Below are 86,990 nucleotides of genomic sequence, written 5' to 3' on the forward strand. Positions count from 1 at the left end.
CTTTTGCCGCCGGGACATTGGCTGGCGTGCGATCGGGAAATAGTTTTCCGCCGCTACGCTGCCTCTTTCGCCGCATCTTTCATCGTCGTGGCCAGCAGCACATAGGCCTCTGTCCACGCAGATTTGACCTCTGGCGTAAAGGCATCGCCCAGGCCCTGCCCGAGAGTCCAGAGCAGCGCTTCGCCGACCGTGTCGTAGTCTTGTGCCTTAACGCCATAGTCAATATGTCGCACACCAAGGTTGCGTACGGCAGGCACGATTTCGTCGAGCTTGTCCAGCCCGTTCACCGCCGTTGCAAGCATTGCCATCAGCTTTTTCCCTTGCCCCACCATTTCACCCTTGAAAAGGGCCTTCAGTTTGGGGTTCAGTTCGAAGAGACGGGCATAGAACATGGCCGCTGCATCTTCGGCGATCGGCACAACTTTCTGAAACGTGCTTTGCACGAGTTTGATTTCTTCCGGGGACATTTCCTCTTAACTCCTTTTGTGCTGCGATGCGCGCCATTGTCGTTAAGGGTCGTTAAGGAAGCGTAAGGAAGGGGCGGATAATTTGCCAAAAAGCAGCAAAAAATCAGACGATAATATGAGGGGGCTAGCGCTTTGGGGGGCGTCTTGATGCGCTAACGCATCCCGGTTTTGCGCGCTAACGCACGACATCCTTGCCCGCTTCTTTCATCAGGTTTGCGATTTCCCCATAGAGCTGGTTCCAGGCATTGCGTGCCTCAGGCGTAAAATCCGGCCCAAGTTCCAGCGCCAGCATCTCCAGAAGGGCTTCGCCGAAAGCCGTGTAATCGGTTGGCTTCACATGGAAGCGAACGTGCTGGATGCCTAAATTTTCGATGGCGGGCGCGATGGCGTGAAGGCTGTCGGCGGTTTTCGCAATCATCCGCAACATCGCCATCAGCTTCTGTCCCTGCTCCCGGATATCGCCGAGGAAAAGCTGCCGCAATTCCGGGTTACGCGTGAAAAGCCGTTCGTAAAAAACAGCCGTGGCGCGGTCTGCTTTTTTTTGCAGAATCGCGAGGGTTGTCTGAACACATCTTGTTTCCTCAGGCGTCATTGAATGTTCCGTCATCAGCACGTTTTTCCACAGCCGTTATAGCGTGTCTTTGCGGCGTTCGGCGAAAAAGGCCACCAGCGTGGCCTTGCAGGCGGCTTCATCGATGCCGCCGGTGACTTCCGGGCGATGGTGGCAGGTAGGCTGGGAAAAAATACGCGGCCCGTGATCGACGCCGCCGCCCTTGGGGTCATAGGCACCGAAAACCAGTCGGCGCACACGCGCAAAGGAAATTGCAGTTGCACACATGGGACAGGGTTCCAGGGTGACGTAAAGGTCGCAGGAAGGAAGCCTGGGGCTGCCAAGTCTGCGCGCGCCTTCGCGAAGGCAGAGCATTTCGGCATGGGCGGTTGGGTCGCAAAGTTCCTCCGTCCGGTTGCCGAAGGCGGCCAGCACGGTGTCTGTCCGGCTATCGACAAGGACGGCACCGACCGGGATTTCACCTCGTTGTCCTGCGGCGTCGGCCTGTTTTTGCGCCTCTGCGAGGGCCGGAAATTTTCGTGTCCCCATCGGGCGAGAGTGAACAGCCGCCATGGGCCCGTCAAGTGGGCGGGCGGGTAGGAGTTGCCCCACGCCCCATGGGCGTCTTACATTCCCTTCCCATGAGATCGCCGATCATTGGAATAACCCTCGACTGGGAAGCGCCGGGAAGCTATTCGAAGCTTCCATGGTACGCGCTTCGTGAAAACTACGTCAGCGTGCTTGTGGACCGGGGTGCCATTCCCTTCCTGCTACCGCACGAACCGGAATTGGTGGACCGCTATCTGGAGCGGATCGACGGGCTGGTTGTAACTGGCGGAAATTTTGACGTCGATCCGGCTTATTTCGGGGCAGAGACACGTCACCAGACGGTGATGACAAAGGACCGGCGAACGGCATTTGAACTGGCCATGACCCAAAAAGCTCACACGCAGGACTTGCCGCTGTTGGGCATCTGTGGGGGGCAGCAGCTTTTGAATGTCGCCCTTGGCGGGACGCTGATCCAGCATATTCCAGATGCGGTGAAAAACGCCCTTGCGCACGAGCAGCCAAATCCCAGGGACGAACCGGGCCATGATGTGGCGATCACGCAAGGCACGTTGTTGCATCGCATTGTGGGCACGCGGCGCCTTGCCGTGAACAGCGCCCATCACCAGGCAGTGGATATGATTTCTGGAAATGTGGTTGTCAATGCGACGGCGTGCGATGGCGTCATCGAAGGGATCGAAGATCCGACCCGGCGCTTTTGCCTTGGGATCCAGTGGCACCCGGAATATTTGATTAGCGAGGGGGATGGAAAAATTCTTTCCGCCTTCCTTGCCGCCGCTGCAGAAAAATGACCAAAGCAAAAACAGCAAAAACAGCCGCCGTGGTTCCCGGCGAGCGGCTTGCAAAACGCATCGCGCGCGCCGGCCTTTGTTCGCGGCGCGAGGCAGAGCGCTGGATCGAGGCGGGCCGCGTCGCCATTGACGGGAAAACCGTCGCCAGCCCGGCCATCAATGTCCGCGACCAAACCCCCATCACAGTGGATGGCAAGCCGCTTCCCAAGGCGACGCATGCCAGACTTTGGCTGTACCACAAGCCACGGGGTCTGATGACGACCCATCAGGACCCAGAGGGCCGGCCAACCGTTTTCGCGCATCTGCCGCCGGAACTGCCCCGGGTGATTTCGGTTGGCAGGCTGGATCTGAATTCCGAAGGCTTGTTGCTGCTGACAAACGATGGCGATCTTGCCCGTCAGCTTGAACGCCCAGCCAACGGTTTGCAGCGGTGTTACCGGGTGCGGGCTTTTGGCCGGATTGAACCGGCGGCCCTCAACCGGCTGGCAAAGGGGATCACGGTAAACGGCGTGCGCTATGGAAAGATCACGGCAAAGATCGAAAAACGGCAAGGGGCGAATGTCTGGCTTGGTTTCGACATTTCCGAAGGAAAGAACCGGGAAGTTCGAAAGGTGCTGGAGCATCTTGGCCTGCGGGTGAACCGATTGATCCGTGTCGCCTATGGGCCGTTTCAGCTTGGCCAATTGCCCCAGGGGCGGGTGAGCGAAGTGCCAAAGCGGATCCTGGAAAAATGGATGATGGGAAAGGAACCACGCAAAAAATGACGCTTCGCATCATTGCCGGAAAGCATCGACGGCGGCGGTTGACGGGGCCGAAGGATCAGCACATCCGGCCAACCTTGGAGCGCGTCCGCGAGGCGGCCTTTAATGTGCTTGCCCACGGTGTGCCGGGTTCAGAGGGTCCGCCCCTGCCGGAGGGCGCGCGCGTCCTCGATGTGTTTGCCGGAAGCGGTGCCATGGGGTTCGAAGCCCTTTCCCGGGGGGCGGCCTTCGTCACCTTTCTGGAGGGGGACGCTCAGGCGCTTGCCCTGCTGCGTGAGAACGCTGCCGTCCTTGGTGAGACGGCGCATGTTGCGATTTTACGTTCTGATGCGACCAAGCCCGCGCTCGCCCGTCCGGGTCGCGCGCGGGACGCAGTGGGTGTGGCTTTTCTGGACCCACCCTATGGCATGGGCCTTGGCGCACCGGCGTTGATCGCTCTGCGCGACGCGGGATGGTTTCTGGAAGGCGCCGTTGTGCTTATCGAAATGGCGGCCAAGGAAGCGTTTGCACCGCCGCCGGGGTTTCGGCTGTTTGATGAACGCCGTTACGGAACGACGCGACTTGTTTTTTTACGTTATGAAACAGCGGGACATGAAACGGCGGCGTAATTTTACGCGCCGTATTGATCCGTCTCGTCGAAATCGGATTTTTCCTGGGTGATTTCCGGGATGGTTTCCGGTTCGTCTTCCCGAAGGTAGGCTCGCAAACAGGGCAGCCACCAGGCCAGGGTTGCGGCAGCGATCAGCAAAAGTGTCGTTGCGCGTAGCTCGAAAAGAAAAAGATCAATGACGAGCAGGACGATTGCGCCGAGGGAGATCAGCTCGACCTTTGTTCGCGAGGCAAGAAAATCGCGAAAGGCTTCGAGAAAATGTTTGTCCGGTGGTGACGTTTCCATGGGGTTTTTTAGCGCCTTCCGAACAGGCGTTCAATGTCCTGTAATTTTAGCTCAACATAGGTCGGGCGGCCATGGTTGCATTGGCCGGCATGGGGCGTTTTCTCCATCTGGCGAAGAAGGGCGTTCATTTCGTCCGCTGTCAGCCGCCGTCCGGCCCGGACACTGCCGTGACAGGCCATGGTTGCGGCAACGTGGTTCAGACGTTCGCGTAAATTCAGGCTGTCGTCAAATTCCTCAAGATCGTCCGCCAGGTCCTGGAGCAGGCCTTGTGGGTCGGCCTTGCCCAGAACCGCCGGGATTTCGCGAATGACGATGGCGCCGGGCCCGAAAGATTCGACGATCAGCCCAAGTTCGGCCAATTCTTCGGTGCGTTGAAGAACGCGCGCGGCTTTTGCCTCGGTCATTTCGACGACTTCGGGAATCAGCAGAATTTGCCGCGCAATTCCTTTGGCTTTCAGCCCTTCCAGCATGCGCTCCAGCACAATGCGTTCATGGGCGGCATGTTGATCGACGATGACGATGCCGTCTTGCGTCTGGGCGACAATATAGGTTTCGTGAAGCTGGCCGCGGGCGGCCCCCAGGGGATAGGCGGTCGCGGCGTCCGCGTCCGCATCTTGGGGAGAAAAACCGGCTTCCACCACTCGCGCACCCGGGGCGTCCATGCCTGAAAACTGGGCACGGTAGGCCGGTGCGGGCGCGTTCAGCGTCCCGGGGGTCCCCATCCCGGGTTCCGGGCGCAACGCACCAAGGGCGGCGTCGGCAACGGTTGAAGCGGCTCGGTGGCCGGCCTCGCGAAGCGCGTGGCGCAGCGCGCCGACGACAAGCCCGCGCACGACCCCCGCATCCCGAAAGCGGACTTCGGCCTTCGCTGGATGGACGTTGATGTCGACAAGTTCGGGGGCTATTTCAAGAAAAAGGGCAAGCAGGGGGTGCCGGTCATGGGCCAGCACGTCCCGATAGGCTCCGCGCACGGCACCAAGGAAGAGAGGGTCGCGTACCGGTCGGCCATTGACGAAGAAATATTGCATGCGCGAATTTGCCCGGTTCAGGGTCGGCAACCCGATCTGGCCGGTCAGCGCCAGCCCTTCGCGGGCGGCTGCAATGGGAAGCGCATTTTCCCCAAAGGCGCGCCCAAGAATTTTGGCGAGCCTGACGGCGCGCGCGTCAAACAATTCGCCGGAACAGGCATCGAAGCGAAAGATATCGCGCGTGCCTTCGGAAAACCGGAAGGAAATTTCAGGATGGGCCATTGCCAGCCTGCGGACGGCATCGACGGCGTGATGCAATTCCGTCTGCGGCGTTTTCAGAAATTTCAGGCGTGCCGGTGTTGCGAAAAAAAGATCGTGCAGCTCGACGCGCGTTCCCGGCGTGCCGGCCGCCGGCATGACGGCGCCTTTCTTGCCGCCTTCGATGGCGAGGCATGAAGCGGAAGACGCGTCGCGTGTCCGGGTGGTGATCGTCAGGCGTCCGACGGCACCGATGGATGGTAGCGCTTCGCCCCGAAAGCCAAGGGTGACGATGTTCTGAAGGTCATCGTCGTCCAGCTTCGAGGTGGCATGGCGCGCGACGGCAAGGGAAAGCTCGTCCGCCGTCATGCCAATGCCGTCATCGGTTATGGCGATACGGTCGCGTCCACCATTCGTCATCACGACATCGATGCGTGTGGCACCGGCGTCGATTGCGTTTTCGACAAGTTCCTTGACGACGGAAGCGGGCCGTTCGATCACTTCGCCGGCGGCAATCCGGTTGACGGTCGTTTCCGGAAGTTGGCGGAGCGTCATGACGCGGTGTTTTCCATGGCGGAAATTTTCTTTAGCGTGTCGCGCATCAGCCGCTTGCTTTCTTCGACGGCGGGTTGGGTGAAGGCGTCCACGCCAAGCAGATTGGCGGTGAGAATGGTTTCCAGCATGAAATGCATGAGCAGCGCGCCAAGGGTGGTTTCATTGACGGCGGAAAAATGAAAGAGGCGCACCGGGCGGCCATGCCTGGCCAGGGTTTTGGCGGTGGCTTCGCCGGAAGCGGCCAGCAGGTCGCCCATCCTCCGCCCCGCCAGCCAGTCAAGGGACGGATCGTCCGCAAGGTCTTTGGGGATCAGCGGCCCCTTGCCGCGGCTTTTTGCAAGCAGCAGCGTGAAGAATTTGTCGCGCGGTCCATCGAGATAGAGTTGCAGCTGGCTGTGCTGGTCAACGGTGCCGCGCGCGTGGACTGGTGTTGTGCCGTGCCCGTCCTTGCCCAGGCTTTCTGCCCATAATTGCCGGTACCAGAGCCCGAAAGGGGCCAGACGGTCGCAATAAGGCATGAAGACGGCCTGATGGGCCGCCCGGGTTTCGGCCAGGGCGACGTGCAGGGCGGCGCCGATTGCCGGTTCGGCCCTGGCAGGGTCCGTGGTGCCAAGGGTCGCGTCCAGAACCTGGCGTGCGCCTTCGCGCACGGCAAGGGGATCGACGCCGGCGATCATGGCCGGCAGCAGCCCGACAAGGGACAGCACGGAAAAGCGACCGCCGATCCCGGGGTCGTGATCAAGGCAGGGGATCGACCAGCGTTCGCCCTGACGGCGCAGCGCATTGCTGCCCGGTTCCGTGACGATGGTGAAATGTTTGGCCAGGCTTGCGTCGCTTCGCTGCGTGCGCATCCAATCAAGGGCGGCGAAGAACTGGGCGAGGGTTTCCGCCGTGCCGCCGGATTTCGAGATGACAAGGAATGCCGTTTCTTCGGCAGGCAGACTGCAAAAGAGACCCGTGAAGCTTTGCGGGTCGATGTTGTCCATAAAATAGAGACGGGGCGCATCTTGGGGGGGGGCAAATTCGCTGGTGCAAAGCGCCGCCAGGGTCTGGCCGCCGAGGCTGGACCCACCCGTGCCGAGAATGACAATATGTTTAAAATCTTGCCGGTGGCGGCTGGCGATGGCGGCAAGTTTGGCCAGATCGTCCTTGGCCTCAGGCAGGGTAAGCAGTGCCAGGCTTCCCCTGGCGCGATGGGTGCGCAGGCCGTCTATTCCGGCGGTCGTTTTTGCAAGGGTGCTTGCGAATGCGTCTTGGCAAAGCCCGCCTTCGCCGATCGTCGCGTCGAAGCAGGTTTCAATGGCTTGCTGATAGGGCATTTCCGGAGGGTCCATTGCGTGGCGTCTCGTCCAGATCAGCCTACCAGAAGGCCGGGATGCGGAAAAGGCGGCGTGCGCCGGCTATTCGGTGGCCGGGGCGGGGGATGTGAGCCCTTCCGGTTTTCCGACGATGACGACGTTAAGGACGTCGGGTTTCAACAGCCGTCTGGCGACGCGGGCAACGTCCTCGACCGTCACCGCCGCGATGTAGGCGTTGCGGCGTGTGAGATAGTCGATGCCAAGGCGGTTTTTCTGAATGGCGATGAGAACCCCGGCAACCCGGCTGGTGCTGTCGAGGGAAAGGGGGAAGGCGCCGGTAAGATAGGTCTTGGCGTCCGCGAGTTCCGTTTTCGAAACACGCGTCTCAGCCATGCGTTTCCACTCGGCGCGGACGAGTTCCAGGGCAAGGGCCGCCCGGTCGTTGCGGGTCGCGAGACGGCCCATCAACAGCCCAACGCGGTCGAGGGGTTGGAGGGTGCTGTAAACGTAATAGGCAAGACCGCGCTTTTCGCGAATTTCCTTCATTAGTCGGCTGCCCATGCCACCGCCAAGCAGGTGGGTCATGACATAGGCGGCGTAGTAATCCGGGTCCGTCCGCTTGACGCCGATTTGCCCGAAGGTGATGACGCTTTGCGGGATCGGTTTTTCGATCACTGTTACGTCGCCCTTGCCCTTGACGACGGCATCACCAAGGGGTGTTTTGTTCTTGGGGCGAGCTGGAAGGGCACCGAAGGTTTGGTCGAGAAGGGGGCCAAGTTCCGCAGGCGAAATGTCTCCGGCAACGCCGACAATCAGATTTTCACGTGCGAGATGGCGGCGCGCAAAGTCGCGCAGGGCCGGGGCATCGATTGCGTGAAGGCTTTTCTCCGTCCCGCGTCGTTGTTTCCCATAGGCGTGATTCGGAAAAGCGGTGCGAAGCCAAATGCGCTGGGCGATGGCATCGGGATCGTTTTCCAGATGGGCCAGGCTTGTCAGAACCTGGTTGCGGATGCGTTCAATCGCCGGCTTGTCAAAACGCGGTGCCACCAGCGCCAGACGCAAGAGATCAAACGCTATTTCGCGATTTTCCCGGAGCGTCTTCAGGCTTCCGGAAAAATCGTCGCGACCGGCATCGAAGCGCAACGAAATGGCATTTTCTTCGAGTGTCTGGCGAAAGTGTTGCGAATCAAGTGGCCCCGCGCCTTCGTCAAGAAGCCCGGACACAAGATGGGCAAGCCCTTCCTTGCCCTTCGGGTCCACGGCGCTGCCGCTTCCCCGAAAGAGAATTTTTACAGAGATGACGGGAACGGATTTGTCGCGTGCAAGCCAGGCTTCGATGCCACCGGCGCTGACAACGCGTTCGATGGAAAGTGCCGAAACGCTGCCCGGGGCAAGCAAGGCAAAGGCAACGCCAAGCATGCTGAGGCTGCGTTGCAGGCGGCCTCGGGTGCGCAAAATTTTGGGAATCCTTTTTTGAAAAATCATGGGCGATTCCCGCTTTCCATTGCGGGCGCTTCGACTGGAAGCAGCAGGCCGGTTGCGGAGCGGTCAATGCGCAAGACGTTTTTGGCGGCTTTTAGAACCTGGGCTGCCGTGACCTTCTCGATGCGCTCCGGCCAGCGTTCGACATCGGCAATCTGAAGCCCGACGGAAAGCGTCGCGCCCAGCATCTGGGCACCGGTATCGAGGCTGTCGCGGGCATAAATGGCGCTTGCACGCAGGCGGCGGATCGCACGCGCGACCTCTTTCTCTTCGACGCCATGGCGTAGCAGCTTTTCAATTTCTGTGTTCACCGCCGTTTCGATGGCTTCGATGGTCACACCGGGCACCGGCGAGCTGTAGATTGAGAAACTGGCCGGGCCACGGGTCACCGGGTCGTAATAGGCACCGGCTGCGGCGGCGAGTTTCTGCTCGACGACAAGTTGCCGGTAAAGCCGGCTGGTGCCGCCGCCGCCAAGAATTTCAGCCAGCACCTCAAGCGCCTGGGCTTCATCCGCCGCTGCGCTCGACTGGTTCGGTGCGAGATAGCGGCGGAGGAAGGAAGGCTGGCGCACTTCGGTTGAGTGCATCACGACCCGGCGCGCTTCCTTGGTGCCGGTTGTTTGTGCCGTTCCACGGGGGCCGATTTCACGCCGGGGGATGGGCCCATAAATTTTTTCTGCAAGCGGCCGCAGTTTTGCCGCCGTGACGTCGCCGGCAACCACAAGAATGGCGTTGTTCGGCGCGTAGTAGCGTTGATAAAAGGCCAGCGCGTCTGCCGTCGTCAGGCTTGCAAGCTCATCGGCCCAGCCGATAACCGGTTTCCCGTAGGGGTGCTTGCCGTAAAGCGCCTCGGCGACTTTCAGGCTTAGCTTTGCTGCCGGGTTGTTCTCGAATCGCGAGCGGCGTTCCTCCAGCACAACGTCGCGTTCCGGCAGGACAATCGGATCTGTAAGGACTAAATTCTGCATCCGGTCCGCCTCCATCTTCATGACGCGTTCCAGGTGATCGCTGGCGATCGTTTGATGGTAGGCGGTAAAATCTTGAGAGGTGAAGGCGTTGTCGGTTCCCCCAAGGCGGGCCACAATTTTCGAAAACTCGCCTGGGGCCATCGTCTTCGTGCCCTTGAACAGCAGATGTTCGAGGAAGTGCGCCAGCCCGGATTTCCCCGGGGCTTCGTCCATTGCGCCGATTTTGTACCAAACCATGTGGGTGATGGCGGGGATTCGCGGATTGGGGATCACGACGACGCGAAGGCCGTTTTTTAAGGTAAAGCTTTCTGGGTTGAAAATGGCTGCTGAGGCCGGCGAAGACGTAAAAAGGAAAAAAGAAAACAGACTGAGAAAGGCAACGCGGGCCGCGATCTTTCGATGGGAAAAGCAGCCAAGTCTATTCGTAGCCAAAAGCACCGCCGCTGTCGTCATCGGTTTCCGTTCCGGGTGCAGACGGCACGGGCTGGCCGTAGATTCGCCGGTATTCTTCAACCGGATCAAGCAACGCCTCCTCCTTTTGTTCTTCCTCGCCCATGAACAACAAGGTCTCAGTGAGGGAGCGTTCAACCTGCGCCGGTGCGCCGCTTTCTGTGTTCAGGAGGCGGCGGATCTCCGGGTCCGCGCGCAGGCCGCCTGCTTGTTTTAAAAGGACGAGCTCTCCGCTTGAGCGGGTGGCGGCATTGGCGTCGTCCATCCCATATGGCCGGTCGTCCTTGATCCCAAAGACGGTCTTGCGACTGCTTTCTGCCGGGTCAACTTTGTTCGGGCGGGCAGCGCCGGGCTTTGGCGGTCGTAGGCCATAGTTCGGCGGCATGCTCAACGGGGGCTGGTTTACCACCTGGAATTCATCCGGGGGATTGCTTTTTGTGCCGTAAATGAGGTCGTTTACGATCTGGCAGCCGGAAATCGCCGGTACGAGACCAAGCAGGAGGAAGGACAGGCAGGTGCGGTAACGGGCCACGAATTTCCTCACTTCTTCCAGGAGGCTTTCAGGATGCCTCTTTATTTAGGCAATTCTCGCCGTTCCAGCAAGGTATCGATCACGATCATCGTGACACCGGCGCTGATGGCCGCATCGGCCAGGTTGAAAGCTGGCCAATGGGCGCCAAGCACGTGAAAATCCAGAAAATCGAAAACGGCACCATAGCGTAGCCGGTCCACCGCGTTGCCAAGGGCACCGCCGACGATAAGGCCGACGCCCCAGCCGGTCCAGGGCCGGTGCGTACGCCCAAGCCAGATCATCAGCAGGAAGGCGGCGCTGAAGGAAAAAAAGGCGAGCAGCATGGGCGCCGGTGCGCCCTCGCCACCCAGGATTCCAAAGCTGATTCCCTGGTTCCAGACGCGGACAAGGTTGAAGAAGGGGGCGAGGGGAAGAAAGCCATCCGGCCCCGTCAGCACCTGGTTCAAAATCCACCATTTGCTCGCCTGATCGAGAACCAGAACAAGGGTGGCAATCCATAGGCCGGTCCGGATCATGACGACGGCGTTTCTTCTACCGGGTCGCGGTTCCTGACACTTTCGGCGCAGCGGTGGCACAAATCGTCATAGCCGGCATCGGTTCCGACTTCTTCGAGGACTTTCCAGCAGCGCTCGCATTTTGTTCCGGGGGCGGTCTTTGGCACGACGGCAATGCCGGGCACTTCGGCAAGGCAAAAGGCATCTTTTGGCGGCGTGCCTTCCGTCAATTCGGCGCTGGAGGTGATGAAGCAATCTGCCGCGTCGATGCCTTGCATCGCGGCCAGGTGGTCGGCGTCCACATAGACAAGGGGGGCCGCCGCCAGGGAGGAGCGGATTCGTTTCTCGGCGCGCTCGATTTCAAGCGCGCCGGTGACGACGCGGCGGACATTGCGGATTTTTTCCCATTTTTCGGCCAGCGCATCGTCGCGCCACGATTCTGCGATTTCCGGGAAGAGGTGAAGGTGCACGCTTTCTTCTTCGCCGGGAAAGCGTGTGCGCCACGCTTCTTCTGCCGTGAAGCAGAGAATGGGCGCCAGCCAGAGGGTCAGGCAATGGAACAAATCGTTCATCACCGTCCGGGCGGCGCGTCGGCGCATGCTTTCGCGGTCGTCGCAATAGATCGCATCCTTGCGGATGTCGAAATAGAAGGCGGAAAGTTCAACCGAGCAGAAATTGTGAAGGGCAATGGTAATGCCGGTGAAATCGTAATCGGCGGAACGCTTCCGGATTTCCTGGTCAAGTTCCCAAAGGCGATGGTGAACCCAGCGTTCAAGCTCCGGCATGTCGGCGATTTCAAGCCGCTCGGTTTTGTCGAAACCCTTCAGGCTGCCGAGAAGATAGCGCAGCGTGTTGCGAAAACGCCGATACATATCGGCCTGATGCTTCAGAATTTCCTGACCGATTCGAAGGTCGCCGGTGTAATCCGACGTGCCGACCCAAAGCCTTAGAATATCGGCCCCGTATTTTTCGATGACTTCCTGGGGCGAGACGACGTTGCCTAGGGATTTCGACATTTTATGGCCGTCCTCGCCGAGAACGAAACCATGGGTCAGTACGGCTTTAAACGGTGCCCGCCCGCGCGTGCCACAGGATTCAAGCAGCGAAGACTGAAACCAGCCGCGATGCTGGTCAGACCCTTCGAGGTAAAGGTCGGCCGGCGCGGAAAGGTTTTCGCGGGCTTCCAGAACAAAGGCATGGGTTGCGCCGCTTTCAAACCACACGTCGAGAATTTCGTAGATGGGTTCGAAATCATCGGGCGAATAGGCGTCACCCAGGAAACGTTCCGGGGGGCTGGTAAACCACGTATCGGCCCCGTCTTTGGCAATGGCTTCGACGACGCGGTTCATCACGCCTTCGTCGCGCAATGGCTCGCCGGTTTTTTTGTTGACGAAGACGGCGATTGGAATGCCCCAGGCGCGTTGACGCGACACGCACCAGTCGGGGCGATCCGAAACCATGGCGAACATCCGGTTGCGGGCCTGTTTCGGAATCCATCGGGTGGTGTCAACGGCTTCCAGCGCTTTTTTGCGCAGGCCGTTCGTTTCCATGCTGATGAACCATTGCGGCGTCGTTCGGAAGATCAGCGGCGCCTTCGATCGCCACGAATGGGGATAGGAATGCGTGATCTTTCCGGCCCAGAGCAGCGCGCCCGTCTTTTCCATGGCGCTGAGGATTTCCGGGTCGGCCTTGAAAATATGTTTTCCAGCGAACAGCGGCACGTGCTCGTAGAAGCGCCCGTCACCGGCCACCGTGTCGGGCACTTCAAGCCCGTGGGACTGGCCGACTTCGAAATCCTCGGCCCCATGGCCGGGGGCGATGTGAACAAACCCGCTGCCCTGGTCCACCGTCACATGTTCACCGGCCACCAGCGGCACCTCGAAATCATAGCCCTGGTCGAAAAGGGGATGCCGCAGGGAAATTCCGGAAAGATCGTCGCCCTTGAAGTGGGCCAGAACCTTGTGGCTGGCGATGCCGGAATCCTTCAGGCTGGCGTCAAGCAGCGCATCGGCAAAAAGCAGTTTTTCGCCTATTTTTGCGAGGCTTTTGGCTTCCAGTCCGGTGGCTTCCAGTCCGGTGACTTCGATCAGGGAATAATCGGTGGTTTTGCCATAGGCCACGGCGCGGTTGCCGGGCAGCGTCCAGGGCGTCGTCGTCCAGATGACGACGCTGGCATCAGTTAGTGCGGCGTCTGAGGCCGATGCAATCGGAAAGCGCACATAAATCTGCGAAGATTTGTGATCGTGATATTCCACCTCCGCTTCCGCCAGCGCCGTCTTTTCGACGACGGACCAGAGGACCGGCTTCTTGCCCTTATAAAGGCCGCCGTTCAGAAGGAATTTGCCGAGTTCCTCGACGATCTTCGCCTCCGCCTCGAAGGTGATCGTCATGTAGGGGTTTTCCCAATCGCCAAGCACGCCCAGGCGCTGAAACTCCTGCCGCTGGATGTCGATCCATTGGCGGGCAAATTCGCGGCATTCCTCGCGGAAGTCGATCAGCGGCACGGCGTCCTTGTCCTTGCCGGCGGCCCGGTATTTTTCCTCAATTTTCCATTCGATCGGAAGGCCGTGGCAATCCCAGCCGGGGACGTAGCGGGCATCTTTTCCCTGCATCTGGGCAAAGCGGTTGACGACATCCTTCAGGATTTTGTTGAGAGCGTGGCCGATATGCAAATGGCCGTTTGCGTAGGGGGGGCCATCGTGAAGCACGAAGGGCTCACGGCCTGCGGCCTGTTCGCGAAGCCGCTGGTAAAGACCGATGCGGTCCCAGTGCTTCAGAAGGCCGGGCTCAAGTTTGGGCAGGCCCGCCTTCATGGGAAAGGTGGTCTGGGGAAGAAAGACGGTTTCTTTGTAACGGCTGGCCATGGGTAGGGTTCCTACGCGGGATCGGTCGTCTTCGCAAGAACCTCGAAGGCCTGGGCCCGGTCTTTCGCCATCTGAAGCTTCAGGGTTTCCGCGTCTGCAAAGGTTGCGTCTTCTCGCAGGTAAGCGATCAACTGCACCCGAAGCTGCTTGCCGTACAGCGTGCCGGGGGCGTTGAAAAAATTAACCTCAAGGCGCAGCGACTGGCCATCGAAGGTGGGGCGCGTTCCAAGATAGGCGACGCCGTCTTGCCAAACAGTGTCCTTGCCGGCGTCGCACCCGGCGCGAACGGCGTAGATACCAGCCTTGGGGCGCAAATGGTCGCCAAGCGCCAGATTGGCGGTTGGAAAGCCAAGGTCGCGGCCTAACCCGGCGCCGTGCTCGACGCGCCCGGTGATTTCCCAGTAACGGCCAAGCAGTTTTGCGGCTTCGCCGGGCCGGCCATGGCGAAGGTGGTCGCGAATTTTCGTCGAGGAGAAGGGGTCCCCCTGCGCCATGACCGGGGCCACGGCCGTGTACCCAAAGCCGAACCGCGTTGCTAGGGCCTGGAGCATCGCCGCATCCCCTTTGCGTCCCTGACCGAAGCGAAAATCGGAACCCGTCACGGCATGGGCAATCTGCAGGTTTTCGGCAAGTTCGTGTTCGGCAAAACTTTCCGCCGAGCGGGCCGCAAACGCGGCGTCGAAATGCCGGACGATCAGGAAATCAATGCCGAGACGTTCAAGTGCGTGCGCCTTGTCGCGAAGGGACGTTAGCTGGAAGGGTGGCGCCTCAGGCGCGAAAAAGCTTCGCGGATGCGGATCGAAGGTAAGAACGGCGGTGGCGGTGGCAAGGGCTTGCGCCTGGCTCCGCGCTGCGTCGAGAACGGCGCGGTGTCCACGATGGATGCCGTCGAAATTGCCAATGGCAACGACCGCCCCCTTTGCTTCGGGTGGAACGTCGTAGGTATGGCGGAGAATACGCATTGGCGGTGGCGGCCTCTAGGAGGCGGTGGCGGCCTGGTTTTTTGGCGTGACCATGACGATGGCCTCGCCATCGACGACGATCTTTTCGTTAACCAGGCACTCCGTTTTCAGATGAACGCGTTTCTTTTCCAGGATGATTTCCGTGACCGTTACCCTGGCCCATACGGTGTCCCCTGCCTTGACCGGCGCCTTGAAGCGCAAATTCTGGCTTAGATAGATACAGCCGGGACCGGGCAGCTTCGTGCCGATCACCGTCGAGATGAAGCTGGCCGTGAGAAAGCCATGGGCGATGGTTCCTTTAAACACCGTCTGGCTTGCAAATTCGTTGTTGAGGTGGACCGGGTTCGTGTCGCCGGAAATGCCAGCGAACAGGACGATATCCGTATCCGTAATCGTCTTGGCATAAATGTCGGACATGCCGACAGCAAGGTCTTCAAGGTAATAACCGTGCAGGTCTTTCATGAATTGGGTTCCAAATTTGGTTGCGGCTGCCGCCGACGCGTATGATTGCGGCGCAATATACCGGAAGCCCCCCCTTTGCAGCAAGCTGCACCCTTGCCCCGCCTGACAATCGCGAGATTAACCCGGAATTAATGGAAAGTGGCGTATTTTCGGGGCTGGAGAAAGGCGTCGTCTTTATGAGCGAAATCAGCAAGCATCACATACCGCGAAGGCCCCCGAGAATTCCGAAGATTCAGGAGCGCGTCGAAATCACCATGAGCGATGGCGCGGTGTTGACGGGCCACGTTTTCATCGAGGCGACGATGCGGATCCAGGATCTGCTGAACGATGCGCCCCGTTTCTTTCCCCTGATGGATGATAACGCCGAGGTGCATCTGATCAGCAAAGCCGCCATTGCGCGCGTGCGTCCTTACGACGGCTGAGACTGACTGTCAGGATTGTTTCGGCTTTCCAGACGGTTTTCGGCAACCTCCTTCCGAAAAGGCAGCAGCAATAAATTGCCAAGGCCAAGCCTGGCAAAGTTGCGATAGGCGTTAAGGCCGATTTCCACCCCCAGATGCCCCCTTGCCGGTGCCTGCTGATAGGTGCCGCAGAGGCGATCCCAAATGGAAAGCGCGAAGCCGAAATTCCGGTTTGTTTCGGCGCTGTCCGTCGAATGATGGATGCGGTGCATCTCCGGGGTAACGACCAGAAAACGCAAGCCGTGTTCCAGCTTCGCCGGCAGGCGGACATTGCCGTGATTGAAAAGCGCCGTCCCGTTCAGGATCGCTTCGAAGAGAAGAACGGCCAGCGGATCGGCACCGATGGCCGCGACGAGTCCTACCTTGAAGACCAGGGACACAAGAATTTCGACGGGATGAAAACGGATGGCGGTCGTCGTGTCGAAATCCATGTCGGAATGGTGAACCTGATGCAGTCGCCAGAAGACGGGCAGGGCGTGGGAAAGAACGTGCTGAAGATAAATTGCGAAGTCGAGGAAGACGATCGCTGCCGCAATCTCGATCCAGCGCGGCCAGTCGAGAACGTTCAGCAACCCCCACCCGGCGGCCTCCGCATGGATGGCCATGGCGTAAGCTGCCGCCCCCAGGGTGAGGCGTACGGCAAGGGCATCGACGAGAAGCATACCTAAATTCGCCGTCCAGCGTTTGGTCTTCGACTGGGTTAAGACGCGGCGCGGCGCGGCCACTTCCCACAGCGCCATGACGGCGAAAATCGCAAAGAAAGCGCCAAGGCGAATCCAGGCTTCCATTGGCCATGCGTCCATGGGAACGGGTCTCCTTTAAGCGTTGCACAGCCTAATGTGAGGGCACATGTGGGGCAAAGGCAAGTGGGCAAAGGCAAGGCGGCTTTTGGCATCTCAGGCAGGCGGGATGTTTGATCCATCAACGGATTGTGAAGGCCGCCCTTCGTCCTTCGGGGGTAAGTTTGCAGGATAGAGGGAGAATGAGGATGGTTCGTCGGTTTTCGTTTTTTTTGGCCGCGTTGCTGCTGGGGCTCACGCTTTCCACCGCCAGGGCCGGATTTGTTGATGACCTTTTTGCACCCAAGGTGGAGCCATGGGCGCAGTGGGAAGCCTTTGACCCAGATTCGAAGATCCGGGTCAGCCATCTCGCCTGGGCCCGTTTTCTTGCAAAATATGTTGAATTGACCCCGGACGGGATCAACCGTGTCGCGTATCACAAGGTCACCGAAGCAGACCGGGAAAAGCTTGAAAGCTATCTTGCAGCCCTTGGAAAAACGGCCGTGCCGGCGCTTCGCCGTGATGAACAGCTCGCCTATTGGATCAATCTCTATAACGCGCTTACCGTGAAGGTCATCCTCGATCACTATCCGGTGGCCAGCATTCGCGACATCGACATTTCGCCGGGCCTGTTTGCCGACGGCCCGTGGGACGCAAAACTGGCCAGCGTTGGGGGGCTGGAACTTTCCCTGAACGATATCGAGCACCGCATTCTGCGCCCCATCTGGAAAGACCCGCGCGTTCACTACGCAATCAATTGTGCGTCGATTGGCTGTCCGAATCTTCAGACCTTTGTTTTCGAAGGCGACAAGATCGACGAAATGCTGGATGAGACGGCGTTTGAATATATCAACCATCCGCGCGGCGCGCGGGTTGAAGAAGGCGCGTTGATTGCTTCCAGTATTTTCGTTTGGTTTAAAGACGATTTTGGCGGCGACGCGGGCGTATTGCGCCATTTGCAAAGCTATGCCGACCCGGCATTGAAGGCTGCCCTCGCCGGGATCGTGGCCATCGACGACGACGACTATGACTGGTCGCTGAACGACGTCGCTGCTTACGAAGCGGCCATCGGGGGCCTCACACCCCAAGGGGGCTATACGGCGCCCGAGGCCGTTGCGCTTGCGCAATGGGAGGTGCACGCGCCCAAGTCGACGGAAACAATCGACCATGCCGCCTGGGGGGCTTTCCTTGCCAAATATGTTGCCCCGGGGGAGGACGCGATCAACCACGTCGATTATGGCGCGGTGACGGAGCCGGATAAAAAAGCGCTTAAAGCCTATATCAAAGGGCTGGCAGCGACCCCGATCGAACACTACAGCCGTGCCGAGCAATTCGCCTATTGGGTTAATCTTTATAACGCGGCCATTGTCGAACTTGTTCTCGATCATTACTGGCTGGGCAGCATTCTCGACATCGATGGCGACCTCGCCGCCGATAACGGACCATGGGACGCAAAGCTTGTCACCGTTGCGGGGGTGAAGCTGTCGTTTAATGACATCGAAAGCGGCATCCTGCGGCCCATCTGGAAAGACCCGCGGGTTCACTACGCATTAAGTTCGGCGGCTTATGGATGTGCGGATCTCCAACGCGTTCCATTTACGGCGGCGAACAAGGAAGCCCTGCTGGAGAAAGCTGCGGCTGCGTATGTAAATCATCCGAGGGCTGCGCGCGTCCGCCAGGGTCAGTTGATCGTTTCCGCCATTTACTCCTGGTATCTGGAGGACTTTGGCGGCGATGATGAAAGCGTACTGCGCCACATCCGGAAATATGCATCGCCGGAATTTGGCCGGGAACTCGCCGGGATCGAACGCGTCGCCAAAATTGATTACGACTGGTCTTTGAACGATGCCGGGCGGGCGCCATGGTCGGAAACAAAAAGCCTCGGGAGCTATACGAAATAACGGTTCCCCACACGCAAACAATCGTCCGGGCGGCCTGGATCGCGCTCGGGCTTGCGTTGGTGGGCGCACAGATTTTTCTGCTGGACCTTTCGGAGGATTTTGAAGGCGCGTACCGAATCCCCGTGCCGGCGACGTTGCGCCTTGTCGCTCTCGGCATCACGGCAGGGGTTCTTTTTCTTACCCTGCCATTGCTTATCCGGCGGACGGTAAAAGCGCCGGCGCTTTTCTTCTGGATGCTTGGCGCCGGCCTTGCCATGCGCCTCGTTCTTCTTCCCTCGACGCCCATCCTGGAAGACGATTACCACCGCTATTTTCTTGATGGTGCCGTCGTTGCGCTTGGGCACAACCCTTATCAATATGCGCCGTCCGATTTGTCCAAAGGGGCGGCACCGGAAATTACGGCGCAACTCGGGCCGCGCGCCAGCGACGTTCTGGAACGCATCAACCACCCGGAAATACGAAGTATCTATCCAGGCCTGGCGCAAGTCTTCTTTGCCGGCTCCCACGGGCTTATGCCCTTCTCTCTGGAGACTTGGCGGGGGGTGCTGTTGCTTGCCGACATGGTTTCCATGGCGTTGCTGCTGGTCTTGCTGAAAAGCCTTGGGCGGGGGCCGTTTTGGGCCGCGCTTTTCTGGTGGAATCCGCTGCTTGTCAAAGAATTGATCAACGCTGCCCACATGGATGGCTTGTTGCTTCCCTTTCTGATCGGCGCGCTTCTTCTTCTGCTACGCCGACGGCATTGGCTTGCGAATTTTGCCCTGGCCTGTGCTGCGGGGGTAAAACTTTGGCCCATTGTGTTGTGGCCGTTCTTTCTGCGTCCCTATTTCGAAAAACAGGGGGATGAAAAGCAGGGCTTCAAAACCCATGGCGCGTTTTTCCTTGCCGTCCTGTTCTTTGCGGTCCCCTTCGGTCTTTTTCTTTTGCCCCAGCTTCTGGCGGGCCTTGATGAAGGGGCCGGCCTTGTCGCCTATGGGCGGCAATGGGAGATGAACGACGCTCTTTTTCCTCTCGTGCTGGGTTTTGCAAAAGGGATGCTGGCGCCCTTTTCGTTTTCAGGTCTGGCACCGGATGTGGCGCGCGGGCTGGTTCTTTTCGCCGTTCTTGGGGCCAGTTTCTGGCTGGCGCGCGGGCGTGGCGACGCGACAATTTGTTGCGGCATGCTTCTTGTGACCGCCCTGCTTTTCCTTTTAAGTCCGGCGGTTTTTCCATGGTATTACGCTTGGCTTCTCCCTTTTCTTGTGCTTTGCCCCCGGCTTTCGCTGCTTGTGCTGACGGCGACGCTGCCGCTCTATTCGTTACGCTTTGTGTTTGCCGATGCCGGCTTTGCCGATCTTTTCGATTCCTGGATCGTCTGGGTTGAGGTGGGGCCCGTCCTGGCGTTGTTTGCATGGGAGATGCGTGGCCGATGGCAAAAGAAGCGGGGCTTTCATGCGGCATGAGATGCGCATCGGCGTTGTCATCCCGGCGCGGGACGAAGCGCTAGCCATCGGCAGGGTCATCGCGGCGATCCCTTCCTGGCTGGACGAAATTGTCGTTGTGGACAATGGATCGAGAGATGGCACGGCGCAAATTGCGCGCGCCACGCGTGCGCGCGTCGTTGCCGAGCCCAGACGTGGCTATGGCCGCGCTTGCCAGCGGGGCTTGCGCGCGCTTGGGTGCGTGGACGCTCCCATGGATGTCATTGTCTTTCTCGACGGGGATTTCAGCGATTACCCGGAAGCGATGGCCGATCTGGTGGACCCGATTTTAGAGGGCCGTGCGGAACTCGTCCTTGGTTCGCGTGTTTTGGGCGCAGCGATGAAAGGCGCGCTTACCCCGGTTCAACGATGGGGAAACTGGCTTGCAACATCGCTGATCCGGTTTTTTTACGGGGCTGATTTTACGGATATCGGCCCCTTTCGGGCAATTCGGCGCGACGCACTGGCGCGCCTTGCCATGGCGGACCCCGATTATGGCTGGACGGTGGAAATGCAGATAAAGGCGGCGAAAATGCGGCTGGCCTGGATGGAGGTCCCGGTCCGCTATCGCCCCCGGATCGGGGTTTCGAAAATTTCGGGCACGTTTTGGGGAAGTTTCCTGGCAGGAAAGAAAATTCTTTTCCTTATCCTGCGCGAGCATTTTTGGCCGTCGCCGTTGCGCGCGCACCCTTTGGAGGATGGATGATGTCTGCGACCATCGCGGTCGCGCGCGTTGAATCATGCGCGAAAAAGATTGGTGCCCCCAGGGAGACTCGAACTCCCACGTCCTTACGGACAACAGATTTTGAGTCTGCCGCGTCTACCGGTTCCGCCACAGGGGCTATGGCAGCCTATCCTAGTCTTCCAGTGGGCGCGGTCAATGGCGAGACGCGGCCAAGGCTTGAGGGCTTGCACGCGCCCGGCCTTCGGCGTTTGATTGGGGCCAAGCGAAGCCAGAGGCTGCTTGGATCAGGAGGTGCGAGACATGTTTGATGCGCTTTATGCCCGCACGATGCGGCTTGCCGCCGGGCGTCGCGCGCCGGTCGTGCTGGCGGCGGTTTCTTTTGCGGAAAGCTCGTTTTTTCCGGTGCCGCCGGACCTGCTGCTGGTTCCCATGTGCCTGGCGTCGCGCCGTCGCGCCTTTTTCTTTGCGGGGATCTGCACGGTTCTGTCTGTCGTCGGCGCGCTTCTCGGCTATGGCATAGGCTTCTTTTTTTACGAGACAATCGGCCGTCCGGTTCTGGAACTTTATGGCTTCATGGAAGCCTTCACGGAATTTCAGGGCCATTACCGCGAATGGGGCATCTGGATTGTCGCCGGGGCCGCTTTCACGCCTTTTCCCTATAAGGTGATTACGATTGCAAGCGGCGTTGTCGGCATGAGCCTTCTTCCCTTTGTGCTTGCGTCTTTTGTGGCGCGCGGCCTTCGCTTCTACATTGTCGCGGGGCTGGTCTGGTATTTTGGTCCGCGGGTCCAGGGCTTTGTCGAAAAAAACCTGGCGCCGCTTTCCATTCTCGCCTTTCTGGTGGCGATTGGGTTGTTTGTTCTTCTGGGGTACGGGATATGACCCTTACGCCAAGGCCAGTGTTTCTTGGGTTTTTGGGTGCCAGCCTGGCTGTGCTGGCGACGGCCTATGGCTTTGAATTTCTGGGCGGGCTAAAGCCCTGCATCCTTTGTCTGTATCAGCGTGTGCCCTACGGCCTGGCAGCGGGCATTGCCCTTGGTGCCTTTTTTTTCTCGCCCCATCGCCGTGCGGCGGTCGGGGTGTTGTTTCTCCTTGCCATTCTCTTTTTCGCCAATGGCCTGCTTGCCTTTTATCATGTGGGCGTTGAGCGTGGCTGGGTTGCGGCCTCCTGTGGTGGTATCGATGCCAGCGAAAGTCTGGACGCGCTGCGGCAATCCCTTTTAAACACGCAACCGGCGCCGTGTGATGAAATTGCCTGGTCCTTTCTGGGCCTGTCGATGGCAGGGGTTAATGCTATTGTGTCCATTGGTTTGGCAATCTGCGCCATGACGGTGGCCTGGATTTTTGAAAAAAGGTCAGGGGCGTGACGTCCAGCGGAAAAGAAAAGCCTAGCAATCAAAAAAAATTCATGCGGTTGCCGGGTGACCCTTCGCCGGAAGAGGAAATTGCGCGCATGATCCGCGTCGATCACGCCGGCGAATATGGGGCAGTTCGGATCTACGAGGGCCAGATGGCCGTGCTTGGCCGCTCGGGTCAGAAAGACGTCTTGCAGCACATGCTGGATCAGGAACGCGCGCATCTGGAAGTCTTTGAAAAATGGATTGTCGATCGCCGTGTGCGACCGACGTTGCTTGCGCCCTGTTGGCACGTCGCCGGTTATGCCCTGGGGGCGGCGACGGCGCTTTTGGGGGAACGGGCGGCGATGGCGTGTACGGCTGCCGTCGAAGAAGTGATTGGCGAGCATTATCAGGGACAGATCGACCGGCTTGGCGAGGACGAGAAGGAATTGAAGGAAACCATTGTCGCATTTCGGGCTGACGAGCTGGCCCATAAGGACACCGCCATTGCCCATGGTGCGCAAGATGCACCGGCCTATGGTGTGTTAAGCGGTGCCATCAAGAGCGCTTCGCGTCTGGCAATCTGGCTTTCGACACGGGTCTGAGTGCAAGCGTGTATCTCGGCGGTTGCAGCGCGGCGTTTGCGTTTTGGCGCTTATGCCTCGTCGGCGGCGTCGAAGGCAGCCACAAGAAAATGTCCGCCAAGGGCCAGTCCGGCCGGATCAATGCCATGGCCAAGCCCTTTTGAAATATGAGATTTTACGCGAACGCCGACGCCGGTGAGGGCGTTTTCCGTCATCGTCTGCGCCTGTACAGGGATCAGGGGATCCTCTGAGCCATGGATCAGAAGAACCGGGGGCCTCGCCAGAATTTCGTCAGCCAGATGCTCGGGCCCGACCAGCATGCCGGAATAGCCGATGATGCCAGCGGGTGCCTGCACCCGGCGAAGCCCGACATGAAGGGCCAGCATCGTGCCCTGGGAAAAGCCGATGAGAACGAGGTCGCGCTCGGTAAGGCCGCGTTTTTCAAGCTCGGAATCGAGGAACGCATCCAACGTTGGCGCCACCGTTAAGGCACCTTCATGCATGCGCTCTAAATCAAGGTCGCCGACCGGAAACCACTGGCGACCGCCTGGCAGTTCGTCGCAGGCCTCGGGCGCATTGGGCGAAATAAATTCCGCATCCGGGATCATCTCTGTCCAATGGGACGCCAGTCCGATCAGGTCGTGCATATCGGCACCATAGCCGTGCAGCAACACGACAAGCCGTTTTGCCGGTTCCCCATTGGCGGGAAGGTGGGTGGCGGTTTCAAGATCGGTGGCGGGTATGTTTGACATGATGACGTTATGTAGGCTCCTCGATGAAAATGGAAGGGGGCATGTCTTATGCCGGGCGCATTTCCTTGTCTGCCCATAGGGCGAGGGTCAGGAGAAGAAGCGCCCCCGCCTGATGGGCAACACCAAGTGGCACCGGCACAACAAGAAGAAGCGTGGCGATGCCAAGGCCGACTTGCAGAATGACCATGGCGAAAAGAAGCGTTAGCGCCGTGCAGGCGCGTTTTGAAAGCGTTTCGCGCCAGGAAAAAAGCCAGGCGGCACCAATGCTGACCAGGCTGAATATGCCAAGGAGCCGGTGGTTGAACTGGACGCTTGGGATATTCTCGAAGAAATTGCGCCAGGCAGGTTCCAGCGCCCAATAATCTTCCGGAACGAGGCCCGCCCCCATCCGTGGAAAGGTATTGTAGGTAAGGCCGGCATCGGTTCCGGCAACGAAGGCGCCGGCAATCACCGTCAGGGCAACGACTCCCAGAATGCCACGCAGGACGGTTTGGAAAAGAGCGCGCGGCACGGTGTCTCTCGGCAGATGAAGAAAGCTGAGGCCGATGCGGAAGAGAAACGCATAGATGCAAAGCGCCAGGGTTAGATGGGCGGCGAGGCGATAAGGGCTAACGTCCGGGCGATCGACCAGGCCGCTTTGCACCATGTACCAGCCAAGCCAGCCTTGCAGCGCGCCAAGGGAAAAAACCCCAAGCAGCCGGGGGATGTGCCTGGCGTTGATTCTTCCCCGAAACCAGAAATAGAGAAATGGGAAAAAGAAGGCAGCGCCAATCAGCCGGCCCCATAGGCGGTGCACATATTCCAGCCAGAAGATCGCCTGGAATTCGCCAAGGGTCATGCCGAAATTGCGCGTCTGATATTCAGGAAAATTTTGATAGGTCGCGAAGGTTTCCTGCCATTCGGTTTCTGACAGCGGCGGCAGAATGCCGATCAGCGGTTTCCATTCCACCATGGAAAGCCCGGCCTGGTTCAGCCGGGTGGCGCCGCCCAGTATGACCATGATGAAGACAAGCCCCGCACACAGGAAAAGCCAGATCGCGAGCGGTCGTTCGCGCACGGCGCTCTGGATCGGAACATTGCTTGCCATTCTTTTTCCAATTCTAAAAAAATAAATTTTTTAAGGAAGCAATGCGATTGCAACTACTTTGGGTTTATCTATTTTATATGGGTGTGTGCAAGTAAAGCTGTATGGTCTCGCATGGTTCATGGTCGCTGGAGAAGCAAGGTATGCCATTAAAACGCCTCCTGGTTATTGATGACGAACAGGAAATCTGCAACCTCATTCGCGAGGTTGCCGAGGGCGAGGGTTTCGAGGTTTCAACGACGGTCGATCCCGAGGTGTTTAAGACGGCGGTCGCGAGCTTCAAGCCAACGGTCCTTGTTCTGGACCTTGTGATGCCGGAAACCGGATGCAAGATTCCAATCCTGGTGATGAGTGGCTATAGCGGCAAATTGCTGGAAAGCGCCCGTTCTCTGGGCGATGCCTTCGGCCTTCCCTGCGTGCAAAGTCTTAAGAAGCCAATTCGCATCAAGCTCCTGCGCCAGGCTCTCAGCGACATTTCCTGAAACAAAAACGCCGAGCCCTGAAACGGGCGCGGGCCTTCCGCTAAATCGAAGGGGGCTCAAACGCCTGCCGGAACGCTCTTGGGCTTGGTCCTTTCTTATAGAAGGCAGGCCGTTCCACATAAAATATAAGTAATTTTCATGGAAACTACATTGATATATGTTATCTTTTCTTTAAATAACCACATACATATGTGGATAGAATTAATTTAACGTTTTTATTTTGTTAAATAGGCCTTGCCGCAGCATCGGCTAGGATGGCGCCGAAATGACAGAGATTTTGCAGACAGAAGCCCAGGCCGCCGCGCGTGCTGCGACCCTTATGGAGACTTACGGGGATTTTGACGGGCTGGCGCTTCTCCGCGCCATGCTCGCGCGCGAATTTCCCGGCCGGATTGCCCTTGCGTCCTCTTTTGGGGCGGAGGCGGCGGTGCTGCTGGATATGGTCGCAAGCGTTGATCCGGAAACGCCGGTCTTTTTTTTAGATACGGGAAAGCTTTTCGATGAAACCCTTCGCTACCGGGATGCACTGGTTGCGCAGCTGGGGTTGCGCGACGTTCGGGTGATCCGGCCCGACGTGGCGGAACTTGCGGCGGAAGATTCCGATGGCGAATTATGGTCACGCGATGGGGACGCCTGTTGCGACCTTCGCAAGGTGCGACCGCTTGACCGGGCCCTTTCCGGTTTTGATGCGTGGATCACCGGTCGCAAGCGGTTTCATGGCGACGTGCGTTCCGCTTTGCCGACGGTTGAGGCTTCGGATGGAAAAATTAAAATCAATCCGCTGGCGCGCTGGACCCCGGATGAAATCGCTAGCGCGTTCAAGGTTCGGAATCTGCCGCCCCATCCCCTGGTCGCAGATGGTTATCTTTCCATCGGTTGCACACACTGCACGCGGCGGGCAAACCCGGGCGATGCGGCGCGTGCCGGCCGCTGGGCGGAAAACGGCAAGACGGAATGCGGCATTCACAAGGCAAGCTGGGCCAGGAACGAATGAATCACCTCGACGCACTGGAAAGCCAAAGCGTTTATATCTTTCGGGAAGCTTTCAACAAGATCGACAAGCTGGCGATGCTGTGGTCGGTCGGAAAGGACAGCAACGTGCTGTTGTGGCTGGCGCGCAAGGCATTCCTTGGCCATGTGCCTTTCCCGGTCGTGCATATCGACACCTCCTATAAAATACCTGAGATGATCGAATTTCGGGACCGCATGGCAAAGGAATGGGGCTTGCAACTGATTGTCGGTCAGAACAAAAAAGCCCTGGCGGATGGCATGGGGCCGGAGAAGGGGCGCGTTACCTGTTGCAGCGCTTTGAAGACGGAAGGCCTGAAGCAGACACTTGCGGCGCATGGTTTCACCGGCGTCTTTGCCGGCATTCGTCGCGATGAGGAAGGCACGCGCGCGAAAGAGCGTGTTTTTAGCCCGCGCGGCAAGCATGCGGAATGGAATTTCCGCGACCAGCCGCCGGAATTCTGGGATCAGTTCAAGACGGATTTTGAGCCGGGAACGCATCTTCGCATCCACCCGCTGCTGCATTGGACGGAAATAGACATTTGGCGCTACATCCGGCGTGAAAAGATTCCGGTGGTTGATCTTTATTTTACGAAGGATGGCAAACGCTACCGCTCGCTTGGATGTGCGCCCTGCACGGGCACCATTGTTTCCACGGCGTCAACCCTTGACGAAATCATCGAAGAACTTGAAACGACAAACGTCTCGGAGCGTGCCGGTCGCGCCCAGGACAAGGAATCGGAAGACGCTTTCGAGCGGCTCCGGGTAGAAGGCTATATGTAAATGTCCGATCGTGTACCTGAACGCTCATTGGGGGGGGAACCCCTTCGCGTCGTCATTGTCGGCCATGTCGATCATGGCAAGTCAACCCTCGTCGGTCGCCTCTTCCATGACACGGGCTCGCTTCCGGAGGGAAAGCTCGAAGAAATCAAGGCCATGTGTGAACGCCGTGGGATGCCGTTTGAATGGGCTTTTCTTATGGACGCGTTGCAGGCCGAGCGCGACCAGGGCATTACAATCGACGTTTCCCATATCTGGTTCAAGACGACGAAACGCGACTACGTCATCATCGATGCCCCCGGCCATAAGGAATTCCTGAAAAACATGGTCAGCGGTGCCGCCAACGCCGACGCGGCCCTGCTTGTGATCGATGCTCATGAAGGCGTTCAGGAACAATCCCGCAGGCACGGCTACCTTCTGCACCTTCTCGGTGTTCGTCAGGTTGTGGTGGCGATCAACAAAATGGACCTGGTGGGTTATTCCCGCGACCGCTTTGTGGCGGTTGAGGAGGAATACCGCAGCTACCTTGCCGGGATCGGCGTCGAGGCTCAGCATATCGTGCCGGTTTCTTCGCGTGAGGGCGATTGCATTGCCACGCGTTCCGATAAAATGAACTGGTACGAGGGGCCGACGATTGTCGAGGCCCTGGACGGGTTTCAGACGCCGATGCCGCAAACGGAACTGCCCTTGCGGCTTCCAATTCAGGACGTTTATAAATTCGACAACCGTCGGCTTATCGTTGGGCGCATTGAAAGTGGCCGCCTGCGTGTCGGCGATACGCTGGTGCTTTCGCCCTCGAACAAATCGGCCAAGGTGGCCAGCATTGAAAGCTGGAACCTTGACGCACCGATCCTTGCCGCCAGTGCCGGCCAGTCCGTCGCCATTACCCTTCAGGAACAGATTTTTGTCGAGCGCGGCCAAATTGCGAGCCATGAAGAAAACCTGCCGGTCGAAACGAACGTCTTTCGCGCGAATATTTTCTGGTTGGGGAAAAATCCGTTACGGGTGGGCAGCCGTTACACGTTGAAACTTCACACCGGTCAGCATCGGGCCGAAGTGCAGTCCATTGACCGGATTGTTGACGTGGCCGATCTTTCTTCTAGCGAAGGGGGCGAGGTTCCGAAAAATGCCGTCGCAGAAATAACATTGCGCACCCGTGGCCTGGTTGCGCTGGACGAGTTTACCGACAATGTCCGAACCGGCCGCTTTGTCCTGATCGAGGATTACACCATTGTTGGCGGCGGCATTATCAACATGGACGGCTATCCCGACCAACGCCAGGCCGTAACGCGAAGGGCTACGAACGTCTTCCAGGTGGTTCATCGTGTGGCGTCGGCGTCTCGGTGGGACATGAACGGCCATCACAGCGGCGTCCTTTGGCTGACCGGCCTTTCCGGGTCCGGGAAAACGACCCTCGCCATCGAACTTGAAAGCCAGCTCTTTCGTAAGGGCTATCAGGTCTACGTTCTTGACGGCGACAATCTGCGCAACGGTCTGAACGCCAATCTTGGATTCACGCCCGAGGACCGGGCGGAAAACATCCGTCGTGCCGGCCAGGTGGCGGCCCTTTTCGCTGAAGCCGGTTTTATTGTTATTACCGCCTTCATCTCGCCCTATCGGGCCGATCGCGACCGGGTGCGCGCCATCGCGCCGGATGGTTTCCACGAGGTCTATGTGAAGGCGTCTCTGGAAACCTGTGAGCGTAGGGACCCAAAGGGCCTCTACCAGCGGGCCCGAAGCGGCGAGATTGCTGACTTCACAGGCGTTTCCTCGCCTTACGAAGCGCCGGGCACGCCGGAACTGACCGTCGATACGGACACGCTTACCGTCGAAGAGGCGGTCGCCAGCCTGCTCGACTATGTCGAGAAGAACCTGATTGCCGGCAAGGGCTGGAAAGAGCCGGGTTCGCAGGATTCCGTCAGCCAATTGGCGGCACCCGATATTTAGAGCGGGTTTTTTGTTGTTTTTCTTGACAGGCACCCCAGGCTTACTTAGATGATTGGCACTCGAACACGAAGAGTGCCAAGAGTGGCAGCGCGCACGACGTGCGGGTTGCCTGGAATGAACGCTTTTTAAGGAGAATCCACCATGAATTTTAGGCCGCTACATGATCGGGTGCTGATCAGAGCGCTGGAGTCGGAAGAAAAGTCGGCTGGCGGTATCATTATACCCGATACAGCGCAGGAAAAGCCTCAAGAGGGAAAAGTCATTGCAGTTGGCTCTGGCACTCGTAACGAAGCGGGCAAGCTTGTCCCGCTCGATGTCAAGGTTGGCGACCTGGTCCTTTATGGAAAATGGTCCGGTACTGAAGTGAAGGTTGACGGCGAAGATCTCTTGATCTCGAAAGAATCCGACATTTTGGGGATCGTGACCGGCGCGAAAGCAAAAAAGAAGAAATAACGAAGTCCGTCAGGACAAGAGGAGTCGAAGACCATGGCTGCGAAGGAAGTTATATTTAATGTGGACGCGCGCACACGGATGTTGCGCGGCGTTGAAACGCTTGCAAATGCCGTTCGGGTGACGCTGGGGCCAAAGGGCCGCACGGTCGTTCTGGACAAGGCATTTGGCACGCCCCGCATCACCAAGGACGGTGTGACGGTTGCCAATGAAATTGAGCTGGAAGACAAGTTTGAAAACATGGGCGCACAGATGGTGCGTTCGGTTGCAAGTCGTACAAATGATGAGGCCGGCGACGGCACGACGACGGCGACCGTGCTTGCCCATGCGATCCTGCGGGAAGGCGTGAAGGCGGTTGCCGCCGGCATGAACCCAATGGATCTTCGTCGCGGGATTGACCTGGCCGTTGAGGCCGCCGTTGAGGACATTCAAAAGCACGCAAAGAAAGTTTCGACCAGCAAGGAAGTCAAGCAGGTCGGCACGATTTCGGCGAATGGCGAAGCAGAAATCGGCGATAAAATTGCCGAAGCCATGGAGCGGGTTGGCAAGGAAGGCGTAATCACCGTCGAAGAGGCACAAGGCCTGAACGATGAACTGGATGTTGTTGAAGGCATGCAGTTTGATCGGGGCTATGTTTCGCCTTATTTCGTCACCAACCCGGATCGCATGGTCTGTGAGCTGGAAAATCCTTACATTCTTATCAATGAAGGCAAGCTCACCAGCCTGCAGCCAATTCTGCCGCTTCTCGAAGCAGCAATGCAGGCGAACCGTCCGCTCGTGCTGATCGCCGAAGATATTGAAGGCGAGGCGCTTGCGACCCTGGTTGTCAACAAGCTGCGTGGTGGTCTTAAGGTTCTTGGCCTGAAGGCACCCGGGTTTGGTGATCGTCGGAAAGCCATGCTTGAAGATGTTGCCATTTTGACCGGTGGTCAGGTGATTTCCGATGATCTGGGGATCAAGCTCGAAAACGTTACGCTTTCGATGCTTGGTACCGCCCGGAAGATCAGCGCGACAAAGGACGATACGACGATCATCGATGGTGCCGGTAAGAAAAGCGGCATCAAGGCACGTTGCACGCAAATCCGTACTCAGATCGAGGACACGACGTCCGAATACGATAAGGAAAAGCTGGCAGAGCGTCTGGCCAAGCTTGCCGGCGGTGTTGCGGTTATTCGCGTTGGCGGCGCAACGGAAGCGGCCGTGAAAGAGCGGAAAGACCTCGTTGACGACGCGTTGAATGCGACGCGTGCGGCGGTTGAGGAAGGCGTTGTCCCCGGTGGTGGTTCGGCGCTTCTTTACGCAACGCGTGTGCTTGACAAGGTAAAGACCAGCAACAACGACCAGAAGGTCGGTGTTGCGATCGTTCGTCGGGCGCTTGAAGCTCCGGCTCGCCAGATTGCCGCCAATGCAGGCGAAGATGGCGCGGTTATCGCGGGCAAGCTTCTCGAGGGCAAAGACCCCAATCTTGGTTTCAATGCCCAGACGGGGAAATACGTCAACATGATCAAATCGGGGATCATTGATCCTGCGAAGGTCGTGCGGATTGCCCTTCAGGACGCAGCATCGATCGCCGGTCTTATGGTGACGACGGAAGCCATGGTTGCTGAAAAGCCGGAAGAAGATGCAGGCAAGATAGCACCGCCGATGATGCCGCAAGAGCCGGCATTCTAAGGCAGAAAAAAATATAATCTGAAGATTGGGTCGCCCTTCGGGGCGGCCCTTTTTTTGGTGCGGTGGTTATTTCGGATCGCGGTGGGCGGCACCTATGGCTTCGCTAACATGGGCAAAACCGTCGCGGCGGAGAAGCCGGGCAAGGTCGGCCTTGATGCGTTGGACCAGCCCCGGCCCTTTATAGATCAACGCCGTATAAAGCTGCACCAGCGACGCGCCGGCGCGAATTTTTTCATACGCCGCTTTGCCGCTGGCGATGCCGCCGGTGCCGATCAAAGGCACGCGTCCTTCTGTCAGCCGGTAGAAATCAAAAAGGCAGGCGGTGGCAAGGGGAAAAAGGGGCAGGCCGCTTAGGCCGCCGGTTTCCGTTCGCTGCGGGCTTTGCAGATGTTCGGGCCGGGAAAGGGTCGTGTTGCCAATGATCAGGCCGTCGATGCGCCCCGCAAGGGCAAGGTCGGCAATGTCTGCGCGCGCTTCGGCATTTAGATCCGGGGCGACTTTCAGAAGCAGCGGCGTTTTTTTTTCGGGGGTTTTGGCCATTGCGGTCTTGGCCGTTACGGCCTCGGTTCTGGCGAGAATGTCTTCAAGTTTTTCTTTTGCCTGCAAGTCGCGAAGCCCGGGCGTGTTTGGGGACGAGACGTTCAGCACCAGATAATCGGCCAGATCGGCCATGCCCTCTGCGCCAAGGGCGTAATCGTTGGCCGCATCTTTGGTGTCGCGGTTCTTGCCGATATTGACGCCGACAAGACCGCTGGGGGCGGCTTCTTTCGCGCGATACTTCCGCAGCCGTGCAACGGCCCGGGCCATGCCTTCGCCGTTGAAGCCCAGACGGTTGATGACGGCACCGTCCTCGACAAGACGAAAGAGGCGCGGGCGCGGGTTGCCGCTCTGGGGAAGCGGCGTCACCGTGCCAATTTCGACAAAGCCAAAGCCAAAGCGAAGCATGGCGTCCATGGCTTGGGCGTTCTTGTCGAACCCGGCGGCAAGGCCAACGGGATTGGACAGTGGCAGGCCCAGAAATTCGGTGGCAAGGATGGGGTCGTCGGGCGCGCATGTCCGAGGCACCAGACCCATAGAAAGGGCGCGGATGGTCAAGGCATGGGCCGTTTCCGGCGGCAAATGCCTAAGCAAAGGCGCGATGGCCTCAAAAAATCTGGAAAGTCCGGAAACACCCAATGCCATAACGCCGCCAGCCTAGCGGAAAGCGCCGCTTCTGGATAGCGAACGCGCGGGGGGTAGGGGGGGGGGTAGTTTGATGCCTAAGTAGGCTTCAATTTTATCACCAGCGCAAACCGCCTCACCATAAAACGAAAGACGGCTGAACTAGCTGGGCGTCCGAGCCATCCCTTAGGTTGAGTTGTTATGCTGCGATTGGACGATAGTTGCTTGGGTCGCTGGCATCAATTTGGATTAGCGGATTTTTTGCAGTTTGCACACACCACTCGGTTATTTTCTCAATGGGTGCATCAAGCTCGAGGTTTAAGCGTTCAGCTGTAACCAGGCGGATGATCGCTTCGGCATTGGGATCATCCTCGAACTCGCCTCGCTCCCATCGTCCGATGGTCTGCGCTTCGCGATTTACTATCTTCCCAAGTTCCGCTTGAGTTATCCCCATTAGGGTACGCAGGAACTTAAGTTCTGCCCCCATCATCCCACTGCGTCGCTTAAGAATATCCGCTGCGATTGCGTTATGCAGCTTGTTGATGCTGGGAATGATCACGCACTCTTCCCCATGGTCATCCGTGCATTTTTTTAAGTCCACGAGGACGACGTTATCCAGGCCGCTGGCTGTGTAACGATATGCGTTGTCCATCTTCACCCTCCAAACATGTTTTCATCGTCCCACATCACCGTAATAATTTTTACTGCCACAGGCTGCATGGACGGAACGACAATAATATTCACTGTTCGCCTATCTGAATTCGGAGTCGTGCATTGTATCTCGTATTTAAAATAGCCTTGCTGGGTTGCCGACTCAGGATTGTTATAAGTGAATCCGTTCTTCAGCACGTATAGGACATCAGGTGTGCTGATATTTCTCTCCTTCATCTGGTTTTCAGCGTGTTTAGCCAGCGCAAACTCAAGGTGCTCACACCCTGCTATCCATCGGATGCGTTCTGTCGCTTGTGCTGGCGACCACGGCTCTGGCAGTTCAGTAGGTTGGCGCGCACCGTTTAGCATGGGTGCTTATGTATCACTGTGATACATTGTGTCAATGGATTAGAATTCAAATAGCTTCACGAAAAGTTAATAGGGCGCACAATGAACACCTTAATCTATATATGGTGTTTAACTGCCACTTTAACCCCTATAAAGAGATCATAACTTCTAGTGATTTTTGGTGGTTTTTCGGACAATTTTGTCGAGATTTTTTGGTCGAAAAAGCCTTTGCCTTCGCATTCCCATCTTTGATGGTTGCTACGGCTGGTTGAAGGGCGCGATGGCCTCAAAAAATCTGGAAAGTCCGGAAACACCCAATGCCATCACGCCGCCAGCCTAGCGGAAAGCACCGCTTCTGGGTAGTAATGCGGCTGCGGGAAAAGGTTTCGGTAAGGAATTTCCGTTACGCTCCATTCCGTTATGGAAAACCCGTTCGGTAGATCTGGCACAAGCGGCCCGTATCGTCTCTCGCTTGATCTGTTCGCGGCCTATCAGCGCGTGGGCATTTTGCTGGTTGAGGCCGAGCCTTCGGAAAAGAAAATTTCAGACGGCATCGCCGCTGGGGCGTCCTCGGCGGAAAGTGCGATTGCCATCTACAAGGCGATGACCCGGGCTGGAAAGTAACTCAGCGCCCGCCCATTTTTTCATTCGACCGCTTGTAGACGTAAATCCCAAGGACCGCGAGGCCCACGCTCCAGATCGTACTTAAGGAAGCCATGGCGCCGATGACGGCCCCGGCGCGCGCCGGATCAAAGGCGATCACATAGGCGACGGCCAGCATCTGGGCAAGCCAGGTCGCGGCCAGAATATAGCCGAATGTGGGGCGCATCCGCCGGACAAAGGGGTCGTTTGAATGCACTTCGGTTCGGATCGTCGCGTTGATTTCGCGGAGGATTTTTGTTTCCCGGTCGGCATCTATTTTCGCCATGCGTTCGACATGCCGGTTTGCTGCGCGCACGGCTTCCGGCGGGATCGCGCCTTTCGCAATGGCGTTGCCGACATTTTTCAGCGCATCAGCGGCCGATTTTGCCGCCGGGTGATCGACCATGCCAAGGGCGCTGCCGACCGTGTTGATTAAAAGCGGAAGCCCGATCTGGGCAAGCAGGGCGGCCAGCATCTAGATTTCCTCCCGATAATAAAGATGATCGCCAATCTCGGCGACGGGCGTGCATCCCCTGGCCCAGACCGGAAAGCGGTCGTGCGGGTGAAACCGGATGGCGCCCTCGGTCGGGTCAACAAGCACGCCGGCAAGGGCGCGGGTGGCAATGCGAAGGGCAATGCGGAACAGCGGTGTGTCCGCACCCGGTGCAACCGGGTGGGCGGCCAGATTTTCGCGGCAAATCTGAGCGCAACGATTCCCGGGCATCCCGTTTTGCCTTTCCCGGGCGGCGCGGTTCAGGATCGTGGCCGCAATGGCCTCCATGTCGCGGACATTTCCCGGATGGGGATTGGCGTGGGTCGCCTGGCTTTCTGCACAGATTGTCGTTGCTAGCAGGCGGGCAAGCTGCCGCGTGCTTTTGCGCGCGTCTTCCCGGGCGGTCATCGCCGTCTCGCGATCTGGTTGTCGAGCTTGTCTTCGATCCGCTGCAAATGCCGCGTGATCCGGTTTTCGACATCCTTGAGCAGCGCGATCGACGCGTAAGATTTTGCGACTTCCAGTTTGAAGGCGGCAAGGGTATCGCGATTGGCATCGATCCCTTCTTCGAAGATGCGGTGCAGGCGTAGAAGCGATTCCTGCCACTCGCCCCGAGCCCGCCAGATAAGCCAGAACAAACCGGCCAGTGCTGGAATTTCGACGGCGGTAATCCACCAGATAAGATCGGCGTTCCAATGAGGTTGCATGTGGGTCTCCTGGTTCAAACCTTAAAATCAATTTTCGCGATGACATTTGCGCTGCCGCGCCAGTCCTGACGGTTTGGCGCCGGGGTGACGGGCAGGCGGACGGGTTCGGCAAGCAAACAGCCGCTGACGGCATCGAGGCCGTCGTCTTGAACGCGCAGGCCGGGTTGCCATTCACGCATTTCGATAATGAACGGGGTTTCCCAGACGCTGCGATGGGCATGCAGGGCACCTGCTGCAAGCACGGCGTCGAACGCATCGAGAATGCGCCGGTCTTTGGAGCGGGTCGAAACGGCCTCAAGAACGCTGGTGCCAAGGCCGTCTTTTGCAACCTCGCGCCGGAGCAGCCCGGGCAGAAAACGCCCAAGCCCGTTCGTTTCCAGATGCATGCTCGGCAGGTGCAGTTCTTTTAGAAATTTCGTTACCTGGCGGCAAAGCTGGGTTGCTTCATCGTCTTTTGATCGCGGGTCCCAGACGAAATAACGCACGCGATGCAGCCAATAGCCGCCTTCCTCATCCGTATAAACGGCGGCAATGACGTTCTTGTCCCCGCGTTCCGGCGCGCCAAAGGCGGGGTCCCACCAACAGCTTGCGGAAACCAGCCGCTTTCCTTCAAGGGTCAGGGTCGCGACGCGGTTCGATTCGCGGTAATTTAATTCGCCGTCGTAAAGGCGCAGGCGGTCCGGGTCGAGGCGGCTTTCCATTATATTCACCGAGCGCAGCAACATCTGGCTGGCAAATTTATTGGGCCCGCTACGGCGCTTGATGGCGGCAATCTTTTGCGCGGAAAAGCGTTCCGGCCAGCGGCTTTTCCCCTTCGCGTCCAGCAGCGGCAGTTCCAGACGCTTGAAGCCCTCAAGGAACGCCCGGGTTTCACCGGCTTCCGGCTGTGGGTGTTCCGCATAGACGGTGTAATAGGTGTGTGGCGTTCCGATGTAGAGCTGCAGGCCGTTTGGCACCAGCACATAGTCGATTTCGGCAAGCTTCACACGCAAATCCATGCGCTTTGGAAGTGTGCCACAGGTGTTTGGCACTTCAACGTCGTCGCAAAGAACAAGGTCCGCACGGCTTCCGGTCACATTCGCATTGATGCCGCGCCCAAGCATCGATGGGTCGCGAAGCCGCATCATTCGGTTGACGGTAAACCGGGACGCGGCCCATTGGTCCGCTCGCTTTGGTTTCAGGCTCCGGGTCAGGGGGTGGCGTTCGATGATCTGTTTGACGTTGCGCACCATCTTGTTTGCCAAATCCTGTTCGGCGGCAAGCACGAGGATGCGCAAATTCCGGTTGTTGCTAAGCAGCCAGGCGGCAAACAGCCCGACGAGTGTCGATTTCCCACTGTCGCGGAAGGCAAGCAGAAGAAGTTCGCGATCGCCTGCCTGCCAGCGTGCGTCCAGCCAGGTTGCCATCTCCAGATGCAGCTTTGGCGTGGACAGATTTTGCAGGCGATTCCAGATCCAGATGAATTCCGGAAATGTCGGCCTGCTCATTCTTCATCAACCCTTTCCGTCAGGGCGGTGCGTGCTTCGGTAATCAGCTTTTCCATGTCTTCATTCGTTTCCTCACCATCGCTTTCATTTGTTTCTGCCCAACGCGCGAGTCGAACCAGCAATTCCATGTGGGAAAGTGCGGCGCGACATGCGGCGTGATGGGCGGCAAACCCTTTGGGGTCCCGTGGCTGCGTTTCGGCGGCAAAATGGCGATAGCCGATCAGCGCCTTTTCCATCAGACCGGGAAGGGCGGCATGTATCTGCCCGCGCAGGGTGCGCATTTTCTTTGGCATCAGGCAGGATCCGTGGCGAACAGCAGGATGGCGATGTTGCGCGTACTAGTGAGCCTGTTTTCGATGTACAGCTTGCCGTCCGTATGGGTCGAATAGGTGACGGTGTTTGTGTTTCCCGTTGTGCCGGTCAAGGCGCCGGTGGTTGCTTCGACACCGGTGATGTTTGCGATCAAATCGCAAAAGCGGAACCCATCCGTTCGCCAGGAGAAGAGCGCGCCGCCCGAATCGCCAAACTGGTTCAGGCCAAACGCAAGGGCGATGCCACTGTTTTTAGGAGGGGTGAAGCTTATCGCCGAATCCGTCGCAATCGCGAAGGTCTGAAAATCAACCTGAGTGCCGGCAAGGGTCTTTAGGGTTTCCCAGCCGAGGTTTGTTCCAGCGCCGTTGACCTTCAGCACCTGATCGACCGTGCCCAGTGCCAGACGTTCTGGCGTTGAGACACCCTGGGAAACAAGGTCCCCTTGGGTGGTGAGCAGATCAAGCTCGGTGCCGGAAAGGGTAATTTCATTTGCATCTGCGGCAAGGCCGACGCCACTGCCGGCAATCAGGGATTTGAAGCGCAGGGTCACCCCGGATTTCTGTGCAAAGACGCCTTCACCGCCGCCCAGATTGAGACCCTCATTCGACTCGCCGCCAAGGTTGGGGTCGGCCTCCGTCGCGGCGCGGTCAAAGGCTGCGGGTTCGCCAAACTGTCCAAAGCCAAGCAGCTTGTTTGCTCGTGTTGCAACCGGCGGCAGGGTCATGTCGGTGTCGATGTCGTGGGTTTTCTGGCGCAGGGCGTCTTGCGCAGTGCTTGCAACCGTTTGCACGAACATCGTCAGTTTATCGAGTTCTTCGTTGATGGCGGCGGCTCGAAAATCGCCGCCTTCCTGAAAATCCGTGCTGCGTTCGACTGGTGCATCGCGCCGGATGGTAATGCGGATGCTATTTGTGGGTGGCGCATCGAAAACGACGGTGCCGCCATTGCTGTTGCCGATTCCGGTAATTGTGTGGGACGTCGGCGTTGCACCATCGTCGAAAAACACTTCGAGATCGGCGGCGTCAAAAATTGGGAAGGGATAGGTGAAAATTGTCTGTGTGCCATCGGCCGTATATTGCACGCGTGGCCGCACGTCACCGACGGTGAGTTCAGTCATGCTTGAAACCTCTTTCGGTTATAGGGGGTGTTTTGGGGTTAGCGATCAAACAGCGACGTGCCGGCTTTTTGCAGGAGAGGGATGCCTCTTTGAAGCGTGCGCAGACGCCCGCGCGCCCTGGCGTCCGCTGCCTGCAAAAGGTCGATGCGGCCCCTTGACAGCCGCACCGCTTCCAACTCGCGGATGCGTTCGTTGCGAAGGAAGGCATCTTCCCGGTTTGCCAGCTTGCTTTCTTCTGCCAGTCCGCCAAGGACTGCGGCGGCAGACCCGTCGCTGGACGCAAGCCCCCGCCCAGCAAAACGGGCGCGTCGTGCGGCGGTTTCTTTTTCCAGAAGATCGCGGCGGCGTTGTTCCTCAATCGCGCCGGTTCTCTGAAGCGTGGCAATTTGTGCCTTGGCGTTGGCGTCGTTCGCGGCAAATTGCGCCAGGTTCTGTTGGGACTGGGCGCGTGCCTGCTGTTGTGAGGAAAAAATATTGAGACCGAGCGTTGCAATCGTAGCTAAAGCTGCCATTAGTCGTTCACCATGGTTTCGGTTGTGACGGACAAAAGGGTGAAGGGAACCGGCGTGTCCTGTGCAATGCGCCAAAGGGGGGCGATCCCCGTTCTTTTCCAGCCGAGAGCGCGGACCCGTTTGTTGCCGGTAAAGGCGACGGGGGCGGCGTCCAGAATGCTGGGGACACCCAGTGCCTTGAAGGAAAGTTCTTTTAATCCGTTGCCGACATCGACGTGCATCGCCTTCGTCTCGTGGAGATGGAAGACGGCCTCGATAAGGCGCAGGGCAGCCCCCTGACGGTTTCCGAACGGTCCGTCGAAGGTGGGTGGCAGGGGTTCGATAACATGCGTGTAGGGCAGGCCGATTTCGACGCTTGATGCCGGTTCGTCCAGGGTAATGCTGCCGCCGGTTACGATGGCGTCTTGTTGGAAGATCCCATCGGCAATAATTTTTACCGTCGTTCCTTCCAGATGGTCCAACCCGCTCCAGGTGGTTGTGGGCGTACCGCTTTGACCGCTAAGCGCTGAATCGGTGTAGAAACTTTCGTCGAACTGTTCGATCAGGATGCCGCTGGCGCGCTGAACAAGGACGTAAACGTCGTTGCCAACCACCGCGACGGAAAGAAAATTTCCATCCGTTTCCTGTAGTGTCCAGGCGGTCACCTGCTCGGCCCGAAAGGCGGTTACCGTGGCAAGGCTGCCATCGTTCATCACGATGTGCACAAGCCGGCGGGATTGATCGAAATCCTGATCGACGGGCGTGTTCATCAAATGTTGGGATAGCAGGGCCAGGTCGTTTGCCTGATAGGCCTGCTCGACATCCGTGAAAAGAAATTCCCGTATTTCCTTGTTGTTCCGGGCCAGAAATAGCGTTGCACCATCGACGTTGATTGGTGGCAGGCTGCGGTCGATGGGGGAGCCGATACGGGTTTGGCGGCGCAGCTGCACGGTCGTTGGTGTCAGCGGGTCGCCCGTTACCATCCATTCGGCGCCAGAGGTAAAGACCTGCAAATGCCGGCCCGAGAAGACCGCGCGAATGGCGTTGACCTGATCGGAAAGGATTCCAAATTCGATGGCTTCATCGTCAAGCCCGGTGCCGACATTGAAGTTGAAGATGTCGGAGGATTTTGACATCCAGAGCCGGTTTGGAAGGTTCCTGGACCCGCCAACGATCAGCCGGTCCTGATGGAAGGCAACGGAAACCGGATAGCCGTAAACCTTGGAAAAGGCGGGTTCGTCCCAGTTCTTGGTGGAATTGGTTGAGTTCAGAGTTTCCAGGACGCTGGCGGTCGCCTGGGTTGGGGACGTCACGCCGAGGATCGTGACTTCCTTCTCCTCAATTCGAAAACGCGTCCCGCCATGGTCGCTGACGAAGACGTCGCCCGTGGCCGTCAGGGTGATGGCGCCGGTCGTCGCGCTTGGCTGTATCTGAATGGCTTCGTTGACGAACTTGAAATAAGGCTGATGCATGCCTTCGGCATCCATCACGTAACTCCACGAATCAATTGCCCATGCGGTATCCGATGTCCGGGTAATGTTTTGTGGCGGAACGTCCGGGTGAACGACAAGAAGGGTGTCGGCGCTCTGCGTCCAGTTGATCTGGGGGAGCATCGCGGCGCTCCAGGGTGTCGTGATCCCGGCAACCCGCTGCCCGTCGCGGTAAACATCTATCTGAAAATCGGTAAAGACGAGCAGGTAGACCTGCTCGGTGTTGAATTCGAAGGCGATTAACCTGCCGGTGCCTAATGCCGTGTCGATGAAACGCAGTCCGGCCCGCCGTTGCACGCCGCCCGTTGGAAAGATAAACGTGTTGCGCAGTTTTGCCGCCCCATTGGCATAGGCGCGGAGGTCGCTGCGGCCATAAAGAAGTGGCGATAGCTCGCCTGCGGTGAAACTCGCTTTTGTTTTGTGAATGCGGGGCATTAGCTTCGCACCCCGACGAGTGTAAAATCCTCGATTGCGGCGGGCGTTTCTTGCTGCGAATCAATCATTCGTGCATTTCGGATTTCTTTTTCTGCAAGGCGAAAAAGCGCTTCAGAGCGACTCGTGCTTTCGGTAATGGGAATGGTGAATTCTGCGGCAAGCCTGGCAATCAGCGCCTGGTCGAAGAAGGGCGGAAAGGTCGCTTCGCCGGGACGAAAGACGTAGGTCAGGGTGACGGTTGCCGCATTCGCATGAATGCGCTGTTCAGCAATCCGGTACGTCACACCCCGGCCGCGGCCGCCATCGCCCACGGAAAGGGCGCGCAGAAAATCCGGTGGCAGTTGAAAGGCGTAAATAAAATCAGCGACCGGCTCTGCAACCAATTGTGGAAGGGCCATCTGACCGGTCGCAAAGGTCCATGGGTGAATGGAAAGAAGGGCATCCCGCACAGAAGGGTAGAGGTTGGCGGCCACATCCGCTTCTGCCGTTCCTTCGTCGAACGCGGAAATAGGATTTGAGCCGATCTTGATAAGCGCACGCGAGCAAAGCGCGATGCTGCTCAACGCCATGGGAAACCTCCAATCTTGGAAAAAGGAAGGCCCCGCAGCAAAAGCTGCGGGGCCAAAAGACAAGGCAAGTTGCGAGGGGGCGTTTTGGACTTAGTCCGTGTCCGTGCCGCCGAAGGCCGTAATGTCGTCGATGTCGACGACCGTGCCCGTGTTGCTTGATACGAGGAACATGCCGGCCGCCATCGTGCCGCCGGTGTCCACATTTGCAAGCACCATGTCACCGACACGGATGACATCGGCAGCGTCGTTGAAATAGCCGGATGTGTCGACCGTTGCTGCCGTATCGGTTGTGGTGTAGTGCCAGAGGGTAAAGCCATTGGCATAGCCGATGACGCTAAGATCTTGTGTTTTAAAAGCCATGTTTAACTCTCCAGGCAGCGCATGACGACGATGCCGGTGGTGTCAACCAGGCACGCACCTTGCGACATCGAACTGTTGATGAAGTGGGCGGCGCGGTCGCCATGCCAGCTGACATCGGTGGTGATATCGGAACCGCTGGCGTGACCAATGGCCGTCTTGTGGTACCAGAAGCAGGACCGTACGCTGGTGCTTAGCGTCAGCCCGGAATGCGGCATCCATAGGGTGCCGAGCCAGAATTTGGCCTGGGTACCGCGCCAGGGGAGTGCGTCGTCACCGACGAAATCCGCGTTTGCGAATTCCGGGATCTCCAGCAAATCGCTCCACTGTTTCCAGCCGATGATGGCATGGCGCTGACCGTCATCGGGAACGTCCGATTCACCAAGCATCTCGAACGCCGTCAACACTTTTGCCTTTGTCAGGCCATCCGTGTTGCCACCTGCGTAGTTGGTGGAGGTGTCAAATTGCGTGATGATCAATTCGTCCGTCTTGCGTCCCAGCGCAAAAGCGCCGGCATTGGCAATGACGTGACGCTTGTCGATGTTGGTCTTCAGCTCATCTAATTTATCAACCCAGTCGCCGGCGTAATAATCCGCCAACGTGCACTCGACCGGCGTGTGGTCGATGTTCATCACGGGCACTTGACCATGACGTGCTTTTGTTGATGCGGTTCCTTTGCCAACTTTCTGGAACACGGTGGAAGATCCACGGACGTTGCTTTTCGTGCGAACGGTGTTGCGAAGCTTGCTGCCCATTCGCTGGTACGATTCGTGGACCTCCCGTTCGAACTGCTTGATAAAGGCTTGATCGATCGTTGTGGCCATAATGGTCCTCTTATTTCAGGGGGGACGGAGTTACAACGCACGTAAAATCACCCGGTTCTCGCGGTGCGGCCGGGGTTCACGCAAATGTCCCTGGGGCCCGGTTGGGTTCTCCCTGGACGGAAAAGGGTTAAAAGTCAGGTTTCGGACGGCTCTGGGTACAGTTCCTGAAAGCCGTTGGCGACGCGGTCGATGAAGTCGGGGTCACGATCTCGCCAATAGCGCGGATCCTTCATCATTGTGTGCAACTGGCTCTCGCCATTTGTGCCGGTGGCGCTGCTGTTTGATCGCAGGATTGCAGGCTCGCCTTCCGTCATCATTCGATGCATGACGAGAATGCCTTCGGCGGTTGAAGAGAGTGCGCCCATGATGTTCTCTGAAAGATGTGCCTTTCCCCAGGAGGCAAGCTGGCTCGACATCTCGCGCCATTTTTCCGTGCCGCCGAAATGCGTTTTCAAATGCGCCGTCTCGCGTTCCGCTTCAAATTCAGCGCCAGCGTTTTCAAGGATGGGAAGCACTTTTTCCACAGCAAGGTCATAGACAAGCTGGGCCTGTTTTGAGGTAAAGCCTGCTTGAAAGAGCTGCTGGTTGACGTCGGGGTCCTGGGTGATTGCCTCGTTCTTGATATCCAACTCGTATTCTTCGGGTGAATCGGGGACGCCAAGCGCCTTTCGGAAAATGCGCATTTCATCTTCCGTCGTATTCTCGTTTGGCAGGCTGATCATGGTGCCGAGTTTGCGTTCGAGCGCCTGATAGGATTTGACAAGCGCATCGACGCGCACTTCACCGGTTTCGGGGTTCTGAAACTTTTCCGGAATGTCCTCCGCCGGGGTGGATGGCGTTGCTTCGGCCTGTTCCGAAGGGGCTTGTTCCATGGGCGGCTGTTCCGGGCTGTCCTGGGGGGCTTCCATCTCCGCCTCTGGCGGGGTCGCTAAAAGATTCGTGTCCATAACGATTTCCTTTTTTTATCGTTTTGTGATGAGTCCATAACGGGTTCGGGATCGGGTTTGATCCGACCGCCGCCGCGTTCAATCATGGTGGCGAGATAGGCGACAAGCTGACGTTGTCCTTCGAGATAACGAAGGGCGGCGTCGGATGCGTTTGGTCCAAGGTGGCGATGATGCGTTCGTGCCATGAGGTGGCGGAGAACGGCGCGCCCGCGCCGCCGCTTGTTTTCGATCGCCGTTGCTTTGGCGGCCGTTTTGGCTGCCGCGTTGGCCGTTGCTGAATCCGTCGTCTGCACGGTGGCGGGTAGGGGAGCCGGCGGAAAAAAGCGTGCCGGCGGTAGCGGTCTTGGAGAGCGAAACAAACTGGCCATCAACAGCCTCCTCTTTGAAAGGCAGGTGAAAAGGAAAGCGCCTCCCGGGGGGGGCCGGGAGGCGCTGCGTGTTTAATTTGGGGAAATGGGGATGATAAAAAGGAATCTAATCCTAATTTATCGACCCGTCAAGGGAAAAATATTTGTTAAATGGCGTCGCCTGTTTCGTAAGCCAAGGTGGTGATAAAGCTGCCATGGCGTAAAAATGGTTGTTGCCCGAATGCTCAATACGCGCTTCACCGCTTCGACGCAGGTAAAGGGGCAAATCGGAAAAAGCGCCCAGGGCCGCAAACCATGCCGTGGCGGCGGTTCCGGCTGGATCGTTGTTGCGACGACGCGAAACCCGTGGGCGCGGTACCAGATCGCAAGGTCAAAATCCAATGGCAGGTCGAGCGCGGTGATTTCGGTTCGGCGGACAAGCGGGTCGTAGATGAGCCAGCGGGAGCCCTGAAGGATTGCCAGGAAGCAATGGCGGAAGCCATGCCTTAGAAGGCGTAGCCAGGGAAGGTCCGTCTGGTCGGAAAAAATGACGAGGGCGTGAAGCGATTTTTCATGCCCGTTGTCTGCAGCCTTGCCCGCGTTCATTGGACGATGCCTTTCCTGCGCAAGACCTGCGCCAGACGGTCCAGCGCCTCCTGCCACAGAAAGGCGGCCCTTGCTTCCCTGGGATAGGTTGCATCGGGCGGCAGCAATTTTTCGCCATATTCTGTCAGCACCAGAAGATGTTCTCGCAGCAACCGGCGCTTGCGGTAAAGGCGGTTGACGACCGCAAGCACATCGTCGGGGTCGCAAGGGCGCGTGGTCTCGCCGCACCCGGCCTGGATTCGCGCGCCCTCCCGGCGTGCCTGAAAACATTGCACGAACCAGAACCAGGCTTCCTCCGCTGAAGAAAAAGGCTCGTCGATGAGGGGGAGGTAAGGCTTGGGGGCATAGCGTTCGCTGCGCATGGTGGTGGGTCCTCACAGGCAAGGAGGCCACGGCGTGGTGCCGGCCCCGTTGCCACCCAGAAAAGAAGGAATATATTCCCCTGTCAAGAAAAATAAGAAAATATTCCTGATGAGATTGTGGGAAAATTATAAGAAAATGTTCTTATGCTGCGGCATAGCGACATCTGGACGGCTATCGATAGTTTTGCCCGGGCCCATGGGCTTTCACCTTCCGGCCTGGCGCGACGTGCTGGCTTGGATTCAACAACCTTTAACAAAAGCAAGCGAACCTCGCGGGAAGGGAAGCTGCGTTGGCCCAGCACGGAAAGCATCTCGAAAATTCTTGCGGCGATGGATTGCAGCTTTGGCGATTTTCTCATCTACCTTGGGGGCGATGCCGCAGAGGGTCTGGCGCAACGTGTTCCGGTCATCGGTTTTGCCGAGGCGGGCGATCAAGGGTTTTTTGACGACGCCGGTTATCCAACCGGCTGCGGCTGGGATGAGACGGTTTTTCCAAAAAGCCGTGACCCGCACGCTTATGCGCTGGAGATCAGCGGCGACAGCATGCAACCGATTTATCGCGACGGCGATATTGTCGTTGTTTCGCCACAGGCAAACATTCGCCGGGGCGATCGGGTCGTTTTAAAAACAAAGGAAGGCGAAGTTTTAGCGAAGGAGCTAAAGCGTCAGAGCAGTAAGCAGATTGAGCTTCTTTCTCTCAATCGCGCCTATGGGGATCGCATCATTCCCATCGAAAACGTTGAATGGATGGCCCGCATCGTTTGGGTGAGTCAATAGGCAGCCAGTCGTCACTGGCCAGAGCAAGCAACAATTACCATCGGCGTGAACCGCGCGGCCTTGTCTGGCGGTGTCTAATCTGTTGGATTTCCCTGAACAAGTTCGCCGGCCAGCGCCTGGCGGATCAGGGCGCGGGTTTCATCCAGGCCGTAAAGGGCGATAAAGGATCCCATGCGCGGCCCCTGGGATTGGCCAAGAAGGATTTCATAGAGGGCCTTGAACCACGCTCTCAGATCGGGGAAGGGGTGACGTTTGCCGATTTCATAAAGTTCCGTCTGGATGGTTGCGGAATCGGCATCGGATGGTAGGGCTTCAATCGCCTTGGCGAGGTCCTGAAGGGCGGCTTGTTCTGTTGGGTCGGGTGCCCGGTAACGCTTCGCCGGTTTAACGAAGTCCTGATAGTAATGGACGGCATGTTTCGTGAGCGCGTCAAGAATAGGGGCGTTCTGCGGGTTTGCCTTTGGCCGGTATCTGGAAAGATATTCCCATATAACGGTGCTTTCTTCAGCGTGGCAGACATTCGCAAGATTTAGCAAAATCGAATAGGTCAGATGAAAATCTTCTTTCGGCGGGGTCCCGTTGTGAATGTGCCAAACCGGATTTATCAAGCGTTCGTCCGGGTTCTGCTCCGGGTATTTTTCCAGAAAGCTTAGATAATCGTCCACATTCCTGGGGATCACGTCGAAATAAAGGCGTTTTGCCTTTTTCGGTGATTGAAACATGAAAAGTTTGAGGCTTTCCGGTGGGGCGTAGCGAAGCCATTCGTCAACGCTTATGCCGTTTCCCCGTGACTTCGATATTTTCTCGCCATTCTCGTCGAGAAAAAGTTCATAGGTAAAGCCTTCGGGCGGCGTGCCGCCGAGAATGCGGCAGATGCGATTGCCCAGGCGCACGGAATCGATCAGGTCTTTTCCCGACATTTCGTAATCGACATCCAGCGCCGTCCACCGCATCGCCCAATCCACGCGCCATTGCAGTTTGCAATGCCCGCCCGTGACAGGAAGTTCGGTCTGCGTCCCATCTTCGTCCACAAAGGTGATTGTGCCCGCCGTGGTATCCCTTGCGATGATGGGCGTTTGCAACACACGGCCGGTCTTTGGGGAAATGGGAAGAAAAGGGCTGTAGGTGGCTTTCCGTTCGCTTCCAAGAATTGGCAGAACGACGTTCAGGATGTCGTCATAACGTTCGAGAACCTGGCGCAGGAAGGGATCGAAGCGGCCGCTTTGATAGCATTCCGTGGCGCTCTGGAATTCATAGTCGAATCCGAACGCATCCAGGAAACTGCAAAGGCGGGCATTGTTGTGATGTCCAAAACTTTCGTGGGTTCCAAACGGATCTGGGATGGCGGTTAGTGGCTTGCCCAGATGTTCGGTCAGCATCGCCTGATTTGGGACGTTGTCCGGCACCTTGCGAAGTCCGTCCATGTCGTCGGAAAAGGTAAAAAGACGGGTGGGGATGTCTGTCAGCGTTGAAAAGGCGCGCTGGACCATTGCCGTGCGCACGACTTCCGCGAAGGTTCCTATATGGGGAAGCCCCGAGGGGCCATAGCCGGTTTCGAAAAGGACATATCCCTTTTCAGGGCATTTCCCGTGAAGGCGTTCGAGGATGCGCCGTGCTTCTTGAAACGGCCAGGCCTTGCATGCGGTTGCAGCCTCGCGATTGGACATGGTTCAACTCATTCCCATAAGCGCCAGATTTTCCGGTTTTTCCGGTTTTTCCGGGCAGCGACGGGGAACCTAGGCGTCGGATGACGTGTCGTCAACCAACGCAATCAAGGACATGCCTGTCGATTAAGTATCTGAAGATGTGGCGGGGTTAGGCGCGGACGCTTAGGGGCGCAAAGGGCGAGGAAAGGGGAAGGTCGGACACCTCAATCTTTTGGTAGGCCAAGACGCCCTTGCGGTGCTGATGCGGCCCGCCGGCGGCTGGAAAAAAGGGCGTTTCCTGGGCGATTTGCTGCGCCGCAAAGGGAAGGGGCGTGTGCAGAGAAAGACGCGGTTCCTGGACAAGAACGGGCAGCCGCGTGGTGACGCCCGGAAGATCGGTGGCGTCGACAGGATTTCGTTCACCCTGGGCTGCGAAATTTCTTTCCCGCTCAGGCGAGCGATGCAAAAAATGTACAGAGGCAACCGATTGAACTGGGCCTCTTTCCGTTCCGAATGTTTCCATCGTTTCGGCGTTTCTCCGGCTTCATTAAGCAGTTTTTTGATTGGACTGCTTTGTGAGAAAGATTGCACATGATCACAACTGCAGAAATTATAGACGATCGACGAAAAGTCTTTAAATGGTTTCTATCCATTAACCATAAGAAATAATGAACACGTTAACCAAGATGTGCGCCGGCATAGGTACACGCATGAAAAAAGATTGGTTAATCTGCGGGAAATGACGCGAATTAATCCTTTGTAAAGRKGARTCTTCTTAACGTGTCTGCGTGATCAGANTAGRTCAAACGTATAAGGTGCTCTTCAAGTAGAAGGCATATAACGAGGGAGCCTTTAGGTAGAAGGCATGAYTTTGCAGGATGCAAAAAATGATGGGGTGACAGAAGAACGTGATAAATTAACGCGTTTGCATGCCGCCGTGACTGCCCTGGGTGAGGCCATCTTCGAATGGGACCTCGCAACGGACGCAATTCTTTGGTCGGATTGCACCCCCGCTATTCTTGATCTTCCGGTGTTGGAAAAAGTTGCAACTCGAAGCGGCCTGAACGCTTTGATCGAAACGGATGACCTGACCCGCCTTCAGGAAATCTTTGTTGATCGCTACAGTTCTCGCAATCCATTTGTATGTGAATACCGGATACGCACCTCGGATGGCGATTTGCGCTGGATTCAGGAGCGATCCACGGTTGCCTTCAATCAATTCGATGAGCCGGTAAAGATCTGCGGCGTTCTTCAGCTAATCTCAAGGCCGAAAGTGGATCAGGGGGATGCTGGGGGCGATGCTCCCTGTGAGGCTCTCTGTGACAAGGCCGCGGGTCAATATGGCCGTGCCGCGCTTGTGGACGCATTGAGAAAAGCCATCAATCATTGCCGGCAGGGTGAAAGTTCAGGCGGCTATCTTGCGGTCGGTGTCGATCAGTTGATTGAAACTGACGACGAGGTCATGGACGAAGCAACCATCAGTTCCATTGTCTCTGCCGTCCGCCAACAGCTGGAAAATTGTCTGCGCGCAACGGACGTGATCGACCGCGTTGGCAGGGATCGCTTCGGGGTTGTGCTGACCCATTGCCCGGAAGAAGATATTCCGATCGTTTCCGAGACCCTGTTGCAGTCCGTTCGAGGCGTATCGGTTGATACGGTGAACGGGCCGATTGACGTCACGCTCTCGATTGGAGGTGCCGCCTTCCCGGACGTTGCCCAAACGGCTCACGACGCTTTCGCGAAGGCGGACATGGCCTTAGAGAAGGCGCGGCGTATGGGATACAACTGCTACATTCCCTTTCATCAGGCAAAAATGCGTCGCCGCAGCCAACGCAAAAATCTCGCCATACTTCACGAAGTCCAACAGGCCATTCAGGAAAGCCGCCTCGTTTTTGCATTTCAGCCGATCGTGGAGTGCAAGACAAATAGCGTTTCCTATTATGAATGTTTGCTGCGCCTGTTGCGCGATGATGGAAGTGTTGTTACGGCGGCCAAGTTTGTGCCGGTGCTCGAACAGCTTGGTTATGCGCGTCTCATTGATCATTACGCACTCGACTTGGCGCTGAAAGAGCTTGATGCACATCCGAATGTTTCACTGGCTCTAAATGTTTCCAGCCTTACGGCTACGGATCCGACATGGCTAAGCAAATTCGTCCTTGCCATGCGGGACCGACCGGGCATTGCAAGACGCCTTATTATCGAGATTACAGAGACAGCGCTGCTACAGGACATCGCCGAATCAGTCCGTTTCGTATCAACGTTGCGGGGGCTTGGCTGCCGTGTGGCGCTTGATGATTTTGGCGCCGGTTTCACATCCTTTCATCATTTAAAGGCGCTGCCGGTCGATATTTTGAAAATCGACGGCAGTTTTGTCATGGGCATGTCGAAAAGCCACGAGAACCAGCTGCTCGTAAAGATGCTGATTGATCTTGCGAAGGGATTGAACATGAAGACGGTTGCGGAATGTGTCGAGAGGCAGGAGGACGTGGACATCCTCTACACACAGGGCGTGCATCAAATGCAGGGCTATTATTTTGGCAGACCAGAAATCGAGCGACCGTGGCTGAAGGAATCCAGCGTCGTGCCGCTTTCCATCATGGCAGCTGGAAAAGCCCGAGCCTAAAGCTGATCAGAAAGATTCACGCGCTCGATTTCTTGGCAAGTTCTTCCAGTTGCCGCTGCATAACGTCAAGCCGCGCCTGTAACTCGTGAACGGATTGTGTGACGGGACCAGAGGCGCTCGCCACGTCTTCCGCTGTTGTCGGCTCTTGTTTCCCATTGGGGCCGGCGAAAGGGGAGAAGTTTTCCATCGCGCGTTCAAAAATAGCCATGTTCTGTTTGCCGATTTCTTCGAACGAATGAAACGGCTGGGACGCGCTAAACGTGTCTTGCATGTAGTGGCGGAGCTTGTCCTGGTTTTTCGTAAAGCTCTGCATTGAGCATTCCAGGTAGCTTGGCAAAACATCCTGGAGCCCATCTCCATAAAAACCGATGAGTTGACGAAGAAAATTAATTGGAAGCAGGTTTTGGCCTTTCGCTTCCTCTTCAACGATGATTTGCGTAAGCACGGATCGGGTCAGGTCTTCGCCCGTCTTCGCATCGTAGACGACAAAGTCCATTTTCTCTTTTACCATTTTGCAGAGGTCATCCAGCGTGACATAGCTGCTGGTTGCCGTGTTGTAGAGTCGCCGGTTGGCATATTTTTTAATGGTGATGGGGCCGGCGCCTTCGGAAGCGGTTTTTTTTCTGCTCATGACGGGGGAACCCTGTGCGGTTGCGAATGCCGTTGCTGCAGCACAGCATAGCAGGGTTTTTCGCCTTGGGGCATAGGCCGAGATAGGCTCTAGGGGCAGCATGGCGTTGTCAGTATGGCGCTGTCATCTGGCCGGGGGCTGTTTTATGATCCGCTCATGTCACAACCCAAGGAGCCGGAAACCCCGGTAAAGCAACCCAAGGAGCCGGAAACCCCGGATCTTGAGGTTTTGGCGGCCCGTTTTCTTGAGCTTTGGCAGGATCAACTGGCGGCGATGGCGCTGGACCCGGGTAATGTCGAGGGGTTTTCGCGTTTCTACCACCTATTTGCGGATGCCGCCCTTCCCGCTGTATCAGGAGCCGATCATTCAAACGCCGCGCCCCGAAAAGAAGAAAAAGACACCGCCGCCGACCCGGCGCCAAGGCCCACGGCCCCTGGCTCTTCATCTGGCGGCTCCGATGTTCGCGCAGATGAGTTCGAAAAGCGTCTCGCTGACCTCGAAAAACGATTGGGTGCCCTGGAGGAAAAATCTCGCCCCCGCCGTTGAAGCCCTTCGGAAAAATCTGGCGGGAATCGATCCAGAAGCCTTTCGCAAAGCCGTTGATACCGTCGCGCTGCGACAGCAATCGGACACGCTGGCGGGCGTTCTTCGCTATCGGCACCATGCGTATCAACGCACCTTGCCGGCACCACCGGTGGTTTGGCAATCCGGCGCGGTACGCCTGTTCGATTACGGAACCCAGGCAACGGCAAAGAAAAACGGCGTTCCGGTTCTCTTCGTTCCGTCACTGATTAACCGCTCCTACGTGCTCGACCTTTCCGAACGGGCCAGCATGATCCGCTATTTGGCGGGCCATGGCGTCCGGCCCTTTCTTCTCGATTGGGGGACACCAGGGGAAATAGAGCGTCGCTTTACGCTTGCGGATTATATTACCGGCCCCCTGGAAGGGGCTTTCCATGCGGCGCAGTCCCTGGCGGGCGCGCGGGTGGCCATCGCCGGTTATTGCATGGGGGGGCTGTTGGCACTGGCGCTGGCAGATCGCCAGCGGCAATCCGTTCCGGGCTTAGCCTTGCTTGCCACGCCGTGGGATTTTCATGCCGGGGAGGACGGGAAAAATCAGGGGCAGGCGGCGAAGGTGCTTTTTGAATCTCTGGCACCTCTTGTTGATGGGCTTGGTGAAATGCCGGCCGACATTCTGCAAAGCCTTTTCTTTCTTTTAAGCCCGTTTCAGGCGGCACGAAAATTTCGCGCCTTTGCATCCCTTGATCCCAACTCTGCGCGTGCGCGAAATTTTATGGCGCTTGAGGATTGGATCAATGACGGGACGGCCTTGGCGGCCCCTGTGGCCAGGGAATGCTTTCTCGATTGGTATGGGGCCAATTTGCCGGCGCGGGGGGAGTGGAAAATTGCGGGTCGCAAATTGCGCCCGGAAAACTTTGATCGCCCGGCTTTTCTTTGCATTCCCAGTCAGGACTATATCGTGCCGCCAGCCTCGGCCCGCGCGCTGGCCGAGGCCTTGCCCCAGGCGGAAACGCGGATACTTGCCAGCGGTCACATTGGCATGGCCGTCAGCGCCCAGGCGCGGGACACCCTCTGGCGACCTCTCGCAGAATGGCTTCGGAATCTTGTCTGATCGCTGAGGGTCACTGACACGCGAAGCCGCTGCTTCCACCCTGGCCGGAAAGGCGAGCCAGTACAAACAACAAATTACAATAATATTGCTATATCAAATTAAAATATGATATTAATGCAATTAATAAATTAGATTATTAGTTTATTATTTTAATATTGGAGGGAGCATGGGGCGCGTGGTTCTGGTAACGGGCGGCATTCGCGGGATTGGTGCCGCCATCGCAAAGACCTTGAAGGCGGCCGGTTACGAGGTGGTTGCCAATTATCATCAGGACGACAGGAAGGCGACGGAATTCCACGCCGCCACCGGCATTCCGGTCTACAAATGGAACGTTGCCGATTTTGCTGCCTGCGAGGCCGGTGTCGCGGAGGTTGCCGCCGCGCTTGGGCCGGTGGCGGTTCTCGTCAACAATGCCGGCATCACGCGTGATTCGGTTTTGCGTAAGATGACGCCGGACGCATGGGGCGAGGTTCTTCAGACGAATCTCACCTCCTGTTTCAATATGTGCCGATGCACGATCGAGAAGATGTACGCGCAGGGTTTTGGCCGCATCATCAACATCGGCTCGATCAACGGGCAGTCAGGCCAGTACGGCCAGGTAAATTATGCTGCGGCAAAATCCGGTATGCATGGTTTCACGAAAGCGCTTGCTCTGGAGGCGGCGTCGAAGGGAATCACCGTAAACGCGATTGCGCCCGGCTATATCGACACCGAGATGGTGCGTTCCGTTTCCCAGAAGGTGCTGGAAAAAATCGTCGCCAAGATTCCGGTTGGGCGATTGGGGCAGGCGGAAGAAATTGCCCGCGGGGTTCTTTTTTTAGCCGCCGACGAAGCGGGTTTCGTGACGGGATCGACGTTATCGATCAATGGTGGCCAACACATGTATTGAGGGGCCTTCAAGACGGCGCAGTCTGGGAGCTGTCTTTCTAGAAGCTGTCTTTGCGGCGGCGGATTTCGGCAAAAACCTGGGCTGGCGGCGCGCCCTTCATGCCGACGGCCTGGGCGATGGTTTCCGTGTCTGCGCGAAGGAACGGGTTTGCCAGGCGTTCCATTGCGATCGTCGAGGGAACGGTTGAAATTCCCTGGGCGCGTTTTTTGTCGATTTCCTGAGCGCGTATCAGCAAGTCCGGATTGTCAGGGTCGATGCTTAACGCAAAATGCGCATTGGCCTGGGAATATTCATGGCCACAGAGAACAAGCGTTTCATCCGGCAACGCACGAAGACGTTTAAGAGATTCCCACATTTCCTCTGGCTCGCCTTCAAAGAGACGTCCGCATCCTAAAGAAAAAAGGGTGTCGCCGCAAAAAAGCGCCCTGCTTTCGCGGAACCAGAAGGCAAGATGCCCATGGGTATGGCCGTCCACTGCGATCACCTCGCCCACGGCCGATCCCACGCGTATGGTGTCGCCATCCGAAACGCCAAGATCGATCCCGGGAATACGGTCGGCGTCATGCCTCGGGCCCACGACCTTGCAGCCCGTCATCCGTTTAAGATCCAGATTGCCGCCGGTATGATCGTGGTGGTGGTGGGTGTTCAGGATGTAATTGAGACTCCAGCCGCGCTCTGTCAACGCGCGTAAAACCGGATCCGTGACGGCGGGGTCAATGACCGCGGTGACATAGTCGACCGGATCGTGGATCAAATAGCTGTAATTGTCCTGAAGCAACGGAATTTGCTGAATCGCCAGCCTGCTCATCGCGTTTCTTCCCTGCTGGTTCGCAGTCAAACCTAGCACCATTCTTTTGGCTGCGACATGTTGAAAGGATACGGAATTTTGACCCGGTTTTGTGGTAACTTGAGCGGATCATGTGGCGGGACGTTGTCGACATACGCGATTTTTACGCGACCGGTCTTGGCCAGGTCGCGCGCCAGATGATTTGGGCCGGCCTGCGCGGATTGTGGCCGAATGTAACCGGGTTGTCGGTCTTGGGCCTGGGCTATGCGATCCCCTATCTTGACCCCCTCCGCAAGGAAGCGGCTTGTACGCTGGCGGTCATGCCGGCTTCCCAGGGAACCCTTCCCTGGCCGCCGAGAGGGCCGGGTCTGACGGCGCTTGCAGCGGAATTCGCCTTGCCCTTTCCGGACCTTTCGCTGGATCGGGTCCTGCTCGTCCATGGGCTGGAATTCGGCGACCAGGTGCGTCCGATGCTGCGCGAAATATGGCGGGTGCTTGGGGATGGGGGACGTCTTCTCGTCGTCGTTCCGAACCGGCGGGGCATTTGGGCCCGCATGGAACGAACGCCCTTTGGCCATGGCAGTCCCTATACGGCGTCGCAACTCTCCCGGCTGCTTCGTGACAATATGTTCACGCCGGTTGAAACCCGTCGGGCACTTTCCATGCCACCGACGTCTTCGAAGCTGTTGTTGCGTTCGACCGCAGTCTGGGAAAAAGTTGGGCTTCGCTGGTTCCCGGGCTTTGCAGGCATCCTGTTAATGGAAGCGAGCAAACAGATTTATGCCGTGACGCCCGCAACCCCGCAACGGCGCAAAGCCTATGCGCCGGTTTCGGACAGCGTCTCTTGAAACGGTTAATCTTTGCCGCGTAACTGGAAGATGGCCTGTTCGCCAAAAAGATTTGGAAGAAGATGGGCCGCCAAATTGGATTGGCCTGTCCGTCCGGCATGGTCGAGCGAAATTCGTTTTTCTACGATAATCCCAAGTTCGTCGCAGAGGCTGATAAAATCGCGAATGGTGCAATTGTGAATGTTCGATGTTTCGTACCATGGCGTATTGAAGGCGCCTCTTGTGGGCATTTGGCCGCGTAGTAGTAGATCCGTTCGGACCCGCCAATACCCAAAATTATGGAAGGAAACGATCGCCCGGCGACCGATGCGCAGCATCTCGAAAAGCACCTCTCTTGGCGCACGCATCGCCTGCAAGGTCTGGCTGAGGATGACGTAATCGAAGGAATGGGACGGATAATCCTTCAAATCCATTTCCGCATCGCCCTGGATGACGGAAAGCCCGCGGCTGACACAAAGATAGACGCGTTCCTGTTTGATTTCGATTCCGCGACCGTCGACATCTTTTTCGTGCACGAGGTAGTCGAGAAGACGGCCATCGCCACAGCCAAGGTCCAGGACGCGGCTTTTGGGCGTGACCATCTCTGCGATGCGTTGCAAATCGACGCGGATGGCTGGAAGGCCTTTGTTTGTGAGGGGTTCCGTCATCTACGTGCCCAGACCCCGATGTTCGGAAGCCCCGTTTAAGAACCCGCGGAGGGTTTCCATGAATTTGGGCTCGTTCAGGAGAAAGGCATCGTGACCGGTGTCGGTTTCAATCTCGATGAAGCTGACATTCGCTGCGGCCCCGTTCAGGGCGTGGACAATCTCCCGGCTTTCCGACGTTGGGAAAAGCCAGTCGCTGGTAAACGAGAGGATGCAAAAACGGGTTTTTGTCCCACGAAACGCGTTTGTCAACACGCCGTCATGTGCTTCGGCCAGGTCAAAATAGTCCATCGCGCGCGTGATGTAGAGGTAGGCGTTTGCATCGAATCGATCAACAAACGTGCTTCCCTGATGGCGCAGATAACTTTCGACCTGAAAATCCGCATCGAACCCATAGGTCACGACCTTTCGGTCCTGCAGGGCGCGGCCAAATTTTCGGGTCAAGGCCGCTTCCGATAGATAGGTGATATGGGCCGCCATGCGCGCCACGGCCAGTCCTCGCGTCGGTCGCTTCCCATAGCTGAAATAATCCCCGCCATGCCAATCGGGGTCGGCGATGATGGCCTGGCGGCCAACTTCATGAAAGGCGATGTTTTGGGCAGAGTGTCGCGCCGCCGCCGCAATGGGGACGGACGTGAACACACGTTCTGGGAAGCTGACGGCCCATTGGAGAGCCTGCATGCCTCCCATCGAACCGCCGATGACGCAAAACAGCTGGTCGATTTTCAAGTGATCAAGCAAAAGCGCCTGCGCGCGCACCATGTCGGCAATGGTGATTCCCGGAAAATTAAGGCCATATGGCTTGCCGGTGGCAGGGTCGGTTTCTTTCGGTCCGCTCGTTCCCATGCAACCGCCCAGCACGTTCGAGCAGATAATGAAGTACCGGTCCGTATCCAGTGGTCGCCCGGGGCCAACCATAAGGTCCCACCAGCCGGGCTTCTTTTGTTCCGGATGTGGGCCGGCGACATGTTGGTCGCCCGTCAGCGCGTGGCAGACCAGGATCGCATTCGAGTGGTTGGCGTTCAGCTTCCCATAGGTTCGATAGGCGACGGAAAAAGCGCTCAGGTCGGCGCCGCAGTCGAGACGAAGCGGCGTTTCGATCCCCAGCTTGACCGTTTCACTCTTGGAAATGACGTCGCTAGCCTGGGGCATGGTTGTGCTTGCGAGGTGCTCGCGTCCTATAGAGAATGAAACAGGAATGGGTGCATAGCTAGGTTCCACGGCGCGAACTGTCAATGTTTTCTTTGATTTTCGAGGGCTCTCCGATTACTACTAACGCCTTGCTGGATATGGTTTAGAGCGGGATGACGGACGGAAAATCTCTTGCAGAGCTGCGCCGTGATATCGATCGGATCGACGATAGCATTCAGGAGCTTCTATGGCAGCGCACAGATGTTGTTGAAGAGGTTCGGGCATATAAGCACAAGCGGCGTGTTTATCGACGCGGCGGATTCTTTCGGCCCAGCCGCGAAATTGAAATCTTAAGGCGATTGCTTCGCCGTCATCAGGGCCTTTTTCCGGAAAAAGGGATTGTCCAGATTTGGCGGACGATTATCGCCTCGCATTTGGCCGCTCAGGAACATTTTACCCTTGCCGTTTATCGCCCGAAATCGAAAGACCCATGCTGGAATCTTGCGCGCGAACATTATGGATCCATCGTCCCGACGACCTATGCCGCTTCGATAACAACGGTGCTTAAGAAAGTCGCGGACCGAACTGTGTCGGCGGGCGTGCTTCCAGTGCCGCGAAAAAAGGACGATGCGTGGTGGCGGCACCTTGTCGATCGATTTGATGATTTGCGGATTGTCGCAGGCCTTCCCTTCGTTGACTTTGAAAGGGACGCGGGCGACGTACAAGCCGTGATCGTTGCGCCGATGGCGCCAGAGCCAAGCAGCAAGGACTGCAGTTTTTTTGTCGTTGAATCGGAGAGAGCAATTGGTCCGGCACGTCTTGCGGAGGCGCTTGCTTGCGAGAAGATAGCGGGCCGTTCTTTCCATGGGTGGCGAAGCCCAACCGGGCGTCGTCGGAGCTTTGCCCTGGTTGAAGCGGAAGGCTTTTTCGATGGAGCGGACCCGGTGCTGGCGCGCATTCGCCAGCACCTTGGCGAGGCGGTCCTTGGGATTCGTGTTCTTGGAAGCTACGCCGTGCCCCTGTCTGGAATGAAACCCAAGAAAAGCAGGAAATCTTCCCGTGGCCGCACTTAAAGTCCGACCAGGCATTTTGCAGATCGCACCCTATGTCGGGGGGGCTTCGCATCTTCCCGGCATGACCGATGTGATGAAGCTTTCGTCAAACGAAAGTGCGCTGGGCCCAAGCCCAAAGGCAATTGAGGCATATTTGGCTGCGGCGACCGATCTGCATCGCTATCCGGATGGCCGCGCGTGCGCCTTGCGCGAAGCCATCGGCCAGCTGCATAGCCTGAACCCGGATCGCATCGTTTGCGGCAATGGCTCGGATGATCTGCTGGCCTTGCTGGCCCGGGCTTACGCCGGGCCGGAGGACGAAATCCTCTACAGCGCACATGGCTTTCTACTGTTTCCAATTTTGGCCCATGGCGTCGGCGCTACCCCAATTGCGGTGCCGGAAAAAGACATGACGGTCGATGTGGACGGATTGCTCGCGCGGGTAACGCCTCGAACGCGGATTGTTTTTCTTGCCAATCCGAACAACCCGACGGGAAGTTATCTGAATGGGGGGGGGCTTCGCCGCTTGCGGAAAAAATTGCCATCGGATGTTCTCTTGGTGATTGATGCGGCCTATGCGGAATTTGTGACAGCGGCGGATTATACGCCGGGGGTTGATTTGGTGGATGCCGGGGAAAATGTCGTTATGACCCGGACGTTCTCGAAAATTTTTGCCTTAAGTGCCCTTCGGCTTGGTTGGGCCTATTGTCCGGGGCCGGTTGCAGATGTACTGAATCGACTGCGCGCGCCTTTCAATGTTGTTGGCCCGGCGCAGGCGGCGGGGATCGCGGCCTTGAAAGATGTTGCGTTTTTTGACCAGGCGAAGGCGCATAATACGAAATGGCGGGCGTGGCTTGCCGAGGCCTTGGGAAAGAGTGGACTTCACGTTTATCCGAGTGTTGCGAATTTTCTTCTTGTGCGCTTTCCTGACGATCCGTCACGGAATGCCGAAGCTGCAAACCGGGCCTTGAACGAACGGGGCATTCTTCCCCGAAAGCTTGCGAGTTACGGCTTGCCGGATTGTTTGCGAATTACGATCGGCAAGGAAAAGGAAATGCGCGCGGTGGCGGCGACACTTGCCGATTTTATGAAATAAGACGTTATGGATCACGCCTCTAGGGACCCCGCAATGGCATCACCAGCATCTCCCCCTTTGTTTGAAACGGTTGCGTTGATCGGCCTGGGGCTCATTGGGTCTTCTCTTGCGCGTGTCATGAAACGCGAAGGCCTTGCCGGAAAAATTATTGGCTGCGCGCGCAGTGAGGAAAACCGCGCCCTTGCGCGCAAGCTCGGCTTCGTCGATCGCGTAGAGGCGGATGCGGCGAAGGCCGTGGAGGGGGCGGATCTTGTCGTCCTTTGTACGCCGATTGGTGCCTATAAGGCGGTTGTTGAAACCATCGCGCCGCATCTGAAAAAAGGTGCGATCTTAAGCGACGTGGGCTCGGTCAAAGAGGCCGTGTTGCGCGATTTAAGTGCGCTTGTTCCAGACGGCATTCATTTCGTTCCGGCGCATCCGGTCGCCGGGACCGAACATTCTGGCCCAGAGGCTGGGTTTGACACGTTGTTCGAGGGGCGTTGGTGCATTTTGACTCCGGCGGAGGGGACGGCGTCCGAGGCCATTGCGCGTGTCACCGAACTCTGGCGGCGTGCGGGCAGCCAGGTTGAAATTATGGATGCCGCCCATCATGACAAGGTGATGGCAATTACATCCCATCTGCCGCATCTAATCGCGTACACCATCGTTGGGACGGCAACGGATCTGGAAGGCAGCGAGCGCGCCGAAGTTGTCAAGTTTTCCGCATCAGGCTTTCGCGACTTCACCCGTATTGCGGCTTCCGATCCGGTGATGTGGCGGGATATTTTTCTGAACAATCAGGATGCGGTGCTTGAGATGTTGGGCCGTTTCACGGAAGATCTTGCCGCCCTGCAGCGCGCCATTCGCTGGGGGGATGGGAAGGCGCTTGAAGAGCTGTTTACGCGCGCGCAGGCAATCCGCCGCAGTGTTGTCGACGCAAAACAGGCATAACCGAACCAGGCTCGCATTTGTTTATAGGGATGGCGTATGTCAACCGACGGCGAAACGGTCTGGGTTTTTGCCTATGGCGCGTTGATGTGGAAGCCGGAATTCGAATATCTTGAAATCCGGTCGGCGTTGCTGCGCGGCTATCACCGGGCGTTCTGTATTTTTTCCCATGTTTACCGGGGCTCGGTGGAAAAGCCGGGTCTGGTCCTTGGTCTTTCCCGCGGCGGTGCTTGTCGGGGGCGAGCCTTTCGTATCTTGCGCGCATGAGGCGTCAGTGCTTGCCAATTTGGACGCGCGCGAACAGGTGACAGGTGTTTATCTGCGCCGCCAGCTTCCCATTGATTTGGGCCGAACCCTGGGCCGGACCCATGCCCATGCCTATGTGGCGGACCCGGCCCATGTTCAATATGCGGGGAAGATGGCGTCGGCGCTGGCGGCACGCATCATTGCAGCAGGCAGCGGTTCCATGGGGACCAATCGCGACTATTTTGAAAGCACGGAAGCCCATCTCGAAGCGCTCGGCATTCGCGATACGGGCCTGCAACAGATTCGAAGATTCCTGCCGTCGGCTTCATGAAGCCTGTCGCGCAACGCCTGTCGCGCACCGTGAAAAATGTAGATATAGCCGGAAGGGTCCGTGGCCTTACGCGCAGCGCGAATAATCGCAAGATGTGCAAAGATCGCAGCCTTCCTGGTGGATAACGCTTGCCGCGCCGCATTTCGGGCATTGGGAAAGGCCCCGGGCGGGCGGGCTGGAAATTTTGTCTTCCGCCGGTGTTGGTGCCTTTCTTCCGGCTTTTGGTTCCGCCAGAAAACCAATTTCGATCATGTGGCGTTCAATCACTTCGCCAATGGCGGCAAGCAGGGAGGGCACGTAACGTCCACCCATCCACTGGCCGCCGCGCGGGTCGAAGACGGCTTTTAATTCTTCAACGACAAAGGATACGTCCCCACCACGGCGAAAAACGGCGCTGATCATACGGGTAAGGGCGACCGTCCAGGCGTAGTGTTCCATGTTCTTCGAGTTGATAAAAATCTCAAACGGTCGGCAGCGGCCATCTCTGAGCACGTCGTTGATGGTGATGTACATGGCGTGATCGCTGTCCGGCCATTTGAGCTTGTAGGTGCGGCCCGGCAGTTCGCCCGGCCGGTCAAGGGGCTGGGTCATGTAGACGACCCCGCTGCCCTCCAGCGCATCTTCCGGTCGCGGCCCGGCGTCACGGGAATCAAGGGGTAGTTCTTCCTGCGCCGTTTCCGTTTCCGGGGTGTCATTGGCGACCAGCACCGCACCCGTAATCGCGTTGGGACGGTACGTTGTGCAGCTTTTACAGCCCATTTCATAAGCGTCGAGATAGACGCTCTTGAAGGCTTCGAAGGAAAGGCTTTCCGGGCAGTTGATCGTTTTTGAGATCGAACTGTCCACATAGGCCTGAACGGCAACCTGCATGTCCAGATGTTCACGCGTTGTCAGGTGCTGCGTGTTGACGAAATAGTCCGGAAGGGGGGCGTTTTTGCCTCTGAGACGGCGATAGAGACGGTAGGCGTAATCGCTTACATCTTCTTCGCGTCGGGTGCCGTCCGGCATCTGGATGGTGCGTTTGTAGGTGTAACTGAATACCGGTTCCAGGCCGGAAGAGACGTTGTCCGCAAACAATGAGATTGTGCCTGTCGGCGCAATGGAGGTCAGCAGCGCGTTGCGCATGCCTTTCTTGCGGATGGCGTCGCGGACGTCGGCGTCCAGTTCACCGATGGTCTGGCCTGCGAGATAGCTTTCGGCGTCGTAAAGGGGAAAACAGCCTTTTTCTTCGGCAAGCGCCGCCGAGGTAAGATAGGCGGCGCGCTGGATATTGTGCATCCATTCCTTCGTCAGCTTGATTGCGCGTTTGCCGCCATACCTAGCCTCACAAAGAATAAGCGCATCCCCAAGGCCGGTCACCCCAAGGCCGATCCGCCGCTTCGCTTGCGCTTCCTCGCGCTGTTGCGGCAGGGGGAATTTTGAAATGTCGATGACGTTGTCGAGCATGCGAATGGCCGTGGCGACAAGTTTGGAAAGGTTGTCCGGGTCGATCCGCGCGTGTTCTGAAAACGGGTTTTGAACCAGACGCGCCAGATTAATGGAGCCAAGCAGGCAGGCACCGTAGGGCGGCAAAGGTTGTTCGCCGCAAGGGTTTGTCGAACGGATGTCTTCGCAGAAATAGAGATTGTTGCGCTGGTTGATCCGGTCGATGAAGATGACGCCGGGTTCTGCATAGGCATAAGTCGCCCGCATGATTTTGTCCCACAATGCGCGCGCCGGCAGGCTGTTGTAACAAACCCCGTTGAAGACAAGCTCCCACGACGCATCTTCCTTCAGCGCCTTCATAAACGCATCCGTCACCAGGACGGAAAGGTTGAACATGCGCAGGCGTCCTGCCTCCTGCTTCGCTTCGATGAAGGCTTCGATATCGGGATGGTCGCAGCGCATCGTGGCCATCATGGCACCGCGCCGCGAGCCGGCGCTCATGATCGTTCGGCACATGGCATCCCAGACGTCCATGAAGGAAAGCGGGCCGGAGGCATCCGCGCCGACGCCATGAACCGGGGCCCCCTTCGGACGGATTGTTGAAAAGTCATAGCCGATACCGCCGCCCTGCTGCATCGTTAGCGCCGCTTCCTTCAGATTTTCGAAGATGCCACCCATGTCATCGGGAATCGTTCCCATGACGAAGCAGTTGAAAAGCGTCACGTCGCGCCCGGTCCCGGCACCGGCGAGGATGCGACCGGCCGGCAAAAAACGGCAATCTGCCATGGCGTCATAGAAGCGGTCCGCCCAGTGCGACGCATCTTTTTCCGGCTGGGCAAGGGCGTTCGCAACCCGCCGCCAGCTATCCTCGATGGTCTTGTCCACAGGCTCGCCGGTCCTGGCCTTCAGGCGATATTTCATGTCCCAGATTTGTTGGGAGATCGGAGCAATAGAGACCATGACGGCGCTTTCGCCTCGTGAATGGGTGGGCGTTGCAACTCCCCAGAATAATTGGGAAGTCCTTCTAAACACTAGGGATTTTTAGATTTGACCCTTGACTCTAAGGAGGTGGCTTGGCGTCGTCAAGGGAATGTTCCTGTTATGTTTCCACACGAGAGGCAGCCGGGAAGTCCATGTTTCCTAGTCATATTTTCAGGTTACCCCGGCTTTTCAAGTTATCCACAGCTTCATCCACACCATGGCGCTGTAAAATTTGGCCGGCGTTACGCTGCCCCTTCTGCTTCCGCGACAAGCCTATCGGTAGCGCCTTCAATCCGTTGCTCAACTTCTTCCAGAAAGGCGGATTTCCCGAGTCCTTCAGGAATGGGGGGCAGGAATTCCAGGACAATTTTTCCAGGGCGTTTCAGAAAACTTCGACGGCTCCAATAGAGGCCGGAATTCAATGCCACCGGCACGACCGGCAGGTGAAGATGCGTGTAAAGCGCCACAATGCCCGCGTGATAGGGGCTGTGGCTTCCCGGTGCCACCCGCGTTCCTTCTGGGAAAATGACGATGGGGCGGCCTTCCTCGGCGGCCTTTCCGGCGCTTCGCAGCATCCGCCGAAGCGCTGCGACGCCACGCGTTCGGTCGATTGGCACGAGGCCAGCTTTGCGGACGTAAAGGCCGAAAACCGGTATGAGGAGAATTTCGCGTTTCAGAACGAAACTTGGATCGCGGAGGAGAAAAACATACGCCATCGTTTCCCACGCGGATTGGTGTTTCGAGGCGACAAGAAAGGCACCTTCCGGCAAATATTCCCGCCCGCGAATTTCAGCCGTAATGCCGACGACATGCGACAGCAGCCACGCCATGCCTCCGGTCCAAAATCGCTGCAGGCAAATCAGATAGCGCCGTGGAAGCAGCAGAATGGGCAGACAGGCAAATGCAAGGAACGTCGTCCCGCCAAAGAACAGCAGGTTAAAAAGGGCGGATCGCAGAAAGATCATGATGGCAAGAAGTCATACATGATTTTGGACGCGAAAAAGCGCAAATGCGCCAAAAGAAATTTATGATATTCGAGCAGCGCTAGTTTTGCAGATCCCGGCCACCGCCACCATTGGTTGCGATGGAAGTTTTTCGGAAAAACGGGGTGAGGAATAATTTTTAGATTCGGTAGCACTTGGCGGAATTCCAATAGGCTGCGTGGCATGTGATAGTTTGCCGTCACCAGACGCAGGGATTGCAATTTCTCCTTCGTTGCCCAGCTTGCTGTTTCGCGGGCATTGCCGATGGTGTCGCGTGCTTCGTAGCCGAGTTTGATGCAGCAATCGGCATTCTCCGATGCCAGATTTTCTTCTGGAAGGATATCGCGTGCCTGTACACGCGCATTCACGCCGGAAATAAAAAGTTTCCCCCCCATTGCGGACCGATAGAGGCGAACGCCAACCTCCAGGCGATTGCTGCCGCCTGTGAGAACGACAATGGCGTCGGTGCGCGTTTCCGCGTCCACGACGCGTTCCGGTATCTGCTCGACAAAACGGATAAAGCCGTAAGCCCAGGCCAACCCGATGCCGGCAAGAAAAAGGATGGCAAAAAACCATGGCCTCCGCGAGGGGCGTTTGCGAAAAATAGGCGCCCGCCTCATCTTCCATTCTCCAATAGGACATCCACCGCCTCGGAAAGGTTCTCATAGATTGCGACGGGAAGCACATGTTTTGGCAGCTTTGCCGCCTGGGTTGCGGCCCCCATGCCGGTGCGAACCAGAATTCGGGGGCAATGCACCGCCGCCGCTGCTTCCAGATCGCGAAGCGCATCGCCAATTATTGGCGTTGTCTTCGGGTCCGCCGAAAACCGCCGCAGCGCGTCGGTAAGCATGCCAGGGTTTGGCTTTCGGCGTGGCCCCGGCGCGTCGGGGGGGTCCGTGCAGTAGAAAATGGCATCCAGCGAGGCGCTATCCTTATGCAGTTCGTTGCGCAAATGGTTGTGGATATGATGAAGCATGGCCGTGTCGATAATCTTGCGGCCGACGACCGCCTGGTTTGTTACCAGCGCCACCCGGATATTGGCCTGATTGAGGCGCGCAATGGCCTTTCCGGCTCCGGGCAGCATGACAAGCTCGCCCGGATGCTTGACGTAATCCGTCCGGTTTTCATTCAACACGCCGTCGCGGTCGAGAAGAACAAGCTGCATGGCCTATAGCATCCGGGAAAGTTTTCGAAGCACCGTTATTCGGGCAGCGAGCATGGCGATAAAGGCCGTCGCGATTGGCAGGGCGGCGATGGCGATCCAATGCCGGGTCGCGAGCGAAAATCCGGAGAGCATTTCAATGTCGAGGCTTTCAACCAATCTTCCGGTGATAAAGATTGTGAGGGCGGCCAGCGCGGCGCCCATTGCGCCGCCACGAAAGCCTACCCGCATCGCGTGGGATTGAAACTGTGTGGCAATATAGCTGTCCCGGGCACCAAACGTATGGAGAAGCGCAATCGTATTTTGATGGATGGCAAGCCCGGTATGCGTCGTGAAAATGATCATTGCAACCGCGGTCAGCCCGGTCAGCAGGACAACGAAGCCGGCTGCGAATTTGAGGATGCGTGCCAGGGCAGTCAGACGTTCCGACCAGCGTTTGTGATCGTCCAGAGAGGCGCCCGGCACTTCTGCGGCCAATTGTGCCTCAAGCTTTGCCAAATTGGGCGGTTGTGCCGTGTCCAGCGTCACGTCGATCAGTTTTGGCAAGGGCAGTTCCTGAAGGATGTCCCCGCTGTTGAGCCAGGGTTCGAGCAAGGTTGCGATTTCGCCGTCCGTCAAGGCCTCGGCGCGGAGGACACCCGGCGTCTGCTGTAAAATCTCGAGGGTTCTTGCGAGGCGGTCGCCGAAGGTGCCGGGGAAAGAATCTCCCGGGCCGGGCGGCAGAAGCTGGACGGTGACGGTTCCGGAAAGCCCGCGGTCCCAGCGTTCAAGCGCCACCCCGATGGAAAGCGCGCCGCTTAGCGCGAGACCGGCCAGAAACACCATTAGGGCGATAATCCATGGCAGGGTTCGTGCCGCTGGGTCACGGCGAAACTGAAGCTCGACAGGCCGTGAAAACATTCAGACCATTCCCTGTATGTCGTTATTTTCCGAAGCCACGGCATCGTGCGACCGTGTTACGACATTGCCATTGGCAAGGCAGATCTGTGGGTATTCGAACTGCCCCACAAGCGCCTCGCTGTGGGTGGCGATAACGACCGTCGTGCCGATTTTGTTGAGTTCTTCAAACAGGCGAAGGATGCGCATGGCGCTTTGTTCATCGACATTGCCGGTCGGCTCGTCGGCAAGCAGAAGGCTTGGTCGCGAGATCACGGCCCGGGCAATGGCAACCCGCTGTTTTTGGCCTCCAGAGAGGGTCGGCGGGCGGGCGTTGATCTGGTCGGTAAGACCAACCCAGTTGAGCAGTTCTGTGACATGTTCGACGATCTGTTTTTTCTTCGCACCGGCAAGGCGAAGCGGCAGCGCGACATTTTCAAGGGTGGAGAGGTGGTCAAGTAGGCGGAAATCCTGAAAAACAATGCCGATACGCCGCCGCAGGGCCGGGAGAGCGGGGCGGGGCAGAGTTGTCACATTCTTGCCAAAAAGCTGCATCTCGCCACGCGTCGGCCGCTCGGCAAGGTACATAAGCTTCAAAAGGGTCGATTTTCCGGCGCCGCTGGGTCCGGTGAGGAAATGGAAGGACCCGGACGCCAATTCGAATGAGATGTCGTTAAGGACTTCCTCCCCAGAGCCGTAACGCATGCCGACATTCTGGAGCCGCACCATGTGGGTCTTTTTCGTGCTCACTCGGCCTCCAAAAGCTAGGGAATGCAGGCGAGAGAGGATTGCACAGAGGGTGTGACCGCGTCCAGCGCCCATGCCACGGCTCTTGCCATTCAAACGGACCTCCGACTATAAAATCAGGCAGTTCTCTTTAGGCGATTCGTAAATGCTTCTTAATTGCAGTGCCTGTTCGTCGCGATATTTGGTTGATCCGCATGTCTTTAGGCAGGGCGGCCGCAAGGTCCGTTGTGCAAAATGCGCCCATGTCTGGTTTCAGGAGCCGCCATTTGATGCCCCGGAATCGGGCGCGTCCCCCTCTCTGGAACCGCGCGCCATTCCAAAAGGCTCGAACCTTCCGAGCGTCCAGAACGCCTCGACGGGGGGGCGGAATTTTCTGGGCTGGGCAACGCTTTTGCTCTTTATCGCGGGGGGACTCGCCATTGGATTTCTTGCGCGTCAGCAGGCCATCACCGCGTGGCCCCCGATTGAACGGCTCTATTCCGCAGTGGGGTTGGCACCTGAGCTTGTGGGCGCAGGGCTTGAAATTCGCAGTGTCACATCCGGGCGCATGCTTGAAGGCGACAGCCAATGGCTGGTCATAAAAGGCGAAATCCTGAATGCGTCCAGGCAGGTTCTAGACGTTCCCAGACTCTCTGGCACGCTTCAGAATTCAGCCGGTCAAACGGTTCACGGATGGTTTTTTGTCGCCAACGAGATGCGCCTTCTTCCCGGCGAAATTGTGGTTTTTAAAACACGTGTCAAAGACCCTGCGCCGACAGCCGATTCCGTGGTCGTCGGCTTTTCCAGGCGCGACTAAAAATCCTGATTTTTATACAACGGTCCAGCGAATGGCGCGTATTTTAGTAGCTGAAGATGACGAGTCCGTACGGCAATTCGTTGCCCGTGCGCTAACCCATGGTGGCCACGAGGTGACCGTAAGCGAGAACGGCTTGCTTGCTCTCGACAGGCTTGCGGCGGAATCCTACGACCTGTTGTTGACGGATATTCTTATGCCGGGGATGGATGGCATCGCTCTTGCCCTGAAAGCTTCAAAAGAAAACCCAGACATGCCGATCCTCTTGATGACCGGCTATGCAGCGGAAAAACAGCGTGCGCACAATCTCAATGTTTTAATTTATCGCGTGATTTCAAAGCCTTTTACCCTTAAAGGAATATGTGATGTCGTTGACGACGCGCTGGCGGACAAAAGCGGTCGCGGCCCTGGAAGCATCGATGGCAAAAAGCAGTAATTGAAAGTCAAAGTCCCATGGACAAAAAAAATAAAAAAAGAATCCTTTACGGTATTTTTGCCGCTGTTTTTTCTCTGATTTTTCTTGCGTTGATTGTTCCAAGTTTCATTGATGCGAATCAGTACAAGAACCTCATTGCGGACGAGGTGCGTTCCGCGACGGGCCGCGCGCTTACCATTGAAGGCGATATTGATCTTACGATTCTTCCGGCACCAGCTGTCTCCATTTACAAAATAAAATTTGCCAATCTTGAAGGGGGCGCCAGTCCCGATATGGCGCAGATTGCGGTCCTTCGCGTGCGCATTGCGCTTTTTCCTCTTTTTACCGGTCGCATCCAGGTTGAGAGCATTTCGGTGATCGATCCGGTCATTGCGTTGGAAAAATTGGCCGATGGCCGTGTGAATTGGGAGTTTGCACCGCAGGCTGGCGAGGGTGCGGTGGGGCAGGAAGCCACGGCGACATCAACGGCGGCGCCAACAGAGAAAACAGCGGATACGGGTGCGGCTGCAAACGCAATCCAGATCGATCAATTTACGATTGAAAATGGCACGCTTATTTACCGGGATGCGAAATCGGGTGTGCTTGAGCGCATCGAAAAGTTCAATGCGACCATTCGTGCAAAATCGCTTGTTGGACCGTTCCATGTGGATGGTGGCCTCGTTGTGCGTGGCATGCCGCTCTCGCTTCGTCTTGGCACGGGGCGTCTTGTCGAAGGGCCGGGCACGCCGATTAATCTAGAGATTGCTATTGAGGATGGGGCCGGGGGTGCGACGCTTGCTTTTTCTGGAACGCTTTCATCGCCCAATCCGATGGGGGTGCTTACCGGGACGTTGATGGCAAAAAGCGAGAACCTTGCCGCCGTAATCGGCAGGTTTGGCGTTGCGCGAAATGCGCCTTTGCCGGGGTTTGTTGCCCAGGAATTTTCCTATGAATCGTTGCTTGTCGCATCCGCCAGTAATTTTGAGCTTCGGGAAATCATGCTCGGTTTCGGCGATGCCACGGCCAAAGGTGGCGTGAAGCTGCGCCTTGGAAAAACCGTCGATGCCGAGGTGAACGTCCAGGCCACGACAATTGATTTTGACCGTTGGCTGGCGATGAAACCTCAGGACGCGCGCGAAAGGGAAACGGTGACGGAAACGGTTTTGCCGCGTGGTGCCGGTGCCCCTTCCCAGGCGGCCAGGAAAAAGGACGCAGAAAAAACCGCCTTCGTGCTTCCAAAGGATATCAACGCTTCTTTCAATTTCGCCGTTGATTCAATCCTTTTCAACGGTGCGGCGATACGAAAGGCACATATCTATGCGTCACTTGGCGATGGCGAACTCACCATCGATCAGGCAACGGCGCAATTTCCGGGGGGCGCCAGCCTTTCGATGTTTGGTTTTGTGTCTGCCGTAAAAGACGCGCCACATTTCGAGGGGGATCTGGATTTCCGTTCGGAAAATCTGCGCAGTCTCCTCAATTGGTTGCGGGTAGATATTGCTGACGTGCCTGCGAACCGCATGCGAGGGGCGTCGCTGACGGCAAAGCTTGCGGTGACTCCGGCGCGCGTGACTCTCAAAAAACTAAAGTTGAAACTTGATGAATCCCAGATGACGGGCACGCTTTCCATGGCGTTTTCGGGGCGGCCGGACGTGCGCGGCAATCTGTCCCTGAACCGGCTGAACCTGGATGCCTATCTTGGAAAAGAAAAGAAACTTTCCCGCACGAGCACACGTGCCGCAGGCGCGAAGGCTACAGGTGCGAAGGCTGTGGCTGCGACCCCTGCCAAAAAATCTTCCGGGGGGTCGGGCAAAGAAAAGGAGGCGTTATCGGCCTTGAAAGGGTTGGAAGATTTCGATGCCGATCTTTCTTTTTCACTGGATCGGCTTGTTTTCCAGAAACAGGCAATCTCCGGCATTCGTTTAAGCGGCGCGCTTGCGAAGGGGGTGCTGACGCTTCGTGATGCCAGCGTTCGGGATCTTGCCGGCACGCGGGCGAAACTCTCCGGCCGTGCGAGTAAATTTTCCGACACGCCGCAATTCGATGTTCATCTGGATCTTCGCTCAAAAGATGTGAGCCGACTGTTTCGCCTGACTGGCGATGCGCCGCCCCCGGCAGCAGAAAAACTTGGTGCGACAACCCTGAAGGCCCGGCTCACGGGCGGGCTTAATCGTTTGAAAATCACCGCTGATCTTGGCGTCGCAAAAGGCTTTGTACGCGTCAGCGGGGATGTTGGAAATTTGCTGGAAGCGCCGGATTTCAACCTTCACCTTGCGGTTGAACATAAAAACCTTGTCTCGCTTTTGCAGGTTTTCGACTATCGGCCAAAATCGGCAAAGCTGGGGGCGCTTTCCCTGAAGGCGCGGATGGAGGGAACGGCTGCCTCCGTGGCTTTTTCAGGGATTGATGGCCGCATCGGGCCTGTAAAAATTGCCGGGAAAATGGGGGCCAGGCTCGACGGGCCGCGACCGGTGATTACGGCCCGGCTTGAGGCCGGGGAAATTCCGGTGCATCGCTTCCTTCCGGCGGCGCGCACGCGCGCCGCTTCGTCTGCCGTTCCACGAAAGGGCGGGCCCGCTCCCCGTCAAGGTGGAAAAGGCAGTGCCTCGCATTGGTCAAAGGCACCGCTTGACCTTTCCGGTCTTCGCCTTGTCGACGCGACGATCGATCTGTCGGCGGCGGTCCTTGTCTACGACAACCTTCGCGTTAAAAATCCGCGCCTGGGCGTCGCGCTTAAGGACGGTGTGCTTGAACTCAGCAAGCTTTCCGGAAGTCTTTTTGGCGGCACGTTTGATGCGATGGCAAGCCTTGCGGATCACAAGCCTGCGACAGTGAACGGCAAGCTTGTTGTGCGCGGCGCGAACATTAAAAAAGCGTTGTTTGCCTCTTCCGGTTTCGACCTGGGCGATGGCAATCTGGATTTCGATGTGGATCTGAAGGCATCGGGGAACAGCGAGCATGCCCTTGTTTCCGCTCTTCATGGCCTGGCGGACCTTCGCGTTAAAGATGGCGTCGCCAAGGGGTTTGATCTCGACGCGGTAAGTGCGCGGCTAAACAATCTGAACAGCCCGGCTGCCTTTCTCGGCCTTCTGGATTCGGCCCTTTCCGGGGGCGAGACGCGGTTTCAGGAATTGCGTGGCAAGGTCCGGGTCGCAAACGGCATCGCCAAGATGGAAGACATGCGCATGCAGGCGAAATCCGGCACCGCCGATCTTTCCGGAAAGGTGGACCTTCCGAACTGGAACATGGACCTGCGGGCGGATTTCCATCTTGCTTCCGAGCCGGGCGCGCCGGTCTTTGCGATGCTTTTGAGGGGTCCGCTGGACGCACCGCATCGCCGTTTCGATACGAAGCAGTTCCAGAACCATCTCCTTAAAAAGGGCGTTGGCAGCCTGTTAAAAAAGATATTGCCGTTCAAGAAGAAAACGCCAGAGGCATCCACAAACGGCGAAACGGAAGGTGGCAAGGAAACAGCACCGCTGCCGGATCCGGAAAAAATCATCAAGGATCTCTTTAAGGGCTTTGGGTTCTAAGGCAGGTCGGTTTTGCCGTCGGGTTTGCGATCCTGTGCCGCGCGCTCTCGAAACGTCTGCAGAATATGAATGCGAATTGCGCTTGAGAGATTGCTCGGGTTTTCTCGGTCAATTTCCGTGACGAGGTGATTGATCGAGATGCGGCGCTCTGCCGCCAGTTCGGCCAGGGTTTCCCAGAAAATTTTCTCAAGCGAGACGCTTGTCCGATGCCCCGACACGATTACGGAGCGTTTGCGAATTGGATGCATGTCGGTGGCTTCCTTGGCCATCATTGCCTTTTTTCCGCTGTACCTGCTGCCGATTTCCGTTTCCCTTTCTTTGGGCGTTTGGCGCGAAGTGCCACCGCAAAAGCCTTGTGTGCCCACGCGCAAAGTGCTTCCGGATCCTCCATGATGTCGGCGGGAACCTCAAAATAGGAAATCGTCATGCGGGGGTCCTTGTCGAAGGCCTGGATCGAATGGTGAATGCCATGGGCGTGGAAATCTTCACGGTTCCCATCGTCCACTTTCAGATAAAGGGTGTCGTCAAAAAGGAGGGCAAACGGAAATCCATCCCTATAAATGCAATGGCCGCCAAACATGCGGCGCTGGGAAAGCGGTCCAAGCGGCTTTAACAAATCAAAGATATAATCAATAAATTCTGAGCTTGCAGGCACGGAACGAATTTCACTTTGTCGTGGGTTGTTGAATTCGTCTGGATGGCAGCATTCAGAGGCTTATTTTTTGCGGAAGCTATCCAATGGGATCACTTCTGCGGTGGTGTCGTCCTTGGTTTGATCCGCCGCGGTTTCGGTTGCCGCTTTTTTCTGGATAGCCGTTGCAGGCTGTGGCCGAGACGAGGCGTCCTGCAAGGGCGTTGCGGCACTTTCCGATTCCTTGTCGCCACGGCATTGCAGGCCGAAACGTACGGAAGGATCGACGAAGCTGGTGATTGCCGCGAAAGGTACGATCAGCTTTTCCTGAAGATTGTTGAAGCTGAGCGTGACCTCAAACAGGCTGTCTGTGATGTTTAAATCCCAAAACTGATTTTGGAGGACAATCGTCATTTCGTCCGGGTAACGGGTTCGCAGGCTGTCTGGAATGTTGACGCCGGCATGGGTTGTCCGGAACGAAATATAAAAATGACGACCGCCAAGAAGGCCCTCTTTGGCAATTTGGGTCAGAACCGTTTGAACCAGCTGGCGCAGCGTATCCTCATAAAGACGGTCGTAGTCCATGTCGCTGTTCATGTGCCCCATCATTTTTTCCGGCGGTCCATTTCGCCGGTGTTGCGAACTGCAGGCGGTGGGGGGCTTCTGTTGCCCGGTGCCCCCCGGACCGCGCTTGCTTATTTAAGCAGCGAGTGCATAACGATTGTTGTCATTGGCACTTATAAAACGACCCGATAACGGTGGTATCATACCGAGCAAAAATTAAGCCTTTACCACGCGCGTCGATCCTGTTTCGCCCCCATAAGCCCCGCTTGTCCCCTGTTGAAAATGACCCAAGGTCTGCGGGTGTAAAAAATATGGTGGAGGCGCCGGGTACTGCCCCCGGGTCCGCTACGCCTATTTCACTTAATGTTTATCGCCATAGTCGGAAAACCGACCCTTTCAATATAGGCGCTTCGGGGGGCCATGAAAAGATGGGCTGTGTCACGTTTTTGGTCTGCCGGAGCGCTGGCGTTGACCAGGGCCAGACGCTAGAGTGCCCGACCGGATAAATGTGTGGAACATGAGATGCCGCTTACGCCCGAACAGCTTCAGGAAATCGAGGCCCTGCGCACGAACCAGAAGCCGACCTGTCGTGCGACGGTCCCCATGCTTGAAGAGGTCCTTTACCAGGCCATGCCGGTGCTCGATCACGGCTTTGTCCGGGTTGTGGACTATATGGGGGATGATGGCGCCATCGTTCAGGCGGCCCGGGTTTCCTATGGCAAGGGAACGCAGAAAACCCGCGAAGATCAGGGGCTTATCAATTATTTGATGCGCCACCGGCACACGACGCCGTTCGAAATGTGCGAAATCAAATACCATATAAAACTGCCGATTTTCGTCGCCCGGCAGTGGATTCGCCATCGTACGGCCAGCGTGAATGAATATTCCGCCCGTTATTCTATTTTAGATCGGGAGTTCTATATTCCGGCCCCGGAACAGCTTGGGATGCAGTCTTCGGACAATCGCCAGGGCCGTGGGGATGTTCTGCAGGGCGAGGAGGCGGAACGGGTTCTGCAACTGTTACGCGAAGATTCGGACCGCGCCTATCAGCATTATATGGAAATGCTGAACACCGACGAAGAAGGCAAAATTCTTGACCCAAACCGTTCGGGACTGGCGCGCGAGCTTGCGCGGATGAATCTCTCCTTAAATTTTTACACCCAGTGGTATTGGAAGACCGATTTGCATAATTTGATGCATTTCCTGTCGTTGCGCGCCGACCCGCATGCGCAGCATGAAATTCAGGTTTATGCGCAAGTGATGCTTGATACGATGAAACGCTGGGTGCCAATGACGCATTCGGCTTTTCTTCAATACCGCACGGGTGGTCTCCATCTTTCGGCGGCGGCGCTTCGCGTCGTTCGTCGCATGTTGGCAGGGGAAAGCGTTACTCAGGAAGAAACGGGGTTGGGCGCCCGCGAATGGCGCGAGCTGATGGCGACCCTGAAGGACAGCACAGACGGCTAGCAGGCCGCGTCTTAATCCCCGGATTCTGCTTGCTGGGTTTTCAGTTTTTCCCAAATACGATCGGCAATTTTTCGATAGGCTTTGGCGTGCGGGCCGTCCGGTTCGGCGATGACGATGGGGTTCCCGTCGTCCGCGTGCTGGCGAATGGCAATGGCCAGCGGAATTTCACCCAGAAAATCCACGTCAAGGCGATGGGCTTCCGCCTTTGCGCCACCCTGATTGAAAATCGGCGTCTGGTGGCCGCAGTGAGGGCAGGTGAAATTGCTCATGTTCTCGATGATGCCGAGAACCGGCACGTGAACTTTCCTGAACATATTTAGCCCCTTCCGGGCATCGAGAAGGGCAAGGTCTTGCGGCGTCGAGACGATCACAGCGCCGGTCAGCGGCGCGTTCTGTGCCAGGGTCAACTGGACGTCGCCCGTACCGGGCGGCAGGTCAAGGACGAGAACGTCAAGCGTCCCCCAGCGAACGTCGCGAAGGATCTGTTCAATCGCGCGCATGACGATTGGACCCCGCCAGATGACGGGTTCGCCCGCCTCGACCAACAAGCCGATGGACATGCAGGCGATACCGTGATTTTCGATGGGGAGAAGTGTCTTGCCATCGGGGGAATGGGGCTTGCCGGTCAAGCCCATCATGTGCGGAATGGATGGGCCGAAGACGTCCGTATCCAGGAGGCCAACGCGCAGGCCGTTCGCCTTGAAGGCAAGCGCCAGATTGACGGCGGTCGTTGATTTGCCGACGCCGCCCTTGCCGGAGGCCACCGCCAGTAATGCGCCCACGCCAGGCACCGGCGCGATCGCTCGCGCACCCTCCGGTGGTGCGCCCTCCGGTGGTGCACCTTCCGGCGGCTGGCGGGAAGCTTCGGCGCCTGGGGCTGTTTCGGCGGTAAGCACGACGGTTGTTGAAACGATGCCGGGAAGGGCTTGTACGGCTTTTTCGGCTGCCTTACGGATCGGTTCGAGTTTTTGTGCCCGGGACGGCGCGACTTCCATGACGATGACGACGTTGCCGTCCTTGTTGATGACGTTCGTCACCAGGCCGCTTGTGACGATGTCTTTGCTGCTTTTTGAGCCGTTTGCCGGATCGAGAATTTCTCGAAGGGCGTTTTGAATGTCCGGATGATCTGCAATTGCCATCTTTTATTTCTCTCTTTTCTTCCGCCTTGGGCCCTTTGCGGAGGCGGCGTTGCGCTGTTAGGCATTATTATGGAGGCCGTTATTGCGTGGCCACCCAAGCTGTCATATAAGGCTCTGGAGAGTGCTTGAAAAGGCGGTGCCTTTTAGTGGCGCCTTTTATGAGGGCAAGGAGAGGTTTGCATGTCTTGGTCTAATCAGGGTGGAAATGGCGGTCAGGGTGGTCCTTGGGGGGGGCGTGGGTCCGGTGGTCCACAACCACCGGATATTGAGGATTTGTTGCGCCAGGGTCAGGACCGGTTCCGGAGCATGTTCCCGGGCGGCAGCCGCCGGGGCCTTGTTCTTGCCCTGTTTGTCGTGATCGGTATTTGGCTTGCCAGCGGTTTTTATAGGGTTCTTCCGGACGAACAAGGGGTTGTCCTCCGCTTTGGCGAATGGATTCTGCCGACTAAACCACCCGGCCTTCACTACCACCTGCCTTATCCGGTCGAGCAGGCCATGACGCCGAAGGTTACGCGCGTCAACCGTATTGAAGTGGGGTTTCGCTCGGCGGTCGATTCCAGAAATTCCGGCATATTGCGGGAAGTGTTTGAAGAAAGCCTGATGCTGACAGGAGACGAGAACATCGTCAGCGTCAACTTCACGGTCTTCTGGGTTATCAACGATGCTGGAAAGTTTCTCTTCAACATTCGCAATCCCGTTGAAACGGTGAAAGCCGCCGCCGAAAGCGCCATGCGCGAGATCGTCGGGCAAAAGCCAATTGCGCGTGCCTTTGCTGAAGGACGCCAGCAGATCGAGCAGGAGGCGCATGCGCTTTTGCAGGGGATTCTGGATTCGTATGAATCAGGCATTCACATTACGCAGGTTCAATTGCAGAAAGTCGATCCTCCTGGGGAGGTGATCGACTCCTTCCGCGATGTTCAGCGCGCGCGGGCCGATCTTGAGCGAAAACGCAACGAGGCGGAGACGTACCGGAACGACATCATTCCAAGGGCGCGCGGCGCGGCAGAAGCAAAAGTTCAGGAAGCCGAAGGCTACCGGCAGGAAATCATTGCCCGCGCACAAGGGGATGCAAGCCGTTTCCTTGCAGTTTATGAGGAATATCGGAAGGCGAAAAAAGTCACCGAACAGCGGCTTTATCTGGAAACGATGGAAGAGATTTTTAGCAACGCCGAAAAAGTTATCATCGATTCGGGCGCATCCGGAGGCCAGGGCGTCGTTCCTTATCTTCCGCTTCCCGAGGTGCAGAAGCGAATGAAGGGCAATAGCGGGAAGGGGGCGGCGGAATGAGTAAAATCACTCTTGCCGTGATGGGCGGCATTCTTGTTGCCATCATCGTGGGGCTGAATGCGATCTTTATCGTGCATCAGACACAACAGGCGATCGTCCTGCAGTTTGGTGATCCGAGGCGCGTGATCGCGGAGCCGGGGCTGAAGTTCAAAATCCCCTTCGTTCAGGATGTGATTTATTATGACAACCGGTTGCTGGATTTTCCGCATTCGGCGGAGGAAGTCATCGCCGCTGATCAGAAGCGACTGGTCGTCGATAGTTTTGCCCGTTGGCAGATTGTCGATCCGCTTCGGTTTTATGAAACGGTTGGCAATGAACGTGGTGCGCGTGCCCGGCTAAACTCGTTTATGAGCGCCGGTCTTCGGCGCGTGATCGGTAGTGTGCCATTGGCGGCAGTGCTGACGGAAAAGCGCGCCGATATCCGGAAGAAAATTCGTTCCGAGGTGGATAAGGAAGCAAAGGATTTAGGTGTTCAGGTGTTCGATGTGCGGATCCGCCGTGCGGATTTGCCGGCGGAAAACAGCCAGGCAATTTATGCGCGGATGAAAAGCGAGCGCGACCGCGAAGCAAAAGAATTCCGTGCGCAAGGGGCTGAAATTGCTCAGCGTATCCGCGCCCGTGCCGACCGCGATCGCGTTGTTATTCTTGCCGAATCCAAGAAAAAGGCGCAGATTTTGCGTGGGGAAGGCGATGCCGAATCAATTCGGATTTATGCGGATGCCTTCGGCACGGCCCCGGACTTCTATGCCTTTTATCGTTCGCTTCAGGCCTATCGTACATCCATGCAGGGTGATAACACGACGCTCGTGCTTTCGCCGGATGGTGCCTTCTTCAAGTTTTTTAAAGATATTGGTGGAAGCAAGACGACAGGAAAGTGATGCGGTGCTTCCATAGGTTGGCGCGCCTCTCGCTTTCGTGATCCGCTGTGTGTGTTCTGCCCTTGATTTTTTCAGGCAAAACCTAAATCCTTTAGAAGCTTAACCCGAAGCCATGCGGAATGGTCTTGTAAAGAAGGCTCTTAGGGGTGCCTGCAAGGTCGTTTGTTAAGTTTAATTTTCCGGGGAGGGTATTTGAAGGGATCTTTTTCTTTCAAATGTGAACCGAAGACGTAAACGTAGACAGGAAACCCCTATGACCCAGACAAAACGTCCACTGGTGGCGCAATCCGCGTCAATATCAAAAAAACAATTTTTGCCATTCGCCGCCTGGCCGGCGGTCGTGCTTCTACTTTTGGCCAGTTTTTTTGTTGCGGTTTCTGCCCACGCCAAGCAGGGGCCAAACGGCTTTTCGAAACTCGTAAAAGAGCTGACGCCGATGGTCGTCAATATTTCGACGACTCAGATCATCAAGCGTGACAAAGGCCGGCAACAGGAAATGTCGAAATTTCCTCCTGGCTCTCCCTTTGAGGAATTTTTTCGCGAGTTTATGCCTCGCCAGGGGCAGGGCCAGGGGCAGCGGCAGGGTCAGCCACGTCGCCCGCGCAAGGCAACGTCTTTGGGGTCCGGGTTCATCATCAGCCCGGATGGCTACATCGTGACAAACAACCACGTCATTATGGGTGCCGATGAAGTAACGGTGATCTTGCATAACGACGTTAATTTGAAAGCAAAAATTGTCGGCCGTGATCCGAAAACGGATTTAGCGCTTCTAAAAGTCGAGACGAAGAAGCCACTTCCCGCCGTGCGCTGGGGTGATTCGGATGCGTCCGAGGTTGGCGACTGGATCATCGCTATCGGTAACCCCTTTGGTTTGGGTGGGACGGTGACCACCGGAATTATTTCGGCGCGCGCCCGTGTTATTCAGGCCGGGCCTTACGATGATTTCATTCAAACGGACGCGTCGATCAATCGCGGCAATTCCGGTGGCCCGATGTTCAACATGAAGGGCCAGGTTATTGGCATCAACTCGGTCATCCTTTCGCCATCCGGTGGCAATATTGGCATCGGCTTCGCTATTCCTTCTTCTTTGGCCCAGCCGGTGGTTACGCAGCTGAAGAAATACGGCCATACGCGCCGGGGCTGGCTTGGCATTCATATTCAGGAAGTCACCCCGGAAATTGCGGAAAGCCTTGGTATGGGGCGCGCGCGCGGTGCAATGGTGGCAAGCGTCGTCGAGGGCAGCCCGGCGGAGAAAGCGAAGCTGGAGCCGGGCGACATCATCCTGCGTTTTGGTGATACGGAAATCGGCAAGCCGCGAAAACTTTCCCGCACCGTTGCCGAAACGACCGTCGGTAAAAAAGTCAGCCTCGAAATCTGGCGGAAAGGCAGAAAGAAGAAGGTAAAAATCGAAATTGGTCTTATGGAAGAAGCCAAAACTGCCGAGACAGGGGATGTGCCTTTAGAGGAAGAAAGCACGTCAGAACATGCGACGGTGCTTGGGCTTTCTCTGGCCTCGATCAACGCCGAGACGCGCCGCAAGTTTAATTTGTCGCGTGACGTCAAAGGTGTGGCAATCGTCGGCGTCGATGAAGACAGCGAGGCGATGGAGAAGGGAATCCGGCCGGGGGATATTGTTGTTCTGGTTGGGCAGGATCATGAGAGCGTGAGCACGCCGGCGGATATCGTCGCGAAGGTCGAGAAGGCCGAAAAATCCGGTCAGAAATTCTTTCTTCTGCAAATCGCGCGAGGCGGTGGGCAACTGCTTTTCGTTACGCTTCGAATGGCGAAAGAAGGCTGATCGTTTTATGATTTCCCGGTCGCGAAAGCCATCTGCGACCGGGAGTTTTTTTTGCTCTTGAAAAATAATCCTGGAGACGGTCTGGCATGTCGCTTGTAACACCTTTTTCTGGTCTTCGGCCTGCGCCGGGCCATGCAGCTGACGTGTTAGCGCCGCCCTATGACGTTCTAAGCAGTGAGGAAGCACGGCGGCGCGCCGAGGGGCGACCGTGGAGCTTCCTTCATGTTTCGAAAGCGGAAATCGATCTGCCGCCTGGGACGAGCGTTGCCGCGCCGGAGGTCTATGCGAAGGCGGCGGAAAATTTGAAATCCATGTTGGCAAAAAACATTCTCCGTCGTGATCCGGTGCCTTGTTACTATATTTATCGCCTGCGAATGGGCACCCATGAACAGACCGGAATCGCCCTTGCCGCGTCCGTCGATGCCTATGATGCGGATCGGATTCGCCGCCATGAATTTACCCGGCCCAAGAAGGAAAACGACCGGGTGCGTCAGATCGAGGCATTGGACGCCCAGACGGGGCCGGTTCTGCTGGCGCATCGTCCGTCTTTAGACGTTGCCACTCTGGTTGCGCGCCTGTCCGCAGGAACGCCGGAAGACAACCTTGTCGCCGATGATGGAATCGCACACAGCATTTGGGTGGTGCGCGACGCTGCCGACATTGCGGCGATCACGGAAGCCTTTGAAGCAATGCCAACGCTTTACATTGCCGACGGCCATCACCGTTCGGCCGCGGCCTCACGCGTTGCGGCAGCGAAACGCGCCGACAATCCGGATCATCGCGGTGACGAGCCGTACAACTATTTTCTTGCCGTTGCCTTTCCCTCCGATGCGCTTCAGGTGTTTGATTACAATCGGGTTGTCCGGGATTTGAACGGCCTTGAAGCGTCGGCGTTTCTGGCGCGTGTTCAAGGGGCGTTTTCCGTCGAGGAAAGCGTCAAGGCTGTGGCCCCCGCGCGCCCGGGCGAATACGGCATGTATCTTGATGGGAAATGGTATCGGCTTGTTATTCGGACAGCGCTTGTGCCGGAGGCGGACCCCGTCGCCAGCCTTGATGTCAGCCTGCTTGCCGATCACCTGATTGCGCCTATCCTGGGCATCGAGGATCCTCGTCGTGACGACCGGATCGATTTTGTCGGCGGCATTCGCGGATTGCAGGAACTCTCCCGCCGGGTAGATAGCGGCGAGATGGCCGTTGCCTTTTCGTTGTACCCGACGCGGCTGGACGATCTGATGGCCGTTGCCGATATTGGCAAGGTGATGCCGCCAAAATCCACCTGGTTTGAGCCGAAACTCGCCGATGGGCTGATCTCGCACATGCTATCTTAATTCCGGCAGCGGGTTTTCTTCACCAGGGCGGATAGAATGCCATGACAGAACGCGTTCTCGCTATCTGTGGGCCGACTGCCAGCGGAAAATCCAGGCTTGCCCTTGCTGCTGCCGAAGCCTTCGATGGTATTGTTATCAACGCGGACAGCATGCAGCTTTACCGCGAACTTCGTATTTTGACGGCGCGGCCAAACGAGTCGGAACTTGCCCGTGCGCCGCATCGCCTCTACGGCGTTTTGCCAGCGACGACGCCTGCTTCCGCAGCGATGTGGCGGGAAATGGCGCTGGACGCGATCCGCGCTGCGACTGCGGCGGGAAAACTTCCCATCCTCGTTGGCGGCACCGGGCTTTATCTTCGCGCCCTTGCTTTCGGTCTGGCACCAGTGCCAGAGATCCCGCCCGAGATACGGGCGGATGCGGCGCGTCAGTTTCAGGCCCTTGGTAACGAAGGTTTTCACGCCATGCTTCAAAAGCGTGACCCTGAAATGGCGGCGCGCCTCCATCCTGGCGATCGTCAGCGGCTGCTGCGCGCCTGGGAGGTGGTTGCGGCGACCGGGCGCTCGCTGGCGGACTGGCAGAGGGATGCCAGCGGGGACGTGACCGTTACGCTTGTGCCTATTCTTCTCGCGCCGCCGCGCCCGGCCCTCTATGAGGCCTGCGACCGGCGTTTTCTTCAAATGATCGCAATGGGAGCCCTGGATGAGGTGGCTTCCCTGGCGGGGCTTGATCCGGCGCTGCCCCTTTGCAAGGCCGTCGGCGTGCCTGAATTGCTGCGCCATCTGGGTGGGGAAATTTCCCTTGAAGCGGCCATTTCTCTGGCCCAGCAGGCGACACGGCGCTACGCAAAGCGTCAGCTCACCTGGTTCCGCAACCAGATGGCGGATGGTTTCTGGGTGAATGAGCAATATTCAGAAAGTTTAGAGCAAAAAATCTTTTCATTTATTCGTCAGTTTCGATTGACCATAGCTGGCTGACCGACTAGGTTTGGCCGTTTGCTGGGGGAATTCGGGGGATTCCGGTCTTTTCTCCTATGGCATCTGGGCTGATGGCGACCCGGGATCGCCGATGCGGCTCGAATAAGGACGCAGGAAATGATGCAGGATCGGATGCTGGGAGCGGAAATTGTCCTTAAGGCCCTTGTTGATCAGGGGGTCGAGGTCATTTTTGGCTATCCGGGCGGCGCCGTGTTGCCGATTTACGACGCGCTGTTTCAGCAAAATAAATTGCGGCACATCCTTGTTCGTCACGAACAGGCGGCGGTGCACGCGGCGGAAGGCTACGCGCGTTCGACCGGCAAGGTGGGCGTCGTTCTCGTCACCTCCGGGCCGGGCGCGACGAATGCCGTGACCGGCTTGACGGACGCCCTGATGGATAGCGTGCCGCTTGTCTGCTTGACGGGCCAGGTGGCGACGCATCTCATCGGCAATGACGCTTTTCAGGAAGCGGACACAACGGGAATTACACGGCCGTGCACGAAGCATAATTACCTTGCGCGCGAGGTGGATACGCTTGCGCGCATTGTGCACGAGGCTTTCTATATTGCGCATACGGGTCGGCCGGGTCCGGTCGTCGTCGATTTGCCGAAAGATGTTCTGATGGCCAGCGGCCCCTATCATGGGCCTACAAATGTTGCGCACAAAACCTACAAGCCAAATGTGAAGGGGGATGTGGACGCTATACGCCAGGCGGTCGAACTGATGGGCTCGGCAAAGCGTCCGCTTATTTACTATGGTGGCGGTGTCATTAATTCTGGCCTGGCGGCGTGTCAGTTGCTGACCCAGTTTGTTGAAATGACGGGCTTTCCATGTACCAGCACCTTGATGGGGCTTGGTGGCGTCCCGGCATCGCATCCCAGTTTCCTGGGAATGCTTGGGATGCACGGCACCTTTGAAGCAAATCTGGCGATGCATGATTGCGATGTCATGATCAACATTGGCGCCCGCTTTGACGATCGTGTCACCGGGCGGCTGGATGCATTTTCGCCGGGGTCGAAAAAAATTCACATCGACATCGATCCGTCCTCCATCAACAAAAACGTTGAGGTGGATATTCCGATTATTGGCGATGTCGCCCATGTTCTGGAAGACATGATCAAATTCTGGAAGGCGTCTCAGGCGCGGCCAGATAGGAAAGCGTTGAAGGCGTGGTTTGAAAAAATTGCCACATGGCAGGCGAGGGATTGCCTTCGCTTTACCCAATCCGGTGATCGGATCAAGCCGCAATATGCCATTCAACGGCTTTATGAGTTGACGAAAGACCGCGAGGCTTATGTCTCGACGGAAGTCGGGCAGCATCAAATGTGGGCCGCCCAGTACTACAAGTTTGAATCCCCGCGCCACTGGATGACGTCCGGCGGGCTTGGGACGATGGGCTATGGCCTGCCGGCGGCGATCGGGGCGCAAATCGCCCACCCGGAATCGCTGGTAATCGATATTGCAGGCGAAGCTTCCATCCTGATGAATATTCAGGAAATGTCGACAATCGCCCAGCACCAGTTGCCGGTAAAAGTCTTCATTATCAACAATGAATATATGGGGATGGTTCGCCAATGGCAGGAACTGATGCATGGGGGCCGCTATTCTGAAAGCTATTCGGAGGCCTTGCCGGATTTTGTGAAGCTTGCGGAAGCTTTCGGCGCTTCGGGGTTGCGTGCGACAAAGCCGGAGGAGGTCGACCCGATTATCCGGGAAATGCTTGCCATTGATGGGCCGGTTATCGTTGACGTTCGCGTGGATCCTGAGGAAAATTGTTTTCCGATGATCCCTGCCGGTGCCCCCCATAATGAGATGCTGCTTGGGCCGGAAGACGTGTCGCGCAGGGTTTTGGATGAAGGAAAATCCCTTGTTTAGAGGGGCGTCTGTTGAGGCGGATTGCGTGATCGACCAAGGTTGGAAACGTGGATAAAGTTGCAAAACATACAATCGGCGTGCTTGTCGATAACGAGGCGGGGGCGCTTGCTCGCGTTGTCGGACTTTTTTCCGGTCGCGGCTATAATATTGAAAGCCTCACCGTTGCAGAAATTGATGGGGAGAAGGCGCTTTCCCGGATTACGATTGTTACGTCCGGCACGCCCATGGTAATCGAGCAGATCAAGACACAGCTTAACCGGCTTGTGCCTGTGCATCAGGTGAGCGATCTTACGACCGATGGGCCTTCGGTTGAACGGGAGCTTGCCCTTATCAAAGTTGCAGGCGGCGGCGAACAGCGCGTCGAATCTTTGCGAATTGCGGACATTTTTCGTGCGCGCGTTGTCGATAGCACAAGCCATTCTTTTGTTTTCGAAATGACAGGCTCGACGGACAAACTAAATGCTTTTATCAGTTTAATGCTCCCATTGGGACTTATCGACGTCTCGCGTACCGGCGTCGTTGCGATCTCAAGAGGGTCCAAACCGTTATAGAAGGAATGCTTTATGCGCGTTTATTATGATCGTGATGCTGATGTAAATCTCATCAAGTCAAAGAAGGTGGCCATTGTTGGCTATGGCAGTCAGGGGCATGCTCACGCGAACAATTTAAAAGACAGCGGTGTGAAGAACGTTCGCGTCGCGTTGCGCCCGGATTCAGGCAGCGTTAAAAAGGCGAAGGATGCGGGGCTTGAGGTTGTCACGCCTAGCGAAGCGGCAAAATGGGCGGACGTGCTCATGCTTCTCACGCCGGACGAAATTCAGGCCAGCGTCTACCATGACGAGCTTGTTGAGAACATGCCGGAAGGGGCGGCCCTTGCGTTTGCCCATGGCTTGAACATTCATTTCAATCTGATCGAACCCCGGCCGGATCTGGACGTTTTCATGATTGCGCCGAAGGGGCCTGGTCACACCGTGCGTTCGGAATATCAGCGCGGCGGTGGCGTGCCTTGCCTGGTCGCGGTAGAGCAGGATGCATCCGGCAATGCCCTTGATGTTGCCCTTTCCTACGGTTCTGCAATTGGCGGCGGTCGGGCCGGCATTATCGAAACCAGTTTTCGGGAAGAGTGCGAAACCGATCTCTTTGGCGAACAGGCCGTGCTGTGCGGTGGGTTGACCGCTCTTATCCGGGCGGGTTTTGAAACGCTGACCGAGGCAGGCTATGCGCCGGAGATGGCGTATTTTGAATGCCTTCATGAGGTGAAGCTAATCGTCGATCTCATCTATGAGGGCGGCATCTCAAACATGCATTATTCCATTTCGAACACGGCGGAATATGGCGAATACCGCAGTGGGCCGCGCATTGTGAACGCCGAGGTAAAGGCAGAGATGAAGCGCGTGCTCGACGACATCCAGTCGGGGCGCTTTGCCAGGGACTGGGTGCTGGAAAATAAAGCCAGTCAGGCGAATTTCAAGGCCATGCGCCGCCAGTCAGCGGAGCATCCCATTGAGGCGGTCGGCGAAAAGCTTCGGGCGATGATGCCCTGGATTACCGAGAAAAGCCTCGTCGACAAGGCAAAGAACTAACCAGCCCTTTCTATCCGTCCCATGCGCGGCCATCGGGTCGCGTGCGGGGCGGACGCATTCCTGTACCGAACGGTCCAAAAGTGCCATATTGGGAAACCGATATTGGAAGGTCCTCTGTTGGGGCGCGATGATCGGGACGGGTTGCGTAGATGGTTCGCCCACGGGAATTCGACACAAGCGAAGCGCTGGATCAGGCGCTGCATGCCTTTCGGGAGAAAGGCTATGCGGCGACGTCTCTGCGTGACTTGATCGCGCGGATGGGCATCAGCAAAAGCAGCTTTTACGAGGCCTTTGGCAGCAAGCGCGCGCTCTTCCTTGCGGTTCTGGACCGCCATGGCGAAAGGAACCTGGAGCAGACCAAAGCGCACCTTGATGGGGACGTTTCGCCACGCCAGGCGATTGCGGATTTCTTCGGCATGGCCGTTGACGGGCTGTTGACGCAAGAGGGCCGGCATGGCTGTCTGGCGGTTAATATTGCTATTGAACTTGCCGCCCACGACCCTGAGGTAGCGGCGAGGGTGAATGCGATCTTTGAACGCATGGCATCGGCGCTGCAACAGGTCATCGCCCGCGGCCAGGCGGCTGGCGAAATTCGTGCGGACCGCAGTTCCGGCGTGCTTGCGGGCTATTTGGTGAGCAGCCTTAGCGGCCTGCGCGTTCAGGGCAAGGCAAGGCCGGACCGGGCCGCGCTGAACGATATTGCGCGCATCACATTGGCGGCCCTCGACAGGTAAGCGCCTCATTCTGAACCGATCGGTTCAAAGTGTTTTATACATTCACACACAAGCGACCAAACCCTTCGGGCCAGTTTTTTTCAGGCTTTTCTCCTCAATGTTCTGAACCGATCGGTTCGTATAGCCTGCTCTTTCCGATGGCCTGGTCCAGAAAAAAAGAAGAAAATTGCCCGGATTGTTGCAAAAAGGCTTGCAGAAGCGCACATTCTTCAGGCGTACAAAGAAAGTGTTAACCAATTTTGTTGACAATCCCTCTTGGTTGCTCATCCCAACCGCAAGGGATGTAAGGCAATTTTCTGGTTCGACTCTGGTTCGGCAATGGCTCTGGAACAACAACTTCAGGGTTAACGGGAAGATGGCAGGCATGTTTGCATGTTTCAAAAATGGCGTTGCTTCGGCACCCTTTCGGGTGGTCGTTTCGCACGGGGTCCGCGCTATGGCCGCTTTCCGGGTTGGTTTTTTTCAGATTTTTTCCTCGTCCTCATTCGTTGTGAATTTGGGCGCGAAGATTCTTCGACTTAGGCGCCCTGGGCGTTGTCGGCATATGCCGGCGGACGTTCAGGGGTTTCTTTTTCAGGCCTGATATCAACACGAAGAATCTGAAGGAACATTCCGATGAACAGCCACACAGACAAAGACCGAATTATTATTTTTGATACGACCTTGCGCGACGGCGAACAATCGCCCGGCGCGTCGATGAATCTCGAGGAAAAACTGCGCATTGCGCAAGCGCTGGCCGACCTTGGCGTCGATGTGATTGAAGCGGGGTTTCCAGTCGCCTCGAAGGGCGATTTCGAGGCGGTGCAGCAAATCTCCAGGACGATCGACGGACCGATCATTTGTGGTCTGGCGCGTTCGAGCCGCGAGGACATCGAGCGGGCCGCGGAGGCGCTGAAGCCCGCGAAGCGAAAACGCATTCACACATTTATTTCGACCAGTCCTCTGCACATGAAATACAAGCTGCAAATGGAGCCGGATGCCGTTCATGAAGCGGTGATCGCCAGCGTTTCTCATGCCCGGAATTTTACGGACGATGTTGAATGGTCCTGCGAGGATGGATCGCGGAGCGAACGGGATTTTCTTTACCGCTGCATTGAAAGTGCGATCAAGGCCGGGGCGACGACCATCAATGTCCCCGACACGGTCGGCTATGCGGTGCCAGATGAATTCGCGGATTTAATTGCCTCGATCATGAACCAGGTGCCGAACATCGATAAAGCGGTTCTTTCCGTGCATTGTCACAATGACCTTGGCCTGGCCGTTGCAAATTCGATCGCGGCAATCCAAATGGGTGCACGCCAGGTCGAATGTACGGTAAACGGCCTGGGCGAGCGGGCCGGCAATGCGGCGATGGAAGAGATCGTTATGGCGCTTCATACGCGCGCAGACGTGCTTGGCTATACGACGGGAATCAAAACGGAAAACATCACGAAAACCTCACGGCTTGTCTCGACGATCACCGGTTTTACAATTCAGCCGAACAAGGCCATCGTTGGGGCGAATGCGTTTGCCCATGAATCCGGTATTCACCAGGACGGCATGCTGAAACATGCCGGTACTTACGAGATCATGACACCGGAATCGGTCGGCTTGACCAAGTCGACACTGGTCATGGGCAAGCATTCCGGTCGTCACGCTTTTCGAGTGAAACTGAAAGGTTTCGGTTACGAGCTTGGCGACAATGCCATCGAAGACGCCTTCCGGCGGTTTAAAGACCTCGCCGACAAGAAGAAGGATATCTACGACGAGGACATTATCGCGCTTGTTGACGATGCGCTGATGCAGGTGAACAACCGGATCAAATTTGTAAGTTTGCGAGTCGTGTGTGGCTCGACAGGCCCACAGACGGCAGCGCTTGAGCTGGAAATCGATGGGCAGACGCACAAGACGACGGCAACCGGGGATGGGCCGGTCGATGCGACCTTTAACGCCATTCGTGAGCTGTTTCCCCATGACGCGCAGTTGCAGCTTTATCAGGTGCACGCGGTAACCAGGGGAACGGACGCGCAAGCTGAAGTCACGGTGCGGCTGGAAGAGAATGGCAAGACAGTGAACGGTCAGGGGGCAAACACGGATACGCTGGTAGCTTCCGCGCGCGCCTATATTAATGCGTTGAATAAGTTGCTCGTCAAACGGGAGAAGACAGCCCCGGCGGCTCTTACAGCTTAGGCGACGCATCACAGAAATGTTGCGGGGAACGCCATTGTTCGTCGTATGACAGAAATTAGGGTGAGGTAAAATGTTTTCCAAACTACTCGGCATGATATCGGCGGACATGGCCATCGATCTGGGTACGGCAAATACGTTGGTCTATGTACAGGGCCAGGGCATCGTGTTGAATGAGCCCTCTGTCGTGGCGATCGCTACCGTGAAAGGCCGCAGGCGAGTTCTTGCCGTTGGCGACGAAGCGAAAATGATGTTGGGGCGTACGCCTGGAAACATCGAGGCAACGCGCCCGCTGCGCGATGGGGTGATTGCCGATTTCGACGTTGCCGAGGAAATGATCAA

At 57.2% G+C, this 86,990-nt stretch carries 90 protein-coding genes, 1 tRNA gene, 1 other RNA gene and 2 pseudogenes; 41 read left to right on the top strand and 53 right to left on the bottom strand.

All coding sequences use genetic code 11. The features are described 5' to 3' along the window. Positions 1 to 53 precede the first annotated feature (53 nt). From COA65_06100 to COA65_06110, 3 genes are all read right to left on the bottom strand, one after another. Positions 54 to 467, bottom strand: coding sequence for a hemin receptor (locus COA65_06100; GenBank protein ID PCJ59332.1), 414 nt, complete (start codon positions 465 to 467; stop codon positions 54 to 56). A gap of 175 nt (positions 468 to 642) precedes the next feature. Beyond that, complete coding sequence (locus COA65_06105; protein PCJ59333.1) at positions 643 to 1,074, bottom strand: hemin receptor; 432 nt, start codon at positions 1,072 to 1,074, stop codon at positions 643 to 645. A gap of 21 nt (positions 1,075 to 1,095) precedes the next feature. Further along, positions 1,096 to 1,566, bottom strand: coding sequence for a tRNA-specific adenosine deaminase (locus COA65_06110; GenBank protein ID PCJ59334.1), 471 nt, complete (start codon positions 1,564 to 1,566; stop codon positions 1,096 to 1,098). 92 nt (positions 1,567 to 1,658) lie between these two features. Between COA65_06110 and COA65_06115 the strand changes: the two genes are divergently transcribed. The 3 genes from COA65_06115 to rsmD are packed head-to-tail and all read left to right on the top strand — an operon-like array spanning position 1,659 to position 3,744. Continuing rightward, the gene (locus tag COA65_06115; protein ID PCJ59335.1) at positions 1,659 to 2,375 is read left to right on the top strand and encodes a gamma-glutamyl-gamma-aminobutyrate hydrolase; all 717 of its coding nucleotides are present in this window, start codon (positions 1,659 to 1,661) and stop codon (positions 2,373 to 2,375) included. Then, entirely contained in the window at positions 2,372 to 3,139 is a 768-nt protein-coding gene (locus COA65_06120) for a hypothetical protein (GenBank protein ID PCJ59336.1), read from the top strand. The genes COA65_06115 and COA65_06120 overlap by 4 nt, the downstream gene beginning before the upstream one ends. Next, positions 3,136 to 3,744 (top strand): 16S rRNA (guanine(966)-N(2))-methyltransferase RsmD, encoded by a 609-nt coding sequence (gene rsmD, locus COA65_06125; GenBank protein ID PCJ59337.1) that lies wholly within the window; start codon positions 3,136 to 3,138, stop codon positions 3,742 to 3,744. The genes COA65_06120 and rsmD overlap by 4 nt, the downstream gene beginning before the upstream one ends. Positions 3,745 to 3,746: 2 nt before the next feature. On the opposite strand, the gene COA65_06130 is transcribed toward rsmD, so the two are convergent. The 10 genes from COA65_06130 to COA65_06175 form a co-directional block, all read right to left on the bottom strand. Continuing rightward, positions 3,747 to 4,031 (bottom strand): hypothetical protein, encoded by a 285-nt coding sequence (locus tag COA65_06130; GenBank protein PCJ59338.1) that lies wholly within the window; start codon positions 4,029 to 4,031, stop codon positions 3,747 to 3,749. 8 nt (positions 4,032 to 4,039) lie between these two features. Continuing rightward, a complete protein-coding gene (locus COA65_06135; protein ID PCJ59339.1) occupies positions 4,040 to 5,812 on the bottom strand; it encodes a DNA mismatch repair endonuclease MutL in 1,773 nt (590 codons plus the stop codon). Continuing rightward, complete coding sequence (locus tag COA65_06140) at positions 5,809 to 7,146, bottom strand: glucose-6-phosphate isomerase (protein PCJ59340.1); 1,338 nt, start codon at positions 7,144 to 7,146, stop codon at positions 5,809 to 5,811. Before COA65_06140 ends, COA65_06135 begins: the two co-directional genes overlap by 4 nt. A gap of 66 nt (positions 7,147 to 7,212) precedes the next feature. Further along, complete coding sequence (locus COA65_06145; protein PCJ59415.1) at positions 7,213 to 8,529, bottom strand: peptidase M16; 1,317 nt, start codon at positions 8,527 to 8,529, stop codon at positions 7,213 to 7,215. Positions 8,530 to 8,591: 62 nt separating this feature from the next. Continuing rightward, positions 8,592 to 10,013 (bottom strand): peptidase M16, encoded by a 1,422-nt coding sequence (locus COA65_06150; GenBank protein ID PCJ59341.1) that lies wholly within the window; start codon positions 10,011 to 10,013, stop codon positions 8,592 to 8,594. Next, positions 9,979 to 10,587 (bottom strand): hypothetical protein, encoded by a 609-nt coding sequence (locus COA65_06155; GenBank protein ID PCJ59342.1) that lies wholly within the window; start codon positions 10,585 to 10,587, stop codon positions 9,979 to 9,981. Before COA65_06155 ends, COA65_06150 begins: the two co-directional genes overlap by 35 nt. Beyond that, on the bottom strand, positions 10,584 to 11,057 hold the full coding sequence (lspA, locus tag COA65_06160) for a signal peptidase II (GenBank protein ID PCJ59343.1): 474 nt from the start codon (positions 11,055 to 11,057) through the stop codon (positions 10,584 to 10,586). Before lspA ends, COA65_06155 begins: the two co-directional genes overlap by 4 nt. Continuing rightward, complete coding sequence (locus COA65_06165; protein PCJ59344.1) at positions 11,054 to 13,900, bottom strand: isoleucine--tRNA ligase; 2,847 nt, start codon at positions 13,898 to 13,900, stop codon at positions 11,054 to 11,056. Before COA65_06165 ends, lspA begins: the two co-directional genes overlap by 4 nt. A gap of 11 nt (positions 13,901 to 13,911) precedes the next feature. Beyond that, positions 13,912 to 14,862, bottom strand: a complete 951-nt coding sequence (locus tag COA65_06170) for a riboflavin biosynthesis protein RibF (protein ID PCJ59345.1) — start codon at positions 14,860 to 14,862, stop codon at positions 13,912 to 13,914. A 15-nt stretch (positions 14,863 to 14,877) separates the two neighbouring features. Further along, complete coding sequence (locus tag COA65_06175) at positions 14,878 to 15,324, bottom strand: (R)-hydratase (protein PCJ59346.1); 447 nt, start codon at positions 15,322 to 15,324, stop codon at positions 14,878 to 14,880. Positions 15,325 to 15,344: 20 nt separating this feature from the next. On the opposite strand from COA65_06175, the gene COA65_06180 reads away from it, so the two are divergent. Further along, positions 15,345 to 15,746, top strand: a complete 402-nt coding sequence (locus COA65_06180; GenBank protein ID PCJ59347.1) for a hypothetical protein — start codon at positions 15,345 to 15,347, stop codon at positions 15,744 to 15,746. On the opposite strand, the gene COA65_06185 is transcribed toward COA65_06180, so the two are convergent. Continuing rightward, positions 15,734 to 16,588: a hypothetical protein gene (locus COA65_06185; GenBank protein ID PCJ59348.1), complete on the bottom strand. Its 855-nt coding sequence runs from the start codon at positions 16,586 to 16,588 to the stop codon at positions 15,734 to 15,736. The two genes, COA65_06180 and COA65_06185, sit on opposite strands and share 13 nt — an antisense overlap. Before the next feature lie 185 nt (positions 16,589 to 16,773). Between COA65_06185 and COA65_06190 the strand changes: the two are divergent. From COA65_06190 to COA65_06200, 3 genes and pseudogenes are all read left to right on the top strand, one after another. Beyond that, positions 16,774 to 17,613 (top strand): annotated as a pseudogene (locus tag COA65_06190) (DUF547 domain-containing protein). A gap of 812 nt (positions 17,614 to 18,425) precedes the next feature. Beyond that, complete coding sequence (locus COA65_06195) at positions 18,426 to 19,904, top strand: hypothetical protein (GenBank protein ID PCJ59349.1); 1,479 nt, start codon at positions 18,426 to 18,428, stop codon at positions 19,902 to 19,904. Beyond that, the gene (locus tag COA65_06200; protein PCJ59350.1) at positions 19,894 to 20,628 is read left to right on the top strand and encodes a UDP-glucose--dolichyl-phosphate glucosyltransferase; all 735 of its coding nucleotides are present in this window, start codon (positions 19,894 to 19,896) and stop codon (positions 20,626 to 20,628) included. Before COA65_06195 ends, COA65_06200 begins: the two co-directional genes overlap by 11 nt. A 49-nt stretch (positions 20,629 to 20,677) precedes the next feature. Here COA65_06200 and COA65_06205 read toward each other — a convergent pair. Beyond that, a tRNA-Leu gene (locus COA65_06205) sits at positions 20,678 to 20,764 on the bottom strand. 143 nt (positions 20,765 to 20,907) lie between these two features. On the opposite strand from COA65_06205, the gene COA65_06210 reads away from it, so the two are divergent. Genes COA65_06210 through COA65_06220 form a run of 3 tightly spaced genes read left to right on the top strand, consistent with a single transcriptional unit; the run spans position 20,908 to position 22,549 of the window. Then, complete coding sequence (locus COA65_06210; GenBank protein PCJ59351.1) at positions 20,908 to 21,489, top strand: cytochrome B; 582 nt, start codon at positions 20,908 to 20,910, stop codon at positions 21,487 to 21,489. Next, the gene (locus COA65_06215; GenBank protein ID PCJ59352.1) at positions 21,486 to 21,974 is read left to right on the top strand and encodes a disulfide bond formation protein B; all 489 of its coding nucleotides are present in this window, start codon (positions 21,486 to 21,488) and stop codon (positions 21,972 to 21,974) included. The genes COA65_06210 and COA65_06215 overlap by 4 nt, the downstream gene beginning before the upstream one ends. A gap of 41 nt (positions 21,975 to 22,015) precedes the next feature. Then, positions 22,016 to 22,549, top strand: coding sequence for a demethoxyubiquinone hydroxylase family protein (locus COA65_06220; GenBank protein PCJ59416.1), 534 nt, complete (start codon positions 22,016 to 22,018; stop codon positions 22,547 to 22,549). Positions 22,550 to 22,599: 50 nt separating this feature from the next. On the opposite strand, the gene COA65_06225 is transcribed toward COA65_06220, so the two are convergent. Next, positions 22,600 to 23,280, bottom strand: a complete 681-nt coding sequence (locus COA65_06225) for a phospholipase (protein ID PCJ59353.1) — start codon at positions 23,278 to 23,280, stop codon at positions 22,600 to 22,602. Between the two features lie 46 nt (positions 23,281 to 23,326). Then, complete coding sequence (locus COA65_06230; GenBank protein PCJ59354.1) at positions 23,327 to 24,367, bottom strand: heme A synthase; 1,041 nt, start codon at positions 24,365 to 24,367, stop codon at positions 23,327 to 23,329. Positions 24,368 to 24,468: 101 nt separating this feature from the next. On the opposite strand from COA65_06230, the gene COA65_06235 reads away from it, so the two are divergent. From COA65_06235 to groL, 6 genes are all read left to right on the top strand, one after another. Then, a complete protein-coding gene (locus COA65_06235) occupies positions 24,469 to 24,846 on the top strand; it encodes a hypothetical protein (protein ID PCJ59355.1) in 378 nt (125 codons plus the stop codon). 265 nt (positions 24,847 to 25,111) lie between these two features. Next, positions 25,112 to 25,840 carry a phosphoadenylyl-sulfate reductase gene (locus tag COA65_06240; protein ID PCJ59356.1) on the top strand — a complete coding sequence of 243 codons (729 nt, stop codon included), beginning with the start codon at positions 25,112 to 25,114 and terminating at the stop codon, positions 25,838 to 25,840. Beyond that, positions 25,837 to 26,637 carry a sulfate adenylyltransferase gene (locus COA65_06245; protein ID PCJ59357.1) on the top strand — a complete coding sequence of 267 codons (801 nt, stop codon included), beginning with the start codon at positions 25,837 to 25,839 and terminating at the stop codon, positions 26,635 to 26,637. The genes COA65_06240 and COA65_06245 overlap by 4 nt, the downstream gene beginning before the upstream one ends. Beyond that, complete coding sequence (gene cysC, locus COA65_06250) at positions 26,638 to 28,581, top strand: adenylyl-sulfate kinase (GenBank protein ID PCJ59358.1); 1,944 nt, start codon at positions 26,638 to 26,640, stop codon at positions 28,579 to 28,581. 141 nt (positions 28,582 to 28,722) lie between these two features. Further along, entirely contained in the window at positions 28,723 to 29,034 is a 312-nt protein-coding gene (locus COA65_06255; GenBank protein ID PCJ59359.1) for a co-chaperone GroES, read from the top strand. A gap of 33 nt (positions 29,035 to 29,067) precedes the next feature. After that, entirely contained in the window at positions 29,068 to 30,702 is a 1,635-nt protein-coding gene (groL, locus tag COA65_06260; protein ID PCJ59360.1) for a chaperonin GroEL, read from the top strand. A 66-nt stretch (positions 30,703 to 30,768) separates the two neighbouring features. Here groL and COA65_06265 read toward each other — a convergent pair whose 3' ends face one another. The 3 genes from COA65_06265 to COA65_06275 all read right to left on the bottom strand — a co-directional run bounded on the left by COA65_06265 (position 30,769) and on the right by COA65_06275 (position 32,883). Then, on the bottom strand, positions 30,769 to 31,884 hold the full coding sequence (locus COA65_06265) for a dihydroorotate dehydrogenase (quinone) (GenBank protein PCJ59361.1): 1,116 nt from the start codon (positions 31,882 to 31,884) through the stop codon (positions 30,769 to 30,771). 178 nt (positions 31,885 to 32,062) lie between these two features. Next, the gene (locus COA65_06270; GenBank protein ID PCJ59362.1) at positions 32,063 to 32,515 is read right to left on the bottom strand and encodes a transcriptional regulator; all 453 of its coding nucleotides are present in this window, start codon (positions 32,513 to 32,515) and stop codon (positions 32,063 to 32,065) included. A gap of 2 nt (positions 32,516 to 32,517) precedes the next feature. Further along, positions 32,518 to 32,883 (bottom strand): hypothetical protein, encoded by a 366-nt coding sequence (locus COA65_06275; GenBank protein PCJ59363.1) that lies wholly within the window; start codon positions 32,881 to 32,883, stop codon positions 32,518 to 32,520. Positions 32,884 to 33,282: 399 nt separating this feature from the next. Here COA65_06275 and COA65_06280 point away from each other — a divergent pair, with 399 nt between their 5' ends. Beyond that, the gene (locus COA65_06280) at positions 33,283 to 33,486 is read left to right on the top strand and encodes a hypothetical protein (protein ID PCJ59364.1); all 204 of its coding nucleotides are present in this window, start codon (positions 33,283 to 33,285) and stop codon (positions 33,484 to 33,486) included. 1 nt (position 33,487) lies between these two features. On the opposite strand, the gene COA65_06285 is transcribed toward COA65_06280, so the two are convergent. The 15 genes from COA65_06285 to COA65_06355 form a co-directional block, all read right to left on the bottom strand. After that, positions 33,488 to 33,979: a ribokinase gene (locus COA65_06285; GenBank protein PCJ59365.1), complete on the bottom strand. Its 492-nt coding sequence runs from the start codon at positions 33,977 to 33,979 to the stop codon at positions 33,488 to 33,490. Continuing rightward, entirely contained in the window at positions 33,980 to 34,405 is a 426-nt protein-coding gene (locus COA65_06290) for a hypothetical protein (GenBank protein PCJ59366.1), read from the bottom strand. After that, entirely contained in the window at positions 34,402 to 34,704 is a 303-nt protein-coding gene (locus tag COA65_06295; GenBank protein PCJ59367.1) for a hypothetical protein, read from the bottom strand. Before COA65_06295 ends, COA65_06290 begins: the two co-directional genes overlap by 4 nt. Before the next feature lie 14 nt (positions 34,705 to 34,718). After that, a complete protein-coding gene (locus COA65_06300; protein PCJ59368.1) occupies positions 34,719 to 36,191 on the bottom strand; it encodes a hypothetical protein in 1,473 nt (490 codons plus the stop codon). Beyond that, on the bottom strand, positions 36,188 to 36,484 hold the full coding sequence (locus COA65_06305) for a hypothetical protein (GenBank protein PCJ59369.1): 297 nt from the start codon (positions 36,482 to 36,484) through the stop codon (positions 36,188 to 36,190). Before COA65_06305 ends, COA65_06300 begins: the two co-directional genes overlap by 4 nt. Beyond that, positions 36,484 to 37,620 carry a hypothetical protein gene (locus COA65_06310; GenBank protein ID PCJ59370.1) on the bottom strand — a complete coding sequence of 379 codons (1,137 nt, stop codon included), beginning with the start codon at positions 37,618 to 37,620 and terminating at the stop codon, positions 36,484 to 36,486. The genes COA65_06305 and COA65_06310 overlap by 1 nt, the downstream gene beginning before the upstream one ends. 38 nt (positions 37,621 to 37,658) lie before the next feature. Then, entirely contained in the window at positions 37,659 to 38,132 is a 474-nt protein-coding gene (locus COA65_06315) for a hypothetical protein (GenBank protein PCJ59371.1), read from the bottom strand. Next, entirely contained in the window at positions 38,132 to 40,036 is a 1,905-nt protein-coding gene (locus COA65_06320; GenBank protein ID PCJ59372.1) for a hypothetical protein, read from the bottom strand. The genes COA65_06315 and COA65_06320 overlap by 1 nt, the downstream gene beginning before the upstream one ends. Then, on the bottom strand, positions 40,036 to 40,605 hold the full coding sequence (locus tag COA65_06325) for a hypothetical protein (protein PCJ59373.1): 570 nt from the start codon (positions 40,603 to 40,605) through the stop codon (positions 40,036 to 40,038). The genes COA65_06320 and COA65_06325 overlap by 1 nt, the downstream gene beginning before the upstream one ends. A 90-nt stretch (positions 40,606 to 40,695) precedes the next feature. Further along, a complete protein-coding gene (locus COA65_06330; GenBank protein ID PCJ59374.1) occupies positions 40,696 to 40,965 on the bottom strand; it encodes a hypothetical protein in 270 nt (89 codons plus the stop codon). A gap of 2 nt (positions 40,966 to 40,967) precedes the next feature. Next, positions 40,968 to 41,786, bottom strand: coding sequence for a hypothetical protein (locus COA65_06335; GenBank protein PCJ59375.1), 819 nt, complete (start codon positions 41,784 to 41,786; stop codon positions 40,968 to 40,970). A gap of 134 nt (positions 41,787 to 41,920) precedes the next feature. Then, complete coding sequence (locus tag COA65_06340) at positions 41,921 to 42,694, bottom strand: hypothetical protein (GenBank protein PCJ59376.1); 774 nt, start codon at positions 42,692 to 42,694, stop codon at positions 41,921 to 41,923. A gap of 20 nt (positions 42,695 to 42,714) precedes the next feature. Beyond that, entirely contained in the window at positions 42,715 to 43,026 is a 312-nt protein-coding gene (locus COA65_06345) for a hypothetical protein (GenBank protein PCJ59377.1), read from the bottom strand. 192 nt (positions 43,027 to 43,218) lie between these two features. Further along, positions 43,219 to 43,686 carry a hypothetical protein gene (locus COA65_06350; GenBank protein PCJ59378.1) on the bottom strand — a complete coding sequence of 156 codons (468 nt, stop codon included), beginning with the start codon at positions 43,684 to 43,686 and terminating at the stop codon, positions 43,219 to 43,221. Next, entirely contained in the window at positions 43,683 to 44,048 is a 366-nt protein-coding gene (locus COA65_06355) for a hypothetical protein (protein PCJ59379.1), read from the bottom strand. The genes COA65_06350 and COA65_06355 overlap by 4 nt, the downstream gene beginning before the upstream one ends. A gap of 144 nt (positions 44,049 to 44,192) precedes the next feature. Between COA65_06355 and COA65_06360 the strand changes: the two genes are divergently transcribed. Continuing rightward, positions 44,193 to 44,825, top strand: a complete 633-nt coding sequence (locus tag COA65_06360; protein ID PCJ59380.1) for a DNA-binding protein — start codon at positions 44,193 to 44,195, stop codon at positions 44,823 to 44,825. 74 nt (positions 44,826 to 44,899) lie between these two features. On the opposite strand, the gene COA65_06365 is transcribed toward COA65_06360, so the two are convergent. Both COA65_06365 and COA65_06370 read right to left on the bottom strand, forming a co-directional pair. After that, on the bottom strand, positions 44,900 to 46,492 hold the full coding sequence (locus COA65_06365) for a lysine--tRNA ligase (protein PCJ59381.1): 1,593 nt from the start codon (positions 46,490 to 46,492) through the stop codon (positions 44,900 to 44,902). Between the two features lie 148 nt (positions 46,493 to 46,640). Beyond that, complete coding sequence (locus tag COA65_06370) at positions 46,641 to 46,937, bottom strand: hypothetical protein (protein PCJ59382.1); 297 nt, start codon at positions 46,935 to 46,937, stop codon at positions 46,641 to 46,643. Between the two features lie 399 nt (positions 46,938 to 47,336). Between COA65_06370 and COA65_06375 the strand changes: the two genes are divergently transcribed. After that, positions 47,337 to 49,094 (top strand): hypothetical protein, encoded by a 1,758-nt coding sequence (locus COA65_06375; protein ID PCJ59383.1) that lies wholly within the window; start codon positions 47,337 to 47,339, stop codon positions 49,092 to 49,094. A gap of 16 nt (positions 49,095 to 49,110) precedes the next feature. On the opposite strand, the gene phaR is transcribed toward COA65_06375, so the two are convergent. Next, positions 49,111 to 49,725, bottom strand: coding sequence for a polyhydroxyalkanoate synthesis repressor PhaR (gene phaR / locus COA65_06380; protein ID PCJ59384.1), 615 nt, complete (start codon positions 49,723 to 49,725; stop codon positions 49,111 to 49,113). Positions 49,726 to 50,194: 469 nt separating this feature from the next. Between phaR and COA65_06385 the strand changes: the two genes are divergently transcribed. Further along, positions 50,195 to 51,358, top strand: coding sequence for a poly-beta-hydroxybutyrate polymerase (locus COA65_06385; protein PCJ59417.1), 1,164 nt, complete (start codon positions 50,195 to 50,197; stop codon positions 51,356 to 51,358). 166 nt (positions 51,359 to 51,524) lie between these two features. Next, a complete protein-coding gene (locus COA65_06390; protein ID PCJ59385.1) occupies positions 51,525 to 52,247 on the top strand; it encodes a beta-ketoacyl-ACP reductase in 723 nt (240 codons plus the stop codon). Between the two features lie 37 nt (positions 52,248 to 52,284). On the opposite strand, the gene gloB is transcribed toward COA65_06390, so the two are convergent. Further along, entirely contained in the window at positions 52,285 to 53,055 is a 771-nt protein-coding gene (gene gloB / locus COA65_06395; protein ID PCJ59386.1) for a hydroxyacylglutathione hydrolase, read from the bottom strand. Between the two features lie 110 nt (positions 53,056 to 53,165). Here gloB and COA65_06400 point away from each other — a divergent pair, with 110 nt between their 5' ends. Continuing rightward, positions 53,166 to 53,882: a methyltransferase type 11 gene (locus tag COA65_06400; GenBank protein ID PCJ59387.1), complete on the top strand. Its 717-nt coding sequence runs from the start codon at positions 53,166 to 53,168 to the stop codon at positions 53,880 to 53,882. Between the two features lie 5 nt (positions 53,883 to 53,887). Here the strand turns inward: COA65_06400 and metW are convergent, their stop codons facing one another. Further along, positions 53,888 to 54,529: a methionine biosynthesis protein MetW gene (gene metW / locus COA65_06405; protein ID PCJ59388.1), complete on the bottom strand. Its 642-nt coding sequence runs from the start codon at positions 54,527 to 54,529 to the stop codon at positions 53,888 to 53,890. Beyond that, positions 54,530 to 55,678: a homoserine O-acetyltransferase gene (locus tag COA65_06410; protein ID PCJ59389.1), complete on the bottom strand. Its 1,149-nt coding sequence runs from the start codon at positions 55,676 to 55,678 to the stop codon at positions 54,530 to 54,532. Between the two features lie 152 nt (positions 55,679 to 55,830). Here COA65_06410 and COA65_06415 point away from each other — a divergent pair, with 152 nt between their 5' ends. The 4 genes and pseudogenes from COA65_06415 (at position 55,831) to COA65_06430 (ending at position 59,309) form a co-directional block, all read left to right on the top strand. After that, a complete protein-coding gene (locus tag COA65_06415) occupies positions 55,831 to 56,730 on the top strand; it encodes a hypothetical protein (GenBank protein ID PCJ59390.1) in 900 nt (299 codons plus the stop codon). Next, complete coding sequence (locus tag COA65_06420) at positions 56,717 to 57,805, top strand: histidinol-phosphate transaminase (GenBank protein PCJ59391.1); 1,089 nt, start codon at positions 56,717 to 56,719, stop codon at positions 57,803 to 57,805. The genes COA65_06415 and COA65_06420 overlap by 14 nt, the downstream gene beginning before the upstream one ends. 33 nt (positions 57,806 to 57,838) lie before the next feature. Then, on the top strand, positions 57,839 to 58,735 hold the full coding sequence (locus tag COA65_06425) for a cyclohexadienyl dehydrogenase (protein PCJ59418.1): 897 nt from the start codon (positions 57,839 to 57,841) through the stop codon (positions 58,733 to 58,735). Between the two features lie 36 nt (positions 58,736 to 58,771). After that, positions 58,772 to 59,309, top strand: a pseudogene (locus COA65_06430) (gamma-glutamylcyclotransferase). 66 nt (positions 59,310 to 59,375) lie between these two features. Here COA65_06430 and COA65_06435 read toward each other — a convergent pair. From COA65_06435 to ftsE, 6 genes are all read right to left on the bottom strand, one after another. Next, positions 59,376 to 61,694 carry a ribonucleoside-diphosphate reductase, adenosylcobalamin-dependent gene (locus COA65_06435; protein ID PCJ59392.1) on the bottom strand — a complete coding sequence of 773 codons (2,319 nt, stop codon included), beginning with the start codon at positions 61,692 to 61,694 and terminating at the stop codon, positions 59,376 to 59,378. Between the two features lie 263 nt (positions 61,695 to 61,957). Next, positions 61,958 to 62,680 carry a 1-acyl-sn-glycerol-3-phosphate acyltransferase gene (locus COA65_06440; protein PCJ59393.1) on the bottom strand — a complete coding sequence of 241 codons (723 nt, stop codon included), beginning with the start codon at positions 62,678 to 62,680 and terminating at the stop codon, positions 61,958 to 61,960. Continuing rightward, positions 62,677 to 63,318 (bottom strand): hypothetical protein, encoded by a 642-nt coding sequence (locus COA65_06445; GenBank protein PCJ59394.1) that lies wholly within the window; start codon positions 63,316 to 63,318, stop codon positions 62,677 to 62,679. The genes COA65_06440 and COA65_06445 overlap by 4 nt, the downstream gene beginning before the upstream one ends. Continuing rightward, positions 63,315 to 63,863 carry a D-glycero-beta-D-manno-heptose-1,7-bisphosphate 7-phosphatase gene (locus COA65_06450; GenBank protein ID PCJ59395.1) on the bottom strand — a complete coding sequence of 183 codons (549 nt, stop codon included), beginning with the start codon at positions 63,861 to 63,863 and terminating at the stop codon, positions 63,315 to 63,317. Before COA65_06450 ends, COA65_06445 begins: the two co-directional genes overlap by 4 nt. Before the next feature lie 3 nt (positions 63,864 to 63,866). Continuing rightward, entirely contained in the window at positions 63,867 to 64,760 is an 894-nt protein-coding gene (locus tag COA65_06455; protein ID PCJ59396.1) for a cell division protein, read from the bottom strand. Then, positions 64,761 to 65,465, bottom strand: coding sequence for a cell division ATP-binding protein FtsE (ftsE, locus tag COA65_06460; GenBank protein PCJ59397.1), 705 nt, complete (start codon positions 65,463 to 65,465; stop codon positions 64,761 to 64,763). 163 nt (positions 65,466 to 65,628) lie between these two features. On the opposite strand from ftsE, the gene COA65_06465 reads away from it, so the two are divergent. Genes COA65_06465 through COA65_06475 form a run of 3 tightly spaced genes read left to right on the top strand, consistent with a single transcriptional unit; the run spans position 65,629 to position 70,224 of the window. Further along, positions 65,629 to 66,279, top strand: a complete 651-nt coding sequence (locus COA65_06465) for a hypothetical protein (GenBank protein PCJ59398.1) — start codon at positions 65,629 to 65,631, stop codon at positions 66,277 to 66,279. Positions 66,280 to 66,310: 31 nt separating this feature from the next. Further along, positions 66,311 to 66,712, top strand: a complete 402-nt coding sequence (locus COA65_06470) for a response regulator (protein ID PCJ59399.1) — start codon at positions 66,311 to 66,313, stop codon at positions 66,710 to 66,712. Between the two features lie 17 nt (positions 66,713 to 66,729). Continuing rightward, positions 66,730 to 70,224, top strand: coding sequence for a hypothetical protein (locus tag COA65_06475; protein ID PCJ59400.1), 3,495 nt, complete (start codon positions 66,730 to 66,732; stop codon positions 70,222 to 70,224). Here the strand turns inward: COA65_06475 and COA65_06480 are convergent. From COA65_06480 to ssrA, 4 genes are all read right to left on the bottom strand, one after another. Beyond that, entirely contained in the window at positions 70,221 to 70,493 is a 273-nt protein-coding gene (locus COA65_06480; protein ID PCJ59419.1) for an aryl-sulfate sulfotransferase, read from the bottom strand. The two genes, COA65_06475 and COA65_06480, sit on opposite strands and share 4 nt — an antisense overlap. After that, on the bottom strand, positions 70,493 to 70,804 hold the full coding sequence (locus tag COA65_06485; protein PCJ59420.1) for a transcriptional regulator: 312 nt from the start codon (positions 70,802 to 70,804) through the stop codon (positions 70,493 to 70,495). The genes COA65_06480 and COA65_06485 overlap by 1 nt, the downstream gene beginning before the upstream one ends. Positions 70,805 to 70,939: 135 nt before the next feature. After that, positions 70,940 to 71,452, bottom strand: a complete 513-nt coding sequence (locus tag COA65_06490; protein PCJ59421.1) for a hypothetical protein — start codon at positions 71,450 to 71,452, stop codon at positions 70,940 to 70,942. A 54-nt stretch (positions 71,453 to 71,506) separates the two neighbouring features. After that, positions 71,507 to 71,850, bottom strand: a transfer-messenger RNA (tmRNA) gene (gene ssrA / locus COA65_06495). A gap of 91 nt (positions 71,851 to 71,941) precedes the next feature. Here ssrA and COA65_06500 point away from each other — a divergent pair. After that, positions 71,942 to 72,886 (top strand): thymidylate synthase (FAD), encoded by a 945-nt coding sequence (locus COA65_06500; protein PCJ59401.1) that lies wholly within the window; start codon positions 71,942 to 71,944, stop codon positions 72,884 to 72,886. Positions 72,887 to 72,897: 11 nt separating this feature from the next. Here the strand turns inward: COA65_06500 and COA65_06505 are convergent, their stop codons facing one another. Beyond that, positions 72,898 to 74,025 carry a hypothetical protein gene (locus COA65_06505; GenBank protein ID PCJ59402.1) on the bottom strand — a complete coding sequence of 376 codons (1,128 nt, stop codon included), beginning with the start codon at positions 74,023 to 74,025 and terminating at the stop codon, positions 72,898 to 72,900. Between the two features lie 180 nt (positions 74,026 to 74,205). Between COA65_06505 and hflK the strand changes: the two genes are divergently transcribed. The 9 genes from hflK (at position 74,206) to COA65_06550 (ending at position 84,482) form a co-directional block, all read left to right on the top strand. Continuing rightward, positions 74,206 to 75,312: an FtsH protease activity modulator HflK gene (hflK, locus tag COA65_06510; protein PCJ59403.1), complete on the top strand. Its 1,107-nt coding sequence runs from the start codon at positions 74,206 to 74,208 to the stop codon at positions 75,310 to 75,312. Continuing rightward, positions 75,309 to 76,190, top strand: a complete 882-nt coding sequence (hflC, locus tag COA65_06515; GenBank protein PCJ59404.1) for an HflC protein — start codon at positions 75,309 to 75,311, stop codon at positions 76,188 to 76,190. The genes hflK and hflC overlap by 4 nt, the downstream gene beginning before the upstream one ends. Positions 76,191 to 76,443: 253 nt before the next feature. Next, entirely contained in the window at positions 76,444 to 77,988 is a 1,545-nt protein-coding gene (locus COA65_06520; GenBank protein ID PCJ59405.1) for a serine protease, read from the top strand. 86 nt (positions 77,989 to 78,074) lie between these two features. Continuing rightward, positions 78,075 to 79,316: a hypothetical protein gene (locus tag COA65_06525; protein ID PCJ59406.1), complete on the top strand. Its 1,242-nt coding sequence runs from the start codon at positions 78,075 to 78,077 to the stop codon at positions 79,314 to 79,316. Between the two features lie 41 nt (positions 79,317 to 79,357). Next, on the top strand, positions 79,358 to 80,290 hold the full coding sequence (locus COA65_06530) for a tRNA (adenosine(37)-N6)-dimethylallyltransferase MiaA (protein PCJ59407.1): 933 nt from the start codon (positions 79,358 to 79,360) through the stop codon (positions 80,288 to 80,290). 117 nt (positions 80,291 to 80,407) lie between these two features. Further along, complete coding sequence (locus COA65_06535; GenBank protein PCJ59408.1) at positions 80,408 to 82,165, top strand: acetolactate synthase 3 large subunit; 1,758 nt, start codon at positions 80,408 to 80,410, stop codon at positions 82,163 to 82,165. A gap of 47 nt (positions 82,166 to 82,212) precedes the next feature. Next, complete coding sequence (locus COA65_06540; GenBank protein ID PCJ59409.1) at positions 82,213 to 82,716, top strand: acetolactate synthase small subunit; 504 nt, start codon at positions 82,213 to 82,215, stop codon at positions 82,714 to 82,716. 12 nt (positions 82,717 to 82,728) lie between these two features. Continuing rightward, positions 82,729 to 83,748: a ketol-acid reductoisomerase gene (locus COA65_06545; GenBank protein ID PCJ59410.1), complete on the top strand. Its 1,020-nt coding sequence runs from the start codon at positions 82,729 to 82,731 to the stop codon at positions 83,746 to 83,748. Positions 83,749 to 83,897: 149 nt separating this feature from the next. Further along, positions 83,898 to 84,482, top strand: a complete 585-nt coding sequence (locus tag COA65_06550) for a TetR family transcriptional regulator (GenBank protein ID PCJ59411.1) — start codon at positions 83,898 to 83,900, stop codon at positions 84,480 to 84,482. A 42-nt stretch (positions 84,483 to 84,524) separates the two neighbouring features. Here the strand turns inward: COA65_06550 and COA65_06555 are convergent, their stop codons facing one another. Beyond that, a complete protein-coding gene (locus COA65_06555) occupies positions 84,525 to 84,749 on the bottom strand; it encodes a hypothetical protein (protein PCJ59412.1) in 225 nt (74 codons plus the stop codon). A 348-nt stretch (positions 84,750 to 85,097) separates the two neighbouring features. On the opposite strand from COA65_06555, the gene COA65_06560 reads away from it, so the two are divergent. Both COA65_06560 and COA65_06565 read left to right on the top strand, forming a co-directional pair. After that, positions 85,098 to 86,651, top strand: coding sequence for a 2-isopropylmalate synthase (locus COA65_06560; protein ID PCJ59413.1), 1,554 nt, complete (start codon positions 85,098 to 85,100; stop codon positions 86,649 to 86,651). Positions 86,652 to 86,721: 70 nt separating this feature from the next. After that, on the top strand, positions 86,722 to 86,990 hold a 269-nt coding region (locus tag COA65_06565; GenBank protein PCJ59414.1), incomplete at its 3' end, for a rod shape-determining protein.

It is taken from the genome of Rhodospirillaceae bacterium, assembly GCA_002746255.1.
Lineage (GTDB): Bacteria > Pseudomonadota > Alphaproteobacteria.

Excerpts from the sequence above, each read along its gene's own strand:
- ftsE (PCJ59397.1), bottom strand. The coding sequence starts at position 65,465 with ATGGTGCGGCTCCAGAATGTCGGCATGCGTTACGGCTCTGGGGAGGAA.
- COA65_06455 (PCJ59396.1), bottom strand. The coding sequence starts at position 64,760 with ATGTTTTCACGGCCTGTCGAGCTTCAGTTTCGCCGTGACCCAGCGGCA.
- COA65_06475 (PCJ59400.1), top strand. The coding sequence starts at position 66,730 with ATGGACAAAAAAAATAAAAAAAGAATCCTTTACGGTATTTTTGCCGCT.
- COA65_06450 (PCJ59395.1), bottom strand. The coding sequence starts at position 63,863 with ATGCAGCTTGTTCTTCTCGACCGCGACGGCGTGTTGAATGAAAACCGG.
- COA65_06170 (PCJ59345.1), bottom strand. The coding sequence starts at position 14,862 with ATGCGTATTCTCCGCCATACCTACGACGTTCCACCCGAAGCAAAGGGG.
- COA65_06150 (PCJ59341.1), bottom strand. The coding sequence starts at position 10,013 with ATGACGACAGCGGCGGTGCTTTTGGCTACGAATAGACTTGGCTGCTTT.
- lspA (PCJ59343.1), bottom strand. The coding sequence starts at position 11,057 with ATGATCCGGACCGGCCTATGGATTGCCACCCTTGTTCTGGTTCTCGAT.
- COA65_06560 (PCJ59413.1), top strand. The coding sequence starts at position 85,098 with ATGAACAGCCACACAGACAAAGACCGAATTATTATTTTTGATACGACC.
- COA65_06555 (PCJ59412.1), bottom strand. The coding sequence starts at position 84,749 with ATGAGCAACCAAGAGGGATTGTCAACAAAATTGGTTAACACTTTCTTT.
- COA65_06315 (PCJ59371.1), bottom strand. The coding sequence starts at position 38,132 with ATGGCAGCTTTAGCTACGATTGCAACGCTCGGTCTCAATATTTTTTCC.
- COA65_06360 (PCJ59380.1), top strand. The coding sequence starts at position 44,193 with ATGCTGCGGCATAGCGACATCTGGACGGCTATCGATAGTTTTGCCCGG.
- COA65_06220 (PCJ59416.1), top strand. The coding sequence starts at position 22,016 with ATGCGGTTGCCGGGTGACCCTTCGCCGGAAGAGGAAATTGCGCGCATG.
- COA65_06525 (PCJ59406.1), top strand. The coding sequence starts at position 78,075 with ATGTCGCTTGTAACACCTTTTTCTGGTCTTCGGCCTGCGCCGGGCCAT.
- COA65_06240 (PCJ59356.1), top strand. The coding sequence starts at position 25,112 with ATGACAGAGATTTTGCAGACAGAAGCCCAGGCCGCCGCGCGTGCTGCG.
- COA65_06485 (PCJ59420.1), bottom strand. The coding sequence starts at position 70,804 with ATGTTTGGCGGCCATTGCATTTATAGGGATGGATTTCCGTTTGCCCTC.
- COA65_06195 (PCJ59349.1), top strand. The coding sequence starts at position 18,426 with ATGGTCGGAAACAAAAAGCCTCGGGAGCTATACGAAATAACGGTTCCC.
- COA65_06100 (PCJ59332.1), bottom strand. The coding sequence starts at position 467 with ATGTCCCCGGAAGAAATCAAACTCGTGCAAAGCACGTTTCAGAAAGTT.
- COA65_06505 (PCJ59402.1), bottom strand. The coding sequence starts at position 74,025 with ATGGCAATTGCAGATCATCCGGACATTCAAAACGCCCTTCGAGAAATT.
- COA65_06530 (PCJ59407.1), top strand. The coding sequence starts at position 79,358 with ATGACAGAACGCGTTCTCGCTATCTGTGGGCCGACTGCCAGCGGAAAA.
- cysC (PCJ59358.1), top strand. The coding sequence starts at position 26,638 with ATGTCCGATCGTGTACCTGAACGCTCATTGGGGGGGGAACCCCTTCGC.
- COA65_06245 (PCJ59357.1), top strand. The coding sequence starts at position 25,837 with ATGAATCACCTCGACGCACTGGAAAGCCAAAGCGTTTATATCTTTCGG.
- gloB (PCJ59386.1), bottom strand. The coding sequence starts at position 53,055 with ATGAGCAGGCTGGCGATTCAGCAAATTCCGTTGCTTCAGGACAATTAC.
- COA65_06355 (PCJ59379.1), bottom strand. The coding sequence starts at position 44,048 with ATGCGCAGCGAACGCTATGCCCCCAAGCCTTACCTCCCCCTCATCGAC.
- COA65_06535 (PCJ59408.1), top strand. The coding sequence starts at position 80,408 with ATGATGCAGGATCGGATGCTGGGAGCGGAAATTGTCCTTAAGGCCCTT.
- COA65_06300 (PCJ59368.1), bottom strand. The coding sequence starts at position 36,191 with ATGAGCAGGCCGACATTTCCGGAATTCATCTGGATCTGGAATCGCCTG.
- COA65_06400 (PCJ59387.1), top strand. The coding sequence starts at position 53,166 with ATGTGGCGGGACGTTGTCGACATACGCGATTTTTACGCGACCGGTCTT.
- COA65_06385 (PCJ59417.1), top strand. The coding sequence starts at position 50,195 with ATGAGTTCGAAAAGCGTCTCGCTGACCTCGAAAAACGATTGGGTGCCC.
- COA65_06235 (PCJ59355.1), top strand. The coding sequence starts at position 24,469 with ATGGTCTCGCATGGTTCATGGTCGCTGGAGAAGCAAGGTATGCCATTA.
- hflK (PCJ59403.1), top strand. The coding sequence starts at position 74,206 with ATGTCTTGGTCTAATCAGGGTGGAAATGGCGGTCAGGGTGGTCCTTGG.
- COA65_06105 (PCJ59333.1), bottom strand. The coding sequence starts at position 1,074 with ATGACGGAACATTCAATGACGCCTGAGGAAACAAGATGTGTTCAGACA.
- COA65_06330 (PCJ59374.1), bottom strand. The coding sequence starts at position 40,965 with ATGGCTTTTAAAACACAAGATCTTAGCGTCATCGGCTATGCCAATGGC.
- COA65_06340 (PCJ59376.1), bottom strand. The coding sequence starts at position 42,694 with ATGGAAGCCCCCCAGGACAGCCCGGAACAGCCGCCCATGGAACAAGCC.
- COA65_06135 (PCJ59339.1), bottom strand. The coding sequence starts at position 5,812 with ATGACGCTCCGCCAACTTCCGGAAACGACCGTCAACCGGATTGCCGCC.
- COA65_06280 (PCJ59364.1), top strand. The coding sequence starts at position 33,283 with ATGGAAAACCCGTTCGGTAGATCTGGCACAAGCGGCCCGTATCGTCTC.
- COA65_06140 (PCJ59340.1), bottom strand. The coding sequence starts at position 7,146 with ATGGACCCTCCGGAAATGCCCTATCAGCAAGCCATTGAAACCTGCTTC.
- COA65_06350 (PCJ59378.1), bottom strand. The coding sequence starts at position 43,686 with ATGAACGCGGGCAAGGCTGCAGACAACGGGCATGAAAAATCGCTTCAC.
- COA65_06185 (PCJ59348.1), bottom strand. The coding sequence starts at position 16,588 with ATGGACGCATGGCCAATGGAAGCCTGGATTCGCCTTGGCGCTTTCTTT.
- COA65_06500 (PCJ59401.1), top strand. The coding sequence starts at position 71,942 with ATGCCGCTTACGCCCGAACAGCTTCAGGAAATCGAGGCCCTGCGCACG.
- phaR (PCJ59384.1), bottom strand. The coding sequence starts at position 49,725 with ATGAGCAGAAAAAAAACCGCTTCCGAAGGCGCCGGCCCCATCACCATT.
- COA65_06255 (PCJ59359.1), top strand. The coding sequence starts at position 28,723 with ATGAATTTTAGGCCGCTACATGATCGGGTGCTGATCAGAGCGCTGGAG.
- COA65_06265 (PCJ59361.1), bottom strand. The coding sequence starts at position 31,884 with ATGGCATTGGGTGTTTCCGGACTTTCCAGATTTTTTGAGGCCATCGCG.
- COA65_06335 (PCJ59375.1), bottom strand. The coding sequence starts at position 41,786 with ATGGCCACAACGATCGATCAAGCCTTTATCAAGCAGTTCGAACGGGAG.
- COA65_06425 (PCJ59418.1), top strand. The coding sequence starts at position 57,839 with ATGGCATCACCAGCATCTCCCCCTTTGTTTGAAACGGTTGCGTTGATC.
- COA65_06290 (PCJ59366.1), bottom strand. The coding sequence starts at position 34,405 with ATGACCGCCCGGGAAGACGCGCGCAAAAGCACGCGGCAGCTTGCCCGC.
- COA65_06410 (PCJ59389.1), bottom strand. The coding sequence starts at position 55,678 with ATGCCCCAGGCTAGCGACGTCATTTCCAAGAGTGAAACGGTCAAGCTG.
- COA65_06415 (PCJ59390.1), top strand. The coding sequence starts at position 55,831 with ATGACGGACGGAAAATCTCTTGCAGAGCTGCGCCGTGATATCGATCGG.
- COA65_06165 (PCJ59344.1), bottom strand. The coding sequence starts at position 13,900 with ATGGCCAGCCGTTACAAAGAAACCGTCTTTCTTCCCCAGACCACCTTT.
- COA65_06440 (PCJ59393.1), bottom strand. The coding sequence starts at position 62,680 with ATGATCTTTCTGCGATCCGCCCTTTTTAACCTGCTGTTCTTTGGCGGG.
- COA65_06110 (PCJ59334.1), bottom strand. The coding sequence starts at position 1,566 with ATGGGGACACGAAAATTTCCGGCCCTCGCAGAGGCGCAAAAACAGGCC.
- metW (PCJ59388.1), bottom strand. The coding sequence starts at position 54,529 with ATGACGGAACCCCTCACAAACAAAGGCCTTCCAGCCATCCGCGTCGAT.
- COA65_06490 (PCJ59421.1), bottom strand. The coding sequence starts at position 71,452 with ATGAACAGCGACATGGACTACGACCGTCTTTATGAGGATACGCTGCGC.
- COA65_06545 (PCJ59410.1), top strand. The coding sequence starts at position 82,729 with ATGCGCGTTTATTATGATCGTGATGCTGATGTAAATCTCATCAAGTCA.
- COA65_06230 (PCJ59354.1), bottom strand. The coding sequence starts at position 24,367 with ATGGCAAGCAATGTTCCGATCCAGAGCGCCGTGCGCGAACGACCGCTC.
- COA65_06295 (PCJ59367.1), bottom strand. The coding sequence starts at position 34,704 with ATGCAACCTCATTGGAACGCCGATCTTATCTGGTGGATTACCGCCGTC.
- COA65_06470 (PCJ59399.1), top strand. The coding sequence starts at position 66,311 with ATGGCGCGTATTTTAGTAGCTGAAGATGACGAGTCCGTACGGCAATTC.
- COA65_06445 (PCJ59394.1), bottom strand. The coding sequence starts at position 63,318 with ATGAGGCGGGCGCCTATTTTTCGCAAACGCCCCTCGCGGAGGCCATGG.
- COA65_06320 (PCJ59372.1), bottom strand. The coding sequence starts at position 40,036 with ATGCCCCGCATTCACAAAACAAAAGCGAGTTTCACCGCAGGCGAGCTA.
- COA65_06145 (PCJ59415.1), bottom strand. The coding sequence starts at position 8,529 with ATGCTTGGCGTTGCCTTTGCCTTGCTTGCCCCGGGCAGCGTTTCGGCA.
- groL (PCJ59360.1), top strand. The coding sequence starts at position 29,068 with ATGGCTGCGAAGGAAGTTATATTTAATGTGGACGCGCGCACACGGATG.
- COA65_06175 (PCJ59346.1), bottom strand. The coding sequence starts at position 15,324 with ATGAAAGACCTGCACGGTTATTACCTTGAAGACCTTGCTGTCGGCATG.
- COA65_06285 (PCJ59365.1), bottom strand. The coding sequence starts at position 33,979 with ATGCTGGCCGCCCTGCTTGCCCAGATCGGGCTTCCGCTTTTAATCAAC.
- COA65_06270 (PCJ59362.1), bottom strand. The coding sequence starts at position 32,515 with ATGGACAACGCATATCGTTACACAGCCAGCGGCCTGGATAACGTCGTC.
- COA65_06115 (PCJ59335.1), top strand. The coding sequence starts at position 1,659 with ATGAGATCGCCGATCATTGGAATAACCCTCGACTGGGAAGCGCCGGGA.
- rsmD (PCJ59337.1), top strand. The coding sequence starts at position 3,136 with ATGACGCTTCGCATCATTGCCGGAAAGCATCGACGGCGGCGGTTGACG.
- COA65_06225 (PCJ59353.1), bottom strand. The coding sequence starts at position 23,280 with ATGTCAAACATACCCGCCACCGATCTTGAAACCGCCACCCACCTTCCC.
- COA65_06120 (PCJ59336.1), top strand. The coding sequence starts at position 2,372 with ATGACCAAAGCAAAAACAGCAAAAACAGCCGCCGTGGTTCCCGGCGAG.
- COA65_06480 (PCJ59419.1), bottom strand. The coding sequence starts at position 70,493 with ATGGCCAAGGAAGCCACCGACATGCATCCAATTCGCAAACGCTCCGTA.
- COA65_06130 (PCJ59338.1), bottom strand. The coding sequence starts at position 4,031 with ATGGAAACGTCACCACCGGACAAACATTTTCTCGAAGCCTTTCGCGAT.
- COA65_06435 (PCJ59392.1), bottom strand. The coding sequence starts at position 61,694 with ATGGTCTCTATTGCTCCGATCTCCCAACAAATCTGGGACATGAAATAT.
- COA65_06310 (PCJ59370.1), bottom strand. The coding sequence starts at position 37,620 with ATGACTGAACTCACCGTCGGTGACGTGCGGCCACGCGTGCAATATACG.
- COA65_06200 (PCJ59350.1), top strand. The coding sequence starts at position 19,894 with ATGCGGCATGAGATGCGCATCGGCGTTGTCATCCCGGCGCGGGACGAA.
- COA65_06325 (PCJ59373.1), bottom strand. The coding sequence starts at position 40,605 with ATGGCGTTGAGCAGCATCGCGCTTTGCTCGCGTGCGCTTATCAAGATC.
- hflC (PCJ59404.1), top strand. The coding sequence starts at position 75,309 with ATGAGTAAAATCACTCTTGCCGTGATGGGCGGCATTCTTGTTGCCATC.
- COA65_06520 (PCJ59405.1), top strand. The coding sequence starts at position 76,444 with ATGACCCAGACAAAACGTCCACTGGTGGCGCAATCCGCGTCAATATCA.
- COA65_06465 (PCJ59398.1), top strand. The coding sequence starts at position 65,629 with ATGCTTCTTAATTGCAGTGCCTGTTCGTCGCGATATTTGGTTGATCCG.
- COA65_06305 (PCJ59369.1), bottom strand. The coding sequence starts at position 36,484 with ATGCCAAAGAAAATGCGCACCCTGCGCGGGCAGATACATGCCGCCCTT.
- COA65_06210 (PCJ59351.1), top strand. The coding sequence starts at position 20,908 with ATGTTTGATGCGCTTTATGCCCGCACGATGCGGCTTGCCGCCGGGCGT.
- COA65_06390 (PCJ59385.1), top strand. The coding sequence starts at position 51,525 with ATGGGGCGCGTGGTTCTGGTAACGGGCGGCATTCGCGGGATTGGTGCC.
- COA65_06215 (PCJ59352.1), top strand. The coding sequence starts at position 21,486 with ATGACCCTTACGCCAAGGCCAGTGTTTCTTGGGTTTTTGGGTGCCAGC.
- COA65_06550 (PCJ59411.1), top strand. The coding sequence starts at position 83,898 with ATGGTTCGCCCACGGGAATTCGACACAAGCGAAGCGCTGGATCAGGCG.
- COA65_06365 (PCJ59381.1), bottom strand. The coding sequence starts at position 46,492 with ATGTCCAATCGCGAGGCTGCAACCGCATGCAAGGCCTGGCCGTTTCAA.
- COA65_06275 (PCJ59363.1), bottom strand. The coding sequence starts at position 32,883 with ATGCTAAACGGTGCGCGCCAACCTACTGAACTGCCAGAGCCGTGGTCG.